91 protein-coding genes, 8 tRNA genes and 3 pseudogenes are annotated in these 107,532 nt (G+C 39.9%); 65 read left to right on the top strand and 37 right to left on the bottom strand.

Going from position 1 to position 107,532, the window contains the following annotated elements; translation table 11 throughout:
- The coding region (locus tag H7N67_RS03705) for an outer membrane protein (RefSeq protein ID WP_164866400.1) at window positions 1–467 on the top strand (467 nt) is incomplete at its 5' end.
- 589 nt (window positions 468–1,056) lie between these two features.
- Here the strand turns inward: H7N67_RS03705 and H7N67_RS03700 are convergent.
- Complete coding sequence (locus H7N67_RS03700) at window positions 1,057–1,287, bottom strand: YdcH family protein (protein ID WP_000468320.1); 231 nt, start codon at window positions 1,285–1,287, stop codon at window positions 1,057–1,059.
- A 117-nt stretch (window positions 1,288–1,404) separates the two neighbouring features.
- Here H7N67_RS03700 and alaS point away from each other — a divergent pair, with 117 nt between their 5' ends.
- The 3 genes and pseudogenes from alaS (at window position 1,405) to H7N67_RS03685 (ending at window position 4,900) form a co-directional block, all read left to right on the top strand.
- Window positions 1,405–3,948, top strand: a complete 2,544-nt coding sequence (alaS, locus tag H7N67_RS03695) for an alanine--tRNA ligase (protein ID WP_187939090.1) — start codon at window positions 1,405–1,407, stop codon at window positions 3,946–3,948.
- A gap of 1 nt (window position 3,949) precedes the next feature.
- Window positions 3,950–4,522: a septum formation inhibitor Maf gene (maf, locus tag H7N67_RS03690; RefSeq protein WP_187939089.1), complete on the top strand. Its 573-nt coding sequence runs from the start codon at window positions 3,950–3,952 to the stop codon at window positions 4,520–4,522.
- Window positions 4,523–4,641: 119 nt separating this feature from the next.
- A pseudogene (locus H7N67_RS03685) lies at window positions 4,642–4,900 on the top strand (hypothetical protein).
- A gap of 79 nt (window positions 4,901–4,979) precedes the next feature.
- On the opposite strand, the gene H7N67_RS03680 reads toward H7N67_RS03685, so the two are convergent.
- From H7N67_RS03680 to H7N67_RS08135, 6 genes and pseudogenes are all read right to left on the bottom strand, one after another.
- On the bottom strand, window positions 4,980–5,984 hold the full coding sequence (locus H7N67_RS03680) for a formamidase (RefSeq protein ID WP_000534759.1): 1,005 nt from the start codon (window positions 5,982–5,984) through the stop codon (window positions 4,980–4,982).
- Between the two features lie 166 nt (window positions 5,985–6,150).
- Window positions 6,151–7,278, bottom strand: coding sequence for a glutamine-hydrolyzing carbamoyl-phosphate synthase small subunit (gene carA, locus H7N67_RS03675; protein ID WP_187939088.1), 1,128 nt, complete (start codon window positions 7,276–7,278; stop codon window positions 6,151–6,153).
- Complete coding sequence (locus H7N67_RS03670; protein WP_001237439.1) at window positions 7,278–7,829, bottom strand: DUF507 family protein; 552 nt, start codon at window positions 7,827–7,829, stop codon at window positions 7,278–7,280. The genes carA and H7N67_RS03670 overlap by 1 nt, the downstream gene beginning before the upstream one ends.
- 78 nt (window positions 7,830–7,907) lie before the next feature.
- Window positions 7,908–9,155, bottom strand: a complete 1,248-nt coding sequence (locus H7N67_RS03665) for a glycosyltransferase family protein (RefSeq protein WP_187939087.1) — start codon at window positions 9,153–9,155, stop codon at window positions 7,908–7,910.
- Between the two features lie 3 nt (window positions 9,156–9,158).
- Entirely contained in the window at window positions 9,159–10,055 is an 897-nt protein-coding gene (locus tag H7N67_RS03660; protein WP_187939086.1) for a DMT family transporter, read from the bottom strand.
- 53 nt (window positions 10,056–10,108) lie between these two features.
- Window positions 10,109–10,307: pseudogene (locus H7N67_RS08135) on the bottom strand (hypothetical protein).
- 91 nt (window positions 10,308–10,398) lie between these two features.
- On the opposite strand from H7N67_RS08135, the gene H7N67_RS03655 reads away from it, so the two are divergent.
- The gene (locus H7N67_RS03655) at window positions 10,399–10,860 is read left to right on the top strand and encodes a hypothetical protein (RefSeq protein ID WP_039084008.1); all 462 of its coding nucleotides are present in this window, start codon (window positions 10,399–10,401) and stop codon (window positions 10,858–10,860) included.
- A gap of 27 nt (window positions 10,861–10,887) precedes the next feature.
- Here the strand turns inward: H7N67_RS03655 and folP are convergent, their stop codons facing one another.
- From folP to H7N67_RS03625, 6 genes are all read right to left on the bottom strand, one after another.
- Entirely contained in the window at window positions 10,888–12,030 is a 1,143-nt protein-coding gene (gene folP / locus H7N67_RS03650; RefSeq protein ID WP_187939085.1) for a dihydropteroate synthase, read from the bottom strand.
- Window positions 12,027–12,683: a DNA polymerase III subunit delta' gene (locus H7N67_RS03645; protein ID WP_187939084.1), complete on the bottom strand. Its 657-nt coding sequence runs from the start codon at window positions 12,681–12,683 to the stop codon at window positions 12,027–12,029. Before H7N67_RS03645 ends, folP begins: the two co-directional genes overlap by 4 nt.
- Window positions 12,680–13,222: a HobA family DNA replication regulator gene (locus tag H7N67_RS03640; RefSeq protein ID WP_001968467.1), complete on the bottom strand. Its 543-nt coding sequence runs from the start codon at window positions 13,220–13,222 to the stop codon at window positions 12,680–12,682. Before H7N67_RS03640 ends, H7N67_RS03645 begins: the two co-directional genes overlap by 4 nt.
- The gene (locus H7N67_RS03635) at window positions 13,219–14,436 is read right to left on the bottom strand and encodes an aspartate kinase (protein ID WP_187939083.1); all 1,218 of its coding nucleotides are present in this window, start codon (window positions 14,434–14,436) and stop codon (window positions 13,219–13,221) included. The genes H7N67_RS03640 and H7N67_RS03635 overlap by 4 nt, the downstream gene beginning before the upstream one ends.
- Before the next feature lies 1 nt (window position 14,437).
- Complete coding sequence (locus H7N67_RS03630) at window positions 14,438–14,905, bottom strand: RNA pyrophosphohydrolase (RefSeq protein ID WP_000902594.1); 468 nt, start codon at window positions 14,903–14,905, stop codon at window positions 14,438–14,440.
- A gap of 160 nt (window positions 14,906–15,065) precedes the next feature.
- Entirely contained in the window at window positions 15,066–15,356 is a 291-nt protein-coding gene (locus H7N67_RS03625) for a c-type cytochrome (RefSeq protein ID WP_000756025.1), read from the bottom strand.
- Between the two features lie 95 nt (window positions 15,357–15,451).
- On the opposite strand from H7N67_RS03625, the gene hemW reads away from it, so the two are divergent.
- Entirely contained in the window at window positions 15,452–16,489 is a 1,038-nt protein-coding gene (gene hemW, locus H7N67_RS03620; protein ID WP_187939082.1) for a radical SAM family heme chaperone HemW, read from the top strand.
- 50 nt (window positions 16,490–16,539) lie between these two features.
- Here hemW and crcB read toward each other — a convergent pair whose 3' ends face one another.
- Genes crcB through H7N67_RS03605 form a run of 3 tightly spaced genes read right to left on the bottom strand, consistent with a single transcriptional unit; the run spans window position 16,540 to window position 18,000 of the window.
- Entirely contained in the window at window positions 16,540–16,932 is a 393-nt protein-coding gene (gene crcB / locus H7N67_RS03615; protein WP_001054949.1) for a fluoride efflux transporter CrcB, read from the bottom strand.
- 46 nt (window positions 16,933–16,978) lie between these two features.
- Complete coding sequence (locus tag H7N67_RS03610) at window positions 16,979–17,659, bottom strand: uroporphyrinogen-III synthase (RefSeq protein ID WP_187939081.1); 681 nt, start codon at window positions 17,657–17,659, stop codon at window positions 16,979–16,981.
- A gap of 2 nt (window positions 17,660–17,661) precedes the next feature.
- A complete protein-coding gene (locus tag H7N67_RS03605) occupies window positions 17,662–18,000 on the bottom strand; it encodes a rhodanese-like domain-containing protein (protein ID WP_000888817.1) in 339 nt (112 codons plus the stop codon).
- 72 nt (window positions 18,001–18,072) lie between these two features.
- Here H7N67_RS03605 and H7N67_RS03600 point away from each other — a divergent pair, with 72 nt between their 5' ends.
- The 15 genes from H7N67_RS03600 (at window position 18,073) to H7N67_RS03530 (ending at window position 33,572) form a co-directional block, all read left to right on the top strand.
- On the top strand, window positions 18,073–20,913 hold the full coding sequence (locus H7N67_RS03600) for an FAD-binding and (Fe-S)-binding domain-containing protein (RefSeq protein ID WP_187939080.1): 2,841 nt from the start codon (window positions 18,073–18,075) through the stop codon (window positions 20,911–20,913).
- A gap of 40 nt (window positions 20,914–20,953) precedes the next feature.
- Window positions 20,954–21,658 carry a di-trans,poly-cis-decaprenylcistransferase gene (locus H7N67_RS03595; protein ID WP_187937251.1) on the top strand — a complete coding sequence of 235 codons (705 nt, stop codon included), beginning with the start codon at window positions 20,954–20,956 and terminating at the stop codon, window positions 21,656–21,658.
- On the top strand, window positions 21,652–22,338 hold the full coding sequence (locus H7N67_RS03590) for an ABC transporter ATP-binding protein (protein WP_187939079.1): 687 nt from the start codon (window positions 21,652–21,654) through the stop codon (window positions 22,336–22,338). Before H7N67_RS03595 ends, H7N67_RS03590 begins: the two co-directional genes overlap by 7 nt.
- Window positions 22,339–22,651: 313 nt before the next feature.
- Complete coding sequence (gene purD, locus H7N67_RS03585; protein WP_187939078.1) at window positions 22,652–23,923, top strand: phosphoribosylamine--glycine ligase; 1,272 nt, start codon at window positions 22,652–22,654, stop codon at window positions 23,921–23,923.
- 48 nt (window positions 23,924–23,971) lie between these two features.
- Window positions 23,972–24,451, top strand: a complete 480-nt coding sequence (locus H7N67_RS03580) for an RDD family protein (RefSeq protein ID WP_001257421.1) — start codon at window positions 23,972–23,974, stop codon at window positions 24,449–24,451.
- 2 nt (window positions 24,452–24,453) lie between these two features.
- On the top strand, window positions 24,454–26,715 hold the full coding sequence (locus H7N67_RS03575) for an LPS-assembly protein LptD (protein WP_187939077.1): 2,262 nt from the start codon (window positions 24,454–24,456) through the stop codon (window positions 26,713–26,715).
- A 14-nt stretch (window positions 26,716–26,729) separates the two neighbouring features.
- Complete coding sequence (locus tag H7N67_RS03570) at window positions 26,730–27,434, top strand: phosphoribosyltransferase (RefSeq protein ID WP_187939076.1); 705 nt, start codon at window positions 26,730–26,732, stop codon at window positions 27,432–27,434.
- 2 nt (window positions 27,435–27,436) lie between these two features.
- The gene (locus H7N67_RS03565) at window positions 27,437–29,503 is read left to right on the top strand and encodes a polyribonucleotide nucleotidyltransferase (protein WP_187939075.1); all 2,067 of its coding nucleotides are present in this window, start codon (window positions 27,437–27,439) and stop codon (window positions 29,501–29,503) included.
- Between the two features lie 133 nt (window positions 29,504–29,636).
- Window positions 29,637–29,954: a F0F1 ATP synthase subunit C gene (locus tag H7N67_RS03560; RefSeq protein WP_187939074.1), complete on the top strand. Its 318-nt coding sequence runs from the start codon at window positions 29,637–29,639 to the stop codon at window positions 29,952–29,954.
- 74 nt (window positions 29,955–30,028) lie between these two features.
- Window positions 30,029–30,115, top strand: a tRNA-Leu gene (locus tag H7N67_RS03555).
- Between the two features lie 54 nt (window positions 30,116–30,169).
- A tRNA-Leu gene (locus tag H7N67_RS03550) sits at window positions 30,170–30,256 on the top strand.
- Between the two features lie 316 nt (window positions 30,257–30,572).
- Window positions 30,573–31,088: a serine O-acetyltransferase gene (gene cysE, locus H7N67_RS03545; RefSeq protein ID WP_001926264.1), complete on the top strand. Its 516-nt coding sequence runs from the start codon at window positions 30,573–30,575 to the stop codon at window positions 31,086–31,088.
- 225 nt (window positions 31,089–31,313) lie between these two features.
- Entirely contained in the window at window positions 31,314–31,388 is a 75-nt protein-coding gene (locus H7N67_RS03540) for an IceA2 protein (RefSeq protein ID WP_187939091.1), read from the top strand.
- Window positions 31,389–31,714: 326 nt separating this feature from the next.
- Window positions 31,715–32,704 carry a DNA adenine methylase gene (locus H7N67_RS03535; protein WP_187939073.1) on the top strand — a complete coding sequence of 330 codons (990 nt, stop codon included), beginning with the start codon at window positions 31,715–31,717 and terminating at the stop codon, window positions 32,702–32,704.
- 199 nt (window positions 32,705–32,903) lie between these two features.
- Entirely contained in the window at window positions 32,904–33,572 is a 669-nt protein-coding gene (locus H7N67_RS03530; RefSeq protein WP_187939072.1) for an HAD family hydrolase, read from the top strand.
- Between the two features lie 8 nt (window positions 33,573–33,580).
- On the opposite strand, the gene H7N67_RS03525 is transcribed toward H7N67_RS03530, so the two are convergent.
- Window positions 33,581–35,317, bottom strand: coding sequence for an ABC transporter ATP-binding protein/permease (locus tag H7N67_RS03525; protein WP_187939071.1), 1,737 nt, complete (start codon window positions 35,315–35,317; stop codon window positions 33,581–33,583).
- Between the two features lie 190 nt (window positions 35,318–35,507).
- Here H7N67_RS03525 and H7N67_RS03520 point away from each other — a divergent pair.
- The 17 genes from H7N67_RS03520 (at window position 35,508) to fusA (ending at window position 52,590) form a co-directional block, all read left to right on the top strand.
- Window positions 35,508–35,583: transfer RNA gene (locus H7N67_RS03520), tRNA-Thr, on the top strand.
- Window positions 35,584–35,610: 27 nt separating this feature from the next.
- Window positions 35,611–35,695 (top strand) — tRNA-Tyr (locus tag H7N67_RS03515).
- 16 nt (window positions 35,696–35,711) lie between these two features.
- Window positions 35,712–35,788 (top strand) — tRNA-Gly (locus H7N67_RS03510).
- Between the two features lie 30 nt (window positions 35,789–35,818).
- Window positions 35,819–35,893, top strand: a tRNA-Thr gene (locus tag H7N67_RS03505).
- A gap of 126 nt (window positions 35,894–36,019) precedes the next feature.
- Window positions 36,020–37,219: an elongation factor Tu gene (tuf, locus tag H7N67_RS03500; RefSeq protein WP_001040574.1), complete on the top strand. Its 1,200-nt coding sequence runs from the start codon at window positions 36,020–36,022 to the stop codon at window positions 37,217–37,219.
- A 35-nt stretch (window positions 37,220–37,254) separates the two neighbouring features.
- Window positions 37,255–37,413, top strand: a complete 159-nt coding sequence (gene rpmG, locus H7N67_RS03495) for a 50S ribosomal protein L33 (protein WP_000865159.1) — start codon at window positions 37,255–37,257, stop codon at window positions 37,411–37,413.
- A 39-nt stretch (window positions 37,414–37,452) separates the two neighbouring features.
- A tRNA-Trp gene (locus H7N67_RS03490) sits at window positions 37,453–37,528 on the top strand.
- 142 nt (window positions 37,529–37,670) lie between these two features.
- Window positions 37,671–37,850, top strand: a complete 180-nt coding sequence (gene secE / locus H7N67_RS03485; RefSeq protein ID WP_000362121.1) for a preprotein translocase subunit SecE — start codon at window positions 37,671–37,673, stop codon at window positions 37,848–37,850.
- A gap of 29 nt (window positions 37,851–37,879) precedes the next feature.
- Entirely contained in the window at window positions 37,880–38,407 is a 528-nt protein-coding gene (nusG, locus tag H7N67_RS03480; RefSeq protein WP_001846772.1) for a transcription termination/antitermination protein NusG, read from the top strand.
- 17 nt (window positions 38,408–38,424) lie between these two features.
- Window positions 38,425–38,850: a 50S ribosomal protein L11 gene (rplK, locus tag H7N67_RS03475; protein WP_001085997.1), complete on the top strand. Its 426-nt coding sequence runs from the start codon at window positions 38,425–38,427 to the stop codon at window positions 38,848–38,850.
- A 44-nt stretch (window positions 38,851–38,894) separates the two neighbouring features.
- The gene (gene rplA, locus H7N67_RS03470; RefSeq protein WP_001085839.1) at window positions 38,895–39,599 is read left to right on the top strand and encodes a 50S ribosomal protein L1; all 705 of its coding nucleotides are present in this window, start codon (window positions 38,895–38,897) and stop codon (window positions 39,597–39,599) included.
- Between the two features lie 110 nt (window positions 39,600–39,709).
- Window positions 39,710–40,204, top strand: coding sequence for a 50S ribosomal protein L10 (rplJ, locus tag H7N67_RS03465; RefSeq protein WP_001171774.1), 495 nt, complete (start codon window positions 39,710–39,712; stop codon window positions 40,202–40,204).
- A 44-nt stretch (window positions 40,205–40,248) separates the two neighbouring features.
- On the top strand, window positions 40,249–40,626 hold the full coding sequence (rplL, locus tag H7N67_RS03460; RefSeq protein WP_001018223.1) for a 50S ribosomal protein L7/L12: 378 nt from the start codon (window positions 40,249–40,251) through the stop codon (window positions 40,624–40,626).
- 222 nt (window positions 40,627–40,848) lie between these two features.
- Window positions 40,849–49,521, top strand: coding sequence for a DNA-directed RNA polymerase subunit beta/beta' (locus H7N67_RS03455; protein WP_187939070.1), 8,673 nt, complete (start codon window positions 40,849–40,851; stop codon window positions 49,519–49,521).
- Between the two features lie 88 nt (window positions 49,522–49,609).
- Complete coding sequence (gene rpsL / locus H7N67_RS03450; protein WP_180645683.1) at window positions 49,610–50,017, top strand: 30S ribosomal protein S12; 408 nt, start codon at window positions 49,610–49,612, stop codon at window positions 50,015–50,017.
- Between the two features lie 15 nt (window positions 50,018–50,032).
- On the top strand, window positions 50,033–50,500 hold the full coding sequence (gene rpsG / locus H7N67_RS03445; protein WP_001254355.1) for a 30S ribosomal protein S7: 468 nt from the start codon (window positions 50,033–50,035) through the stop codon (window positions 50,498–50,500).
- A gap of 11 nt (window positions 50,501–50,511) precedes the next feature.
- Window positions 50,512–52,590 carry an elongation factor G gene (gene fusA / locus H7N67_RS03440; protein ID WP_187939069.1) on the top strand — a complete coding sequence of 693 codons (2,079 nt, stop codon included), beginning with the start codon at window positions 50,512–50,514 and terminating at the stop codon, window positions 52,588–52,590.
- 623 nt (window positions 52,591–53,213) lie between these two features.
- Here fusA and H7N67_RS03435 read toward each other — a convergent pair.
- Window positions 53,214–54,203: an aldo/keto reductase gene (locus H7N67_RS03435; RefSeq protein WP_187939068.1), complete on the bottom strand. Its 990-nt coding sequence runs from the start codon at window positions 54,201–54,203 to the stop codon at window positions 53,214–53,216.
- A gap of 218 nt (window positions 54,204–54,421) precedes the next feature.
- On the opposite strand from H7N67_RS03435, the gene H7N67_RS03430 reads away from it, so the two are divergent.
- On the top strand, window positions 54,422–54,856 hold the full coding sequence (locus H7N67_RS03430; protein ID WP_000744159.1) for a hypothetical protein: 435 nt from the start codon (window positions 54,422–54,424) through the stop codon (window positions 54,854–54,856).
- Between the two features lie 182 nt (window positions 54,857–55,038).
- Here the strand turns inward: H7N67_RS03430 and waaF are convergent, their stop codons facing one another.
- Entirely contained in the window at window positions 55,039–56,088 is a 1,050-nt protein-coding gene (waaF, locus tag H7N67_RS03425; protein WP_187939067.1) for a lipopolysaccharide heptosyltransferase II, read from the bottom strand.
- 61 nt (window positions 56,089–56,149) lie between these two features.
- Between waaF and hisS the strand changes: the two genes are divergently transcribed.
- From hisS to H7N67_RS03410, 3 genes are all read left to right on the top strand, one after another.
- Window positions 56,150–57,478: a histidine--tRNA ligase gene (gene hisS, locus H7N67_RS03420; protein ID WP_187939066.1), complete on the top strand. Its 1,329-nt coding sequence runs from the start codon at window positions 56,150–56,152 to the stop codon at window positions 57,476–57,478.
- The gene (asd, locus tag H7N67_RS03415; protein WP_187939065.1) at window positions 57,465–58,505 is read left to right on the top strand and encodes an aspartate-semialdehyde dehydrogenase; all 1,041 of its coding nucleotides are present in this window, start codon (window positions 57,465–57,467) and stop codon (window positions 58,503–58,505) included. The genes hisS and asd overlap by 14 nt, the downstream gene beginning before the upstream one ends.
- Window positions 58,506–58,937: 432 nt before the next feature.
- Complete coding sequence (locus H7N67_RS03410) at window positions 58,938–60,287, top strand: DUF874 family protein (RefSeq protein ID WP_187939064.1); 1,350 nt, start codon at window positions 58,938–58,940, stop codon at window positions 60,285–60,287.
- Window positions 60,288–60,505: 218 nt separating this feature from the next.
- Here the strand turns inward: H7N67_RS03410 and H7N67_RS03405 are convergent, their stop codons facing one another.
- Complete coding sequence (locus H7N67_RS03405) at window positions 60,506–61,249, bottom strand: carbonic anhydrase (protein WP_187939063.1); 744 nt, start codon at window positions 61,247–61,249, stop codon at window positions 60,506–60,508.
- Between the two features lie 277 nt (window positions 61,250–61,526).
- Here H7N67_RS03405 and H7N67_RS03400 point away from each other — a divergent pair, with 277 nt between their 5' ends.
- From H7N67_RS03400 to H7N67_RS03390, 3 genes are all read left to right on the top strand, one after another.
- Window positions 61,527–62,702 (top strand): sugar transporter, encoded by a 1,176-nt coding sequence (locus H7N67_RS03400; protein WP_187939062.1) that lies wholly within the window; start codon window positions 61,527–61,529, stop codon window positions 62,700–62,702.
- Between the two features lie 169 nt (window positions 62,703–62,871).
- Complete coding sequence (locus tag H7N67_RS03395; protein WP_187939061.1) at window positions 62,872–64,251, top strand: HP1184 family multidrug efflux MATE transporter; 1,380 nt, start codon at window positions 62,872–62,874, stop codon at window positions 64,249–64,251.
- Between the two features lie 25 nt (window positions 64,252–64,276).
- Window positions 64,277–65,428 carry a cation:proton antiporter gene (locus tag H7N67_RS03390; protein ID WP_165557840.1) on the top strand — a complete coding sequence of 384 codons (1,152 nt, stop codon included), beginning with the start codon at window positions 64,277–64,279 and terminating at the stop codon, window positions 65,426–65,428.
- Here the strand turns inward: H7N67_RS03390 and H7N67_RS03385 are convergent.
- Window positions 65,425–66,186, bottom strand: coding sequence for a tRNA 2-thiocytidine biosynthesis TtcA family protein (locus H7N67_RS03385; protein WP_187939060.1), 762 nt, complete (start codon window positions 66,184–66,186; stop codon window positions 65,425–65,427). The two genes, H7N67_RS03390 and H7N67_RS03385, sit on opposite strands and share 4 nt — an antisense overlap.
- 18 nt (window positions 66,187–66,204) lie before the next feature.
- Window positions 66,205–67,497, bottom strand: a complete 1,293-nt coding sequence (locus H7N67_RS03380) for an MFS transporter (protein ID WP_332258180.1) — start codon at window positions 67,495–67,497, stop codon at window positions 66,205–66,207.
- A gap of 189 nt (window positions 67,498–67,686) precedes the next feature.
- Between H7N67_RS03380 and H7N67_RS03375 the strand changes: the two genes are divergently transcribed.
- From H7N67_RS03375 to H7N67_RS03345, 7 genes are all read left to right on the top strand, one after another.
- Window positions 67,687–67,764: transfer RNA gene (locus H7N67_RS03375), tRNA-Met, on the top strand.
- Window positions 67,765–67,858: 94 nt separating this feature from the next.
- Entirely contained in the window at window positions 67,859–69,115 is a 1,257-nt protein-coding gene (locus tag H7N67_RS03370) for a NupC/NupG family nucleoside CNT transporter (protein ID WP_000577817.1), read from the top strand.
- A gap of 11 nt (window positions 69,116–69,126) precedes the next feature.
- Entirely contained in the window at window positions 69,127–70,368 is a 1,242-nt protein-coding gene (locus H7N67_RS03365; protein WP_187939058.1) for a phosphopentomutase, read from the top strand.
- The gene (deoD, locus tag H7N67_RS03360) at window positions 70,365–71,066 is read left to right on the top strand and encodes a purine-nucleoside phosphorylase (protein ID WP_187939057.1); all 702 of its coding nucleotides are present in this window, start codon (window positions 70,365–70,367) and stop codon (window positions 71,064–71,066) included. Before H7N67_RS03365 ends, deoD begins: the two co-directional genes overlap by 4 nt.
- A 459-nt stretch (window positions 71,067–71,525) precedes the next feature.
- A complete protein-coding gene (hopQ, locus tag H7N67_RS03355) occupies window positions 71,526–73,457 on the top strand; it encodes a Hop family adhesin HopQ (RefSeq protein WP_187939056.1) in 1,932 nt (643 codons plus the stop codon).
- Between the two features lie 458 nt (window positions 73,458–73,915).
- Complete coding sequence (locus tag H7N67_RS03350; RefSeq protein WP_042633167.1) at window positions 73,916–75,223, top strand: NCS2 family permease; 1,308 nt, start codon at window positions 73,916–73,918, stop codon at window positions 75,221–75,223.
- Window positions 75,224–75,351: 128 nt separating this feature from the next.
- The gene (locus H7N67_RS03345; RefSeq protein WP_187939055.1) at window positions 75,352–76,575 is read left to right on the top strand and encodes a sugar MFS transporter; all 1,224 of its coding nucleotides are present in this window, start codon (window positions 75,352–75,354) and stop codon (window positions 76,573–76,575) included.
- Between the two features lie 272 nt (window positions 76,576–76,847).
- Here H7N67_RS03345 and H7N67_RS03340 read toward each other — a convergent pair whose 3' ends face one another.
- From H7N67_RS03340 to H7N67_RS03320, 5 genes are all read right to left on the bottom strand, one after another.
- Window positions 76,848–77,399: a hypothetical protein gene (locus H7N67_RS03340; RefSeq protein ID WP_187939054.1), complete on the bottom strand. Its 552-nt coding sequence runs from the start codon at window positions 77,397–77,399 to the stop codon at window positions 76,848–76,850.
- Between the two features lie 119 nt (window positions 77,400–77,518).
- Window positions 77,519–78,352, bottom strand: a complete 834-nt coding sequence (locus tag H7N67_RS03335; RefSeq protein ID WP_156534875.1) for a transporter substrate-binding domain-containing protein — start codon at window positions 78,350–78,352, stop codon at window positions 77,519–77,521.
- Between the two features lie 47 nt (window positions 78,353–78,399).
- A complete protein-coding gene (locus tag H7N67_RS03330) occupies window positions 78,400–79,146 on the bottom strand; it encodes an amino acid ABC transporter ATP-binding protein (RefSeq protein ID WP_128048965.1) in 747 nt (248 codons plus the stop codon).
- Window position 79,147: 1 nt separating this feature from the next.
- A complete protein-coding gene (locus tag H7N67_RS03325; RefSeq protein WP_187939053.1) occupies window positions 79,148–79,819 on the bottom strand; it encodes an amino acid ABC transporter permease in 672 nt (223 codons plus the stop codon).
- A 2-nt stretch (window positions 79,820–79,821) separates the two neighbouring features.
- The gene (locus tag H7N67_RS03320) at window positions 79,822–80,475 is read right to left on the bottom strand and encodes an amino acid ABC transporter permease (RefSeq protein WP_187939052.1); all 654 of its coding nucleotides are present in this window, start codon (window positions 80,473–80,475) and stop codon (window positions 79,822–79,824) included.
- Between the two features lie 207 nt (window positions 80,476–80,682).
- On the opposite strand from H7N67_RS03320, the gene H7N67_RS03315 reads away from it, so the two are divergent.
- A complete protein-coding gene (locus tag H7N67_RS03315) occupies window positions 80,683–82,746 on the top strand; it encodes a carbon starvation CstA family protein (protein WP_187939051.1) in 2,064 nt (687 codons plus the stop codon).
- Between the two features lie 240 nt (window positions 82,747–82,986).
- Here the strand turns inward: H7N67_RS03315 and hofH are convergent, their stop codons facing one another.
- Window positions 82,987–84,402, bottom strand: a complete 1,416-nt coding sequence (gene hofH / locus H7N67_RS03310) for an outer membrane beta-barrel protein HofH (RefSeq protein ID WP_079304287.1) — start codon at window positions 84,400–84,402, stop codon at window positions 82,987–82,989.
- 306 nt (window positions 84,403–84,708) lie between these two features.
- Window positions 84,709–86,346: a glucose-6-phosphate isomerase gene (pgi, locus tag H7N67_RS03305; RefSeq protein ID WP_187939050.1), complete on the bottom strand. Its 1,638-nt coding sequence runs from the start codon at window positions 86,344–86,346 to the stop codon at window positions 84,709–84,711.
- Window positions 86,347–86,409: 63 nt separating this feature from the next.
- On the opposite strand from pgi, the gene H7N67_RS03300 reads away from it, so the two are divergent.
- Complete coding sequence (locus H7N67_RS03300) at window positions 86,410–87,570, top strand: HP1165 family MFS efflux transporter (protein ID WP_187939049.1); 1,161 nt, start codon at window positions 86,410–86,412, stop codon at window positions 87,568–87,570.
- 6 nt (window positions 87,571–87,576) lie between these two features.
- On the opposite strand, the gene H7N67_RS03295 is transcribed toward H7N67_RS03300, so the two are convergent.
- On the bottom strand, window positions 87,577–88,551 hold the full coding sequence (locus H7N67_RS03295; protein ID WP_187939048.1) for an NAD(P)-binding domain-containing protein: 975 nt from the start codon (window positions 88,549–88,551) through the stop codon (window positions 87,577–87,579).
- A 24-nt stretch (window positions 88,552–88,575) separates the two neighbouring features.
- Window positions 88,576–88,767, bottom strand: a complete 192-nt coding sequence (gene ccoS, locus H7N67_RS03290) for a cbb3-type cytochrome oxidase assembly protein CcoS (RefSeq protein ID WP_001922079.1) — start codon at window positions 88,765–88,767, stop codon at window positions 88,576–88,578.
- A gap of 123 nt (window positions 88,768–88,890) precedes the next feature.
- Between ccoS and H7N67_RS03285 the strand changes: the two genes are divergently transcribed.
- The 3 genes from H7N67_RS03285 to ybeY all read left to right on the top strand — a co-directional run bounded on the left by H7N67_RS03285 (window position 88,891) and on the right by ybeY (window position 90,535).
- Window positions 88,891–89,472: a DedA family protein gene (locus tag H7N67_RS03285; RefSeq protein WP_187939047.1), complete on the top strand. Its 582-nt coding sequence runs from the start codon at window positions 88,891–88,893 to the stop codon at window positions 89,470–89,472.
- A 90-nt stretch (window positions 89,473–89,562) separates the two neighbouring features.
- The gene (locus H7N67_RS03280; protein ID WP_000516050.1) at window positions 89,563–90,057 is read left to right on the top strand and encodes a flavodoxin; all 495 of its coding nucleotides are present in this window, start codon (window positions 89,563–89,565) and stop codon (window positions 90,055–90,057) included.
- A 55-nt stretch (window positions 90,058–90,112) separates the two neighbouring features.
- On the top strand, window positions 90,113–90,535 hold the full coding sequence (ybeY, locus tag H7N67_RS03275) for an rRNA maturation RNase YbeY (RefSeq protein ID WP_187939046.1): 423 nt from the start codon (window positions 90,113–90,115) through the stop codon (window positions 90,533–90,535).
- 244 nt (window positions 90,536–90,779) lie between these two features.
- Here the strand turns inward: ybeY and fic are convergent, their stop codons facing one another.
- The 6 genes from fic to fliW form a co-directional block, all read right to left on the bottom strand.
- Window positions 90,780–91,313: a protein adenylyltransferase Fic gene (gene fic / locus H7N67_RS03270; RefSeq protein WP_187939045.1), complete on the bottom strand. Its 534-nt coding sequence runs from the start codon at window positions 91,311–91,313 to the stop codon at window positions 90,780–90,782.
- A 26-nt stretch (window positions 91,314–91,339) separates the two neighbouring features.
- Window positions 91,340–92,113, bottom strand: a complete 774-nt coding sequence (proC, locus tag H7N67_RS03265; protein WP_187939044.1) for a pyrroline-5-carboxylate reductase — start codon at window positions 92,111–92,113, stop codon at window positions 91,340–91,342.
- Window positions 92,114–92,126: 13 nt separating this feature from the next.
- Window positions 92,127–95,795, bottom strand: coding sequence for a Hop family outer membrane protein HopL (hopL, locus tag H7N67_RS03260; RefSeq protein ID WP_187939043.1), 3,669 nt, complete (start codon window positions 95,793–95,795; stop codon window positions 92,127–92,129).
- A 22-nt stretch (window positions 95,796–95,817) separates the two neighbouring features.
- A complete protein-coding gene (gene hopI, locus H7N67_RS03255; protein ID WP_187939042.1) occupies window positions 95,818–97,905 on the bottom strand; it encodes a Hop family outer membrane protein HopI in 2,088 nt (695 codons plus the stop codon).
- 106 nt (window positions 97,906–98,011) lie between these two features.
- Entirely contained in the window at window positions 98,012–99,073 is a 1,062-nt protein-coding gene (gene murG, locus H7N67_RS03250) for an undecaprenyldiphospho-muramoylpentapeptide beta-N-acetylglucosaminyltransferase (RefSeq protein WP_187939041.1), read from the bottom strand.
- A gap of 11 nt (window positions 99,074–99,084) precedes the next feature.
- Window positions 99,085–99,492, bottom strand: coding sequence for a flagellar assembly protein FliW (fliW, locus tag H7N67_RS03245; protein WP_078260885.1), 408 nt, complete (start codon window positions 99,490–99,492; stop codon window positions 99,085–99,087).
- Between the two features lie 137 nt (window positions 99,493–99,629).
- Between fliW and valS the strand changes: the two genes are divergently transcribed.
- The 8 genes and pseudogenes from valS to H7N67_RS03205 all read left to right on the top strand — a co-directional run bounded on the left by valS (window position 99,630) and on the right by H7N67_RS03205 (window position 107,165).
- Window positions 99,630–102,248, top strand: coding sequence for a valine--tRNA ligase (valS, locus tag H7N67_RS03240; protein ID WP_187939040.1), 2,619 nt, complete (start codon window positions 99,630–99,632; stop codon window positions 102,246–102,248).
- 14 nt (window positions 102,249–102,262) lie between these two features.
- Window positions 102,263–103,609: a signal recognition particle protein gene (ffh, locus tag H7N67_RS03235; RefSeq protein ID WP_187939039.1), complete on the top strand. Its 1,347-nt coding sequence runs from the start codon at window positions 102,263–102,265 to the stop codon at window positions 103,607–103,609.
- A gap of 73 nt (window positions 103,610–103,682) precedes the next feature.
- Window positions 103,683–103,913 (top strand): 30S ribosomal protein S16, encoded by a 231-nt coding sequence (rpsP, locus tag H7N67_RS03230; protein WP_000216125.1) that lies wholly within the window; start codon window positions 103,683–103,685, stop codon window positions 103,911–103,913.
- Between the two features lie 16 nt (window positions 103,914–103,929).
- Complete coding sequence (locus H7N67_RS03225) at window positions 103,930–104,277, top strand: KH domain-containing protein (RefSeq protein ID WP_187939038.1); 348 nt, start codon at window positions 103,930–103,932, stop codon at window positions 104,275–104,277.
- Window positions 104,278–104,832: a ribosome maturation factor RimM gene (rimM, locus tag H7N67_RS03220; RefSeq protein ID WP_187939037.1), complete on the top strand. Its 555-nt coding sequence runs from the start codon at window positions 104,278–104,280 to the stop codon at window positions 104,830–104,832.
- Window positions 104,833–105,522, top strand: coding sequence for a tRNA (guanosine(37)-N1)-methyltransferase TrmD (gene trmD / locus H7N67_RS03215; protein ID WP_187939036.1), 690 nt, complete (start codon window positions 104,833–104,835; stop codon window positions 105,520–105,522).
- Between the two features lie 21 nt (window positions 105,523–105,543).
- A complete protein-coding gene (gene rplS / locus H7N67_RS03210; protein ID WP_000797699.1) occupies window positions 105,544–105,900 on the top strand; it encodes a 50S ribosomal protein L19 in 357 nt (118 codons plus the stop codon).
- A gap of 463 nt (window positions 105,901–106,363) precedes the next feature.
- A pseudogene (locus H7N67_RS03205) lies at window positions 106,364–107,165 on the top strand (NYN domain-containing protein).
- Window positions 107,166–107,532: the final 367 nt, after the last annotated feature.

Here is a 107,532-nt window from a genome sequence, read left to right as displayed (position 1 = left end):
ATTACGGCTTCTTTGATTACAACCATGCGTTTATTAAATCCAGCTTCTTCAACTCGGCTTCTGACGTATGGACTTATGGTTTTGGAGCGGACGCTCTCTATAACTTCATCAACGATAAAGCCACCAATTTCTTAGGCAAGAACAACAAGCTTTCTGTGGGGCTTTTTGGAGGGATTGCGTTAGCGGGCACTTCATGGCTCAATTCTGAGTATGTGAATTTAGCCACCGTGAATAATGTCTATAACGCTAAAATGAATGTGGCGAATTTCCAATTCTTATTCAACATGGGAGTGAGGATGAATTTAGCCAGGTCTAAGAAAAAAGGCAGCGATCATGCGGCTCAGCATGGCATTGAACTAGGGCTTAAAATCCCTACCATTAACACGAACTACTATTCCTTTATGGGGGCTGAACTCAAATACAGAAGGCTTTATAGCGTGTATTTGAATTATGTTTTCGCTTACTAATCTTTTATGAAACTCCCTTTTTAAGGGGTTTCTTTAAGGCCTTTCTTTTTTAAAGCTTTTCTTTTAAAGCTTCTCTTTTTTTTGAACCCTCTTTTTTGGGGGGTTTGATCTTTCTTTTTGCTGATCCCCACTGCTTTCGCTTTTTAATCTTTGAGTTTTTATTTTTGTGGGTGGTTTGATGAAAAATCCTTTTTAGCGTTTTTAGTGATTAGTTAGTGGGAAACTTGGCGTTAATTCAAGCGGTAATCTCTTAAAAAAGCGCTTCTTTTATAGGGGGATTTAGTGGGATAAAAAGGAGAGAATGATTTCAAATGCTTCCTATCTCTTTAAGAAAATAAAACGAAACTTTAATAAAATGATTTTTACAACAAAATGAGATCTAAAACGATAAAACAAAAACCCATTTTTTAAAAATGTAAAGAACATTAAAATATTAATAAAGCTTATGGTGAAAATAAAGCTGAAAGCAACTTAACGCTTCAACCTAAAATCAAGGCATCAAGTCTAACTAATAAGTCTAACCAAGCGACAAGCCAAAACACCCTTTTTAAAAAGCGTTTTAGCGTGTTTTGACAAAGATGATTAAATCTTAAACATGATCGGATTTTTGCTTTTCTCTATACTCTATGATCATGCCGTGGATTTCATCTTTTAATTTTAATTTTTGTTTTTTCATGTGGCTGATTTCAGCGTCGCTAGCGTTTTGTTGCTCAGCGGTTTTGATGTCATCATCAAGCTGGTTGTGTTTCTCAAAAATCTTATCAAAATGCGGATTATTCGCTTTTAACACGCTGATTTCGTCTCTAAATTCATGGAACATGGTTTTCTCCTTTATTTTGGATGTTTAAAGTATAATAAACTATCTTTTTAAAAAAACAACTTAAAAGAGCTATAAAATAGCCTTAAAATGCGCGATAAACAACAAAAAGGAATACCCATGGATATTCGCAACGAATTTTTACAATTTTTTCAAAATAAGGGGCATGAGATTTATCCCAGCATGCCTTTAGTGCCTAATGACGCCACCTTGCTTTTTACCAATGCCGGCATGGTGCAATTTAAAGATATTTTTACTGGGATTGTGCCGCGCCCTAGCATCCCTAGAGCGACAAGCTCGCAATTGTGCATGCGCGCAGGCGGCAAGCATAACGATTTAGAAAATGTCGGTTATACCGCAAGGCACCACACGCTTTTTGAAATGCTAGGGAATTTCTCTTTTGGGGATTATTTCAAAGAAGAAGCGATCTTGTTTGCGTGGGAATTTGTAACCAAGAATTTAGGGTTTAAGCCTAAAGATTTATACATCAGCGTGCATGAAAAAGACGATGAAGCCGTTAAATTATGGGAAAAGTTTGTGCCTGTTGATAAGATTAAAAAAATGGGCGATAAAGATAATTTCTGGCAAATGGGCGATAGCGGGCCTTGCGGGCCTTGCAGTGAAATCTACATTGATCAAGGCGAAAAACACTTTAAGGGGAGTGAGGATTATTTTGGGGGCGAGGGCGATAGGTTTTTAGAAATTTGGAATCTGGTGTTCATGCAATACGAACGCTCTAGTAATGGCGTTTTATCCCCCTTGCCAAAGCCTAGCATTGATACAGGCATGGGATTAGAAAGGGTGCAAGCGCTATTAGAACATAAGCTCAATAATTTTGATTCTTCGTTATTTGCGCCTTTAATGGCAGAAATCAGCGAGCTTACAGGTTTGGATTATGCGAGCGAATTTAAACCAAGCTTTAGGGTAGTGGCCGATCATGCAAGGGCGGTAGCGTTTTTGCTCGCTCAAGGGGTGCATTTCAATAAAGAAGGCCGTGGCTATGTTTTAAGGCGTATTTTAAGGCGAGCCTTAAGGCATGGGTATTTAATGGGCTTGAAAGAAGCGTTTTTATACAAAGTCGTGGGCGTGGTGTGCGAGCAATTTTCTAACACGCATGCGTATTTGAAAGAATCTAAAGAAATGGTGATGAAAGAATGCTTTGAAGAAGAAGAGCGCTTTTTAGAAACTTTGGAATCGGGCATGGAATTGTTTAACTTGTCTTTAAAGCATTTGAATGAAAATAAAATCTTTGATGGCAAGATCGCTTTCAAGCTTTATGACACTTTTGGTTTCCCTTTGGATTTAACGAATGACATGCTAAGAAGTCATGGGGCGTGTGTGGATATGCAAGGCTTTGAAAATTGCATGCAAGAGCAAGTGAAACGCTCTAAAGCTTCATGGAAAGGCAAGCAAAACAACGCTGATTTTAGCGCTATTTTAAACGCTTATGCACCTAATGAATTTGTGGGGTATGAAACGACAGAATGTCCTACTAAAGTTTTAGGGTTTTTTGATAGCGGTTTTAAAGAAATAACGGAGGCAAATCCTAACCAAGAAGTCTGGGTATTGCTAGAAAAAACCCCTTTTTATGCAGAAGGTGGGGGGGCTATAGGCGATAGGGGCACGCTTTTTAAAGACAATGAAGAAGCGGCTATAGTGTCAGACACAAAAAACTTTTTTGGGCTTAATTTTTCGCTTCTTGAAATCAAAAAAGCGCTAAAAAAAGGCGATCAAGTGATCGCGCAAGTGAGCGATGAACGATTAGAAATCGCCAAACACCATAGCGCGACGCATTTATTGCAGAGCGCTTTAAGAGAGGTTTTAGGCTCGCATGTGAGTCAAGCGGGGAGTTTAGTGGAATCCAAACGATTGCGCTTTGATTTCTCGCATGCTAAAGCGCTCAATGATGAAGAGCTAGAAAAAGTAGAAGATTTGGTTAATGCTCAAATTTTTAAACATTTGACAAGCCAAGTGGAGCATATGCCCTTAAACCAAGCCAAAGATAAGGGAGCGTTAGCGTTATTCAGTGAAAAATACGCTGAAAATGTGCGGGTGGTGAGCTTTAAAGAAGTGTCCATTGAATTGTGTGGGGGCATTCATGTGGAAAATACCGGGCTGATTGGGGGGTTTAGGATTGTAAAAGAAAGCGGGGTGAGTAGTGGGGTCAGACGCATTGAAGCGGTGTGCGGGAAAGCCTTTTACCAACTGGCTAAAGAAGAAAATAAAGAGCTTAAAAACGCTAAGACTTTATTGAAAAATAGCGATGTCATAGCCGGCATCAACAAGCTTAAAGAGAGCGTGAAAAACAGCCAAAAAGCCCCCGTTTCTATGGATTTACCGGTTGAAAAAATCCATGGCGTGAATTTGGTGGTGGGCATAGTGGAACAAGGCGACATTAAAGAAATGATTGACCGATTGAAAAGTAAGCATGAAAGATTGCTCGCTATGGTGTTTAAAAAAGAAAACGAGCGAATCACTCTCGCATGCGGGGTGAAAAACGCGCCCATAAAAGCGAACGCATGGGCTAATGAAGTGGCGCAAATTTTAGGAGGCAAAGGGGGCGGAAGAGATGATTTTGCGAGCGCTGGGGGCAAGGATATTGAAAATTTGCAAGCGGCGCTCAATTTAGCGAAAAATACCGCTCTTAAAGCTTTAGAGGGATAGCATGGAGCTTATTTTAGGCTCTCAATCCAGCGCTAGGGCGAATCTTTTAAAAGAGCATGGGATTAAGTTTGAACAAAAAGCGCTCTATTTTGATGAAGAAAGCCTAAAAACCACAGACCCTAGGGAGTTTGTTTATTGGGCGTGCAAGGGGAAATTAAAAAAAGCTAAAGAGTTGCTCACAAACCATTGCGCTATCGTGGTGGCTGATAGCGTGGTGAGCGTGGATAACCGCATGCAACGAAAAGCTAAAAACAAGCGAGAAGCCCTTGAATTTTTAAAACGCCAAAATGGTAATGAAATAGAGGTTTTAACCTGCTCTGCATTGATTTCTCCCAAACTAGAATGGCTGGATCTATCGGTTTTTAGAGCGCGTTTAAAGGCGTTTGATTTCAGCGAAATAGAAAAATATTTAGAGAGTGGTTTGTGGCAAGAAAGCGCGGGCTGTGTGCGGTTAGAGGACTTTCATAAGCCTTATATTAAAAGCTCAAGCGAGAATTTGAGCGTGGGGTTGGGGCTGAATGTGGAAGGCTTGTTAGGGGCGCTAAAATTAGGGGCTGAAATTGCATCGTTATAAACGCTATTGTTTTATAAACATTAAAACACTATCCACTGACTGATAAACCCCCTTGACAAACAAAAAAAAAAAAAACGATATAATACAACATTTGATGTTTAAGGAGTTGTCATGGGGTCTTGGTCTCGTATTCTTTTGTCAATCTTGGTGGTGGTTTTGGGATTAGCGCTTACTACCATGCTCATAAATTGGCATGTTTAGCGGGAATGATCTATTTGGGCTATGGCATTATTATGGATTTTAGTGCTCTATCAGCCACGATGAGATGGTTGGTCTTTATCAAAAATAACATGGTTTTGCATAGGTTATATCGCTTTATGGGGGCTTACGCTTATTATGGGTTTTCTTACATGCTCTGTGATAGAAGACTATTCGTAAAAATTGATTGAAAAAATTAAAATAGGGGAGAAACTAGAACCTTTTAAAGCAGGTTCTAGCAAAAATACAAGGTTAGAGATTATTTCCCAAAACGCCCACCGGTGGTAGGGTAGCCATAAATAGAGCCGTCTTTGATTTTCATGTGATCTTCCCAAGGCAATTTGTATTTACCGGCCGCTAAGTCTTTGATGTAGGTTAAGCCTGCGTCATGTTCTCCGCCCGGTTTAGCCACATACCCTCTATGGCCTAGGTTGTAAATGTTGTTTTCTAAGCCCCAGCTTAAGCGGGCGTTGTCTGCCATTTTAGGATAGATTTCCCCGGTTACAATCTCCCAAGGGTTGCGGTGCCCTTGAACGAGAGTCGTGCCGTCAAAGTTACAGATTTGCCCCTCGCCAAAGTAGTAAAAGACATTGTCATAGCCGGCTAAATTCACGCTCACGGTATACATCAAATTGTGCCACGCGTTGGAGCGGTTAGTCAAAATCCATTGATCATTGACTTGAGTGCTATAGCCTGAAATGCGGATATACACATTGCACCCTTTATAAGCCGCTTCTCTAGCGAGCTCTGGAATCATGCCGTCATGGCAAATGCACACGGCTAATTTTGATCCGCCCGGCCCCTCGCACACAGGCATTCCTAAATCCCCAGGATACCATGGCTCAATGGGATTCCATGGGAATAGCTTGCGGTATTTTAAAATGATTTTACCTTGCGGATCAATGATAATAGCGGTGTTGTAGGGGTTTTTGTTAGAATCAGGATTGCGTTCCATGATTGAAAAAACACCATAAACTTTCGCCTCTTTACACGCTTGAGCGTAAGCTTCCGTCTCTTTACCCGGGACGTCTAATAAAAACTCTTCGCTAAGCCACTTAGCGGTATTCAAACCTTGCGTGCTATACTCAGGGAAAATGATAAGCTCCACTCCTGGATACCCCGCTTTAGTCGCATGCAAGGTTCTAATAATGCTTTCAATATTGTGATCAATATCCTTACGGCTATTGACAATTGGCACAGGAAACTGAATGGCTGCCACTAAAAACCCTTCAATAGGTTTGCCCATACTACCGATACTTCCCATAATAACTCCTTCTAAAAAGTTTTGTCGCAATAACAATAATAATTATTGCAAGAGAATGCTATTGCAAGAGAACTAATTTAGAGTAAATGTGAGATTTTTTGATAAAAAGATTTAAATCTATTTTTAAAGCGCTTTTCAACCTCTATGGGTGTTGTTTTAAAAACCCCTAAAAACCCTTTAACAATCCCACAAATTCCTTAAAAATATAGTGGCTCTCTTTGGGGCCGGGGCTGCTTTCTGGGTGGTGTTGGACAGAAATAATGGGAGCGTTTTTATAGCGCACGCCCTCAATGGTGTTGTCAAAAAGATTGCGGTGCGTGATGATAGCAATTTCTTCAATTTCTTCAGGGACGCAATAGTTGTGGTTTTGTGCGGTGATTTCAACGGCGTTTGTTTTTAGGTTTTTAACGGGGTGGTTGCTCCCATGATGGCCAAATTTGAGTTTGTAAGTAGGGTAGCCTTGCGCGATAGAGAGCAATTGATGCCCTAAGCAAATGCCAAACATGGGGATTTTAGCGTCAATGAGTTGCTTGATTTCTCCAATTTCTTGCTGCAAGCTTAAAGGATCGCCAGGCCCGTTAGAGAGGAAAATCCCGCTAATTTCTTTTTTTTCATAGGCCTTAATCAGCTCGCTAGCTTTAGTGTGGTGCGGGTAAATAAGGGCTTTTAACCCCACATTTTGAAGCTCGTTTAAAATATTGCCTTTAGCCCCAAAATCCAAAACAGCGATAATTTTATGAGAGGTTTTTTCATCAAAAGGCTTGTAATCTAGGGTTTTGAAATCAAAAGTAGCGCGTTGGTGCGTGATTATTTTTGGCGTGGAAACGCTAGACACTAAGGGGGAGTGAGAGATTCTAGGGGCGTTTTTTAAAATTTCTTCAAGCTTGTTTTTGTCATGCTCGATCGTGGAAGCCACCATCATCAAGCACCCATGATGGCGTAAGGTTTTAATCAAACTCCTGGTATCAACGCCACTAATCCCTAAAACGCCACGCTCTTTCAAATAAAGGCTCAAGCTAGAATCCGCCCTTGAATTAGAAAAAAATTCGTTGTAATGGCGCGCTAAAACCCCTGTGCATGAAAAAAAGGATTCATCATCTTTAGAATTAGCGCCCACAACCCCAATTTCAGGCATGCTAAAAACCACAAATTGCCCCTTATAGCTAGGATCGCTAATGACTTCTTGATAGCCGCTCATAGAAGTGTTAAAAACAAGCTCGCCCGCTTGCGTGCCGCTAGCCCCAAAACTTTGCGCTTGCAAAAAAAGCCCGTTTTCTAAATAGAGAGAGACCATTATAAAAAGCCTTTACGCCTTAATTCTTCTTCATAGAGCCTTTCAAACACCAACTCGTATTCATCGCTCCCTACGGGTAATTTGCGTTTGTAATGCTTGATTTTTTCATGCACTTCATTTTCAATGCTTTCATACGCTTTAGAATAGGTGTCAATGGATTTGTAAATCAAATTTCTTATCAAATTTTCAGACACGCTAAACATGATCAAATCTTCGTCTAAGATTTTATTCAAAATCTGGTGCGATAAATCGCTGCACCTTTCTTCCCAAAACAAATGAAAGCCCTCTTTTTGAGCGATCTGTCTTTTAATCATCCAAAAAAGCTGCCTTTCATCCATCCGCATGAATTCTATCTCATCGGTGTTTTCTTCTAAAAGCTCTCTGGCTTGCTCATCAATGGCGTTTTCTTTTTTAACGCTTTTTTCTAAAATCCCTTCTATCAATTCGCACAATAATTCCCTAGGGGCTTTTAATTCTAATAGTTTTGAATGGATAAAGTCGTTAGCAATCTTATGGCTTATATGGGTGATATGGGTTAGTTTGAGTCTCATGATTTTTCTCGCGTATTTTATTTATTTTTAGAGTGTATTTTATCGTTTTTTAGATAAAACGCTTTTTAAAGAATTAATTTAATGGCGCACCAAACTATAGGATTGTAGAATTTTATCAGCGTAGATGATTGTAATATCAGGGCGTTTTTTAGAAATATTAGTGTTGATCAGTCTTAACCTCCCCCCCTCTTTAATGCCATAGAATTGGAGCCTTAAAGCGAGTTGTTTATCGTTAGTGCGGATTTGATGGATACCCCTTAATTGCAAGGCTGTAGCGACTTCTTTGGCTAAGAAATGCCGGTTTAATAATTTTTCATTAGTGCCAGAAATTTTACTCCCCCATAAAAAAAGCGTTTCAGTGAGCATTAAAAGATACAAACTAAAAACGCGCAAATAATACTGCCCCCTAAATTCCTTTAAACGCACCCTAAGGCTATTCAAAACGCTTTTAACAAACAAAGGCAAACCGATTAACGATAAGGGGGCGAAAGTTTTTAAATCTATCTCTTGGCGCATGCTCAAAAGCAAAGGGAAAAGCCAACCGCTCGCGCTCATAAAGGCTAGTAACGATGGCTTTTTATCAAAAAGGGCTTTATAGAGCGTATAAGGGTAGTAGAGAAACAATAAGGGCGAGTATAAGAGCATGAGTTCTAAGCATGTGTCTATAAAATACCCGCTAGGCAAGCCTTTATTGAAACTCCCACTAAAAAGAGCGGTATTCACAATTAAACCCACCAAAATAAAGATCGCGCTTTTAAAATAGCGTTTCCTTAAAGCGTAGGTAAAAACCCCTAGTAGAAGCGGGATGAATGTGCCGTCTAAAAACGCGCAAGCGCTAAGGGTTAAATAAGGGATTTTTTGGGTTTTGATATACAAATAGCTAACCAAAAGCCCAAGGCTTAACACCAGCACGCTTTTAGCCAGTAAAATCGCAAAGAGATTCACCCCAGGCAATAAAGCGTAAGTCAATACCACATAAAGGGCGTCTTTAGGCTTTTTTAAGATCTTTCGCCCTATCAAATAAAATAAAAACATGTTAATGATATGAGCGATCAAAAAAGGCAATCTCAAAGCCAAATCGTTTTGGCCTAAAATTTCAGTGCTTTTTTGAGCGATTTGAACAAACCATGTGCTACTATAAAAAAAGTCTTTCGCTTCATTGTAACTGATAGAAATTTCTTCGCTCATCAACAGCCCCAAAGCTAGGACTAAAAAAGCCATGATGATAAAAATTAAATCGCTTAAATCAAAGCTCCTTGTTTTTTTTTCCGGATAAATAAAGTAGCGGAAATATAACAGAGCGCTTTGTAAGGGGCTTAGTTGCATGGCTTAAATTTTTTTTAATTCTTTTAAAAGAGCGGGTAAGGCAATGAGTAAGCCTGAACATAAGATCAAAGCCACCCCTAAAGAGCTTTTAAGATCCAAAAATGTATCGCCTAAATACAGCCCAAACAATAGCCCCCAAACAATGCGGGTGTATTCAATGGGGGCGATGATCCCAGCAGGAGCGTTCATGTAAGCATAAGTTAAGAAATACTGCCCTAAAGTCCCGCTAATCCCTATTAAAGAAATCCATAAAATATCCTCTTTTCTAGGGATATGAATGCCTGTGGATAAAAAAGGAATATCAATAAACATGCCTATTAATCCAAGAAGGCTCATGCCAAAGGCGAACGCTAAAATCACGGCCTGCTTGTCGTAATATTCCCTCAAATCCCTTAAAGTGATATACGCTAAAGACACAAAGATCCCGCTCAATATTCCCATAATGATTTCAACTAGTCCTACATTTTCCACGCTAGGATCTGAAATCAACACCACCCCCACTAGCCCGATGCATGCGGAAATTAACGCGCTTCTTTTGAGCTTTTCTTTCAAAAGCAAAGGGGAAAGGAGCACCGTATAAATGGGCGCGCATTGCGAGAAAGCCGTCGCTGTGGCGAGCGAAATTTTTTCAATATTATAAAAAAACGCTAACATGGCTAAGCCCCCCACAACGACCCTAAAGGCAAGCTTTTTAAAACCGCCTTGTTTGTAACTCTTCAAGCGGTAGGGTTTGAAAGGGTAAATAAGTAAGAGTAAAAGCGTCATGGTAATGGAGCGGTAAAACACATTTTCCATAGGGGAAAAATAATCCGCTGTGATTTTAACAAACGCGCTCATGATCCCAAAGCATAAATTCGCCAAAAGTATCATTGAAACGCCAAATAAAATGGTATTACGCATGCCTTTTACCCATCAATAAAGATTTTTAGGGTAGTTTAACCTAAAATCTCTAATTAAGGATTAAAGTTTTTAAGCTCTAAACGCATAAAAGTTGCATTGATTGATAAAATCATGGTATAACAATGCTCTAGGAGTTTTACCTTTTGTTTATCCATTTTAAGCTCCTTATAGAAATATGAAAACACAAAAAAACACGAATCCTTTTTGAAAATAAACTCCTAGACCCTTTTTAAAGGGTTTGAATGCCACCATTAGAAAAACTTTTAAGCTTTTTAAATTTTTTAGTCTCATTAGGGAATGGATTTTGCTTTTTATCTGCAAAATTCAATTTTAGGAAATTCGCATGGCTGTTTCTTCTATCAATCAATTTGATTCTAACCTCTATGGGCTTTTAAACGCTAAAAGCGCTCCTAAAGAAGACCTGGCTCCTGTTGAAAACACAGAAAAAATAGAGCGAGAAAAAAAGGACGCTCCAACAGAAAACCTCCCCTTTAACCCTGACAAGCGAGAGACTTACGGCTTTTTGGTGTTAGAATTGATGAGCGATAGAGAATATGAGGCTTTTTTAAGGGCTACGGCTGGAATGGATGAGAGCCAAAAACGCCTTGCCGCTCAGTCGCTCTATAGTTTGACAGATTTTTATAACGGGAAATTCTCTAAAGAAGTGGAAAACGCCCCCAAACAACCGGTGAATGGCTTGCACAAAAAAGCCTTACAAACCTTTAACGCTACCAACCATAACGCTTTTTTGCAACGCTACCAAAACGCTTACAACAACCCTTCGTCTATGGATGTTACCCTTTAAAATGGGGTTAGGGTTGAGGCGCTTTTTTTAATCCGTTTCTTCTAGACTCTTAAACACCTTGATGAGATCGATATGCTCATCAATGTCATGCACTCTTAAAATACTCGCTCCATTTTGCAGCGCCATTAAATGCAAACTCAAAGTGCCAGCGAGCCGGTTTTGAACTTCACGCCCGGTGATAAGCCCGATCGTGTTTTTACGACTCGCTCCCACCAATAAGGGTTTTTTGAATTTAAGAAAATGGCTTAAATGCTTGATTAAGGCTAGATTATGCTCTTTTAATTTAGCGAAGCCAAACCCAATATCTAAAATAACATCTTGAAGTGCGTATTTTTCTAAAACCTCTAGTTTTTCTTTAAAAAAGCGATCCATTTCATCAAACAGATTGTGGTAAAAGACATTTTCTTGCATGTCTTTGGGGGTTTTTTGAGTATGCATTAAAACGCAAGTGGGCTTGTAATCTCGTGCGACTTCTAGCATTTCAGTGCTACTAAAACCGCTCACGTCATTAAGGATAGAAAAATAATGCTCCAAAGCCATTTGGGCGGTTGTGGCATGGTAGGTGTCTATGCTAAATTGGGCGCATTGGTAGAGTTTTTGGGATTTGATCTCTAATAAAACTTCTTTCAAGCGATCTTGCTCTATTTTTGGATCAATGATTTCACTCTCTGGCCTTGAACTGGCCGCGCCTATATCAATGAGTTTGATACCCTTTTCTAGTAATTGATAGATTTCTTCAAGCGCTTTTTTGCTATCAAACCGGCTCTTTTCATAGAAGCTATCCGGCGTGAGATTCAAGATTGCCATGATCTGCGGGGCGTTAGGTTTTTTAGCTTTGAGGTGGCTTTTTAATTCTTGCACTAAATTTTTAAGCCCAAAGGGTTGGGAGTGGCACTTAACAATAAGGCGTTCTAATTGGTTAGCGCTCACAACCAACACCCCATCATAAAAAGGCTCTTTAGCTAAAATACAATCTCTTGGCGTGGCGAAATCGCCCCCAACGCTGATGGCCTCTTGTTTTAAAATGAGCGTTGCACTTAAGGGCAGGTGTTGGATTTCAAAAACAAAGCTGACGCCTTTTTGGTGCATGCGATCTTGCGCGATCTTTTCTGGGCCTATTTTTTGTAAAGCGTTTTTGAGCGCATCAGGGTTAAGGCGTTTTACAATCATGGCGTTTTCTTTTTAGATAAAAGGCTTAAAAGTAAGGGTAAAAGATTATAGCTGAGCTTGTAATAAGAGCTGTTAGCCTTGATCGCTAAATCAAAGGCTTGCAATTCTTGCTCGTTTAAGGGGATCTTATGCCTGTTGATACTCTCTAACAGGCTTTCAATCCTTTCCCTCTGATTTTCTCTGGAATCAAAATTTTCTTTGTCTAAATTTTTCAAAAACGCATAAACATCTTTCAAATCCAACCTGGATAAATCCAAATCTAAAGGTTTTAGGGGGATTTTTTGGCGTTTGTCTTCTTTGATTAGGCGGGATTTAATGGTGGCTAACACATGGTTTGGGCTTTTAGCGAACATGATAAAACAAACATTATTCGGGGGTTCTTCTAAGATTTTTAAAAGCGCGTTTTGGGCTTCTACGCCATAGCTGGGCGCGGCGATTAAAAAGGCGTTCAGTTCGCTGTGTTTTAAGTGAGCTTTGAAAATCACTTCTTTGGCATGCTCTATTTTAAAATCCTTGTTAAAAGTTTTGATCACCTTTTTGTCTTTTTCAATGATCTCGGTGTAGAATTTAATGTGGTGTTCAAAAAGGCTTGCGGTCTCTTCTAGGCTCTCTTCAAGATTGTCCGTATAAATAAGGCGGTTGGAATTTTTCACAAAGTAACCTTATTGTATAGCGCACTAAAAAGCGCGTTTTCAAAGAGTTTGAAGAGTTGCAATAACTTATAATCTAGCAAACTATCATGCTCTTTTAAAAGCAAGCAATCTTCTTTAAGCTCTTCAAAAAGCCATAAAAAACTAGGGATTTTGCTCAATAGTAAGGTTTTTAAGCCTTCATTTTCAATTTTCCCAACATGCCAAAACATGGGGTTTTGATAAGTCATCTCTATGGTGGCTAAAGAGAGATTCGCATCGTTTTTGGGGTAGAAAGAAGAAGCGTTAAAATCAATGACGGACAATAAGGGGCGCTCTTTTAAATCTTTAGGGTTGAGATTAGAAAGAATGTAGTTTAAAAACCAGCACCTAGAAGAATCCGCGCTCACTAATAACGATCCGCCATTAAGCACATGCGAGATGGTTTGCGCGATGAGTTTGGCATAACTTGATCGCTCTAATTCCAACCACCCGCTTTGTTGGGCGATAAATTCCCCCTGATCGCGCACAAATTCCTTGATCCAGTCGTAGAAATTTTTCATTGATCTAATTGATACACCGCATGCAAAGTTCTAACCGCTAATTCAGCGTATTTAATGTCAATCAAAACCGAAATTTTAATCTCGCTTGTGGAAATCATCATGATATTGATATTGTCTTTGGCTAGGGCTTTAAAAGCGACGCTCGCTACCCCAGAATGCGACTTCATGCCCACGCCCACTATGGAGACTTTAGCGATATTTTCATCATAATCAATGGAATCCGTTTGCGCTAAAAAAGGCTTTAAGGCTTGCTTGGTTTCTTCTATTTGGGTTTTAACGATCGTAAAATCCAAATCGGTTTTGCCGTCTCTGCCGATCGTTTGGACTATCATATCCACGTTAATGCGATATTCTGCTAAAGTGCCAAAGATTTCAGCGGCAATGCCTGGCCTGTCTTCCACGCCCTCCATGCTCACACGAGCCTGATTCTTATCCAATGCGATCCCACTCACTATAGGGGTTTCCATGCGTTCTCCTTTAAAATCTTTTTCAGCCACAATGAGCGTGCCTTCGCTATGATTAAACGAATTGCGAGTCACTAATTTCACGCTGAGTTTTTTGGCTAATTCTACCGAGCGGTTCAATAAAACTTTAGCCCCCATAGAAGCCAATTCAAGCATTTCATCATAGCTGATTTGCGCAATTTTTTGAGCCTTTTCTTCAATGCGCGGATCGGTGGTATAAACGCCATCCACATCCGTATAGATTTCACACAAATGCGCTTTTAAGGCCCCGGCCAAAGCGACCGCGCTCAAATCGCTCCCTCCACGCCCTAAAGTCGTTGTTTCGCCTTGAATATCAGCGCCTTGAAACCCAGCGATCACCACAATGTAGTTTTTTTCTAAAAGCTCTGTGATGCGTTTAGTGTCAATGGATTGGATCACAGCGTTTTGAAAATGCGAGCTGGTTAAAATGCCCGCTTCTTTCCCGCTCAAGGAAATAGCTCTATGCCCATACCTCTCTAACGCCATGCTCAAAGCCGCGCTTGAAATCCATTCTCCCGTGCTGACAATCCTGTCCATTTCTCGCTTGTTAGGGTTATGGCTAAAATTCTTGCCAAATTCTAAAAGCCTGTCGGTTTCGCCACTCATCGCAGAAACCACCACCACGACTTGATGCCCTAATTTAACGCTTTCTAAAACCCTTTGAGCGACATTGTGGATTCTTTCTATGCTGCCCATGCTCGTGCCGCCGTATTTTTGAACGATTAACACCCTATAAATACCCCTCTCTTTTGAAATAAGCGATGACTTGGCGGTACACTTGGCGTTTGAAAGGAACGATTTTTTTAAGCAAATCCTTAAGATGGATGAATTGATAAGCCCTAAATTCTGGCGTGTGTTTGTTCAAATCAATGTTGTTCGCATGCTTTAGGCGCACTAAAAAATAGCGTTGCTTTTGCCCGTCAAACGAATAGAATTTATGCTCCATATTGCTTGGGAAATCATAAGCGATCCATCTAGGGTATTGCGCCAAAATCTCTATTTCATTCGTGCCAATTTCTTCTAATAATTCCCTATAAAGTGCTTCTAAAGGGGTCTCTCCCTCATCAATGCCCCCTTGGGGGAATTGCCACGCTCCTTCAATGTCTATGCGCTCGGCGATAAAAACTTCGCATGTATTAGGGTAGTCTGGCGACATGATAATGGCCGCAACGTTAGGACGATATTTTTTATGTAGCATAGGTCTTTATTTTAGCTCTTTCTTATGTGATTAAGATCGTATTATAGTGTATGCTGGCTTTAAGTAGGGTTAAGAATGCCATTAAAATCAAAAATTAAGAAAAAAGGGCTTGAAACTCATTTTAATAGCACCCAAATAGCGCTATTAAAACTGAGAGGGTTTATTTGAGGGTGGGGATGTATTTGGCTAAAGCTTTGATGTCTTCATCGCTTAATTTTTTAGCTTGCGCGGTCATGACAGGATTCTTGTTAGCACCGCTTTTGAAATCCATAAGATCTTTTTCAATTTCTGCTTCACTCATCATGTTAACGATTTTGCTTTTACCTAAAGCTTTCTTTTCAAACTTAACCCCATGGCAAGCGGCACAACCTTTTACAAGAGCCTTAACATCGGTTGCCATTAAAGCGTTTGCGAACGCCAAGACGCCTAAAGCCACAATAACCTTTTTCATAGTTTGTCTCCTTACTTATCAAAATGATCCTAAAATGATACAATTACAAGTTTAAGCTTTGCTTAAAAAATGAAATGAAAATGGGAGAAATAAATATGATTTTATACATTCATATCCCCTTTTGTGAAAATAAATGCGGTTATTGCGCTTTCAATTCTTATGAAAACAAGCATGGGTTAAAAGAAGAATACATTCAAGCGTTATGCCTGGATTTAAAGCATGCCTTAAGCCAAACTGACGAACCAATTGAAAGTATTTTTATTGGCGGCGGCACGCCCAACACTTTAAGCGTGAAGGCTTTTGAAAGGATTTTTGAAAGCATTCATCAACATGCGAGCTTGAGCTTAGATTGTGAGATCACCACTGAAGCTAACCCTGAATTGATTTCTAAAGCTTGGTGTCAAGGCTTAAAAGATTTGGGGATCAACCGCTTGAGTTTAGGGGTGCAAAGTTTTAGGGAGGATAAGTTATTGTTTTTAGAGCGCCAGCATTCCAAAAATATCGCCCCCGTGATAGAAATTGTTTTAAAAAGCGGGATTGAAAATATCAGCATTGATTTGATTTATAACACCCCATTAGATAATGAAACCTCCTTAAAAGAAGAATTGAAACTCGCTAAAGAACTCCCTATCAACCACTTGAGCGCTTACGCTTTGAGTATTGAAAAAAACACGAATTTAGAAAAAAACGCCAAAAAACCCTCAAGTGTGGATTTTGACAATGTGATCAAAGAGGTTTTAGAGGGCTTTTCTTTCAAGCAATACGAAGTGTCTAATTACGCTAGAAATTATCAAGTCAAACATAATCTGGCTTACTGGGGGGCTAAAGATTATTTAGGGTGTGGGGCTGGGGCTGTGGGCTGCGTGGCGAATGAGCGCTTTTATGCGAAAAAACTCATAGAAAACTACATTAAAGACCCCCTAAAACGCCAAGTTGAGACGCTTAATAAACAAGACAAGCGCTTAGAAAAGCTGTTTTTAGGCTTGAGGTGTGAGCTGGGGGTTGAGCTTAGCTTGTTAGATGAAAATAAAGTAAAGCTTTTAATTGAAGAAAACAAGGCTTTCATTAAAAATAACCGATTGGTAGCGAGCGATTTTTTCATGGCCGATGAAATGGCTTTGTGGCTGTTGTGATTGTAGGCTCTGCTTCAATCAAGCGTTAATGAAACGCTAGAAAGCGTTTTTTAATTAACGCCTATAAAATTTTTAGCCAAAAACCACCCAATGGCCACCCCAATAAGCCCTAAAAGGTTAGTGCCTAAAACATAAGAAATGGCTTCAAGGTATTGGGATTTTTGCAAGAGTTTTAAAGTGTCTAGCCCATAAGAAGAAAAGGTCGTAAAACCCCCTAACACCCCGGTTACAAAGAAAATCCCAAAATCATCGCCAAAAACTTTTTTGGTAGCCAAATGCCCCATAAAGCCGATGACAAAACACCCTATGAGATTCACGCTAAAAGTCCCTAAAGGGAAACTTTCAAACATTAAAAATTTACTAGGCATCATTTTGCCCACAAAATACCTTAACGAACTCCCTATAGCCCCCCCTAAAGCGGCCCATAAAAAGACAAGATTCATGCATCATCCTTTAAAAATCAATAGAGAGCATTATAATAAGATATTTTTAATATTCCTTAACCCTCAAATTTAAAGCCAGTTCTAAACACGCTTCTAAGGAAGGCTTTTGAGCGGTATAGCTTTGAATGCCTTGTTTTTGTAAATAAAGAGCGGTCGTGTTGCCAATGCTTATAGCGGTATAATTTTCTAAAAATTCAAAATAGTGTAAAAAGGCTTTTGCGTGGCTTATGGCGGTAAGAATAAGAATACTCTTTTCTTTAGGTTTTAGGGCGTTTTGTTCGCTTAAAGTCAAATGTTTGAGCTTGTTTTCATAAACAACGGCTTGTTGAAGATTAATGCCACGCTCTAAAAGAATAGTATCTAAAGAAGAGGCAATCTCTTTTGCCCTGAGATACAAAACGCTTTTTCCTTTCAATAAAGGAAGGATTTCTTTGGCGAACTCCTTGCCATGGGCTTTTCCCCCTATAAAGGCAATTTTAAAATGGTGATCTTGTAGAGTTTTTGCGGTGGGTTCGCTCAAAGCGTAAGCAGGAATGTTTTGTAACATTTTGAGTTTGGGGCTGTTGTTTAGGGTTTCTAGCAAGGAAAACACCGCATTTTTAGAGGTGAAAATCAGGGCGTTAAAAGGGGTTAAATCCAATTCTAAGGGATAGTAGTGCAATTCATTTAAGATGAGAGTTTTATAAGGGGCGATTCTTTGAGAATGCACCCATACAATCTCCCTCATGCCTAGTTTTTTTTGCCACTCAAAGAAGTGTCATCATAGACCATTCTAAAGCCGTATTTTTCAAAATCATAGACATTGCCCTCTAAATAATAGGGCGTATAGCCTAATTCATGCATGCTTTTAGCCGCATCTAAAGCCCTGCGGCCAGCCCTGCAATGGAGCAACACTTTTTGATCTTTGTGTTTAGATAAAAAATCAGCGAGCTTTTCTTGGTCATTGACGCTAATGAGCGTAGCGTTAGGCAAATGCAGTTCTTCATATTCGTCCAATTCGCGCACATCCACCACGATAAAATCATTGAAATTGACTTCTTCTAAACTGATCGCATAATCTTCAAGCATGTTTATCCTTAATTTTTAAAGTTAAGGTTATGTTACAATGATTTGATAAATAAGAATGTTTAAGGAGTACACATGGAAGAAAATTATCATGCTTTTTTTACCGAAGCGAGCGGGTTTTTAAACGAGCGGATCTTTAAGGATTATTTACGCCGTTTGGCTTATGGCACTGATGCGTCATGTTATCGTTATATCCCTAAAATAGTCGCTTGGGTGAAAAATGAAGAAGAAGTCCAAAAGCTTTGTGTTTTAGCCAAAAAGCATGGCGTTACATTGACTTTTAGAGCGGCTGGGAGTTCCTTATCAGGGCAGGCGAGCTGTGATGGGGTGCTGGTTATGGCTACGCATTTTTTCAAAGACGCTAAAATTTTAGACAACGCTCAAAGCATTCAGCTCTCATGCGGAGTCATAGGAAGCCATGCGAACGCTCTATTAAAACCTTACCATAAAAAAATAGGCCCAGATCCCGCTACGATAAACACCGCTATGATAGGGGGGATTGTCGCTAATAACGCTAGCGGGATGTGTTGCGGGGTGGAGCAAAACAGCTACAAAACCCTAAAATCCTTAAGAGTCATTTTAGCTGATGGCACTCTTTTAGACACGGCTAATCAAGAGAGTATTGAGAATTTCAAAAACGCGCGTAAAGATTTGATTGAAGGGGTTTTAAACTTAAGAAAAGAAATATTAAAAGATAAAGAATTGCATGCTCTAATTAAGAAAAAATACGAGATCAAAAACACCACCGGCTACAGCTTAAACGCTCTCATTGATTTTGAAGATCCGATTGAAATCATCAGCCATTTATTCATAGGCTCTGAGGGGACTTTAGGCTTTATTTCAAGCGTGGGATTAGAATGCGTGAAAGACTACGCTTACAAAACTTGCGCGTTATTGCTTTATGAAAATTTAGAGCAATGCGCCAAAGCCGCTCAAATTTTAGCCACTTTAAAAGCCAAACAACCTGAAATGATTTCTTCAGCAGAGCTTATGGATTATGCGTCCCTAAAAAGCGTGAAAAATTTAGAGGGCATGCCTAAAGTGATTTTAGAAATCAAAGAGCCTAACGCATGCTTACTCATTCAAAGCGAAAGCGATGATCCTTTAATTTTAGAAAACAACATGCAAACGATTTTAAACGCCTTGAATGCGATACCGGTCGTTTTAGATTCTCAAATCAGTAGTGATCCTAATGTTTATCAATCGTGGTGGAAGATCAGAAAAGGCATTTTCCCTATCGCAGCGTCAAAAAGAAAAAGCCAAAGCTCTGTGATCATTGAAGACGTGTGCTTCAGCAAAGAGGATTTTGTAGAAGGGGCAAAAGCGATTGAAGGGCTTTTAAAAAAACATGGTTTTAAGGATAATGGCATTATTTTTGGGCATGCGTTAAGCGGGAATTTGCACTTTGTCGTTACGCCGATTTTAGAAAATGAAACTGAAAGGAAAGCGTTTGAAAATTTAGTTTCTGAGATGTTTTTAATGGTGAGCAAAAGCTCTGGCTCTATTAAAGCCGAACATGGCACAGGCAGGATGGTAGCCCCTTTTGTGGAAATGGAGTGGGGAGAAAAAGCCTATAAGATCCACAAACAAATCAAAGAATTGTTTGATCCTAATGGCCTTTTAAACCCTGATGTGATCATCACAAACGATAAAGAAATCCACACTAAAAATTTAAAGAGCATTTACCCCATTGAAGAGCATTTGGACATGTGCATGGAATGCGGGTTTTGTGAAAGGATTTGTCCCAGTAAAGATTTATCTTTAACGCCACGACAACGCATCGTTATCCACAGAGAGGTAGAGCGCTTAAAAGAAAGGGTCAGTCAAGGTCATGGTGAAGATCAGGTTTTATTAGATGAGCTTTTAAAAGAGTCTGAATATTTAGCGCACGCCACTTGCGCAGTGTGCCATATGTGTTCTACCCTATGCCCTTTAGAAATTGATACCGGGAGCATCGCTTTAAATTATTATCAAAAAAACCCTAAAGGCGAAAAGATCGCTTCAAAGATCCTTAATCACATGCAAACAACCACAAGCATGGCTCGTTTTTCTTTAAAAAGCGCTCGCTTAGTTCAAAATCTCATAGGCCCTCACAACTTAGTGAGCCTAACTAAAGGGATTAAAAAGTTCATCAAACCCTTCCCTAAAGCCTTTTATTACATGCCCAAAAACAACGCCTATCCTTTAGAAAATAAAACGCTTAAGAGCGAAGAAAAAGTCATTTATTTCAGCACTTGCATCAACCGCTCGTTCGCTCCATCAACCAAAATGGCGGATAAAAGATGCATTCAAGAAGTGTTTGAATCCCTATGCCAAAAAGCCAAGGTTTCTGTGGTGTATCCTAATGGATTGGATGCGCTTTGTTGCGGGAAAGCCTTCATCAATTACACCGAATTAACCAAGCAAAACAATGAAAAAAACCATGCGATTTTTTTACAATTAAGCGATAACGGCGAGATACCCATCGTTTTAGACCATAGCGCATGTTCGACGCATTTTATCAAGCAAATGAAAGCTTATAAGGATTTGAAAGTCTATGATTTGAGCGTCTATATTGAAGAAGTTTTAAGCCCTAAATTAAAATTCAACCCCATTAACGAAGACATAGGGTTATACACGATGTGCGCTTTAAAGCTAGAAAATAAAGAAGAGTTGTTATTCAATTTGGCTAAAAAATGCACTTTAGGCGAGATTGTTATCCATAAAGAGACGGGTTGTTGCGGTTTTGCGGGGAATAAGGGCTTTTTCACCCCTGAACTAAACGAGAGCGCTTTAAACGGCTTTCAAGCGTTTTACCAATCCTATGATCTTAAAAGGGGCTTTTCCACTTCTAGCACTTGCGAAATCGGTTTGAGTGAAAAAACCCAATTTTCTTGGCAACATATCGCTTATTTAGTGGATGCTTGCACGCTTTAAATGGTGTATAATTAAAGAATTTCTTTAAAGGGTAAAGGCATTGGATAACACTCTCAAACATCTTGCCATTATTATGGATGGTAATGGCAGGTGGGCTAAATTAAAGAATAAAGCTAGGGCTTATGGGCATAAAAAGGGCGTAAAAACCCTTAAAGACATTACGATCTGGTGCGCTAATCATAAGTTAGAATGCTTGACTTTATACGCTTTTTCTACGGAAAATTGGAAACGCCCCAAAAGTGAAGTGGATTTTTTGATGAAGATGCTTAAAAAATACCTTAAAGATGAGCGATCCACTTACTTGGATAATAACATACGCTTCAGGGCGATAGGGGATTTAGAGGGATTTTCTAAAGAATTACGAGATACGATTTTACGGCTTGAAAACGATACCAGGCATTTTAAGGATTTTACGCAAGTTTTAGCCCTTAATTACGGATCTAAAAACGAGCTTTCAAGGGCGTTTAAAAGCTTATTAGAAAGCCCGTCTAGCCATATCAATAATATAGAAAGCCTAGAAAATGAAATTTCTCATCGTTTAGACACGCATGATTTGCCTGAAGTGGATCTATTGTTACGAACAGGGGGGGAAATGCGCCTGTCCAATTTTTTATTGTGGCAGTCTAGTTATGCGGAATTGTTTTTCACGCCGATTTTATGGCCTGATTTCACCCCTAAAGATTTAGAAAATATCATTAGCGATTTTTACAAAAGAGTGCGCAAATTCGGGGAATTAAAATGCTAGTAGAAATAGAGAATTTGACTAAAACTTATGGGAGTTTAAAAGCGCTAGACAATATCAGCTTAAAACTACCCAAACAGCAATTTATAGGGCTTTTAGGGCCTAATGGGGCGGGTAAAACCACTCTGTTAAAAATTTTAGCTGGGTTGAATTTGAACTATCAAGGGGAAGTGAAAATTTTAAATCAAAAGATCGGCATAGAAACTAAAAAAAGCGTGGCGTTTTTAAGTGATGGCGATTTTTTAGATCCTAAATTAACGCCTTTAAAAGCGATCGCTTTTTATAAGGATTTTTTTAGCGATTTTGATGAATCAAAAGCCCTAAATTTACTGAAACGCTTTAGCGTGCCTTTAAAAAGAGAGTTCAAAGCCCTTTCAAAAGGCATGAGGGAAAAATTGCAGCTGATTTTAACCCTATCACGAAACGCTTCTTTGTATCTTTTTGATGAGCCGGTGGCTGGGATTGACCCTATTGCAAGAGAAGAGATTTTTGAGTTAATCGCTAGTGAGTTTAGCCAAAACGCAAGCTTGTTAGTCTCTACGCATTTGGTGGTGGATGTGGAAAAGTATTTAGACAGCGCGATTTTTTTAAAAGAAGCTAAAGTAGTGGCTTTTGGGGGTGTGGGGGAATTAAAAAAAGGGTATAGCAGTTTGGAGGTAGCGTATAAAGAAAGGTTGAAATAGATCAGTCAGTTTGTTTTAAAGTGCCTAAACGCCAATCAAAACTATCACGGATCGCTTGAATATTTTTGCATGGAATTTCTTTAAAATTTAAGTATAATTGTAAGCATCGCCTGGGTGATTTGCGTTTCTTATTTGATGGCAAGTTCGTTGAAAAAATAAGTTAGGCTAAGGTAGTGGTTTTTGTGTGATGGCATTTTTTAAATCTGCCCCTAAGAAGATCCTCCTAGCCTTATTAGTGTAGGTTTGTTGAACTTATGCGCATGTAAAAGTAGCGGTCATCTGGGTTTAAAAACAACCACATTTTAGGGAAGACATGAAAGATAACAATAACTATAATGTTTTAATTGTGGGGAATAAGGGGCGAGAGTATGCTTTGGCTCAAAGGCTTCAGCAAGATGAGCGAGTGAATGCTTTGTATTTTTGTTTGGGTAATGGTGGCACTCAAGATTTAGGCGAGAATCTGGAATGCGAACATTACGAGCATATCGTGGAATTGGCCCTTAAAAAACAGATCCATTTAGCTATCATTTCAGAAGAAGAGCCTTTGATTTTAGGGCTTACAGAGAGGTTAGAAAAAGCGGGGATTTTAGTGTTTGGGGCTTCTAAAGAAGCGGCTAAGTTAGAGGCTTCCAAAAGCTATATGAAAGCTTTTGTTAAAGAGTGCGGTATCAAGAGCGCGTCTTACTTTGAAACAAACGATTTAAAAGAAGCTTTGAGTTACATTCAAAACGCTTCTTTCCCCTTAGTCATTAAAGCGTTGAATAAAAACACAAGCATTGTCCATCAAGAAGAAGCGATAAAAATCCTTGAAGACGCTTTCAAACAAAGCAATGAGCCTGTGATCATAGAGCCTTTTTTAGAGGGATTTGAGCTTTCAGTTACAGCGCTCATAGCCAATGATGATTTTATCTTGTTGCCCTTTTGCCAAAACTACAAACGCTTATTAGAGGGGGATAACGGGGTCAATACAGGAGGTATGGGGGCCATCGCTCCTGCAAACTTTTTCTCTAATGAATTAGAAGAGAAAATAAAAAATCATATCTTTAAACCCACTTTAGAGAAACTTCAGGCTGACAACACGCCTTTTAAAGGGGTTTTACTCGCTGAAATTGTAATCATAGAAGAAAAAGGCGTTTTAGAGCCGTATTTATTGGATTTTAGCGTGCGTTTTAAAGATATTGAATGCCAGACGATTTTACCCCTTTTAGAAAGCTCGCTTTTAGATTTGTGTTTGGCCACAGCCAAAGGGGAATTGCATTCTCTTGAATTGGTGTTTTCTAAAGAATTTGTGATGAGTGTCGCGCTCGTTTCTAGGAATTACCCCACCAGCTCTTCGCCCAAACAAACCCTTTATATTGATCCGGTTGATGAAAAAAAGGGTCATTTGATTTTAGGGGAGGTGGAGCAGGATAACGGCGTGTTTGAAAGCAGTGGGGGGAGGGTGATCTTTGCCATTGGTAGAGGAAAATCTTTATTAGAGGCTAGAAACCATGCTTACGAGATCGCTCAAAAGGTGCATTTTGAAGGCATGTTTTATCGCAAGGATATTGGTTTTAAGGTGTTAGATTTGAAAGAATATTCTTAAAGGTTAAAGTTTAAGACAAACCAAAGAGTTTGTCTTGTTTGTTTTTGAATGCGCTCTCCAAATTTAGAAAAAGAAGAAACCGAAATCATAGAAACACTCCTTATGCGTGAAAAAATGCGTTTATGCCCCTTGTATTGGCGTATTTTAGCGTTTTTAACTGATGGTTTGTTGGTAGCGTTTTTATTGAGCGATCTTTTAAGGGCATGCACTTTTTTACATTCTTTATATTGGCTAACTAACCCCATTTATCACAGCGCGTTTGTTGTGATGGGTTTTATCATCTTGTATGGCGTTTATGAAATCTTTTTTGTGTGTTTGTGCAAGATGAGTTTGGCTAAATTGGTTTTTAGGATTAAAATTATTGATATTTATTTAGCAGATTGCCCCAGTAGGGCTATTTTATTGAAGCGTTTAGGGTTAAAGATCGTGGTTTTTCTATGCCCCTTTTTATGGTTTGTAGTGTTTAAAAATCCCTATCATAGGGCGTGGCATGAAGAAAAAAGCAAAAGTCTTTTGGTGTTGTTTTGATCATGATTTATTGGTTGTATTTGGCGGTCTTTTTTTTGTTGAGTGCATTAGAGGCTAAAGAAATCGCTATGCAACGATTTGACAAACAAAACCATAAGATTTTTGAAATCCTTGCGGATAAAGTGAGCGCTAAAGACAATGTGATAACCGCCTCAGGGAATGCGATCTTATTGAATTATGACGTGTATATTCTAGCGGATAAGGTGCGTTATGACACCAAGACTAAAGAAGCGTTATTAGAAGGCAATATCAAGGTTTATAGGGGCGAGGGTTTGCTCGTTAAAACCGATTACGTGAAATTGAGTTTGAATGAAAAATATGAGATCATTTTCCCCTTTTATGTCCAAGACAGCGTGAGCGGGATTTGGGTGAGCGCGGATATTGCCAGTGGGAAGGATCAAAAATATAAGATTAAAAACATGAGCGCTTCAGGGTGCAGCATTGACAACCCCATTTGGCATGTCAATGCGACTTCAGGCTCATTCAACATGCAAAAATCGCATTTGTCTATGTGGAATCCTAAGATCTATGTCGGTGATATTCCTGTATTGTATTTGCCCTATATTTTCATGTCCACTAGCAATAAAAGAACTACCGGGTTTTTATACCCTGAGTTTGGCACTTCCAATTTAGACGGCTTTATTTATTTGCAACCCTTTTATTTAGCCCCCAAAAACTCATGGGATATGACCTTTACCCCACAAATCCGCTATAAAAGGGGTTTTGGCTTGAATTTTGAAGCGCGCTACATCAACTCTAAAGACGACAGGTTTTTATTCAACGCGCGCTATTTTAGGAATTACACCCAATACGTCAAACGCTACGATTTGAGGAATCAAAATATCTACGGGTTTGAATTTTTAAGCTCTAGCAGGGACACTTTACAAAAATACTTTCATCTTAAGTCTAATATTGACAACGGGCATTACATTGACTTTTTATACATGAACGATTTGGATTATGTGCGTTTTGAAAAGGTTAATAAGCGAATCACAGACGCCACGCACATGTCTAGGGCGAATTACTATTTGCAAACTGAAAACAATTATTACGGCTTGAATATCAAGTATTTTTTAAACCTGAATAAAATCAACAATAACCGCACTTTCCAATCTGTCCCTAATTTGCAATACCATAAATATTTAAATTCTTTGTATTTTAAAAATTTATTGTATTCAGTGGATTATCAGTTTAGAAACACCGCAAGAGAGATCGGCTATGGCTATGTGCAAAACGCTTTGAATGTGCCGGTGGGTTTGCAATTTTCTTTGTTTAAAAAGTATTTATCTTTAGGGCTTTGGAACGATCTCCAACTATCTAATGTGGCTTTAATGCAATCTAAAAATTCCTTCGTGCCTACGATCCCTAATGAATCAAGGGAATTTGGGAACTTTGTGTCTTCAAATTTTTCCATGTATGTCAATACGGATTTAGCCAGAGAATACAACAAGCTTTTCCACACGATCCAACTAGAAGCGATTTTCAACATCCCTTATTACACTTTTAAAAACGGCTTGTTTTCTCAAAACATGTATGCTTTAAGCGCGCAAGCCTTAAACAGCTACACTTCGCCTTTATTGAGAGATTATGATTATCAAGGGCGTTTGTATGACTCCGTGTGGAATCCTAGCAGCATTTTACCTAGCAATGCGAGCAATAAGACGGTGGATTTAACCCTAACGCAATACCTTTATGGCTTAGGGGGGCAAGAGTTATTGTATTTTAAAATATCGCAACTCATCAATCTTGACGATAAAGTTTCGCCCTTTAGAATGCCACTAGAGAGCAAGATCGGGTTTTCGCCCTTAACGGGATTGAACATCTTTGGGAATGTCTTTTATTCGTTTTATCAAAACCGCCTAGAAGAAATCTCTGTGAACGCCAATTACCAACGCAAATTTTTAAGCTTTAACCTCTCTTATTTTTTAAGGAACAATTTTAGCAGTGGGATTAATAGCATTGTAGAAAATCCTGCGGATTATTTAAAGGCGGGTTTTAGCAACGATTTTGGGTATTTTTCCATGAGCGCGGATGTGGGTTATGATATTAGAAATAACGTGGTTTTGAATTGGAATGTGGGGATTTATAAAAAAATCCGTTGTTTTGGGATTGGCTTTCAATTCGTCAATCAAAGACGCCCTATCCTCACCGGCGATCCCAACCAACCTATAAGAGTGTTTGAAAATAACTATGTTAAGCTAGAATTAGACTTTTCACCGATCACTAAAACCAATGTAACTTACCGCTCTTTGCAGCGTAAGTAAAAAAAGGAATAGATTTGAATACGGATTTTAGCCATATCACTGATATAGAGGGCATGCGTTTTGTTAATGAAGAAGACGCTTTAAACAAATTGATTAATGAAATCCACACGCGCCACATTGATTTAAAAGATTCCATCATGCTCGCCTTGAGTTTTAACGCCTTGTATTTAGCTAACGCTTTAGCGCAAAAATTTGGAGCGACTTATGATATACTTTTTTTAGAACCTATCCTAGCCCCCTTAAACTCAAAATGCGAGATCGCTTTAGTGAGTGAGAGCATGGATATAGTGATGAATGAAAGTTTGATCAATTCCTTTGACATCACTTTAGACTATGTTTATGGGGAAGCCAAGCGAGCTTATGAAGAAGACATTTTGTCTCACATCTATCAGTATCGCAAAGGCAATGCGATCAAAAGCCTGAAAGATAAAAATGTTTTTATCGTAGATAGGGGGATTGAGACCGGGTTTAGAGCAGGGTTAGGCGTGCAAACTTGTTTGAAAAAAGAATGCCAAGACATTTACATTTTAACCCCCATTGTCGCGCAAAATGTCGCTCAAGGCTTAGAAAGTTTGTGCGATGGGGTGATTAGCGTGTATCGCCCTGAATGTTTTGTCTCTGTGGAACACCATTATAAAGAACTCAAGCGATTAAGCAATGAAGAAATTGAAAAATACTTGGGCGCTAACAACGCGTCCAATCTCAAAAAGGAACATTAAATATGGATTTTATCACCATCAATTCCAGTAACAAAACCGAAGAATTCGCTCTCAAACAAGTGGCCAAACAAGCCACTAGCTCTTTAATGTATCGCTTAGGAAAAACCCTTATTCTAGCGAGCGTGTGCGTAGAAAGAGAGCCTGTGAGTGAAGATTTTTTGCCTTTAGTGGTGCAGTTTTTAGAAAAATCGTATGCTGCCGGTAAGATTCCTGGCGGTTTTGTTAAAAGAGAAGGCAGAGCGCAAGATTTTGAAATCTTAACCTCTAGGCTTATAGACAGGACTTTGCGCCCTTTATTCCCTAAAGATTACCGCTACCCTACACAGATCACTTTAATGGTTTTAAGCCATGATATTGAAAACGATTTGCAAGTCTCTGCTTTAAACGCCGCTTCAGCCACTCTCTTTTTAGCCCATATCGCTCCTATTAAAAGCGTGAGCGCTTGCAGGATCGCTAGGGTGGATAACGAATTTATCATTAACCCTAGCGCAAGCCTTTTGAATCAATCCAGTTTGGATTTGTTCGTGTCCGGCACTAAAGAGAGTTTGAACATGATAGAAATGCGCTCTTTGGGGCAAAAATTAAACGCTTTAGAAGAGCCTTTAATGCTAGAAGCTTTAGAATTGGCTCAAAAAAGTTTGAAAGAAACCTGCACGCTTTATGAAGAGGCTTTCACGCCCTATCAAAACGAGTTGCTTTTTAAAGAGGGCGAAGGGATAGCCCTTAATGAAAGGCTGTTAGATTTATTAACAAATCAGTATTTTGATGAAATCATTAAAGGCATTGAAAGTTCTGCTTTGAGCGAGCGAGAAAATGTTTTCAAAGAAGTGGCTAAAAAAATCAGCGAAGCCCACTCAGAATTCAGTTTAGAAGAAATTGAATGGTCTTTAGAAAAAGTGAAAAAAACTGAGATAAGGCGCATGATCATTCAAGATAAAATCCGCCCGGATAAGCGCGCGTTAGAAGAAGTGCGCCCCATTTTGATAGAGAGCGATTTACTCCCTATGGCGCACAGCTCCATTTTATTCACTAGGGGGCAAACTCAAAGCTTAGTGGTAGGGGTTTTAGGCACGGATAATGACGCTCAAACCCATGAGAGTTTGGAACATAAAACCCCTATCAAAGAGCGCTTCATGTTCCATTATAATTTCCCTCCTTTTTGCGTGGGCGAAGCGAGTTCTATTGGCGCGACTTCAAGGCGCGAATTAGGGCATGGGAATTTGGCTAAAAGAGCTTTAGAAACGAGCATTAAAAATAAAGAGCAGGTGATACGATTGGTTTCTGAGATTTTAGAAAGCAATGGTTCAAGCTCAATGGCGAGCGTGTGCGCAGGGTCTTTAGCCCTTTATGCAAGCGGTGTGGAAATTCATGATCTAGTCGCTGGGGTGGCTATGGGCATGGTGAGCAAAGGGCAAGATCACGCCATTTTAAGCGATATTAGCGGCTTAGAAGACGCCGAAGGCGATATGGATTTTAAGATTGCCGGGAATTTAGAAGGCATTACGGCTATGCAAATGGATACCAAAATGAGCGGTATCCAATTAGAGGTTTTATACCAAGCCTTACTCCAAGCTAAAAGAGCGCGCAAACACATTTTAAAAATCATGCATGAAGCGAAAGAAAAGATCGTGATCAATTTTTCCCATTTGCCCACAACTGAAATTTTTAATGTCGCTCCAGATAAAATTGTAGAAATTATCGGTCAAGGGGGGCGTGTGATTAAAGAGATAGTAGAAAGGTTTGAGGTTAAGATTGATTTGAACAAACCGAGCGGTGAAGTGAAAATCATGGGGAATAAAGAGCGCGTTTTAAAAACTAAAGAATTTATTTTAAACTATTTGCATTCTTTAGATCAAGAATTGGAGCGATACGCTATTGATGAGGTGCTAGAAGCTCAAGTGAAACGAATCGTGGATTTTGGGGCGTTTTTAAGCTTGCCTAAGGGGGGCGAAGGCTTGTTAAGAAAACAAAACATGGACAGGTGTCAAGTGATCTTAAAAGAAGGCGATAGCATCAGGTGCAGGGTGATTAGTTTCAATAAGGGTAAAATCGCTTTGGATTTGGCTTAAAATTTTTAAAAAGCGTTTTTTAAAAGCGTTTTTAAGCTAGTTTGTATTAAAATGAATTCTTGCTTGTATTTTTGAAAGTAGAGGAACGATTCGAAATGAAAATCAAGCCTAATTTTTGAAACGGAGTGCGAAAATGAAATTTTTAGCGTTATTTTTTCTGGCTTTAGCGGGCGTTGCTTTCGCTCATGATGGTGGCATGGGTGGGATGGATATGATTAAAGCCTATTCTATCTTAGGAGCGATGATCGGTCTAGGGATTGCCGCTTTTGGTGGGGCGATCGGTATGGGGAATGCGGCCGCAGCGACCATTACAGGCACAGCGAGAAACCCAGGAGTGGGCGGTAAATTGCTCACAACCATGTTCGTGGCCATGGCGATGATTGAAGCGCAAGTGATTTATACTCTAGTGTTTGCTATTATCGCTATTTATAGTAACCCATTCTTAAGTTAAGGGTTTTTGATGGGCTAAATTATTGCTTAAAAAGCATGATTTAGCTATAATATTTTCTTATTTTTGAATTTTTAGCACTGGTGGTGGAATTGGTAGACACGCCATCTTGAGGGGGTGGTGGGAGCAATCTCGTGCGAGTTCGAGTCTCGCCCAGTGCACCATTAAGTTTTTTTAAGGAATAAGTGGGTATAATCTCACTCTTTGCTCTATGATACGCCGAAGTGGTGGAATTGGTAGACACGCTAGACTCAAAATCTGGTGGGAGCAATCCCGTGTCGGTTCGAGTCCGACCTTCGGCACCACTACTAGTAATTTTTTTCAATCTGCTTTTTATTTTTTTCGTTTAAAATTTTTTCGTTTAAAATAGTTTTATTCCAAATAAATGCCAAATCAATAATGGATTAGCGGGTTTTTTAAGCCTTTTTAAAGGATTGTTTAAGAGAATTTGAAGGGATTAAAAGAGAGGGCGTTTTACTCTATTAATTTTTTACTCCATTTAAAGGAGCGTGAGTTTGGGTATAATAGCAAGAAAAATTTGTATCAAGTTTTATTGGAATAGATGAGAAAAATCTGCTTAAGTCATGTTGATTCAAATATATTCCAACCGGAGACTCTGTCATGCTAGATTTGTCTTATAGCCTAGAGCGTGTCTTGCAAGAAGACCCGGCAGCTAGGAATAAGTGGGAGGTTCTCTTGCTTTATCCGGGCATTCATGCGCTGCTTTGTTACCGCCTAGCGCATGCGTTGCACAAGCGTGGGTTTTACTTCATTGCTCGCGCACTTTCTCAGTTAGCGCGTTTTATCACTGGGATAGAAATCCACCCGGGCGCTAAGATTGGGAGGGGGCTTTTTATTGATCATGGCATGGGTGTGGTGATTGGCGAGACCACAGAGATTGGAGATGATGTTACCATTTATCATGGCGTAACTCTGGGTGGCACGGGCAAATTCAAGGGCAAGCGCCACCCTACTTTAGGCAACCGTGTGGTAGTGGGGGCAGGGGCTAAGGTCTTGGGTGCGATTTGCGTGGGCGATGATGTGAAAATCGGAGCTAATGCGGTGGTGCTTTCAGATTTGCCCACGGGTTCTACGGCTGTAGGCTCTAAAGCCAAAACCATCACAAAGGATCATTAATTTTAGACAAGCGGTTGGAGTTTGTGCCATGCGGGTTGTTTTGAGGGTAAATTGATTTAATGAGACTGATTTTATGAGAGTTAAGCGAGTTTGTTGTTAAGCTATTTTTTAGGGATTTTGTGATTAAATATTCAAATACTCAAAATTAAGGTTTTAGTTAGACTATAGACTAGACTGATAGTTTGATGTTGGGTATATCACAATTTATATTTTAGGAGGTTTATAATGGCGGTTGTAGTTAAAGTCGTTAATGGCAAAATAGAAGAATATGAGAATGGTAGATTTAAAAGAAGCTACTAGAAAATAGGGTAATAGTGGCAAAAGTTTTGATGCATTCAGCTAGTAGGGGGGTGTCGCTGTTTTTCTAGCGGTGTTTTAATGAGCAGTTGCGATAGAAAAAGTTTTTGCTTATAATGGGGGTTGTTTCGTTGTTTTAATGAAGCGATTGGTAGGGCGTGCGGTATTAAAAAACGATCATTGTTTCATATAGGATTGATTAGTTGGTTTTAAGATTATTTTAATCGTGGGGTTTAAGACTTATTCATAATCAAGTTATGTTACAATACATAAAATTTAATTTTAATAATAGCTATATTTATTTTAAAGAAGCATACAAACACAGATCAATGAACTATATCGGCTCTAAATACAAGCTCATTCCCTTTATTAAGGAAAATATCCATGCGGTTGCAGGCCATGATCTCTCTGGTGCGATTTTTTGTGATCTGTTCGCTGGGACAGGCATTGTGGGGCGTGCGTTTAAAAAAGCCGTTAATAAGGTTATTTCTAATGACTTGGAGTATTATAGCTTTGTTTTGAATCAAAATTATATCGGCAACATTCAAGAAATCCCTAATCAAGAAGAGCTGATTGATAGGCTTAATAGCGTTGCTTTAAAAAAGGGCTTTATCTATTCGCATTATTCTTTAGGGGGGAGTTCAAGGCAGTATTTTAGCGAAACAAACGCTCAAAAAATTGATGCGATGCGTTTAAAAATTGAAGAGCTTAAGCTTTCTCAAAACATTGATAATTGCGCGTATTATTTTTTGCTCGCATCGTTATTGGAGAGCGCGGACAAGGTGGCTAACACCGCTTCAGTTTATGGGGCTTTTTTAAAACGCCTTAAAAAAAGCGCTCAAAAAGAACTCATTTTAAAAGGCGCTCATTTTGATGTGAGTTTAAACGCTAACGAAGTGTATCAGCAAGACGCTAGCGAGTTGATCGGAAAGATTTCAGGGGATATTTTGTATTTAGACCCTCCTTATAATGCGAGGCAATACGGGGCGAATTACCATTTGTTGAACACGATTGCTGCTTATACGCCCTTTGTTCCAAAAGGCAAAACCGGCTTGCCCAGTTACCAGAAATCATCGTTTTGCTCTCGTTCTCAAATCTTAAACGCTTTTGAAGACTTGATCAAAAAAGCGCGATTCAAATATATTTTTTTAAGCTATAACAATGAAGGGCTTATGAGCGAGACAGAGATTAAAAATATCTTAAAAAAATACGGCGCTTACTCCTTAATGACCAAAACCTACATGCGTTTTAAAGCGGATAACAAACGCGCCCATAAAGCCGTGCACACCAAAGAGTGTTTGCATATTCTTATCAAATAAGAATCAAAACAACCCAACCTTTAAGAACGAGCTTTAAGTTAAAAAATCTAAAGAGTGTTAGAGTTTTAAATGAGGCTTTAGCAGGCGGTATTTGATTAAAACCAATCCAAGATACTCCAATAATGATAAAAATAATCGCTTAAATACCGCTTGAATAAGGTAAAATGAAACCAAATAAGCCTATAAAAAAGGGGAAATCATGGCGCTTGAAGTGGTTTTATGGGATTTTGATGGCGTGATTTTTGACAGCATGCATTTAAAATACGAAGGGTTTAAGGCGTTGTTTCAAAAGCATGGCAACGATAGTAAAGAGAGTTTGAAACAATTTGAAGTTTATCATTATCAAAGTGGGGGGATTTCAAGGAATGAAAAAATCCAATATTTTTATAACGAGATTTTAAAAACCCCTATCGCTCAAGAAAAAGTGGATAAATTAGCCCTAGAGTTTGGTGCTATTATAGAGCAAAAGCTTTTTGATAGGGGGCATTTGAATAGCGAAGTGATGGCGTTTATTGATAAGCATTATCAAAATTATATTTTCCATATCGCTTCAGCGGCCTTGCATAGCGAATTGCAAGTATTGTGCGAGTTTTTAGGGATCATTAAGTATTTTAAGAGCGTTGAAGGGAGTCCGCCTAATAAACCCAAAATCATCGCTAATATCATTCAAAAATACGCCTATAACCCAAGCCGCATGCTAATGATAGGCGATAGCGTCAATGATTATGAAAGCGCTAAGGCTAATAAAGTGGCGTTTTTGGGTTACAACAGCAAGGTTTTGAAAAATTTAGTGGGGCAAGATGGCTATCAAGGGAAGTATTTGGAGAGCTTTAAGGGGTTTGATTTACAAAACTTTATAAAAGAGTAAAGCCAGCTTTAGCCGAGATTGTCTTTGTGTTGGCTCATGTCAATGATGACTTCACAGCGTTCAATCGTGCTTAAGCGGTGGGCGATAACGATTAGAGTTTTATTTTTAGCGATTTGATAGATTTCATCCATGATTTTACTCTCGGTTTCATTGTCTAGGGCTGAAGTGGCTTCATCTAAAACCAAAATTTCAGGGTTATCGTATAAGGCTCTTGCGATGCCTATGCGTTGTTTTTGCCCGCCGCTAAGCTTAGCGCCCCCTTCGCCCACTTGGGTTTTAAGGCCTTCATGCTCGCATAAAAAATCATAAATATGAGCCATTTTGCACACTTTAATCAAGCGTTTTTCATCTATGGCGCTCCCAAAAGCGATATTATCCCCCACAGTGCCATCAAAAAGGTAAATATTTTGGGGGATATAGCCTATTTTTTTACGCCATGATCGTATATTTTCTTTGGTTAAAAGGGTGTTGTCAATAAAAATTTCCCCACTTTTAGGGTAGGTAAGCCCCATAATAATATCCGCTAGCGTGGATTTTCCGCACCCGCTATGACCTATGAGAGCGATTTTTTGACCTTTTTGAATGGTGAGATTGAAATTTTTTAAAACTGGGTGTTTTGACTTGTAAGCGAATGAAATGTTTTGGAGAGTGATTTTTTCATTAAAATCTAAAGGGACTAAATCCTCTTCAATAATGGTCTTAGAAAGGCTTTTAAAAACAACATTGGTCGCAAGCTGGTTGTAAGCGATTTCATTATAATAGTTGATCACTCCAGTTACAGAAGGGAGTATGCGATAAAGCGCTAGGGCATACATAGAAATGGTAGGGAGCACCATTCTAGCTTCGCCGTATTTGAATAAGATGTAAGCGACCGCTAAAATCAACAAACTAAAGCCCACGGTTTCTATTGAATACCTGGGGACCACTTGCAAAGTGGAGTAAATGATCTCAGTGTCATGGGCTTTACGGCTATTTTCTCCAAAAAGTTTGTGGGCTTCTTCGTGGTTGTCTTTGAGTTTAGTGATCTTAAAATTGCTGAAAAATTTTGAAAAGACTTTAAGCGTTTGCGCTTTGGATTTGGCAGCCATCTCACCCTTTTTTTTGATAAGGACGGTGACTTTTTTGACAATAAAAAAAATTTGTAAGGCGAGAATCGTGGTAAAAACGAGCGTTATTTTCCAATTAGTCAATATGAGCGTGGAATAGAAAAAAACGATCACGGTTATTTCGGTCAATAAACTCAAAAAAGCGTTAAAGCTCATAAACATGCCCTCCGCTTTATTGTTGATAATGTCTCTTAAAGAATCCAGGTTGTGGTTGAGGTGCGATAAATAGTTGTTTTTGATGTGTTGCAAGAAGAGTTGTTGCTTGATTTGATAAGCTTTTTTATTGGAAAAACGCCCTCTTAAATAGGTAAAAAACACCCCATAAAACATCCTAAATAAATAAATCCCCACCAAACAGAAACTAAAGAAATACATGAGACGAACGGGAGATGAAAAATGGAAAAAATCATAGACCATTTTCCAATCTTTATCGTCTAAAGCCCTGCTAGGATCGGAAGCGAGAGTGATAAAAGGCATCAGAAGAGTTAGGGACATCACTTCCACAAAAGAAGAAAAAACCGCCATCAACACAAGCAGGAAAAAAATCATTTTTTCCTTGAAAGTGATGAGCCTATAGATTTGCTTTAAAGAACGTAAAAAATATTTTAAAGTAGAAATTTTATGTTTTTTTTTCGCCATAATTTAAGTGTCCATAAATTCTTTTATATGTAATAAGCTTTGAGCTGTGTTCAGCCAAATTGAGCTAGATTATAGCTAAAATTTTAACCATGCTCTGTGCCATATAAATAATTTAGCTTTCTGTCATCATTTCTTGACAAATTAAGTATAAAACTGCTATAATCCCAAGTCTTTGATTATTTAATTTATCGCTGGCTTAGCTCAGTTGGTAGAGCAGCTGCCTTGTAAGCAGCAGGTCGGGGGTTCAAGTCCCTTAGCCAGCTCCAGTTAAAATGTTATTTTGCAAAGTTTTTGGTGAGATACTCAAGTGGCCAACGAGGGCAGACTGTAAATCTGCTGACTATGTCTTCCGTGGTTCGAATCCACGTCTCACCACCATGTTTGTTTTATAGATGCGGGAATAGCTCAGTTGGCTAGAGCATCAGCCTTCCAAGCTGAGGGTCGCGGGTTCGAGTCCCGTTTCCCGCTCCATTTTTAGGATAACATTTTAGTTTTTGAGACGCCTATATAGCTCAGAGGCAGAGCACTTCCTTGGTAAGGAAGAGGTCGGCGGTTCAATTCCGCTTATAGGCTCCAGTTTATAATCTCTTGAATGGCGATAAGACAAAAATGTCTTAAATTTTGTGGTAGCATTTAGGAATACTTAGGATTTTGTTTAGTATAATTCTAAAATCCATTTCAAAAAATTAAGGAGAAATACAAATGGCAAAAGAAAAGTTTAACAGAACTAAGCCGCATGTTAATATTGGAACCATTGGGCATGTAGACCATGGTAAAACGACTTTGAGTGCAGCGATTTCAGCGGTGCTTTCTTTGAAAGGTCTTGCAGAAATGAAAGACTATGATAATATTGATAACGCCCCTGAAGAAAAAGAAAGAGGGATCACTATCGCTACTTCTCACATTGAATATGAGACTGAAAACAGACACTATGCGCATGTGGATTGCCCAGGACACGCTGACTATGTAAAAAACATGATCACCGGTGCGGCACAGATGGACGGAGCGATTTTGGTTGTTTCTGCAGCTGATGGCCCTATGCCTCAAACCAGAGAACATATCTTATTGTCTCGTCAAGTAGGCGTGCCTCACATTGTTGTTTTCTTAAACAAACAAGACATGGTAGATGACCAAGAATTGTTAGAGCTTGTGGAAATGGAAGTGCGCGAATTGTTGAGCGCGTATGAATTCCCTGGCGATGACACTCCTATCATAGCGGGTTCAGCTTTGAGAGCTTTAGAAGAAGCAAAGGCTGGTAATGTAGGTGAATGGGGTGAAAAAGTGCTTAAACTTATGGCTGAAGTGGATGCCTATATCCCTACTCCAGAAAGAGACACTGAGAAAACTTTCTTGATGCCGGTTGAAGATGTGTTCTCTATTGCGGGTAGAGGGACTGTGGTTACAGGTAGGATTGAAAGAGGCGTGGTGAAAGTAGGCGATGAAGTGGAAATCGTTGGTATCAGACCTACACAAAAAACGACTGTAACCGGTGTAGAAATGTTTAGGAAAGAGTTGGAAAAAGGTGAAGCCGGCGATAATGTGGGCGTGCTTTTGAGAGGAACTAAAAAAGAAGAAGTAGAACGCGGTATGGTTCTGTGCAAACCAGGTTCTATCACTCCGCACAAGAAATTTGAGGGAGAAATTTATGTCCTTTCTAAAGAAGAAGGCGGGAGACACACTCCATTTTTCACCAACTACCGCCCGCAATTCTATGTGCGCACGACTGATGTGACTGGCTCTATCACCCTTCCTGAAGGCGTAGAAATGGTTATGCCTGGCGATAATGTTAAAATCACTGTAGAGTTGATTAGCCCTGTTGCGTTAGAGTTAGGAACTAAATTTGCGATTCGTGAAGGCGGTAGGACCGTTGGTGCTGGTGTTGTGAGCAATATTATTGAATAATATTAGCAAAAAGAGAGTTACCATAAAGGGTCATTATGAAAGTTAAAATAGGGTTGAAGTGTTCTGATTGTGAAGACATCAATTACAGCACAACCAAGAACGCTAAAACTAACACTGAAAAACTGGAGCTTAAGAAGTTCTGCCCAAGGGAAAATAAACACACTCTTCATAAAGAAATTAAATTGAAGAGCTAGCTCTTTCTTTGGTGTTGTGATTGAAAAGGAGGGGAGGTTAGGTCAGTAGCTCCAATGGTAGAGCGTCGGTCTCCAAAACCGGTTGTTGGGGGTTCGAGTCCCTCCTGACCTGCCATCTACTAATTTATTCTATCAAGTTTGTGTTTCAATTGGATTGTTTTTAAATTTTTTAATTTTATTTTAAGCTATTTTGGATAGAATTGAAAATTCTTTTAATGTATAAATGTATTAAGTTTAAGTGAGGGCGAAAAGAAACTATGGATAAATGGCTCATGCAATATAAATTAGCTAGAGAAGAGCTTTCTAAAGTGATATTTCCTATTAAAGAGCAGATACGCAACGCGCTTATTTCTGTTTTGGTGGTGGTGAGTGCTATCACGCTGTTTTTAGCTTTGTTGGATTTTTCTCTAGGGGCTTTTGTCTCTAGTGTTCTATAGGTTGGTGGCTTTAAATAAGGAGAATAATGATGGATTGGTATGCCATACAAACTTATTCAGGGAGCGAGCAGTCCGTTAAGAAAGCGATTGAGAATCTAGCGAACGACCATAATATAAGAGATAGGATACAAGAGATCATTGTGCCTACTGAAGATATTATAGAGGTTTCTAAAAAAAGCAAGACGAAAGTAACGGAACGAAGCCTTTATCCTGGATATGTTTTTATTAAGGTGGATTTAGATACGGTTTTGTGGCATAAGATACAATCTTTGCCAAGAGTGAGTCGTTTTATTGGAGAAAACAAAAAGCCAACCCCATTGAGTGAAGCGGATATTGGGCATATTTTAGAAAAAATGAATAACCGAGCAGCCCCCAAGCCAAAAATCTTTTTTGAGCAAGGCGAAGTGGTGCGTGTGGTGGAAGGCCCTTTTGCAAACTTTACCGCTACGGTGGAAGAGTATGATGTGGAACACCGCAAGCTCAAGCTCAATGTTTCTATTTTTGGTAGGAACACTCCAATAGAGATTTTGCATTCGCAAGTGGAAAAAATTATATAACTTTTTAAGGAGAAAACATGGCTAAAAAAGTAGTCGGAGAAATCAAACTTCAAATCCCTGCAGGTAAGGCAAACCCTTCACCTCCCGTAGGGCCAGCGTTGGGTCAAAGAGGGGTTAATATCATGGAATTTTGTAAGGCTTTTAACGAGAGAACTAAAGACATGGGGAGTTTTAATATCCCGGTCATTATCACGGTTTATCAAGACAAGAGTTTCACCTTTATCACTAAAAAGCCTCCGGTAACCGATTTGATCAAAAAAGCTTCTGGGGTTGAAAAAGGTTCTGACAACCCGCTTAAGAATAAGATTGCAAAGCTCACCCACAAGCAAGTGGAAGAGATCGCACAATTGAAAATGGAAGATTTAAACACAAGTACCATGGAAGCGGCCAAAAAAATCGTTATGGGCAGCGCTAGGAGCATGGGCGTAGAAGTTGTGGATTGATTGGGTTTTGTTGGAATTGAAAGAAATTTTTAAGGATTAGAATCGTGGCAAAAAAAGTATTTAAAAGGTTGGAAAAACTTTTTTCTAAAATTCAAAACGATAAAGCGTATGGCGTAGAGCAAGGCGTAGAGGTGGTTAAATCCCTCGCTTCAGCCAAATTTGATGAAACCGTGGAAGTAGCGTTAAGGCTAGGGGTTGATCCAAGGCATGCGGATCAAATGGTGCGCGGTGCGGTGGTGCTTCCTCATGGAACAGGGAAAAAAGTAAGAGTGGCCGTTTTTGCAAAAGATATTAAGCAAGATGAAGCCAAAAACGCTGGGGCTGATGTCGTTGGCGGAGACGATTTGGCTGAAGAAATCAAAAATGGTCGTATTGATTTTGACATGGTGATCGCAACGCCTGATATGATGGCGGTTGTCGGTAAAGTGGGTAGGATTTTAGGCCCTAAAGGTTTGATGCCAAACCCTAAAACCGGAACCGTTACGATGGATATTGCTAAAGCGGTCAGTAACGCTAAAAGCGGTCAAGTGAATTTCAGGGTGGATAAAAAGGGCAATGTTCATGCCCCTATTGGTAAGGCGAGTTTTCCTGAAGAAAAAATCAAAGAAAACATGCTTGAGTTGGTTAAAACGATCAACCGCCTAAAACCCAGTAGCGCGAAAGGCAAGTATATTAGAAACGCCGCTCTCTCGCTCACCATGTCGCCTTCAGTGAGTTTGGACGCGCAGGAATTGATGGATATTAAATAGCGTTAGGGGAGTTTTTAATCTTAGGCTGAAGATCGTAAGAGCTAAAAAGCTTAAAATTTCTTTTTTAAAAAGATAATCTTGCAGAGGTCTAGTCTAGAAAGGAGGAAAAGATGCAAAAACAACATCAAAGGCAGCATAAAGTAGAGCTAGTCGCTAACTTAAAATCGCAATTTGTAGATGCCAAAGCCCTTTTAATTTGCGATTATAAGGGTCTTAGCGTGAAAAAGTTGGAAGCTTTAAGGAATAAGGCTCGTAATCAAGGCATTAAAGTGCAAGTGATTAAGAACACTCTCGCTCATATTGCCATGAAAGAGGCTGGCTATTCTGATTTGGATTTGAAAGAAACCAATGTGTTTTTGTGGGGCGGTGATCAAATCGCTCTCTCTAAACTCGTGTTTGATTTCCAAAAAGAGCATAAAGATCACTTTGTGTTGAAAGCGGGCTTGTTTGATAAAGAAAGCGTTAGCGTAGCTCATGTGGAAGCGGTTTCAAAACTCCCAAGCAAAGAAGAGCTTATGGGAATGTTGCTTTCTGTTTGGACGGCTCCGGCGCGTTATTTTGTGACCGGTTTAGACAATTTGCGTAAAGCGAAAGAAGAAAACTAAGAGCCTATGATGGCTTTAATTAAAAAAATTTGAAGGATTGGATTATGGCAATTTCAAAAGAAGAAGTGTTAGAGTATATTGGTTCATTGAGCGTTTTAGAGCTTGCTGAATTGGTTAAAATGTTTGAGGAAAAATTTGGCGTGAGTGCGACTCCAACGGTCGTAGCGGGTGCGGCTGTAGCTGGCGGTGTAGCGGCTGAGAGCGAAGAAAAAACCGAATTTAATGTGATTTTAGCCGATAGCGGTGCTGAAAAAATTAAGGTGATTAAAGTGGTTCGTGAAATCACTGGGCTTGGCCTGAAAGAAGCTAAAGACGCTACCGAAAAAACCCCTCATGTGCTTAAAGAGGGCGTGAATAAAGAAGAAGCTGAAACCATCAAGAAGAAACTTGAAGAAGTAGGCGCTAAGGTTGAAGTCAAGTAAGACTTAAAAACAGAAAGGTCTTTGTGCCTTTCTCTGCTCTAGTGTGGCAGATGATTTTGCTCCATGATTTTGTTTGTGAGCGTGTAGCCTAAAGTGGTTAGTATTGCAGGTGGGTTTTGGTATTTTTATCATGGATGGTTCTAAAGTTTAAAGATCCTTTTGCAATGCTTACTTGAATTAATGCATTAAATAACTCAAAATTTTTGATCAAAGGCTTGAAATATGTCAAAAAAAATTCCCCTAAAAAACCGCTTGAGAGCTGATTTTACAAAAACCCCGACAGATTTAGAAGTTCCTAATTTATTATTATTGCAACGAGACAGCTACGATTCTTTCTTGTATTCCAAAGATGGTAAAGAGAGTGGGATTGAAAAGGTTTTTAAATCCATTTTCCCTATCCAAGATGAGCATAACCGCATCACTTTAGAATACGCGGGTTGCGAATTTGGCAAGTCTAAATACACTGTTAGAGAAGCGATGGAGAGAGGCATTACCTACTCTATCCCGCTCAAAATTAAAGTGCGCTTGATTTTGTGGGAAAAAGACACCAAAAGTGGCGAAAAGAACGGCATTAAGGATATTAAAGAGCAAAGCATTTTCATTCGTGAGATCCCATTAATGACAGAACGCACTTCGTTTATCATTAATGGGGTGGAGCGCGTGGTGGTCAATCAGCTCCACAGAAGCCCCGGTGTGATTTTCAAAGAAGAAGAATCTAGCACTTCTTCAAACAAGCTCATTTACACAGGGCAAATCATTCCTGATAGGGGTTCGTGGCTGTATTTTGAATACGATTCTAAAGATGTTTTGTACGCTCGTATCAACAAACGCCGTAAAGTGCCTGTTACCATTTTATTCAGGGCGATGGATTATCAAAAACAAGACATCATCAAAATGTTCTACCCGCTTGTGAAAGTGCGTTATGAAAACGATAAATATTTGATCCCGTTTGCTTCATTAGACGCCAATCAAAGAATGGAATTTGACTTGAAAGACCCTCAAGGCAAGATTATCCTTTTAGCGGGTAAAAAGCTCACTTCAAGGAAAATTAAAGAGCTTAAAGAAAACCATTTAGAATGGGTGGAATACCCTATGGATATTTTACTCAATCGTCATTTAGCTGAGCCTGTTATGGTAGGGAAAGAAGTTTTATTGGACATGCTCACGCAGTTGGATAAAAACAGGCTAGAAAAAATCCACGATCTAGGCGTGCAAGAATTTGTGATCATCAACGATCTAGCGTTAGGGCATGACGCTTCCATTATCCATTCTTTCTCAGCCGATCATGAGTCTTTGAAATTGCTCAAGCAAACTGAAAAGATTGATGATGAAAACGCTCTAGCGGCGATTCGTATCCATAAGGTTATGAAACCAGGCGATCCTGTTACGACTGAGGTGGCTAAGCAATTTGTCAAAAAACTTTTCTTTGACCCTGAACGCTATGATTTGACCATGGTGGGCCGTATGAAAATGAATCACAAGTTAGGCCTGCATGTGCCTGATTACATCACGACTTTAACGCATGAAGATATTATCACCACCGTTAAATACCTCATGAAGATCAAAAACAATCAGGGCAAGATTGATGATAGGGATCACTTGGGCAATCGTAGGATCAGAGCGGTAGGGGAATTATTGGCTAATGAATTGCATTCAGGCTTAGTGAAAATGCAAAAGACCATTAAAGACAAGCTCACTACCATGAGTGGGGCTTTTGATTCGCTCATGCCCCATGACTTGGTCAATTCTAAAATGATCACTAGCACCATCATGGAATTTTTCATGGGCGGTCAGCTCTCGCAATTCATGGATCAAACTAACCCTTTGAGTGAGGTTACGCACAAGCGCCGCCTTTCAGCGCTCGGTGAAGGGGGATTGGTGAAAGACAGGGTAGGGTTTGAAGCTAGAGATGTGCACCCCACGCATTATGGCCGAATTTGTCCCATTGAGACCCCAGAAGGTCAAAACATCGGTTTGATCAACACCCTTTCCACTTTCACGAGAGTGAATGATTTAGGCTTTATTGAAGCCCCTTATAAAAAGGTTGTGGATGGCAAAGTGGTGGGTGAGACGATTTATTTGACCGCTATTCAAGAAGACAGCCACATCATCGCTCCTGCAAGCACCCCTATTGATGAAGAGGGTAATATTTTGGGCGATTTGATTGAAACGCGCGTGGAAGGTGAGATCGTTTTAAACGAAAAGAGTAAAGTTACCTTAATGGATTTAAGCTCTAGCATGCTAGTAGGGGTCGCCGCATCGCTCATTCCTTTCTTAGAGCATGATGACGCTAACCGTGCCTTAATGGGGACTAACATGCAACGCCAAGCGGTGCCCTTATTAAGAAGCGACGCTCCCATTGTAGGCACAGGGATTGAAAAAATTATCGCTAGGGATTCTTGGGGGGCGATCAAGGCCAATCGCGCAGGCGTTGTAGAAAAAATTGATTCTAAAAACATTTATATTTTAGGCGAAGGCAAAGAAGAAGCCTATATTGACGCGTATTCTTTGCAAAAAAACTTGCGCACCAACCAAAACACCAGTTTCAATCAAGTCCCTATCGTTAAAGTGGGCGATAAAGTGGAAGCCGGGCAAATCATCGCTGATGGCCCTAGCATGGATAGAGGCGAGTTAGCGTTAGGGAAAAATGTGCGCGTGGCGTTCATGCCTTGGAATGGCTATAACTTTGAAGACGCCATCGTGGTGAGTGAGCGCATCACTAAAGATGATGTTTTCACTTCCACCCACATTTATGAAAAAGAAGTGGATGCTAGAGAGCTTAAGCATGGCGCGGAAGAATTTACCGCTGATATTCCTGATGTGAAAGAAGAAGCACTCGCGCATCTTGATGAAAGCGGGATCGTTAAAGTCGGCACTTACGTGAGCGCTGGCATGATTTTAGTGGGCAAGACTTCCCCTAAAGGCGAGATTAAAAGCACGCCTGAAGAACGGCTCTTAAGGGCTATTTTTGGGGATAAAGCCGGGCATGTGGTCAATAAGAGTTTGTATTGCCCCCCCAGTTTGGAAGGCACGGTGATTGACGTAAAAGTCTTCACTAAAAAAGGCTATGAGAAAGACGCACGGGTTTTGAGCGCGTATGAAGAAGAAAAAGCCAAGCTTGATATGGAGCATTTTGACCGCTTGACCATGCTCAATAGAGAAGAATTGTTGCGCGTTAGCTCGCTCCTTTCTCAAGCGATTTTAGAAGAGCCTTTCAGCCATAATGGCAAGGATTATAAAGAAGGCGATCAAATCCCTAAAAAAGAAATCGCTTCAATCAACCGCTTCACTTTGGCTAGTTTGGTCAAAAAGTATTCTAAAGAAGTGCAAAACCGCTATGAAATCACTAAAAACAATTTCTTAGAGCAAAAGAAAGTTTTGGGTGAAGAGCATGAAGAAAAGCTCTCTATTTTAGAAAAAGATGATATTTTGCCTAATGGCGTGATCAAAAAAGTCAAGCTCTATATCGCTACAAAACGGAAGCTTAAAGTGGGCGATAAAATGGCAGGAAGGCATGGGAATAAAGGGATTGTGTCTAATATCGTGCCGGTTGCGGATATGCCTTATACCGCTGATGGCGAGCCTGTGGATATTGTCTTAAACCCTTTAGGCGTACCAAGCCGCATGAACATCGGGCAGATTTTAGAAATGCATTTAGGCTTAGTGGGGAAAGAGTTTGGGAAACAAATCGCTAGCATGCTAGAGGATAAAACCAGAAATTTTGCCAAAGAATTGCGCGCTAAAATGCTAGAAATCGCTAACGCCATTAATGAAAAAGACCCCTTGACAATCCATGTTCTTGAGAATTGCTCTGACGAAGAGCTTTTGGAATACGCTAAAGATTGGAGCAAGGGCGTTAAGATGGCTATCCCTGTGTTTGAAGGCATCTCGCAAGAAAAATTTTATAAGCTATTTGAATTAGCCAAGATCGCTATGGATGGCAAAATGGATCTGTATGATGGGCGCACAGGCGAGAAAATGAGGGAGCGCGTGAATGTGGGCTATATGTATATGATCAAACTCCACCATTTAGTGGATGAAAAAGTCCATGCCAGAAGCACAGGCCCTTATAGCTTGGTAACGCACCAGCCTGTGGGGGGTAAAGCGCTCTTTGGGGGTCAAAGGTTTGGGGAAATGGAAGTGTGGGCCTTGGAAGCTTATGGCGCAGCGCACACTCTAAAAGAAATGCTCACCATTAAATCCGATGATATTAGAGGCAGAGAGAACGCTTATAGGGCTATCGCTAAAGGTGAGCAAGTGGGCGAGAGTGAAATCCCTGAGACTTTCTATGTCTTGACTAAAGAATTGCAATCGCTCGCTTTGGATATTAATATTTTTGGGGACGATGTGGATGAGGATGGAGTGCCTAAACCCATTGTCATTAAAGAAGATGACAGGCCTAAAGACTTTAGCTCTTTCCAGCTCACTTTAGCCAGCCCTGAAAAAATCCATTCTTGGAGTTATGGGGAAGTTAAAAAGCCAGAAACGATCAATTATCGCACCCTAAAACCTGAACGAGACGGCTTGTTTTGCATGAAAATCTTTGGCCCCACTAAAGATTATGAATGCTTGTGCGGTAAATACAAAAAGCCTCGCTTCAAAGATATTGGCACATGCGAAAAATGCGGCGTGGCGATCACGCACTCCAAAGTCAGGCGTTTTAGAATGGGGCATATTGAATTAGCCACTCCTGTAGCGCATATTTGGTATGTCAATTCCTTGCCTAGCCGTATCGGCACGCTTTTGGGCGTTAAGATGAAAGACTTAGAGCGCGTGTTGTATTATGAAGCTTATATCGTTAAAGAGCCAGGCGAAGCCGCTTATGACAATGAAGGCACTAAGCTTGTGATGAAATACGATATTTTGAATGAAGAGCAGTATCAAAATATCTCACGAAGATACGAAGACAGGGGCTTTATAGCGCAAATGGGTGGCGAAGCGATCAAGGATTTGTTAGAAGAAATTGATTTGATCGCCTTATTGCAGAGTTTGAAAGAAGAAATGAAAGACACCAATTCCGATGCGAAAAAGAAAAAACTCATTAAGCGTTTGAAAGTGGTAGAAAGCTTTTTAAATTCTGGTAACAGGCCTGAATGGATGATGCTCACGGTTTTACCGGTATTGCCACCGGATTTAAGGCCTTTAGTCGCGCTAGATGGCGGGAAGTTTGCGGTCAGCGATGTGAATGAATTGTATCGTCGTGTCATCAATCGTAACCAACGCTTGAAACGCTTAATGGAGCTTGGGGCTCCAGAAATCATTGTGTGCAATGAAAAAAGGATGTTGCAAGAAGCCGTGGATGTGCTTTTTGATAACGGCCGCAGCACCAATGCGGTTAAAGGGGCTAACAAACGCCCTTTAAAATCGCTCAGCGAGATCATTAAAGGCAAGCAAGGGCGTTTCAGGCAAAACCTTTTAGGTAAGCGCGTGGATTTTTCAGGCAGAAGCGTGATTGTGGTGGGGCCTAACCTTAAAATGGATGAATGCGGGTTGCCCAAAAACATGGCGTTAGAACTCTTCAAACCGCATTTGTTATCCAAGCTTGAAGAGAGAGGCTATGCCACCACGCTCAAACAAGCTAAACGCATGATTGAGCAAAAAAGCAATGAAGTGTGGGAGTGCTTGCAAGAAATCACAGAGGGGTATCCGGTGCTACTCAACCGCGCTCCTACCTTGCACAAACAATCCATTCAAGCGTTCCATCCAAAGCTGATTGATGGCAAAGCGATCCAATTGCACCCGTTAGTGTGTTCAGCGTTTAACGCCGATTTTGATGGGGATCAAATGGCGGTGCATGTGCCTTTAAGCCAGGAAGCGATCGCTGAATGCAAGGTGCTCATGCTAAGCTCTATGAACATCCTTTTACCCGCTAGCGGTAAAGCCGTAGCCATTCCTAGCCAGGATATGGTTTTAGGGCTATATTATCTTTCTTTAGAAAAGAGCGGGGTCAAGGGCGAGCATAAGCTTTTTTCTAGCGTGAATGAAATCATCACCGCCATTGACACGAAAGAATTAGACATCCACGCAAAGATCAGGGTTTTAGATCAAGGGAATATTATCGCTACGAGCGCGGGGCGCATGATCATTAAGTCTATTTTGCCTGATTTTATCCCTACGGATTTGTGGAACAGACCCATGAAGAAAAAAGATATTGGCGTGCTTGTGGATTATGTGCATAAAGTCGGCGGTATCGGCATTACCGCAACCTTTTTGGATCATTTGAAAACGCTTGGCTTTAGGTATGCGACTAAGGCTGGTATTTCTATCTCTATGGAGGATATTATCACGCCCAAAGACAAGCAAAAAATGGTGGAAAAAGCCAAAGTAGAGGTTAAAAAAATCCAGCAACAATACGATCAAGGGTTACTCACTGACCAAGAGCGTTACAATAAAATCATTGACACTTGGACTGAAGTCAATGACAGAATGAGTAAGGAAATGATGAGCGCTATCGCAAAAGATAAAGAGGGCTTTAACTCTATTTATATGATGGCGGATAGCGGTGCAAGGGGTAGCGCGGCGCAAATCCGTCAGCTTTCAGCGATGAGGGGTCTTATGACAAAGCCGGATGGCAGTATCATTGAAACGCCTATTATTTCTAACTTTAAAGAGGGGTTGAATGTCTTAGAATACTTTAACTCCACGCATGGCGCTAGAAAGGGCTTAGCGGATACGGCGCTAAAAACCGCCAATGCGGGGTATTTGACAAGAAAGCTCATTGATGTTTCGCAAAATGTCAAGGTGGTGTCTGATGATTGCGGCACGCATGAAGGGATTGAAATCACGGATATTGCAGTAGGGAGTGAATTGATTGAACCTTTAGAAGAGCGTATTTTTGGGCGCGTTTTATTAGAAGATGTGATCGATCCCATTACCAATGAAATCTTGCTTTATGCGGACACTTTGATTGATGAAGAGGGCGCTAAAAAGGTGGTTGAAGCCGGGATTAAATCCATTACGATCCGCACCCCAGTAACTTGTAAAGCGCCAAAGGGCGTGTGCGCGAAATGCTATGGCTTGAATTTAGGCGAAGGCAAGATGAGCTATCCAGGTGAAGCGGTGGGCGTGGTAGCCGCGCAATCTATCGGGGAGCCTGGAACGCAGCTCACTTTAAGGACTTTCCATGTGGGCGGGACAGCGAGCAGGAGTCAGGATGAGCGCGAGATCGTGGCGAGCAAAGAAGGTTTTGTGCGTTTTTATAACCTTAGGACTTACACGAATAAAGAGGGTAAAAACATTATCGCTAACCGCCGTAACGCTTCTATTTTAGTGGTAGAGCCTAAGATTAAAGCGCCTTTTGGTGGGGAATTACGCATTGAAACGGTCTATGAAGAAGTCGTTGTGAGCGTGAAAAATGGCGATCAAGAAGCTAAATTCGTTTTAAGAAGAAGCGATATTGTCAAGCCGAGCGAATTAGCCGGCGTTGGCGGTAAGATTGAGGGGAAAGTGTATTTGCCTTATGCTAGTGGGCATAAGGTGCATAAGGGAGGAAGTATCGCTGATATTATCCAAGAGGGCTGGAATGTGCCTAATCGCATCCCTTATGCGAGCGAATTGCTGGTCAAGGATAATGACCCTATTGTGCAAGATGTGTATGCCAAAGAAAAAGGCGCAATCAAATACTATGTTTTAGAGGCTAACCATTTAGAGCGCACCCATGGGATCAAAAAGGGCGATATTGTGAGCGAAAAAGGCTTGTTTGCGGTGATAGCTGATGATAATGGTAGGGAAGCCGCTCGCCATTATATCGCTAGGGGTTCTGAGATCTTGATTGATGATAATAGTGAAGTGAGCACTAATAGCGTGATTTCTAAACCCACGACTAACACTTTCAAAACGATTGCCACATGGGATCCTTACAACACCCCTATCATTGCGGACTTTAAGGGTAAGGTGAGTTTTGTGGATATTATCGCAGGGGTTACGGTCGCTGAAAAAGAAGACGAAAATACCGGTATCACCAGTTTAGTGGTGAATGATTACATTCCAAGCGGATACAAACCAAGCTTGTTTTTAGAGGGGGCTAATGGCGAAGAAGCGCGTTATTTCCTAGAGCCAAAAACTTCTATCGCCATTAGCGATGGCTCTAGCGTGGAGCAGGCTGAAGTGTTAGCGAAAATCCCTAAAGCGACCGTTAAATCTAGGGATATTACTGGGGGTCTCCCAAGGGTTTCGGAATTGTTTGAAGCGAGAAAACCCAAGCCTAAAGATGTGGCGATCCTTTCTGAAGTGGATGGGATAGTGAGTTTTGGCAAACCTATTCGCAATAAAGAACACATCATCGTAACTTCTAAAGATGGTCGTCTCACAGATTATTTTGTGGATAAGGGCAAGCAAATTTTAGTGCATGCCGATGAATTTGTGCATGCGGGAGAGGCGATGACGGATGGGGTGGTTTCAAGCCATGATATTTTAAGGATCAGCGGCGAAAAAGAGCTTTATAAATACATTGTGAGCGAGGTCCAGCAAGTGTATCGCAGGCAGGGGGTAAGCATTGCGGACAAACACATTGAAATCATTGTGTCTCAAATGTTAAGGCAAGTGCGCATCTTAGACAGCGGGGATAGCAAGTTTATTGAAGGGGATTTGGTCAGTAAAAAACTCTTCAAAGAAGAAAACGCTCGTGTGATCGCTTTAAAAGGCGAGCCAGCGATTGCTGAACCGGTGCTTTTAGGGATCACCAGAGCGGCTATTGGGAGCGATAGCATCATTTCAGCGGCCTCTTTCCAAGAAACGACTAAGGTTTTAACAGAAGCCAGTATTGCGATGAAAAAAGACTTTTTAGAAGATTTGAAAGAGAATGTGGTGTTGGGGAGGATGATCCCTGTGGGAACGGGCATGTATAAGAATAAAAAAATCGTGCTGAGAGCGCTTGAAGATGACTCTAAATTTTGATATAAAAAATCGGTTAAGATTTTTAAAAGAAAAATTAGGGTAAAATGGGGGAACTTTTAGTTTTAAATTTTTAGAATAAGGAAGAATAGTGCCTACTATCAATCAGTTGATTAGAAAAGAAAGGAAAAAGGTGGTTAAAAAAACGAAATCACCTGCATTAGTGGAATGCCCTCAAAGGAGAGGGGTTTGTACTAGGGTTTATACGACTACCCCTAAAAAGCCTAACTCGGCTTTAAGAAAGGTCGCCAAAGTTCGTTTGACTAGTAAATTTGAAGTGATCAGTTATATCCCTGGTGAAGGGCATAACTTGCAAGAGCACTCCATTGTGTTAGTGCGTGGGGGTAGGGTTAAGGATTTACCCGGTGTGAAATACCACATCGTTCGTGGCGCTTTAGACACTGCAGGAGTGAATAAAAGAACGGTTTCACGCTCTAAGTATGGGACTAAAAAAGCTAAAACGACCGACAAGAAAGCAACCGACAACAAGAAAAAATAAGAGGAAAACAAAAGCATGAGAAGAAGAAAAGCACCCGTTAGGGAGGTTTTGGGCGATCCTGTTTATGGGAACAAGGTGGTAACGAAGTTTATCAATAAAATGATGTTCGATGGCAAGAAAAGCGTAGCGGAAAAAATCATCTACAAAGCTTTCAATAAGATTGAAGAAAAAAGCGGTGAAAAAGGCATTGAAGTGTTTGAAAAAGCCCTAGAAAGGGTACGTCCTTTAGTGGAAGTGCGCAGCAGGAGAGTGGGCGGGGCTACCTATCAAGTGCCGGTAGAAGTGAGGGCGAGCCGCCAGCAGTCGCTATCTATCCGTTGGATTTTAGAAGCGACCAGAAAACGCAATGAAAGGATGATGGTGGATAGATTGGCTAACGAGCTTATGGATGCGGCTAACGATAAGGGTGCGGCTTTTAAGAAAAAAGAAGATGTGCATAAAATGGCAGAAGCGAATAAAGCGTTCGCGCACTACCGCTGGTAATTGGAGTTAGAATGGCTAGAAAAACCCCATTAAACAGGATTAGGAATATCGGTATCGCCGCTCACATTGATGCCGGGAAAACCACCACTTCTGAAAGGATTTTATTCTACACAGGCGTGAGCCATAAGATTGGCGAAGTGCATGACGGCGCGGCGACAATGGACTGGATGGAGCAAGAAAAAGAAAGAGGGATCACTATCACTTCTGCGGCAACGACTTGCTTTTGGAAGGATCACCAAATCAATTTGATCGACACCCCAGGGCATGTGGATTTCACTATTGAAGTGGAGCGATCCATGCGCGTGCTAGACGGCGCGGTTTCGGTGTTTTGCTCGGTGGGTGGCGTGCAGCCTCAAAGCGAGACCGTGTGGCGTCAAGCGAATAAATACGGCGTGCCTAGGATTGTTTTTGTCAATAAAATGGATAGGATTGGGGCGAATTTCTATAATGTAGAAAACCAGATTAAGCTTCGCTTGAAAGCTAATCCTGTGCCTATTAATATCCCTATTGGGGCTGAAGACACTTTCATTGGCGTGATTGATTTAGTCCAAATGAAGGCGATTGTTTGGAATAATGAAACCATGGGAGCCAAATACGATGTGGAAGAAATCCCTAGCGATTTGTTAGAAAAGGCTAAAGAATACCGAGAAAAGCTTGTAGAAGCCGTAGCTGAGCAAGATGAAGCCTTGATGGAAAAGTATTTAGGCGGTGAAGAATTGAGTATTGAAGAAATCAAAAAAGGCATTAAAACAGGTTGTTTGAACATGAGCCTTGTCCCCATGCTTTGTGGTTCTTCTTTTAAAAATAAGGGCGTGCAGACTTTATTAGATGCAGTGATTGACTACTTGCCAGCGCCCACAGAGGTTGTGGATATTAAGGGGATTGATCCAAAGAGCGAAGAAGAAGTTTTTGTGAAGTCCAGTGATGATGGCGAGTTTGCCGGCTTGGCGTTTAAAATCATGACGGATCCTTTTGTGGGCCAACTCACTTTTGTGCGCGTGTATCGTGGCCAGCTAGAGTCCGGTAGTTATGTGTATAACTCCACCAAAGACAAAAAAGAGCGCGTGGGAAGACTCCTTAAAATGCACTCCAACAAGAGGGAAGACATTAAAGAAGTTTATGCGGGTGAGATTTGTGCGTTTGTGGGCCTGAAAGACACGCTGACTGGGGACACGCTTTGCGATGAAAAGAATGCGGTCGTTTTAGAGAGGATGGAATTTCCTGAGCCGGTCATTCACATCGCTGTGGAGCCTAAAACGAAAGCAGACCAGGAAAAAATGGGCGTAGCGTTAGGCAAGCTCGCTGAAGAGGATCCAAGCTTTAGGGTGATGACTCAAGAAGAAACCGGGCAAACTCTCATTGGCGGTATGGGTGAATTGCACCTAGAAATCATCGTGGATAGATTGAAGAGGGAATTTAAAGTAGAAGCTGAAATCGGTCAGCCGCAAGTCGCCTTTAGAGAGACTATCCGTTCCAGCGTGAGCAAAGAGTATAAATACGCTAAGCAAAGCGGTGGTCGTGGGCAATACGGGCATGTGTTTATCAAGCTTGAGCCTAAAGAGCCTGGCAGTGGGTATGAATTTGTGAATGAAATTTCTGGGGGCGTGATCCCTAAAGAATATATCCCTGCGGTGGATAAGGGTATCCAAGAAGCGATGCAAAACGGCGTTTTGGCAGGCTATCCGGTGGTGGATTTTAAAGTTACCCTTTATGATGGGAGCTACCATGATGTGGATTCTTCAGAAATGGCGTTTAAAATCGCTGGCTCTATGGCGTTTAAAGAAGCGAGTCGTGCGGCTAATCCGGTTTTACTAGAACCTATGATGAAAGTGGAAGTGGAAGTCCCTGAAGAATACATGGGTGATGTGATTGGCGATTTAAACAGAAGAAGAGGGCAAATCAATTCCATGGATGATAGATTAGGTTTGAAAATCGTGAATGCTTTTGTGCCGTTAGTGGAAATGTTTGGTTATTCCACAGATTTACGATCAGCTACCCAAGGGCGTGGGACTTACTCCATGGAGTTTGACCATTATGGCGAAGTACCTAGCAATATTGCTAAGGAAATTGTAGAAAAACGCAAAGGCTGATTTTGTAATAACGCTCTCTTGTGAGAGGGCGTTGTTGTAAGTGCTATCTAAATTCTTTCTCTTTTGAATTAAATTCTTTCTTCTTTTGAATTAAATTCTTTCTTCTTATGAATTAAATTCTTTCTTCTTATGAATTAAAAAAATTTTTTGAATGGGTTTATTCTCTCTTTTTATCCCTTTAGCTATCTTTTTTCATTTTTAGTTTGCTTATGAAATTGATTTTTCGCTCTATTCTTGTCAAATAGGGATAACTAAAATTTTTTAATTTTTTAAAAAATGGGTTTTTGGTTGCTTCGTTTAATCGTTTTAGATTTTATTTCATGGTGGAATTCGTTTTCTTAAGGGGTTAGGGGGTGTTTTGTAGCAATGCTCTTTAAAAATCCCCTAATTCATAGACCGCCTTACAAGAAATTCCGCTTGACTAACGACAAGCTCTTTTGTATTCAATCTTAAAAAACGCTTTTTGGTATTTTTCAAATTTTTATAATCAATTTTTTATTAAAACAAAGCCTTGTTAAAATGCCTTAAAAAGTTTGTCAGGGGGATAAGAACACACTGACAAACAGAAAATAACGCTCAATCTCTTTTAAAAAAGCCAATGCAATTATAAATACCCAATACTTTTATCGATTCACCATTTTATTGATTCTTTCAGGGTAGCGGGCCCCTTCTATTTTGATTGCAGTCAATTCTTTTTGGAAAATCTCCAATTCTTTTTGACTCCAAGAAACCTGCAAAGCCCCTATATTTTCTATGAGCCTGGATTCTTTGGTGGTGCCAAAGAGAGGGACAATGATTTTTTGCGTGTGCAAAATCCATGAGAGAGCCAGTTGGGCTGGTGTAACGCCTTTAGCGTGTGCATGATCTTGGATTAATTCCACCAAGATGTAATTTTTGGCTAGATTTTCTTGATTAAACCTAGGAGAAACGCTTCTAAAATCCTCACTAGTGAAGGTGGCATTTTTTTCAAATTTCGCGCCTAAAAACCCCTTACCCAAAGGCGAAAAAGCGACAAAGCCAATTTTTTCTTTTTCTAAAAAACCTAAAATCTCTTTTTCAGGTTCGCGCCACCACAAGGAATATTCGCTCTGCAACGCGCTTAAAGGGCAAATTTGATGGGCTTTTTGGATGCTAGATAACCCTGCCTCACTCATCCCCCAAGCTTTAATTTTTCCTTCTTTAATAAGAGCTTGCATAACTTCTGCCACTTCTTCTATGGGCGTGTTAGTATCCATGCGGTGTTGGTAGTATAAATCAATGCATTCTACTTTTAAGCGTTTCAAACTCCCTTCAATGGCGCTCTTAATGCGGTTAGGACTGGAGTCTAAAAACATGGTTGCGTATTTGTCATTAGGATCTGCGTAGTAAATCCCAAACTTGCTCGCTACCACAACCTTGTCTTTAAAAGGCTTGATCGCTTCGCCTAAAAGCTTTTCATTATCTTCCCCATAAGCCTCTGCAGTGTCAAAAAAGTTAATACCCAATTCCAAAGCCTTATGGATAAGTTTAACCATCTGCTTTTTATCATGGACTTCCCCATACCCATAAGTCATGCCCATGCACCCTAGAGCTAATGCACTCACTTTTAAAGGGCCTAAATGACGCTGTTGCATACAAACTCCTTGATTTCATATTGTTTTTTCAGTATAATCGAAATCTTAATTTTTTGTCAAGCTTTCTAAAACCAAAGATAATTTATCAAGTTTTTTGTATTGTAGTTTTTTTAAGGTAGCAAAACCACCAAACCAATCAAAAATTTTATTGGTTTCTATTCGTTTACTTTTGAGAAATATAATTCTCTCGCTTTTAAGATCATCACAAGGAGTTTCGTATGAAAAAGCAAATCTTGACAGGTGTTTTGTTATCAGTTTTGGCAGTGAGTTCTGCATACGCTCACAAAGATAAAAAAGACGCCAAAAAACCTGAGTTAAGCTCTCAATTAGTGGCTCACAAAGATAAAAAAGACGCCAAAAAACCTGAGTTAAGCTCTCAATTAGTGGCTCACAAAGATAAAAAAGACGCCAAAAAACCTGAGTTAAGCTCTCAATTAGTGGCTCACAAAGATAAAAAAGACGCTAAAAAACCTGAGTTAAGCTCTCAATTAGTGGCTCACAAAGATAAAAAAGACGCCAAAAAACCTGAGTTAAGCTCTCAATTAGTGGCTCACAAAGATAAAAAAGACGCCAAAAAACCTGAGTTAAGCTCTCAATTAGTGGCTCACAAAGATAAAAAAGACGCTAAAAAACCTAAAAACTCAGTGGCCTAATGGCTTTGATTCTAAAAAAGCGTTTTTAAAAACGCTTTTTTGGATGCTATTCTATAATTTCCTACCATTTTTTAAAACCTTTGATAGGATTTATCGCTCTTCTCACGCTTTCAAAAGTAAAGTTTATATATACAGAGTGTTATCAATATGGTTGTGTTTTTAAAAAAGCCCATGGAGAGTGTTTAAGGCTTTTCTAAAAGAATGTGAGCGGCTTCTAAGACTTCAAGGGGCATGATAGATCGCATGCACAAATGGTTTTTTTCGTTCTTTAAAGGGCAAACTCGTTTCTTGCATGGCGAACAGCTTAAATGGTGGTTCAATACGATCGTTTTTTGAGCTTTATAGGGGCGAGTTTCTTTTTCATCAGTGGGGCCAAAAAGAGCGATTAAGGGGGTTTGCACGCTAGCAGCCACATGCATAGGGCCGCTATCGTTAGTGATGAATAAATCTAAAACAGCGATGCATTCTATTAATTCTTCAATGCTTGTTTTCCCGCACAGATTGTAAGCGTTGTGGGATAATAAGGGGTTTTTTAATAAGCCTTTGATGAGTTTTAAAATTTCTTCAGAAACGATAGTATCTTCTTTAGCCCCAAAAAAATAAATTTCATGCCCTTTTTCTAACAAAACAGCAGAAACTTCAGCGTAATAAGAAGCTGGCCATCTTTTAGCGCTCCCATAGCTTGCGCTGGGGTTAAAGCCGATTTTTTTAGGGGTGTTTGGGGTGTGAATGGGGAGGTCAAAGGCTAATTTTAAGGGTAAAACGCTTTTTTGATCCAATTCTTTTTTTAAAAATTGCGAAAATAAAAAGCAATATTTTTCCACTTGATGATACTCTTTAGGGGCAGCAGTTATCGCATGACTGAGAAACAAAGAACGGAAAAATTGAGCAAAACCGATGCGAATAGGCGTTTTTGTTGCATAGAGCAAAAAAGCGGAATAAAAATGGTTGTTTAAGGTGATCGCTATATCGCAACGCCCTATTTTTTGAGCGAGTTTGTGAGTGGTTAGGAGCCTGAAAAAGGATTTTTTGGTGTCGTCTATGAAAACGGCTTCTATTTTTTCATCTTTTTTGAAAAGTTCGCAAGTGATTTGTGGGCCCACTAAGATAAAATGCGCGTTAGGGTAGTGGTGTTTAAGGGTGTAAAAAAGCGAGCTTGCCATCACCCCATCGCCTAACCAATTAGGCAAACGCAATAAAATACGCATGCGTTTGGGCGCATTTACGCTCATCAATAGCCCTTTTTTAAAGATTTTAAGCTAAAATTTTAGCATACAAATACAAGGAAATGGAATGATTACCCCTAAAGTGTTGAGCGGGTTTAAAGACCGCTTGCCTAAAGATGCGATACAAAAAGCCCAGTTGCTTTCTAAAGTTTCAGTCGTGTTTCAAAGTTTTGGTTTTGTGCCGATTGAAACCCCTCATTTGGAATACGCTGAAGCGCTACTACCTGATGCGAGCAGCGATATTCAAAAAGAAATTTATCGTTTTAAAGACCATGGGGATAGAGATGTGGCTTTAAGGTTTGATTTGACCGTGCCATTAGCCCGCTTTGTCTCTTTGCACCACCAAATATTAGGCATGCCCTTTAAACGCTACGCCATAGGCAATGTCTTTAGGGGCGAAAGGGCGCAAAAAGGGCGTTATAGGGAATTTACGCAATGCGATTTTGATTTTATAGGGAGCGAGAGTTTGGTGTGCGATGCTGAGATCATTCAAGTGATCATCGCTTCTTTAAAAGCCCTAGATTTAGAAGATTTTTGCGTCTCTATCAACCACAGGAAAATTTTGAATGGGATATGCGAATATTTTGGCATTGCTCAAGTGAATGAAGTGCTGCGCATTGTGGATAAATTAGAAAAGATTGGCTTGAATGGGGTTGAAGAAGAATTAAAAAAAGAGTGCGATTTGAATCCAAACACCATTAAAGAGCTTTTAGAAATGGTTCAAATCCAACAAAACGATTTAAGCCATGCGGAATTTTTTGAAAAAATTGCTTATTTGAAAGACTATAATGAAAATCTAAAAAAGGGTATACAGGATTTAGAAAGGCTATACCAGCTGCTAGGGGATTTGCAAATTTCTCAAAACCTGTATAAAATTGATTTTTCTATCGCTAGGGGGTTAGGGTATTATACAGGGATTGTGTATGAAACCACGCTTAATGATATGAAGTCTTTAGGGAGCGTGTGTTCAGGGGGGCGTTATGATCATTTGACTAAAAATTTTTCTAAAGAGAATTTACAAGGGGTAGGGGCTTCTATTGGGATTGATAGATTGATTGTGGCTTTGAGTGAAATGCAATTATTAGACGAGCGCTCCACCCAAGCCAAAGTCTTAATCGCTTGCATGCATGAAGAGTATTTTTCTTACGCCAACCGCTTAGCGGAGTCTTTAAGGCAAAGCGGGATTTTTAGCGAAGTCTATCCAGAAGCTCAAAAAATCAAAAAACCCTTTTCTTATGCTAACCATAAGGGACATGAGTTTGTGGCTGTCATTGGCGAAGAAGAATTTAAAAGCGAGACTCTAAGCTTGAAAAACATGCATTCAGGCATGCAGTTGAATTGTTTGAGTTTTTTAAAAGCCCTTGAAATCATTGGAGAAAACGATGAAGACTTATAATGTCGCTATTGTTGGGGCCAGTGGGGCGGTAGGCCAAGAGCTGATTAAAGGTTTAGAAAATTCTTCTTTCCCGATTAAAAAATTTGTCCCGCTCGCTAGCGCTAGGAGCGCTGGTAAAAAGATTAAAGCTTTCAATAGAGACTATGAAATTTTAGAAACCACGCATGAAGTTTTTGAAAAAGAAAAAATAGACATCGCCTTTTTTAGTGCTGGGGGGAGCGTGAGCGAAGAATTTGCCACAAGCGCTGCAAAAACGGCCTTAGTGGTTGATAACACGAGCTTTTTTAGATTGCATAAAGATGTGCCTTTAGTCGTGCCTGAAATCAACGCTAAAGAAATCTTTAACGCTCCTTTAAATATCATCGCTAACCCTAATTGCTCTACCATTCAAATGACGCAGATTTTAAACCCCTTACACCTTCATTTTAAGATAAAAAGCGTTATTGTTAGCACCTATCAAGCCGTGAGTGGGGCAGGGAATAAGGGCATAGAGAGTTTAAAAAATGAATTAAAAACTGCTTTAGAATGTTTGGAAAAAGACCCTGCTATTGATTTAAACCAAGTCTTGCAAGCTGGGGCTTTCCCTTACCCGATCGCTTTCAATGCGATCGCTCATATTGACACTTTTAAGGAGAATGGTTACACGAAAGAAGAGCTAAAAATGGTGCATGAAACCCATAAAATCATGGGCGTGGATTTCCCTATCAGTGCGACTTGCGTGCGCGTGCCGGTATTGAGGAGTCATAGCGAGAGTTTGAGTATCGCTTTTGAAAAAGAATTCGATCTTAAAGAAGTCTATGGAGTTTTAAAAAACGCCCCTAGCGTGGTTGTTTGCGATGATCCTAGCCATAATCTCTACCCCACGCCCTTAAAAGCGAGCCACACGGATAGCGCCTTTATTGGGCGCTTGAGGAAGGATTTGTTTGATAAGAAAACTTTGCACGGCTTTTGCGTGGCGGATCAATTAAGAGTGGGGGCAGCCACTAACGCGCTCAAAATCGCCATGCATTACATTAAGAACGCTTGAGTTTATTCAAAGATAACAAAGATGAATGCGCATGCGCTTGAATTAAGGATAAGGATCAATCTAGCCCAATCTCTAAAAAAGAGCTTTAAGTTACTAGGCTTGCGATGTTAAACAAGGGTGTAATTGAATTTCTCAAGGCTTGATTGAGAGAAATGCTAATATTTGGTAGGTCAAAAGGAATATAAAGGCTTACACTCAGGCAGAGAGTGAATGCTTAACTAGCGAGTTATTGCCTATTATTCCATTTAAAAGGGTGTGAGTTTAAGGTATAAGGGAAACTTGTATCAAGTTTTGTTGGAATGGATTAGAAAAATCTGATTGGATTGACCCTTACAATTTTTCAAACCAATTGTTTAATAGCGATTAAATATGGCTATATATACTACAATAATAAGATTTTGAAAGGTGAGATTGTTTTTTGAAAGGATTTAAATGCCTATTATAAGGGTTTTAGTAATGCTTGCAACAATGATGATGAAATTAGTAAAAACGGCAAAAGAAAAGAAAGTTTTTAAGAATGTGGGAATGTCTATAATGGGGATTGCTTTTTGGGAGGCGATAAAAGACTCGATAAAAAAACAAATTAAAAAAAGCAATTGGATATGCGGGAATGTTAAGACTGCGGATGATTATTTAAAAACGCATCCTAACTCATGGTTTAATTCAGCAATAGGTGTAACAACGATAACAGCCATGCTTATGAATGTGTGTTTTGCTGATGACCAATCCAAAAAGGAAGTGGCTGAAACTCAAAAGGAAGCTGAAAACGCTAGGGATAGAGCAAACAAGAGTGGGATAGAACTGGAACAAGAAAAACAAAAGACAAGCAATATAGAGACTAATAACCAAATAAAAGTAGAACAAGAAAAACAAAAGACAAGCAATATAGAGACTAATAACCAAATAAAAGTAGAACAAGAAAAACAAAAGACAAGCAATATAGAGACTAATAACCAAATAAAAGTAGAACAAGAAAAACAAAAGACAAGCAATATAGAGACTAATAATCAAATAAAAGTAGAACAAGAAAAACAAAAGACAAGCAATATAGAGACTAATAACCAAATAAAAGTAGAACAAGAAAAACAAAAGACAAGCAATATAGAGACTAATAACCAAATAAAAGTAGAACAAGAAAAACAAAAGACAAGCAATATAGAGACTAATAATCAAATAAAAGTAGAACAAGAAAAACAAAAGACAAGCAATACGCAAAAAGATCTCATTAAAAAAGCAGAACAAAATTGCCAAGAAAATCATAATCAATTCTTTATTAAAAAAGTAGGAATTAAGGGTGGTATTGCTGTAGAAGTAGAAGCTGAATGCAAAACCCCTAAACCCACAAAAACCAATCAAACCCCTATCCAGCCAAAACACCTCCCAAACTCTAAACAACCCCGCTCTCAAAGAGGATCAAAAGCACAAGAGCTTATAGCTTATTTGCAAAAAGAGCTAGAATCTCTGCCCTATTCACAAAAAGCTATTGCTAAACAAGTGGATTTTTATAAACCAAGTTCTATCGCTTATTTAGAACTAGACCCTAGAGATTTTAAAGCTACAGAAGAATGGCAAAAAGAAAATCTAAAAATACGCTCTAAAGCTCAAGCTAAAATGCTTGAAATGAGGCATTTAAAACCAGACCCACAAGCCCACCTTTCAACCTCTCAGAGCCTTTTGCTCGTTCAAAAAATATTTGCTGATGTCAGTAAAGAAATAGAAGCAGCTGCTAATACCGAGAAAAAAGTAGAAAAAGCGGGTTATGGTTATAGTAAAAGGATGTAGGCATAAGAAAACACCATAAAATCGTTTTAGTTTATTTATGGTATTTTAAAAACTCTATGTTACCCAATTAGAACAGAGCTTTTTTTAAACTCCTTAGTAGGGATCCCAATCGTCTTTAGCGTTTGAGCGTTTCACAAAATACAAGCGGTTGCAGTTTTTAGCGTTGTTTTATGAAGAATAATTTTTATCTCCCTCTTTATAAAGAGAGAGTTTTCATTTTAACGGGTCTCAGCTGAGCTTTTAATGATCACGGTGTTGTAGTCAGGCTGGACGGGGCGTTGGTTGGGCGAATTTTTCATGCGTTTTTTGATTTCAGCCAATTGTTTGGCAGAAACTTCCAAAGGCTCTTCTATGACAAACCATGCCACCCCTTCTGTGCAAGGGGGAGCGGTGAGAGAGCCGTTAAAATGGTAGTAATTGATAGTTTTTGGTAAGAAAGCGTCTAAAGCCACCTCCTTAAAATTTTGTTTCTTTTGAATGCCTTCTAAAATGGGATTAAGATTAGGATTTTCTTTCCCTTCTTCAAACCCAATCGCTAAGACTAATAAGCGCCCTTTAGCGTCTTTATGCACGAAATGCACGCTCAAAGGCCTGGTTTTATTATTGATTAAAAACTCCATAGGGGCGTGGAAATGCACATTATCCAGCGCATAATCATGCCCTCTATAATTGATGTGGTTAGTCGGCTCAAACGAAGCTTTTAAAGTATGATGAGTGAAAAAGACCGCTTTAGGTTTAGAAGCGGCGTATTTGAATTGCAAATCGGCTTTATCTTGCGTGTGGTAGTAATGCTCAATGTTAATGGGCGATTGGCTTTTACCGCTTTTACAGACTTCAAAATCTTTGTGCAATTTGTCCCAGCGGTGCGGGCCATTTTCTTTATTTTTATAGTCCCATTTGGTGTTTTCAGCGCCTATAAGAGAAGCCACTAGCGCTAAAGCGATCAAAAAAGTTTTTTTCATTTTAATTATCCTTTATTTTAAAATTCTAAAATTATTAAAAAGGCAATAGCTTAATTTTAGCGCTTAATCAACAATGACCGCAGTTACAAAAAATAGATTGGTTAAAAGTTGAAAATGATTTTAAATTCTGTTTTATATAGTAACAACTTTATTAAATTAATGCGCCTATAGAGCGAGAATATTTGTTTCAATCAGCCCTTAATTTACAAGCGGTTAAAATTTTTGTCTTATATTCTAGGTTTTCAAATTGAATAAAATTTAACCCCTTAAGATTTAAATGATGATGACCAAACAATCGTATCAAAGATTCGCTTTAGTGCGGGTTTTTGTGTTTTCGCTTTCGGCGTTTATTTTTAACACCACGGAGTTTGTCCCTGTCGCATTGTTATCAGATATTGCGAAAAGTTTTGAAATGGAGAGCGCGACAGTGGGGCTTATGATCACTGCTTATGCATGGGTGGTGTCTCTTGGATCATTGCCCTTGATGCTGCTTAGCGCTAAGATTGAAAGGAAACGCTTACTGCTCTTTCTTTTTGCCCTTTTTATTGCTAGTCATATCCTTTCAGCGCTAGCGTGGAATTTTTGGGTGTTACTCATTTCTCGCATAGGTATCGCTTTTGCCCACTCTATTTTTTGGTCCATCACGGCTTCTTTAGTCATTCGTGTCGCACCAAGAAACAAAAAACAACAGGCATTAGGGTTGTTAGCGTTAGGGAGTTCGTTAGCGATGATTTTGGGGTTACCGCTTGGGAGGATCATCGGGCAAATTCTAGATTGGCGATCCACTTTTGGCGTGATTGGGGGCGTTGCGACTCTTATAGCGTTGCTCATGTGGAAATTGCTCCCGCCTTTGCCGAGTAAAAACGCCGGCACGCTCGCAAGTGTCCCTATATTAATGAAACGGCCGCTGTTAATGGGGATTTATTTGCTTGTGATCATGGTTATTTCTGGGCATTTCACCACTTATAGCTATATTGAGCCTTTTATCATTCAAATCAGCCAATTTTCTCCTGACATTACGACGCTAATGCTGTTTGTGTTTGGGTTAGCAGGCATGGCAGGGAGTTTTTTATTCGGCCGTTTGTACGCGAAAAATTCAAGAAAATTTATCGCTTTTGCAATGGTTTTAGTCATTTGCCCGCAACTCTTGCTTTTTTTGTTTAAAAACTTGGAGTGGGTGATCTTTTTGCAGATTTTCTTGTGGGGGATTGGGATCACTTCACTCACCATTGCGTTGCAAATGAGGGTGTTGCAGCTCGCACCCGATGCCACGGATGTCGCGAGCGCGATTTTTTCGGGGAGCTATAATGTGGGGATTGGATCAGGAGCGCTGTTTGGCAGTATTGTGATCCACCAATTAGGGCTAGGGTATATTGGCTTTGTGGGTGGGGCTTTGGGGTTGTTGGCGCTATTTTGGCTTAGATTCATTACGATAAAGTTTAAAAAAACATAAAGAGCGTTAAAAGGATTAGCCCAATAAAGGAAAATCCCTTTTGCGTTAAAAACCATTTTTAAAATTTAATGATACGGCTTGAATCCAACTGCGCTAACGGATAGATTGTCTCTCTTTTTATGTTAAAATAGAAAAATTTGTCATAAATTTTAAGCGGTGTGTGGTTTAAATGCTCAAAAAAAAGATTGATTTGCATAAAGATTCGATAAGAAAGCTCTTTTTTTATTATTTTATCCCTTTAGCTTTTTCTATGATCTCACTTTCCACTTACTCTATGATAGATGGCATGTTTGTGGGCAAGAAACTGGGTAAAGAAGCTATCGCTGCGGTCAATATCGCATGGCCTATTTTCCCGGCTTTAATAGCGTATGAATTGCTTTTTGGTTTTGGGGCAGCGAGCATTGTGGGGTATTTTTTAGGTCAAAATAAAACCCATAGGGCTAGGCTTGTGTTTAGCAGCGTGTTTTATTTTGTCGCTATAAGCGCCTTTATTTTGAGCATGGTGCTACTGCCTTTTAGCGAAACTATCGCGCGTTTTTTTGGGAGCAATGATGCTTTATTGAGCATGTCTAAACGCTATATTGAAATCATTTTAATGGGCTCTGTTTTTATGGTTTTGCACCCTTTAGCGGATGTCTTTGTGGTGAATGACAAACGGCCCGTTTTAGCGATGGTGGCGATGCTGATTGGATCGTTAGCGAATATCTTTTTCAACTACTGGTTTATTTTTGTGTTGGAAGTGGGGGTTCAAGGCAGCGCGATAGCCACCGTGATAGGGCATGCGATAGGGGTTTTAGTCTTAATGCAGCATTTTTGGCGCAAAAAAGGGCAGTTGTATTTCATCAAACGATTTTCTTTGTCTTCGGTCATTTCTTCAGCTAAAAGCGGTGTGCCTCAAAGCACGGCGGAATTTAGCGCTTCTATTATGATTTTATTGTTTAATACCGCTATCATGCACACTGCAGGGGAAAGGTTTGTGAGCATGTATGGGATCGTTATGTATAATGCGATTATCTTTTTTACGACTTTGTTTGCGATCTCTCAAGGCATCCAACCGATTGCGAGCTTTAGCTATGGGGCTAGAAATTTAGAGCGCGTGCGAGCCGTGTTTGTCTTTGGTTTGAAAGCGGCGTTTTGTATAGGGATTTTTTTCTATGGCGCTTATTATTTTTTAGATGAATTTTTAATCAAGCTTTATTTACAGCCAAGCGAGCAAGACGCACTCTTTATGCAAGAGACTAAAAGGGCGATGAATATTTACTACGTTGGCTATGTTTTTTTAGGCATGAATTTGTTGTGCGCGGTGTTTTTCCAATCCATCCAACGCACTAAAAGTTCGTTTATCATCACCCTTTCGCACACGCTGGGGTTTATCGTTATCCTATTGCCGATTTTAAGTCATTTTTATGGGATTAATGGGGTTTGGGTAACTTACCCTATCGCACAATTTTTAGCGTTTTTGGTAGCGTTAGGGGTAACTTATTATGAAATCAAAAAAGGGGTTTTCACCACTTATAAAGAGCAAAATCTCGTTATTTTGAAAACTTAATCAATAAATAAGGTAAAATTAAGACATGCATGCAGAATTTTTCACTTTCGCGCTCATTATGCTTTTAATCGTGATAGCCCCTTATGTGTCTAGAATCTCTCGTTTGCCTATCACGGTCGTGGAGATTTTATTCGGGTCTGTTGGGGCGTATGTGGGTTTTATTGAGCCAACCAAAGGCTTTGAAATCATGTCTGAAATTGGCTTTTTGTTTTTAATGTTTTTATGCGGTTTGGAAGTGGAAATTTATTTGTTCAAAAAATTAGGGGTTTCTCTTTTAAAACGCATTTTTGCTTATCTGTTGATCTTATACACGCTTTCATTCATCCTTACTTTTAGCCTTAATTTAGAGCCTATTTTTATGGTGATTTTCCCTATCATTAGTTTGGGCATGATCATGACTTTAGTTAAAGATTATCGTAAAGAGATTTTGTGGCTTGATTTGGTTTTAAAAGTGGGCGTTATTGGGGAATTGTTAAGCATTTTTGGTTTGGTGGTCGTGGATGGGGTGTATTCGCATGGTTTGGGCATGGATTTGGTTAAAGATTTAGGCATTCTCATTGTTTTTTTAATCTTAATTATCGTGGCGTTTCAAATCTTTAAGACTTTGTTTTGGTGGTTTCCGCATTTAAAGCTTTTTGTGATGCCTAAAAGCAGTCAGTTTAACCAAGACGTGCGTTTTTCGCTCATGCTCTTTTTTTCCTTGGTTGCGATCGTGGTGTGGCTCAAAATAGAAATGGTTTTGGGGGCGTTTTTGGCGGGGTTAGTCGTTTCTACTTTCTTCCCTCACAAATCAGAATTGATCCACAAGCTCAATGATGTGGGTTTTGGGTTTTTTGTGCCTTTGTTTTTCATCCATGTAGGCTCCACTTTAGACTTAAAATTAGTGTTTTTAAACCCGCATTTGATTCTCCAAGGGATATTGATTGTCATAGCGATGTTGAGTTTGCACTTAATCACTTCAACCTTATTGTGGCGCAAATACTTTAAAGAAGCTAAGCATTTGTTTTCATTTGCTTTAGGGGCTTCTATGCCTTTAACTTTTTTAGTAACCACCGCAGCAGTAGGCTTAAAAGCACAAGCGATCTCGCAAAACACCTACTACGCGCTGCTCATGGCGGCTATTTTTGAAGGGGTATTGTTCACGATTGCGATCAAAATGCTTAACAAAAAAGCTTAAGCGTCTAAATACTTAGCGTCGCTAAAGCTGCTCGCTTGGACATTATTGAACGCATTCTCTAAGCTGTCAAAGAAACGAGGGTGCAAGTTTTGCATTTCTTTTAAGAAATTTTTAGTGGCTAATCGCGCGATAGGAGGCTTATCAGAGGTGGGTTGCTTGGCTGGGCAGTTGCAATCAGGGGCAACCGGGATATTTTGAGAAGTGACAAAATGAATGCTACTGGCTTCTCGAACCTTAATCAAAGGGCGGATCACCAATAAGCCGTTTTCAGCCCTATAAATGGGGGGCATGCTCCTCAAACTCCCGTTATAAGTGAAATTCATAAAAAAGCTCTCCACCGCATCATCTAAATGGTGTGCGATAGCGACTTTATTATAGCCTTCCTCTAAAGCTTTAGAATACAAAGTCCCTCGCCTCAAACGAGAGCAAAACGAACAAAACGAGCTTTTTTCACGGCGTTTTTCGTTGATCGTGGCAGCGATTTGGGTGTAAATGATCTCATGCTCAATGCCTTGTTCTTCGCACAAATCGCTCAACCATTTTAAATTTTCGCCCAAACCATAATGCACGGTAACCGCTTTAAAATCAAATTTGAAAGGGGCATGTTTTTGCATCCTGGCTAAGATGCACGCGAGCATGATAGAATCCTTGCCCCCACTCAATCCTAACAAGATTTTATCGCCTTCTTCTATGAGTTTGTAAGTGGCGTTTGTCTTGCCTACAATGTGTAAGACTTTTTTAGAAATTTCATAGGCCATTTTTGATCCTTAATTGTTTTATTTTCTAAAGTTTTGCGCTAAGCGAATGATTTCTTCTTCGCTAATGTGATCGGAATTATATTTCACAATAATGATTTCTTCGCTAATATTAACATACCATTCAATGATTTTATCCTCTAAAGTTTCAAATTGTTCCTCATTGTAAGCGTCTAAGGGGAAATAGACATTTTTTTGCTTGGAAGGGTTGTTGAGTAAAAAGAGCGATAGTCCCCAAATAAGCCCTAAAGCTACAATAATTAAGCTTGTGTTAGAAACGCCTAAATGATGATAGCTTAACCCTCCGCTCACGCCCCCAACAAAGCTCCCTAAATAGCCAAAAGTAGTGAATTGCCCTAAAACCTTGCCCTTTTCATGCACTTTAGCGAATTTAGACGCTAAAGATTGCATGATCGGCTCTAAGGTGGCAAAACCAATAAAGAAAAACGCTACTCCAACAATAAAGAGCCATAAATATTTACCCAAAAAGCTAGAGTCGGCTAAAAACAAGCACAAATAACTCATAATAAACAACAATACGCCAGAAAGCATCACCCCTTTAGGCTTATTGTATTTTTCAGCCATAACGCTCGCTATTCCCATGCTTAAAACCCCCAATAAAGCTCCAGGCACATACACCAAGATCAAAAAGCTTTCATCTTTATGGAATTCATTCACTAAGGCTAAAGGGATTAATACAAAAATAAGCGTCATGAACGCTTTTTCAAAAAAAGAACTTATGTATAAAAGATATAAGGCTTTAGAGTTGGGTTGGTAAGCCTTTATGTTTTTGATTTGGTAAGAAATTTTGGGGGCGTCTTTGACTTTTAAAAGCATCAACAAACTCAATAAGGTTAAGATCGCCGCGAGCAAGAATAGCCATTTTGCCCCCCCCAAAAACGCCACAACCCCAGGGCCTATGGCCATGCTTATGGTAAAGCTAATGAAAATAAACGCCCCCATGATCGCCATCGCTTTGGTGCGCTCTTCTTCTTTCACTTCATCAGCCACCATCGCGCTAACGACCCCCCCTAAAGCCCCCATGCCTTGAATGAAGCGCCCGATAACGAGCGTGATAATATCGTTCGCCACAAAGCACACTAACGAGCCAATTAAAAACAACAACAAGCACACCATAACGACCACTTTACGGCCGATTTTATCGCTAAGAATGCCCATGGGGGTTTGAAAAATGATTTGCGCAAGATACGCCCCACCCACAGCCAAACCCACGAGCAAGGGACTGCTTGAATGGAAACTATCCGCATACAAACTGATGATGGGCAAAACGATAAAAAGCCCTAAAAACCGCAACGACGACACTAACGCTAATGGAAAAATTTTCTTAAACATGCGGGTTATTTTACAAGAAAATCTCTAATTTTTATCATTAATTTAGGAAAGTAGGATTGATAATAAAAGTTTAATGGATTTTTAATGGATTTTTAAGAAAATTTTTTGTATAATCTTATTCTTTATTTTTTTGCTTTGTATTTTGCTTGCGTCAAGGTAGCTCAGCTGGTTTAGAGTGCTGGTCTCATAAGCCGGAGGTCGGGGGTTCAAGTCCCCCTCTTGACACCATGATTTGATTTAATCTTCGTTTAATCTTTTTTTTAGCAAACCTAAACTACAATAGCGTTGCATCTTTTAATTTCTTAACATTAGGGATTTGACGATGATTTTTAGCTCTCTTTTTAGTGTTGTAGGGATGGCGGTGCTTTTTCTTATTGCTTGGGTGTTTTCTGGCAATAAAAGGGCTATAAATTATCGCACGATTGTCAGCGCCTTTGTGATTCAAGTGGCTTTAGGGGCGTTGGCTTTATATGTGCCTTTGGGCAGAGAAATACTGCAGGGTTTAGCTAGCGGCATACAAAGCGTGATTGGTTACGGCTATGAGGGGGTGCGCTTTTTATTTGGCAATCTCGCTCCAAACGCTAAGGGCGATCAAGGGATAGGAGGCTTTATCTTTGCGATCAACGTTTTAGCGATCATTATCTTTTTTGCTAGTTTGATTTCACTTCTATATTATTTAAAAATCATGCCTTTAGTGATCAACCTCATCGGTGGGGCGTTGCAAAAATGCTTAGGCACTTCTAAAGCAGAAAGCATGAGCGCAGCGGCTAATATTTTTGTAGCGCACACCGAAGCACCCTTAGTCATTAAGCCTTATTTGAAAAGCATGAGCGATTCAGAGATTTTTGCGGTCATGTGCGTGGGCATGGCTAGCGTTGCGGGGCCTGTGTTAGCCGGGTATGCGAGCATGGGCATTCCTTTGCCTTATTTAATCGCCGCATCGTTTATGTCCGCTCCTGGGGGGTTGTTGTTCGCTAAAATCATTTACCCGCAAAACGAAACCATTTCTAGCCATGCAGATGTTTCTGCAGAAGAGCATGTCAATATTATAGAAGCTATCGCTAATGGGGCAAGCACAGGGCTTCATTTAGCCTTGCATGTGGGGGCGATGCTTTTAGCCTTTGTGGGGATGCTCGCGCTCATTAACGGGCTTTTAGGGGTTGTAGGGGGATTTTTAGGCATGGAGCATTTGTCTTTAGGGGTGGTTTTAGGCACGCTTTTAAAACCTTTGGCCTTTATGTTAGGCATTCCTTGGAGCCAAGCCGGGATTGCCGGGGAAATCATAGGCATTAAAATCGCGCTCAATGAATTTGTGGGCTATATGCAGTTACTACCTTATTTGGGCGATAACCCTCCTTTAATCTTGAGCGAGAAAACCAAAGCGATCATCACTTTTGCGTTGTGCGGATTCGCTAACTTAAGCTCAGTCGCCATGCTCATTGGGGGGCTTGGCAGTTTAGTGCCTAAAAAGAAAGACTTCATTGCCAGGCTTGCTTTAAAAGCGGTGCTTGTAGGCACGCTTTCTAATTTCATGAGCGCGACTATCGCCGGGTTATTCATAGGGTTAAGCGCCAATTAAAAGGATAAGGCATGCAAAAAAGAGTGGTAATCTTATTATTGGATTCTTTTGGTATAGGGGCTAGTGAAGACGCTAAGGATTTTGGCGATTTGGGGGCGAACACTTTAGGCAATATCGCTAAGGCTTGTTTCAATAACCTGGCTAATTCTAACGATCGCAATGGGGCTTTGAAACTGCCCAATTTAGAGGGTTTGGGTTTAGGGTTGAGCGCTTTAGAAGCCGCAAATGAATTGCCTTTGGGTTTCCAACCACAACCCAATTTAATAGGGGCTTACGCTTATGCGCAAGAACTTTCTAGCGCTAAGGATACGATTTCTGGGCATTGGGAGATGATGGGCGCGCCCGTTCTTTTTGAATGGGGGTATTTTAAAGACAAAACCCATTCGTTTCCTAAAGAAATTTTAGATGAAATCATGCACAAAGCTAAGATTAAGGGCTATTTAGGGAATTGCCACGCATCAGGGACGGAAATCATTAAAGATTTAGGCGAAAAGCATTTAGAAACTTTATACCCCATTTTTTACACTTCAGCGGATTCGGTGTTTCAAATCGCTGCGCATGAAGAAAAGTTTGGGCTGGATAATTTATACGCCCTTTGTGAAGAAGCGTTTCAAATTTTAGAGCCTTTAAAGATCGCCAGAGTGATCGCACGCCCCTTTATTGGCACCAATAGAGAGAATTTCAAACGCACCGCCAATCGCAAAGACTATGCGATAAAGCCCCATAAAAAATTGCTTTTTGAAACATTCATTGAAGAAAAGCGAGGCGAAGTCATCAGCATTGGAAAAATCGCTGATATTTACGCTCATGTGGGGATCACTCAAAAGTTCAAAGCCGGTAGTTTAATGGAATTATGCGATGTTACTTTGGAGCGAGTCAAAAACGCCCCAAACAACAGCTTGATTTTTACGAATTTTGTGCATTTTGATAGCGATTATGGGCATCGGCGCGATATTAGCGGGTATGCTAACGCTTTAGAGTATTTTGATACGCGTTTAAAAGAGGTTTTAGAAAATTTAAGGGAAAACGATTTGCTCATTCTTTGCGCCGATCATGGGTGCGATCCCAGCTTTAAAGGCACCGATCACACACGAGAATACATTCCTGTTTTGTTCTATCATAAAGATTTACAACCAGCCTTTTTAGGCAAGAGCGAGTCGTTTGCGGATATTGGGCAAAGTATCGCTCATTTTTTGGGATTAAGCCCCTTAGATTATGGCAAAAACTTATTAAACTTTAAAGGACAATCATGACCCCTCACATCAACGCTAAAATCGGCGATTTTTATCCTCAATGCCTTTTATGCGGCGATCCCTTAAGGGTGAACTACATTGCAAAAAAATTTTTACAAGACGCTAAAGAGATCACGAATGTGCGTAACATGCTAGGCTTTAGCGGGAAGTATAAGGGTAAGGGGATTTCTTTAATGGGGCATGGCATGGGCATTGCGTCATGCACGATTTATGTTACCGAACTCATTAAAACCTATCAGGTTAAAGAGCTTTTAAGGATTGGCACTTGCGGGGCGATTAGCCCAAAAGTTGGCTTGAAAGACATTATCATGGCCACTGGAGCTTCAACGGATTCTAAAACCAATCGGGTGCGTTTTTTGAACCACGATTTGAGCGCAACGCCTGATTTTGAATTGAGTTTAAGAGCGTATCAAACAGCAAAGCGTTTGGGTATTGATTTGAAAGTGGGCAATGTTTTTTCAAGCGATTTTTTCTATTCTTTTGAAACGCATGCCTTTGATTTAATGGCCCAATACAACCACTTGGCTATTGAAATGGAAGCGGCAGGGTTATACGCCACGGCGATGGAATTGAACGCTAAGGCTTTATGCTTATGCTCAGTTTCGGATCATTTAATCACTAAAGAAGCCTTAAGCCCTAAAGAAAGGGTAGAAAGCTTTGATAACATGATAATTTTGGCTTTAGAGATGATGAGTTAGCCTTTTTTGTTGCCCCCATAAGTTAAGGATAAACTTTTAAGGAAAACCCTTAAAGCTAAAAGCCTTAAGGGAACTTTTGAAAAACTAAAGCTATCGTTTTACAGAAACTTCGTTTTATAAAACTACCGCTTCAATAAAACAACAACTTTACACCCCAAAAACGAAATTTCAAGGTATAATGTTTTCCAAGAGTTTTTGCCATGTTTGGTAGCCATGACAAACTCCTTTTATGGATTTATCCCCATAATTGCACTTATGGGGGTGTTTATTTTACAACAATCTTTCTAAAACCAAATCCCAATCAATTAAAAACACTCTTAAAAGCTTGATTGAGCGCATCAAAACACCCTAAAACTTTTTTTGAAATCCAATAAATTTATGATAAAATTAAACTCATTGTAAATAAATTCTCATTTTGATACATTTTTTGCAATAAAACATTACTTTAAGGAACATTTTATGAAAAAAACGAAAAAAACGATTCTACTTTCTCTAACTCTTGCGGCGTCATTGCTCCATGCTGAAGACAACGGCGTTTTTTTAAGCGTGGGCTATCAAATCGGTGAAGCGGTTCAAAAAGTGAAAAACGCCGACAAGATTCAAAAGCTTTCAGACGCTTATGAAAACTTGAACAAGCTTTTAACCAACAATGATGGCTCAGGTTCAAAGACAAGCGCGCAAGCGATCAATCAAGCGGTTAATAATTTGAACGAACGCGCCAAGAAATTAACCAGTGGGACGACCCAATCCCCCGCTTATCAAGCCACGCTTTTAGCGCTGAGATCCGTGCTAGGGCTATGGAATAGCATCGGCTATGCAGTCGTGTGCGGAGGCTATGTGAAAGCGCCACAAGAAGGACACAAAAATTTCCACTACACCGATGAGAATGGCAACGGCACTAAAATCAATTGCGGTGGCTCCATAAAACCTAATGGCCAAGTTCAAAATGATATTGGCACGAATCTTTTGCCAGCAGCCAAAAACTCTTCTCTATCCATTAAGCAATACGAAGCAATCCATGAAGCCTATCAAATCCTTTCAAAAGCTCTAAAAGAATCCGGACTCGCCCCTTTAACAAGCAAAGGCGACAAATTAGAAGCGCATGTGACCACTTCGGTGGATCAACAAGGCAGTAACAACGAAACTAAAACGACAACTTCTGTGATTGATACGACTAATGATGCACAAAATCTTTTGACTCAAGCGCAAACGATTGTCAATACCCTTAAAGATTATTGCCCCATGTTGATAGCGAAATCTAGTAGTGGAAGTAGTGGCCAAGCTACTACAAACACCCCTTTATGGCAAACAGCCGGTGGTGGCAAAAATTCATGTGCGACTTTTGGTGCGGAGTTTAGTGCCGCTTCAGACATGATTAGTAACGCTCAAAAAATCGTTCAAGAAACCCAACAACTCAGTGCCAACCAACCCAAAAATATCACACAACCCCAAAATCTCAACCTTAACACCCCTGGCAGTCTTACGGCTTTAGCTCAAAAAATGCTTAAAAACGCGCAATCTCAAGCAGAAATTTTAAAACTGGCCAATCAAGTGGAGAGCGATTTTAACAAACTTTCTTCAGGTTATCTTAAAGACTACATAGGGAAATGCGATGCGAGCGCTATAAGCAGTGCGAATATGACAATGCAAAATCAAAAGAACAATTGGGGGAACGGGTGCGCTGGCGTGGAAGAAACTCTGTCTTCATTAAAAACAAGCGCCGCTGATTTTAACAACCAAACGCCTCAAATCAATCAAGCGCAAACCCTAGCCAACACCCTTATTCAAGAACTTGGCAACAACCCTTTTAGGAATATGGGCATGATCGCTTCTTCAACCACGAATAACGGTGCCTTGAATGGCTTTGGGGTGCAAGCGGGTTATAAACAATTCTTTGGTCAAAAAAGGAGGTGGGGGTTAAGGTATTACGGCTTTTTTGACTACAACCATACCTATATCAAATCCAGCTTCTTTAACTCGGCTTCTGATGTGTGGACTTATGGGGTGGGTAGCGATTTATTGTTTAATTTCATCAACGATAAAAAAACCAACTTTTTAGGCAAGAATAACCAGATTTCAGTGGGGCTTTTTGGAGGAATCGCCTTAGCTGGGACTTCATGGCTTAATTCTCAATTTGTGAATTTAAAAACCATCAGCAATGTCTATAGCGCTAAAGTGAATACGGCTAATTTCCAATTTTTATTCAATTTGGGCTTGAGAACCAATCTCGCTAGGCCTAAGAAAAAAGATAGCCATCATGCGGCTCAACATGGCATGGAATTGGGCGTGAAAATCCCTACCATTAACACGAATTACTATTCTTTTCTAGACACCAAACTAGAATATAGAAGGCTTTATAGCGTGTATCTCAATTATGTGTTTGCTTATTAAAAACCCTCTTTTTCAAAAAAAGGGGGGCTTTAAAAAATCTCTAAAGCTAAAAATTTTCAAAAAATAATAAATTAAACCCAAAAATGAAATTTTAAGGTATAATGTTTCCGCCATTTTTATTTTTCGTTTTTAGTTTTCCATGGCAAACTCCTTTTTAGAATTTACCCCCATAATCGCTCTTATGGGGGTTATTTTGCAACAATCTTTTCAAATTTAAAAAACGCTCTCAAAAACCACTAAAGAGTGAAATTACCTTACAAGATGAGCTTTTTTGCGATTTTTATTAAAACGATTATTTTTTAGCGGAGTTTTTCTAAAAAAAGGGTTTTTTACTCACTTCTTTTGATTGAAACAACACAATCAAGCGTCTTAAGGCAATTTAAAATAAAATAGTGCTAGCATAACCCCAAAGCCCCTTATTAAATTAATCTATACCAAATAGTAAGGAGTTATCTAACATGGGGTTTTTCAAGCTTAAAGAACACAACACGAACATTGCCACCGAGTTTAGAGCGGGTTTAACGACCTTTATCACCATGATTTACATCGTGCCCTTAAACGCTCTTATCCTTTCTCACGCCAACATGCCTTATGAAGCCCTTTTGAGCGCGACTGCCATTATCACTATCTTATCGAGCGTGTTTAACGGGTTATGGGCAAACACTCCCATCGCTATGAGCGTGGGCTTAGGGCTGTCAGCTTATTTTAGCTTTGGGTTGGTTCAAGGGCTAAAACTCCCTTGGCAGAGCGCTTTAGGCATCGTAGCGCTCTCGGGAGCGATTTTTGTGATTTTGTCTTTCACTAAATTTAGAAGTTGGGTCATGCGAAGCATTCCTAGCGATTTAAGGCGTGCGGTGAGCGCGGGGATAGGGGCTTTTATCGCATTTATTGGTCTTAAAGAAATGCATATCGTCGTTACCCATAAGGCTACGCTTGTAACCTTAGGCGATTTTGGCGATCCGCATGTGTTATTGGGGGTTGTGGGGATCATTCTAACTTTTGCACTCTACACGCTCAAAATCAGGGGTTCTTTCATTATAGCGGTCTTAATCACTTCCATTCTCGCATGGGTTTTAAAGCTAGCCCCTTACCCTAGCGAGTTTTTTTCCATGCCCGCTAGCATTGGCCCTATCGCCTTTCAATTAGACTTTAAGGGCATTTTTTTTGATGCGAGTGGGGCTTTCACTTTAGCGTTAGTGCCAGTCATCATCACTTTTTTTGTAACCGATTTGTTTGATTCTTTAGGCACGCTTGCAGGGATTGGCCACAAGACTGATTTTTTCAATGATGAAGAAAAAAATAAGGAATTGGAAAGGACTTTAGAAGCGGATGCGGTGGCTTCTTTAGGGAGTGCGGTGGTGGGCGTTTCTACCACGACAGCTTTTATAGAAAGCGCGAGTGGGGTTGAAGAGGGAGGACGCACAGGGCTTACAGCGGTTTTTACCGGATTATTTTTTGTTTTAACGCTCTTTTGCTTGCCTCTTTTAAAAGCCATTCCTGGCAATGCGATTTATCCGGTGCTAGTGGTAGTAGGGGTTTTGATGTTTAGCGTGTTAGAGGGCGTGAATTTTAAAGACATGGCCATTAGCGTTTCCACTTTTTTAACCGTGGTGATGATGCCTTTAACCTTCTCCATTGCCGATGGCTTAGCTTTTGGCTTTTTGTCTTATGGTATCATCAAACTAGTCCAAAAAGACTTTAAAGCCCTCAATTCAGGCATCATCATTCTCTGCATCATTTCTGTTTCTGTATTTATCTTTCGTTAAGCTCTTTTTAAGGGGCTTTGCATTTTTTACCCATTTCATACCTCTTTTTCTTTGTTTAGACAGATTATTATCTTAAAATAATTGCAATATCATTATTATTATATCAACTCAATAAAAAAGGAGAAGGTATGCAAAAAACTTCTAACACTCTGGCGCTGGGGAGTTTGACAGCGCTATTCTTTCTAATGGGTTTTATCACGGTTTTAAACGACATTTTAATCCCGCATTTAAAACCCATTTTTGACTTGACCTATTTTGAAGCTTCACTCATTCAATTTTGCTTTTTTGGGGCGTATTTCATCATGGGAGGCGTTTTTGGGAATGTGATCAGTAAAATCGGCTACCCTTTTGGCGTGGTGCTTGGTTTTGTGATCACAGCGAGCGGGTGCGCGTTGTTTTATCCGGCGGCGCATTTTGGCTCCTATGGGTTTTTTTTAGGAGCGTTGTTTATTTTAGCGAGCGGGATTGTGTGCTTGCAAACCGCTGGTAATCCCTTTGTAACCTTGCTTTCTAAAGGTAAAGAGGCCAGAAATTTGGTTTTAGTCCAGGCGTTCAATTCGCTTGGCACGACTTTAGGGCCTATTTTTGGGAGCTTGTTGATTTTTAGCACGACTAAAATGAGCGATAATGCAAGTTTGATAGATAAATTAGCGGACGCTAAAAGCGTTCAAATGCCTTATTTGGGCTTGGCGGTGTTTTCGCTTCTTTTAGCGCTCATCATGTATCTTTTGAAATTGCCTGATGTGGAAAAAGAAATGCCTAAAGAAACGACGCAAAAAAGCCTGTTTTCGCACAAACACTTTGTTTTTGGGGCTTTGGGGATCTTTTTTTATGTGGGGGGAGAAGTGGCGATTGGCTCATTCTTGGTGCTAAGCTTTGAAAAGCTTTTGAATTTAGACCCTCAATCAAGCGCGCATTACTTGGTGTATTATTGGGGAGGCGCGATGGTGGGCCGTTTCTTAGGCAGTGTTTTGATGAATAAAATCGCCCCTAATAAATACCTGGCTTTCAACGCTTTAAGCTCTATCGTGCTTATCGCTTTAGCCATTATCATTGGAGGCAAGATCGCTTTATTCGCTCTGACTTTTGTGGGCTTTTTCAACTCTATCATGTTCCCTACCATCTTTTCTTTGGCCACGCTCAATTTAGGGCATCTCACTTCCAAGGCTTCTGGGGTGATTAGCATGGCGATTGTGGGAGGAGCGTTAATCCCCCCCATTCAAGGTGCGGTTACAGACATGCTCACAGCGACCGAATCAAATTTGCTCTACGCTTATGGTGTGCCGTTGTTGTGCTATTTTTATATCCTCTTCTTTGCGCTTAAAGGGTATAAGCAAGAAGAAAACTCCTAAAAAAAGGGGGGGGTTTCTTTCTTCTTTCCTTTCTTTTATCTTGTTTTAAAAATCAGTAATAAAGAACTTGACTTTAATCAAGCAAGCACTCTATAAAAGGTTTTATTTGTCAGTATTTGATGAGGACAGAGCTTTTTTAACAACTTGAGGCAAAAACACAAATAGGGTTTTTAAAATTTTTAAGATGCGATCAAAAATATCCGCAATGAATAAGAAAAACCTCCTAACCACAAAAGATTAAGAGATTTTAAGAATGAAGCGAAGAATAAAGACTAGTAAATGGGTTTAGCGTCTTTGAATTTATATTCCGTAAGAAACCCAGTGCCATCAAAATTACCCACCAAAGAGATCTTTGCAATATCACCCACTTGGCAATCGGTTTCTAAAATAAGATAAGGCACTTCATCTTTACCGATTAAAGTGATCACTCGCCCTTTTTTTTCACGACTTTGCTTGGGGAACTCTTTAGAATCAAGACCTGTGGTATTATCGCCGGTTTGGAGCATTCTAAAAGCATAGCACATGCCATCATTGATTTGAGCGCTATAAATTTTGCCTTTTTTAACTTCTTTTTTAACCCCCGGTTTAAGCGCAATGCGTATTTCTGAGTGGATCTCAGCTTCTTGCATTTTGCCTTTATAATCTCGCACCTGCACCTTATGTGCACCATTAGGATCTCCCTTTTTAAGCAGAGAATCTTCATAGCTGAATTTTTGAATGTCTAAATCCCCATCAACAAAACTCCTGGCATTAAGCTGAACGCTCAAAAGCCCTAGCAACCCCATTAATGAAAATTTCAAACAACGCTTATAAAAATGATTCATCAACAATCCTTTCAATGTAAAATCAAACAAATATATCCCAAAATGAAAAACAAAAAGATCACAAAACCGCTATTTTAGCAACAAAAACGCACTCTGTCAAGAAATCAAAGCCTAAAAAATCATTCAAAAATGATTTCTTCCGGTTTGATTCCATCGCCATAAACAGGCTCTAAAGTCTCTTGATAAGCTTCTTTTAAAAAGTCGCTAGAAATGAGGGAATCAATTTCGTTGTTCAACCATTCTAAAAGCTTAGGGTTGCCCTTTTTAATCGCTGGAGCGATCACATCCTTATCACCAAGGCTTGTAATGCCTAATTTAAATTCAGGGTGTTGTTTTATCCAAGCGAGCAACAAAGTGTTATCGTGAGCTAGAGCGGTAGCCTTATTGTTTAAAAGGGCTAAAAAAGTCTCTGTGTTTTGTTCAAATTTCAAAAGTTTGATATTGGGGTAATTTTTAGTGAAATAAAAATCCGCTGTCGTGCCTTTATTCACAATCAACTCTTTATCCTTCAACTCTTCTATATTTTTAATGACCCCATCTTTAGAAATCACCCCCAAAGCGACTTTCATATACGGCTTAGCGAAATCCACGACTTTTTCTCTTTCTTTAGTGCGCGTGAAATTAGCCATGATAATATCCACTTTATTGGCTTTTAAAAATTCCACCCTAGCTGAAGCTTCTACAGGAATAAACTCAATCTTATTTTCATCGCCCAATAAATCAAGGGCCATGCGTTTAGCGATGACTACATCATAGCCTTGATATTTCCCTTTAGAATCCACAGATCCAAAAGGAGGCTTATCGCTAAAAACCCCCACCTTTAAAACCCCTCTTTGTTTAATGACTTCTAAAGCGTCTTTTTTTTCTTTATGGCTATCAGAGCATGCACTAAAGACTAAAGCGATTAAAACTAAAAATAGCCCCCACATTTTAAAAAGCCCGTTTGTTTTCATAAAACCACCTTTTTTAAAATTAAAACTATCTTTTTAGCAAACTTTATTTAACAGCTCCCTAAAAAATGGAAAGTTTCTAAAAATTTTTGCGCTCTTTGAGATTTCGGGTGGTTAAAAAATTCTTTAGCGCTGTTTTCTTCAGCGATCTTACCGCTATCAAAAAACACGATTTTATGAGCGATTTTTTGCGCGAATTTCATTTCATGCGTTACAATCACCATGCTCATGCCCGTTGTGGCTAGTTCTAAAATCACTTCTAAAACTTCTTTAACCATTTCGGGATCTAAAGAGGCGGTTACTTCATCAAAAAGCATGATTTTTGGCCGCATGCACAAAGAACGCACGATCGCTACTCGTTGCTTTTGCCCACCGCTCAATTCTTTAGGGTAAGCTTGTTGTTTATGCTCCAAACCCACTCGTTTTAAAAGTTCTACGGCTTGAGAAATGACCTCATCTTTGGATCGTTTTTGCACTTTTAAGGGGGCGAGTAAGATATTATCTAACACATTTAAATGCGGGAACAATTCATAATTTTGAAACACCATGCCTATTTTTTGGCGCATTTGATTCCAGTTAGTGGTTGGCGTATTAAGGTTAGTGTTTTCAAAAAGGATTTCACCCTCATCAATCTTTTCAAGCCCGTTTAGGCATTTTAAAAAAGTGCTTTTCCCGCACCCGCTAGGCCCTAAAATCACTGCCACTTCACCCTTATTTAAAGTGAAATTGATGCCGTCTAAAACCAAATGGTTTTGATAGGTTTTTTTTAACCCTTTGGTTTCTAAAATCGCGCTCATTTTACCCTCTAATGTGTTGGAATTTTTTTTCTAAATAGGAACTATACAGGCTCAAACTATAGCATAAACTAAAATAAAACATTAAGATAACGCCATAAACCACAAAGCTCGCATTGGGCATGCGTAAGAGGTTAAGCTCTATGATTTGCTGGCCCACTTTTAACAAATCAATCGCTCCAATGAGAGAGACTAAGGCTGTGGTTTTAATCATGCGCGTGAATAAATTAAGGCTTGAGGGCAATAAAGACAAAAAGCTTTGAGGGAAAATAATATTAAAAATCACCTTTTTTGAATCTAAGCCTAAAGCCAGAGCGCTTTCTACTTGGTGTTTGCTCACGGAAGTTAAAACCCCTCTAGTCAAATCCATCATTTCAGCACCCCCCCACAAGCTAAAAACAATGATGCTTGCCAAAACCGCGCTAATATGCAAATCAAACCAACTCGCTAACCCGAAATACACAATAAAAAGCCATGCTAAAAGCGGGATGATGCGAATGCTTTCTAAATACACACGACACGCCAAAACCACTATTTTAGAGCCAAACGCCATCAAGCTCCCTAAAAGCATTCCAACAATGATTGAAATAACCGCAGAGCTAAGAGCGATCAAAAGAGTGATCTCAAACCCTTCTAGCAAACGCTTAAGGTTGTCTAATTCTAGTAAAACTCCCATTTTTAAGCCACTTTCTTTTTAAAGAAGCGCTCTAAGATCACAAACAAAACGCTTAAAGGGAGCAAAGCGATCAAATAAGTGAGGCTTAACATCAAAAGGCTTTCAGTCGTTTTATAATAAATGCCAATAAAATCTTTCGCCACAAACATGATATCGGTTAGGGCTATCGCGCCCACCACAGAAGTTTCTTTGAGTAAAAAAATCACATTCGCCCCTATGGAAGGCATAGAAACGCTTAAGCTTTGAGGCAGAATAATATAATACATCATTTTCAAAGGGCCAAACCCTAAACTCAAAGCGCTTTCTCTTTGAATGGAAGCCAAGCTCTTAAACCCAAGCAAAAAACTTTGACTCATATACCCCCCACCCAAAAACCCTAACGCTAAAATCGCACACTCTAAAGCGCTCAAACCGATTTCATTCAACCCGTAATACAAAAAGAAAAGCTGGATGAGTAGGGGCGTGTTCCTAGCGATTTCGCCATAGATATAGACGATAGGGGAGATAAAGTGCGTTTTAAAATACAAAATGATCGCGCACAAAAACCCCACCAAAAGAGAGAGCAAAATCCCAAAAAAAGAAATATAAAGCGTGAGTTCTAACCCCTTAAAAAACATAGGGATGGAGTGAAACATAAAATCCCAATCTAATGCCATAACGCTTACCTTAAAATTAATGACGCTTTAAAGCATCATGTTTAAAAACAGCTCTTATTTGCCCTAATTGTTAGAAGTTTGGAAACCCAAGCCTTTATGCGGGAAGTTTATGAGCCGTTTTGCCACTATTCAAAGAAAATTTGAATTATAATAAGAAACTGGCTGAAATTAACAACAATGATTAAATAATCATTAAATGGAGAGGACATGCAAAAAAGTTTAGTTTCTTTGGCTTGGGTTTTTGCCGCTATTTTAGGGGCGATCTGTTTAGGGGTGTTAGCCTTACACAAGGGCGAGAGCATTAACACGCTATGGCTTGTAGTAGCAAGCACTTGCATTTATAGCATAGGCTATCGTTTTTATAGCCATTTTATCGCTTATCGGGTGTTAAAGCTAGACGATAGCAGAGCCACGCCCGCATGTATAAGGAATGACGGAAAGGATTTTGTGCCTACGGATAAAGCGATCACCTTTGGGCATCATTTCGCCGCTATTGCTGGAGCTGGCCCTTTAGTAGGCCCAATATTAGCCGCTCAAATGGGTTACTTGCCCTCTATTCTATGGATTTTGATAGGCTCGGTTTTAGGGGGTTGCGTGCATGATTTTGTAGTGCTTTTTGCTTCCATTAGGCGCGATGGCAAGTCTTTAGGCGAAATGATCAAGCTTGAAATGGGTCAATTTGTAGGCATGATCGCTAGTTTAGGGATTTTAGGGATCATGCTCATTATCATTGCGATTTTAGCGATGGTGGTGGTGAAGGCTTTAGCGCATTCGCCTTGGGGTTTTTTTACGATCGCAATGACTATTCCCATTGCGATTCTTATGGGGCTTTACATGCGGTTTTTCAGGCCGCATAAGATTTTAGAAGTTTCTGTTATCGGCTTTATTTTGTTGATTATAGCGATTTATGCGGGTAAATATATTTCTTTAGATCCTAAATTAGCGTCAATATTCACCTTTGAGGCCAGTTCTTTAGCGTGGATGATCATGGGCTATGGTTTTGTGGCTTCTATTTTACCGGTATGGTTTTTACTCGCTCCACGAGATTATTTAAGCACTTTTTTAAAAATTGGCGTTATAGGGGTGTTGGTTGTGGCTATTGTTTTTGTCGCTCCGCCCTTACAAATCCCTAAAATCACGCCCTTTGTAGATGGCAGTGGGCCTGTGTTTGCAGGAAGCGTGTTCCCTTTCTTGTTTATCACGGTGGCTTGCGGGACGATTAGCGGCTTTCATGCTTTAATTTCTTCAGGCACGACCCCTAAAATGCTCGCTAAAGAAAGCGACGCAAGGCTAGTGGGCTATGGCTCTATGGTGATGGAGAGCGTTGTGGCTCTTATGGCGCTGGTGTGCGCAGGGATCTTGCACCCAGGGCTTTATTTCGCTATCAATTCGCCAGAAGTGAGCATCGGTAAAGACATAGCTGATGCGGCTTCAGTGATTAGCTCATGGGGGTTTAATATCAGCGCTGAAGAAATCAGTGAGATGACTAAAAACATCGGTGAAAGCTCCATTTTGAGCCGCACCGGTGGGGCGCCCACTTTTGCGATCGGTTTAGCGATGATCGTGTATCACATTTTAGGGGATTCAAGCGTGATGGCGTTTTGGTATCATTTTGCGATTTTGTTTGAAGCTTTGTTCATTTTAACCGCTGTGGATGCTGGCACACGAACCGCTCGCTTTATGATCCAAGATTTGCTCGGTAATGTTTATAAGCCTTTGGGTAATCTTAGCTCTTATAAGGCTGGGATTTTTGCCACTCTTTTGTGCGTGGCAGGGTGGGGGTATTTCTTGTATCAAGGCACGATTGATCCTAAAGGGGGGATTTACACGCTATGGCCTTTATTTGGCGTGAGCAATCAGATGCTAGCGGGCATGGCGTTGTTGTTGGTTACGGTGGTGTTGTTTAAAATGGGGCGTTTTAAGGGGGCGATGGTAAGCGCCTTACCGGCAGTTTTGATTTTATCCATCACTTTTTATAGCGGTATTTTAAAGGTGGCGCCAAAGAGTAATGACAGCGTGCTGAATAATGTTTCGCATGTGGCACAAATGCAAATCATCAAAGAAAAAATGGCTACCACTACCGATGAAAAAACGCTAAAAACGCTCCAAAAATCCTTTTTTAACCACGCTATTGATGCGATTTTGTGCGTGTTTTTCATGCTTGTGGCGCTACTAGTTTTAATAGTGAGCGTTAGGATTTGCTCAAACGCTTATTTTAAAAATAAAATTTACCCGCCGCTAGCTGAAACGCCCTACATCAAAGCCGCTTGAATAAAAAAGGGGTTTTAACCCCCTTTAAATCCATAGAAAAAAGTTTGACCCTGTTTGTGAAGCGTGCAAACACTAAAGATGTTTGGGATTTCTGCTTGGGTTTTTAAAAAGCTATCGCTTGCTTTTTTAAAAGCTCAATTTTAAAGATGATTTAAAGATTAGAGAAACAGCGTTAAAAGACGCTTATCCTATCATGGGAGATAGCATCAAAATGATGCCTACCATAATCATAGGGTAGCATCAAAATGATGCTACTAGAGCCGTGTATAATGCGCTCCTGTCAGAATAAAGGGCGGGGAAGTCTTTAGGCACAGGCCCGTTTTCACCCGGTTTAAAGCCTTTGTTAGTATACACGCCATAATATGCAAGATCCACGCTACCGCTCAAGTATTCAGTGAATTTATAACCTAAAGAGATCATCGCTCTCGCTTCCCAAGAGACCACTGAATTGGAATATTGTGTGGCGAATTTCCATGTGAATTTTTTGGCAAAATGAGTGCCGCCACAAGAAAGGAAAATGGTAGCGGCGTCTCTTTTAAGGGCTGTGCCTGTAAAACCCGCATACACGCTGTTACTCCCCATGATCACACCGCTTGGATTCCCCATGTTGCCTATCCAACCATTAGCGTTTTGAAAGACCTTATAAAAGGCGATGGAAACATTGTAATTGTTGATATCAAAGCGTTGGCGGATAATGAGATTTTGCCCGTTTTGAGTGGCAGGCGTGTCGTATTTATAGACCGGGCTTCCATTGGATTTAACGATCATCCAAGGGTAGTAAATGGGGAAAAACCCTATGACAGCTGTATCAGAGCGAAAGCCTGTGCCGCTAAAATTAGGGTTAGAGTCCCAACCAATCTTAACGCCTGGAGCGTTAAAGATTTGAGGCGAAAGGTAATAAAAGCCTTCTATGAGGAAACGATGAGGTTTATAGGTGAGTTGCACCGCATGCGTGCCATAAAGCACCTTTCGCCCATGGCTATCATAACCTCCCTTATCGTTTTTGGTAAAGCCTCCGCTATAAGTGGTCCGTGCGGCAAACCAATCCATTAAAAACGAACCGTAAGCGAACGCCCTCCCAAAAGAGCTAAACCAAGTCAAGCGCGCATGCTTGTATTGCCCAGAAACTTGAAAGCCTTGCGTTTGCCCGCTTTTATAAGGCATAGTGGATAAATAGCGCCCGGCTTTTATTTCAAAATAATTCTTATAAGCGTATTCTAAATACGCATCGCTAAAGACATAATTGCGGACATTTTTGTTGTGTTTCATGTTCTGTGTTTCAAGGCTATCGGTTTGTAAGATATTCGTATAGCCCCCCATGAACCCATCGTAATAACCAAAGAGGTTATAAGCCACAGATCCGTCTTCAAACTTCTTCGTGCCGTCATAGAAAATAGATCCCACCATGCCCCCTATTTTGCCTTTTAGAACATGGTCTGAAACCTTTTTGGGTAACAGGCTAAAACCAAGCCCTAAATAGCCCGCAATCGTTGCGAATTGCTGCATAGGGTAGATGCCTCTTTCTTTATTGATTTTATGCTGGTTAAAACCGATAGTGCTGGATTGATCCACAAAGCCGTTGAGCTTAGCTTCAAAACCTTGTAAAGAAGAGCTTAAAAATGCCCCAAAGAATAAAACCTGACTTGCCTTTTTCATGCATGCCTCCTAAAATGAGATTGATAAATGCAAATGCTTTTAAAGATAAATCTATTCTTTGATTTTTATTATTCTTAGCTTTGAAGTAATTATAATATGTAAAATAATGCGTATGATGAGAAAGTCAAGCTTTTTAAAGCTAAAAACGATTAATTTGTAGAAAATTTACTCTCTTTAAATTCAAATGGCTAATATATGGCGCTAAAATCCGTTATGATTAACGGATGATTTTGAACGGAGTGCTTGAAAATGGGGGTTAAGCTTTGCTTGATTGTTTTTAGGTTTTATCTTGTTGTAAGATAAAGCCTACTGGTTGTAATTCTTATACAATTCTATTAAATGCTTAGTGGAGCTGTCAAAATAAGCGTTGCTTTTATGCCCTTCTAATTCTTGTAAAATCGGCACGGCTAATTCTTTCCCAAGCTCCACGCCCCATTGATCAAAGCTGTTAATATTCCAAATAACCCCTTGCACAAAGACTTTATGCTCATAAAGAGCCACCAACGCTCCAATATTGCTTGGTGAAATCTTTTCTAATAAAAGGATATTAGAGGGGCGGTTGCCAAAAAACACCCTGTGGTGGGCCAAGTCTTTGGCTTCATCTTTGTCTAAGCCTTTAGAAAGCAATTCCCCAAGCGCTTCTTCATAGCTTTTGCCTTTCATGAAGGCTTGCGCTTGCGCTAAAACATTGCTGAATAAAATCTCATGGTGGCCTTTAGCGTTAGGCTTTTTATCTAATGAGGCGATAAAATCAATGGGGATTAAATGCGTGCCTTGATGCAAGAGCTGGAAAAAGGCGTGCTGAGCGTTAATGCCCATATCGCCCCAAACAACAGGGCAGGTGTCATAGGGGATGGTTTCGCCTTTTTTGCTGATGCGTTTGCCATTGCTTTCCATATCCAATTGCTGAATGAATTTAGGGAAATGCCTTAAATACTGATCATAAGGAGCGATCAAGTGGCTTTTGGATTGGAAAAAATTGATATACCATACGCCAATCAGCCCCATTAAAACGGGTAAATTGCTTTCAAAAGGGGCGTTTCTAAAATGCTCATCCATCAAATACGCCCCCTTCAAAAGAGCGTTAAAATTTTTCTTCCCTAAATAGATCATAATGGATAAGCCAATAGCCGACCACAAGCTATAACGCCCCCCTACAAAATCCCAAAATTCAAACATGTTATGCTCGTCAATACCAAATTGTTGCACGGCTTCTTTATTGGTGGATACCGCTACAAAGTGCTTAGCGATATGCTTTTCATCGCCGCTTCTTTCTACAAACCATTTTCTAGCGGTTAGGGCGTTGGTCAAGGTTTCTTGAGTGGAAAAAGTCTTAGAAGCCACGATAAAAAGCGTGCTGGCTGGATTGATTTTTTCCAAAACGTCTAAAATCTGCGTGCCATCCACATTAGACACAAAATGCATTTTTAATCTCGGGTGGCCGTAGCGTTTTAAGGCGGTGCAAACCATTAAAGCGCCTAAATCTGAACCCCCAATACCGATATTGACAATATCAGTGATCACTTGATTGGTATAGCCCAATCTTTTACCGCTCCTCACGCTATCGCTAAAGGCTCGCATGCGTTTTAAAACGCTTCTCACGCTTTTTAACACTTCCATGTTGTCTAGTAAAATTTCAGTGTCATTCAAGCTTCTTAAAGCGGTGTGTAAAACGGCCCTTTTTTCGGTGGTGTTGATTTTTTCGCCCTTAAACATCGCTTCAATCTTTTCTTTTAAAGAGCAGTCATTCGCCAATTCAAAAAGAAGCTTTAAAGTGGTATCGTTCAGGCGGTTTTTAGAATAATCCAAGCTCAAGCTTTCCAATTGCACGAAATAACGGCTCGCTCGCTCTTTGTCTTTAAAAAACCAATCGCGCATATGCGCTTCTTTGATTTCTTCATAATGTTTGAGTAATTTTGGATAAGTTTTTAATTGAGTCAGCATCAATACCCCTTAATGAAAAGATATAACGCTGTATTATAAGCTAGTTTTAATTACAATTTTCAAATGTTAAGGAAAAACATTTTAGCTTACTATGGGGCGAACTTTCTCTTAATCATCGCTCAAAGCTTGCCCCATGCGATTTTAACCCCCTTGTTGCTTTCTAAAGGGCTTAGTTTGAGTGAAATCTTGCTCGTGCAAACCTTTTTTAGCTTTTGCGTGCTGGTGGCTGAATACCCAAGCGGCGTTTTAGCGGATTTGATGAGCCGGAAGAATTTATTCCTGGTTTCTAACGCCTTTTTAATCGCTAGTTTTTCGTTTGTGCTGTTTTTTGATAGTTTTATCCTCATGCTTTTAGCGTGGGGGTTGTATGGTTTGTATAGCGCATGCTCTAGCGGCACGATTGAAGCTTCACTCATCACAGACATTAAAGAAAACAAAAAGGATTTGTCCAAGTTTTTAGCCAAAAACAATCAAATTACTTATTTAGGCATGATTATAGGGAGTTCTTTGGGGTCGTTTTTGTATCTTAAAATCCATGCGATGCTGTATATTGTGGGGATTTTTTTAATCATGCTCTGTGCGCTAACGATCGTGTTTTATTTTAAAGAAAAAGAAGGGGATTTCAAAAGCCAAAAAAGCCTGAAACTCCTTAAAGAGCAAGTCAAAGGCAGTCTTAAAGAGCTTAAAGATAACCCAAAGCTTAAAATTTTATTAGTGGGGCATTTGATCACGCCCATCTTTTTTATGAGCCATTTTCAAATGTGGCAAGCGTATTTTTTAAAACAAGGCGTTAAAGAGCAATACCTTTTTATGTTTTATATCGCTTTTCAAGTGATTTCTATCCTCATTCATTTTTTAAAAGCCTCCAGTTATAGCCAAAAAATCGCCTTGAGTTCGCTTTTGGTGTTGCTAGGCGTTAGCCCCTTATTGCTTAGCAATATCCCTTATTGTTTCATAGGGGTGTATGCGCTCATGGTGGCGTTTTTCACTTACATGAGTTATTGCTTGGGGTATCAATTCTCCAAATTCGTTTCCAAAAACAACATTTCATCGCTCTCATCGCTTTTATCAAGCTGTGTGCGCGTGATCTCTGTGCTAGTTTTATCGCTCAGCAGTTTGGAACTGCGTTACTTCTCGCCCCTAACTATCATAACCATGCATTTTGCTCTAACGCTTCTCATCCTCTTTTTCTTTTTGTATAAGGCTAAGCCGTTTGATGAGTGAGCGGCTTTAAGAGTGCAACCTTTTAGCGATTTCTTGCGCAACATCATAGCCATGATTTAGTGCGGTAGCGATGCTCGCTCCTGATTTGAATAAAATATCGCCCACGATGAACAAATTAGGGATATTGTTGCTCTCTAAATTTTCTTTCACTATGGGGATATTGGTGCTAGGATCTAATTCTAAAGAACAGCGTTTAAAAAACTCTAAAGGGGTAGAGCCGCCGATCGCATACAGCAAGCGATCAAAACTCTCGCTCGTGTTATCGGTGAAATTCACCTTAATTTGAGTGTTATCTTCTTCTAGGCTTTCAATATCCACTCCAAGCTTGCTTTTAAGCGTGTTGTTGTCTAGGACTTCTTGCAAGTTTTTAGCGTTGTCTTCATTGATGCGGCTGAATTCTTTTTTGCGGTAATTGAGGGTGGTAGGGGTGGTTTTGCACAAAGCAATGGCGTATTCCACCGCTGAGTTGCCTCCGCCGATCACAAGGGTTTTTTCATTTTCCTTACAATCATTGATGCTAAAAACCACTTGTTTGGAGAGCGCAACAGGGATTTTATAAGCAGTAGGGCGGTTTGGTTGGCCCATTTTCCCGATCGCAACCACCACAAATTTAGCATGATAGGTTGTATTAGAAGTGGTGGTGATTTTAAAGTATTCGCCTTCTTTTTTCACGCTCTCAATATCGGTTTTATAGCTTGGCGTGATGCGATGCTCTTTTAAAAGGTTAGTGAAATTCTCTAAAGTTTCTTCTTTAAAGCTGTCTTTAAAAGGGATATGCCCTTTAAGCTCTACGACTTGCTTTTTATAATCTTTATCAATCCTTTTACCGGCTTTATAAAACTTCTCTATCATGCCTGAATGGCTTTCGGTTTTTTCGCACAAAAGCACCTTTTTAACGCCGGCTATTTCGCATTCTATAGCTGTGGCAATGCCCCCAGGCCCTGCGCCCACTATCAACACATCTAAAATTTCTTGGCTCATTTCTATCCTTTTATTTTAATTCTTTTAATTATCTTGGCGTTTTTCTTGTAAAATCGCTTCGTTCAAATCGCTCGCGCTGTCATACAACACGCTTTCAAGCATGCGTTTTTCATCGTCAAACTGACCGCTTTTAACCCCCCATAAAAACGCTATTAAGCCTACCAATCCCATAAGCACTGAGACAACTAACATGATGGTTAAAATTTCTGTATTCATCTCTATATCTTTTAGGTTATTAGGATAATGCTGTCATTATACTAAAAGATAGCGTTTAAATCACCAATAGGTTGAATAAGTTTGGATAACATGAAAATAAAAACGAATCAAAAGAGGGTTTTTATGCAAGAAGCGTTGTTGCGTTTTCAAGAGGGTTTTAAGGAGTGGGGTTATCTTATTTTGTTTTTATATTCTTTGGGGGGTGGGTTTGTGGGGATTGTTATCGCTTCTATTTTGAGCGCTACCACGCACGCTTTGGATATAAAAATAACCATTCTTGTCGCTTTTTTAGGGAATATGGTAGGGAGTGGGGCTCTTGTAATCTTTGCCCGCTATCAAAAAAGAGAGTTTTTAAAGTATTTCCAAAAGCATAGAAGAAAGCTTGCTTTAGCGAGTTTGTGGGTGAAACGCTACGCCTTGCTCATGATTTTTGTCAATAAATATTTGTATGGGATTAAAAGCGTTGTGCCTTTGGCGGTTGGTTTTAGCAAATACCCTTTAAAAAGATTTTTATGGCTTAATGTTTTTTCCAGTTTTTTGTGGGCGTTAATCGTGGGGAGCGTTTCTTTTCAAGCGAGCGATTGGGTGAAAACGCTGTATGAAAGGCTTTCTCATTACACTTCGTTTTTTGTGATAAGTTTTGTTCTTATAGTGCTTTTAATATGGTTTTTATTGAAACGATATTCGCGCAAAATGGGTTTTTAAGCAAGATTTTTAATTAAATGCGCTAGACTGCACCCACAAGCATTCGCATAAAGCGGGTGCGTTAATATCTTAAAAATAAGGATTGAGAACATGGGAAAAATTGGTATCTTTTTTGGGACAGATAGCGGGAACGCTGAAGCCATTGCTGAAAAAATCAGCAAGGCTATTGGTAATGCCGAAGTGATTGATGTGGCTAAAGCTTCTAAAGAGCAATTTAATGGCTTTACAAAGGTTATTTTAGTCGCTCCAACAGCTGGTGCGGGCGATTTGCAAACGGATTGGGAAGACTTTTTAGGCACACTAGAAGCGAGCGACTTTGCGAATAAAACCATTGGGCTTGTAGGCTTGGGCGATCAAGACACTTACAGCGAAACTTTTGCGGAAGGCATTTTCCACATTTATGAAAAAGCTAAAGCCGGCAAAGTGGTAGGACAAACTCCCACTGATGGTTATCATTTTGAAGCTTCTAAAGCGGTAGAAGGCGGTAAATTCGTGGGTCTAGTGATTGATGAAGACAATCAAGATGATCTCACTGATGAGAGAATTTCAAAATGGGTAGAACAAGTTAAAGGTTCTTTCGCTTAATCTTTATAGGCCCTAAATTTTAGGGCTTTTTTAAACTTCTTTTTATATCTTATTGATGCTAGAAATAGACAACCAAACCCCGCTAGAATCAGACTTTTCATTATTAGAAAAAATCGCAAATGTTTTAGCCCCCACTCAAATCATTGAGCTTGTTTTGGTGAGCAATGAAACCATGCGAGAAATCAACAGGGATTTAAGGGGTTGCGATTACGCCACCGATGTTTTGAGCTTCCCTTTAGAAGCGATCCCTCACACCCCTTTAGGGAGCGTGGTCATTAATGCACCATTAGCCCAAGAAAACGCCCTGAAATTAGGGCATAGCTTAGAAAATGAGATCGCTCTTTTATTCATTCATGGGGTGTTGCACTTGTTAGGCTATGACCATGAAAAAGATAAGGGCGAACAACGCCAAAAAGAGGGCGAACTCATTAAAGCGTTTGACTTGCCTTTGAGTTTGATTGAACGGGCACAAGATTAGTTTTAGATTGCTTTAATACTGACAAATAAAGCTTTTAATTTCTTTTAAAATGGGGCTTTAATTATTTTGTCTTATATTTTAAATTTTATTTTATAGTAAAGGGGGGATAGGATGTAAAACATTTCCTCCTGCAACCCCCCAACTAAATCCCACTAATCCCCTAAGATCGCGTTATAAAAAACTATCTCTTGACTAGCGTCAAACTCTTTCGTATTGGATTATAAAAAATGATTTTAGTATTTTTTCAAAGCCCTTCATAATAATATGACTGCGTGATGCCTTTAATGAAAGTTAAGGGATCGTTGGTATTAGAACTCAAATGCTTTTTTAAAAGCGTTTTGATTTCCAAATCATTCACAGGACTCCTTTCCATTGCGCTCAAATAAGCGGCTTTATCAATCCTATCCCAAAGCACGATTTTTTTTAATTCCTTTTTAAGCAACAAATCAAGCCATATCCTAGTCGCTCTGCCATTACCCTCCAAAAAAGGGTGGGCGATATTCATTTCCACATATTTTTCTATGATTTGATTGAAATTGCTTTGCGGCATGCTCTCAATTCTGGGTAAAATCAAATCCAAATACAAGCAGTTAGCGAACCTGAAATTCCCTTTAGAAATATTTTTATCCCTGATTTTCCCGGCAAATTCATACAGCCCTTCAAACAAAAACCGATGGATTTCTTGCAAGCCCTTGATCGTGCCTACTTCTATGGTGTCAATCAGACCGCTTTGGATCAAATACTTGGCTTTTTCCAAACTCTGTCTGTCTAAATGCATCGCGCTGATTTTTAAGAGTGTAATTTTTAGAGGCGCATTTTTTTCACGCTTTCATGGCATGCTTTTATAAACGCTCCCCTAACCCCCCTTTTTTCTAAAACGCTCAAGCCTTCAATCGTTGCGCCTTTAGGGGTGCAAATTTGCTCTATGATCACCTCGGGGCGTTCTTTTTCTAACAGCTTGGCAAAGCCTTTAAAACTCATTTTTACCAACTCTAAAGAATCTCTAGCGCTCAAGCCCTCTCTGATGCCGGCATCTTTCAAACCGCTCGCTACCAAGCTTAAAAACGCGAGCGTGCTCCCATTGGTCGCTATACTGGCATCCACCTGCTCTTCGTTTCCCACTCGCACGCAATTCCCAAAACTCTCAATAATACTCAAAGCTTTCTCGCTTATTGAAGGTGCAACCGATTTTTCGCACACCGCTGTAGAAGAAAGAGCGAATTTGCTCGCAATGTTGGGCATGCATTTTAAGTAATGCAAAGAATCCATCGCATTGCTTAAAGCTTCAAAATCCACCCCAGCTAGTGCACTCAAAACGCTTTTGGCTTGCCCTTGATAATTAAAATCCTTAAGGTTATAAGGCTTAAACAATAAAAACACGAATTTTTGGTGTATATCAATAGCGTCTTTATAAGGCACGATCTGGGCTTGAATGTTTTTTTCTTGTAAAAAGGGGGCGATTTTTTCAGGGTTTCGCCCAGTAATCTCTAAAATAAAACGCTTGGATAAGATCTCATGAGAGCCTTCTAAGATCGCTTGAGCCATGTTCCCATAGCCGATGAATTGTAAGATTTCCATAACGCGCCCTTTTTTAAAACCCCATGATGTAATTGATATAGAAAGTATAAAGCCTCCTATAGCTCACATCAGCCCCAGCACTATTCAAATACGCTTGATTGATGAGAGGCACTTTGATCCCAAATTCCACGCTCTTTTGGCTGATGACCCCTTGATTGTGGAATTTCTTAGCAAAACGCTTAAACTCTGCAAAGTTGGTGCGTACCCCAAAATTCAGCGCCACTTGAAAATTCGTTGAATGGATGTCATTGGCGTTCCCCCAGTTGTCAATGATTTGTTGCCTTAAAGAGCTAAGCCAAGTTGCACCGCCTAATTGGACCCCAGCAAATAGCCCAAAATTCAACGCTTTAGTGTTGTAAGTCCTCCTGAACAAGTTCCATAAAAAATCCGTGCCTACCCCATAAGCAAAGATATTCGCTTTCACGCTTTGATTGGCTAGGCCTATTTCACTAAAGCCGTAATCAAAGAAAAAATAATGCCTAAGGCCCAATTTTCTCGCTTTACCAAAGAAGTATTTATAGCCCAAACCAACCCCTAAGCCATTGCTCATGCCGTGTTGGGTGCTTTTAGCGGCCACATACTGGCTTAAAATGGGTTGAGAGCCGTAGTTATTGGCTTGATTTTGCGCGTTTTGAACCTGATTTCTGGCGTTAATCATCGCATCAATGAGTTTTTGTTGCACCATAAAGAAGGTTTTATCCCCTAAAAGCTGCCGTAAGGTTTGCGAGAATGACTGAATGGTGGTGGTGTTAGAAGTGATTTCTTGGAGCAAGGTTAAAATCGCATTAGGGCTAATATCGTTTTGTAAGGCTTGAAACCCTTGAGAAATAGCGCTCGTAATGGCTTGAAAAGCGCTTTTTAAGCTAGTATCATTGCTACTATTGTTATTATTTTGGATAAACCCGGCGGTTTTAATAAATTCAGTGAGCAAATTGATTAAATTATTCGTATCGCTCACCCCATTTGTGGGGATTGCCCCTAAAAGGTTGATAAGCCCACCGGAGCAAGTAGCACTACTATTATCACTGCTACTGCACAAACTACTAAGATTATTACTGCTTTTTAGCGCTTCAAAGAATTGTTTTAAGCCGTTTTCAACGCCTTTATTGTTCCCAGAGCTGGCGATAATGTTGGCTATTTTTTGGGCGTCGCTATAGACTTTTTGTAAATTGCTGTCGGTTGTGGTGGTTGCGTTAGTGGTGTTTTGCGTTTTGCTAGGGGTGTAGCAATTACTACTATTTCCATTCGCTCCGCTATTGCATGTTTGGTAGGCGTTATTAGCATAAGTCCCTAATTTCCCATCGCTGGCGTCTGTGAGCATTTGGTAGGCTGTGTTGATTTGGCTAGTTCCATTTCCGTTTCCACTGCTTCCCCCATTACTGCCCCCATTAACGCCCTTAAGATTTGTGATAATTTGATTGAGCAAACCATTGCTAGTGAGCGTGATTTGTTGGACATTGTAGGTGATGCTGTTCCCACCATTGTTCCCGCTTTGAGTTGTCGCTTGTGTTTGATACCCTAAAGCATTTTGCAACCCGCTGTAATAAGCCTTAGAATCGGACCATTGCTGATAGCACCAGTTACTACCGCTCCCATTCGTTCCGCTCGCGCATGCGTTATTTGTGGTGCTTGCTGCCCCGCTTGTTTGTTGGGCTTGTTGGCTTTGATTGATTAAAGCGTTCATGTCTGTAGGCACTTGCTGGTTAATCGTATTGATAAGCTGGTAGAAATTCGCTCTTAATTGGATGTGTAAATCTTGGTTATTGTTAGGAGTCATATATTGCGACTGATTCCCATTAGTGTTATAGATCGCATTCGCCCAAGCTTGGATATTACTTTCTTGGTTTTGAAAAGTGCTTTGAATGCTTTGTTGGAAATTGCTGACATTTTGCAATACGGTGTTTAAAGCTCCCATCACCGTGCTGCTAGGGGATTGATTGCTCGCCCCACTGCTTTGAGCTAAATTGGCCGTTTTAGCTTCTTCTTCATTATTCACCACCACCGTCGCTTTCAGTTTGGGAGCGTTGCTTTTAGCTTGAGTATTAGCGCTAGTCGTAGAGCTTAAAATATTTTGCAATTGGGCGTTCCCGCTGATGCTCAAACCCCCCGAATTATTGTTATTGCATGCATCTTGCGAGCCGCTGCTATTTGGGCATAGTATCTGAGCGTTTTTTTGCAAATTTTCTTCTGAAGTTTTTAAAGAGTTATAAACGCTCCACACTTGAGAAACAAGGTTAAAAGAATTCACGCCGATCTGCTCTTTGCCCCCTATGGTTTGGACTTTGGAGGTAGCGACTAAAGAATTGTCAAAACTGCTTGTGTTGTTTGTGTTATTCGTGGAGCTTGTGGCTTTGCATGAAATCCCACTAGAAGCATCGCTAGAAAGGCTCCCGGTAGCGCTTGCGCAATCATAGGCGCTGATATTTTGCCCTTGAGCGTTGGTAACGGTGCCGATTTGGTAGTTATTGGAAGTGTTTTTGAGCAGGTTTTTAGGCTCAGTAAAACTAATCCACGAAATTTGTTTTAAAGCGTTATTGTATTGTGTTATCGTGCTTTCATAGGCTTGGAAATTCAAAGCGTTGTGCAAGTTGTTTAAATTATAGGTGGTGTTGTTGATCGCATTGTTGTCTAAAGTGTTGATAGCAACGCTTTGAAGCTTTTGAGCGATGGCTTGGACTTGCTGGTTGGCTTGGTTATTTGAAGTGGGGGTTGCGGCTAAAGGGGCTAAATTTTGGATGAATTGCTCTAAGCATTGGACTTGATTGGTGCAACCATTGGGGTTATTTTGATTATTGGTGGTTAATGTCCCTTGTAAAGTGTTCATTAAAAGGGTGTTGTTGTATTGTTGTTGGTTGTTGCTGTTTGAAGAAGTAGAGCCTAAAATGGAATTAGTTGGATAAAATACGATTTGTCCCGGTGGGTTTAGCACCACATGCGTTGTGGTTGTCGTAGGGAAATACCCCACCCCAAGTGTGGTCAAAGCATTTTTTAAAGCGCTCACATAAGCGGTATTATCGCTAGAGGCATTCACCGCATCGGTCAGATTGGAGAGCAAGGATTGCGCGTAAGTGGTGCTAGTGGTTTTAGTGATGCTGTGTTCAATTTGTTGCAATAATTCTGCCATGGATTGCGCGGTGTTTTGGAGCTGGGCTTTGACTTCTTTGGTGTTGTTGCTGGGATTAAGGCTATTGATAGAACTAATGATGCTAGTGCTTAGCGCGATGCCTTCATCAAACGCGCTTTGGGTGTTGGAAAGGAGTTTGGCTGTGAGTTGTGAAGAGTGGGCTTTTAAGGGATCAGAGCTTCCTTTAAGCCCTATGATTTGCTGGGAAATGCTAGAGATTTGACGGCTAGAATAAAAGTCTTTTCTTTTGCCAATTTGATTTAAGATATTAGAAATGCCCTCTAATTGGTTGCCAACGGTGTTACTCACGCCATAGCCTAAAGCGTCAATGACGCTTTGAGAGCTTAAAGTGATTAAACCGGTAGTAGGCCCTGCAATATTGATCGCGCTTTGGGTTACGCTGTTGATGATATTTTGATTTTCTAAAAGTTGTTTGTTATTGATGAATTGTTGCGTGCCACCGATTTGATAGCCTACAGACATATACCAGCCATTGTCTTCGGCTAAGAGAGAGCCAATTAAAAAGAGTGGTATAAATTTTTTAGCTTTTTTTATCATATTTTTCCCTTATTTTATTTAATCAAAAGCCTATGTTGTAACCCACATAAAAACTAAAGGCTCTTCTATACTTCGCTGTAACGCCCTCTGATTGGTAATAGGTGTGATAAAGCACCGGTATTTTAACGCCAAATTCTATCCCTTGAGAAAAACGAGATCTTCTTTGCTTAGCGATTTTGGAAAAATTAGTCCTTATGCCTAAATCAAAAAGGAATTGGAAAGAAGTGTCCTTAGGTTTAAGATGGTTGCCATCCACTTGATCTAAAAAATTCGTTTTCCAGGTTTGCCCTGCCAGTTGGATGCCGGCAAAAAAACCTATATCTATCGCTTCAGTCCCTCTTTTTCTCGTGAAAACATTATAAAGAAAGTCTGTGCCTGTGCCATAGCTAGAGAGAGTGGCTTTCACTAAAGAAGGTCCTGCGCCAAATTGAGCGTAACCAAAATCATAAAAACCATAATACCTAAGCCCAAACATGCGCTTTTTGCCAAAGAATTGCTTATAGCCCATTTTCACGCCAAAGCCGTTCATGTTATTAGAATTAGAGTTATGCTCCAAAAAATTCCTAGCAAAGCCCATTTGATAGACTTGACTCACTTTAGTTTGCATTTCATCAATCACCCCACCAATCACTTCTTTAGAGCGATAAAGCCCATAAGCCATTAAAGTTTTTGCCGTGGGGGAATAGGGGTTGGCTAAGATCTTGTCTATTTGTGCAGGGGTGGGAGCGTTTGTGGCTTGCTCTAGTTGGTTCATGATGACTTTTTGCTCTTGTTGGGCTTGTTGCGGGGTTAAATTAGGGGTTGCATTATTGGTGTTAGCTTTTCCTCCATAGCTAGGCAAGAAATTCAAACCTTTATTGTTTAAATCCAAATAGGGGGCGACCCAATTGGTGATAAAATCCCCATACGCTGCGGTGTTACTAAGCAAGCTTTCCCCATAGTTGATCGCTTCTTGCATCTGGCTATAGCTTGAAGTGCCTGTCAGTTTAGCGGCTTTATTGGCGAAATTTTGCATGCCTGAAAAAATCATAGAAGCGGTGATGCCATTAGCGATGATGCTATCAGCTAAATAATAGACTGCCGAGCTAGGGTGGTAGGTGTATTGGCCATTGCCTGATCCAACCGTCGCTCCAGCGGGTAATTCTTTTAAGGGCGCTTGCGTGCCATTAGCGCCGTTTTTGGTGTAATAGCCCGGACCGCTAAAGCTTTGATAGCCTTGTTGGGAATTGCTGCCATTAGGGGCTTTGTTATAGGTGAAGCCAAATTGCTTTTCATTGGCTAAGCCCCCTAAAATCCCTGCTTGCATTAAAGCCTGGAAGATGTTTTGGGCGTTTTGAGCGATAGATTTAGCTTCATTAGTAGCGGTGCATTGGTTTTGAGTGCTGCAAATGGTTTGGTTATTGTTTACTGTGGCTAAGCCGTCTTGTAAAAGGTGTTGCAAGACTTCAGGGCTAAAACTCACAGGACTGCCATCAGGGGTGCTAAAAGATTTATTCGTTAAGGTTTGGTTATACCAGAGCGTGGTTAAAGCGTTGGTAATATCATCGTTTAAAGCGTTCATGGTATTGGCTAGACCCTCAGGTAAAGCAATAACGGTGCTTTGATTGCCGAATTTGACGTTAAAGACTTTGGCGTTAGGAAGGTTTTCAGGGTTACGGAGTAGAGTCTCGCCGATGAGTTGGGTGAGCTTGTCTAAATTATTGACTAAAGATTGCATATCAAAGGTGGCATTGACATTGCCTCTTGGGGGATTGTTGCCTGTATCGCCATTACTTTCTTTAGGATAGCCCCCCGCATAGAGCAAACATCTTTTAGAAGGATCAGGGCAGAGCATTTGCATTAAAACTCTAGTTTGTTGCCCCATCGCTTCTAAATAATAGGCTAAAGGCACTGCCGCAGATTCTAGAGCGATAGCGTTTTGGCGGATGTAGGTGGATGCGTCTTGACTGGCGTTAAGCCCTGAGTTATCCACCCTTTGAACGGTCAAAGAAGTTTGATAACTCACCCCCATAAAAAACCCGTCATCTTCTGCCATTAAAGGGTTAAGAAAAAATAAGGGGAGTAGGCTAGAATAGATGAGCCATTTTTTATTAAAAATAAAGTTTTGCAAGGGGTTATCCTTTTCTTTTTATAAAGATTTGAGCTATCCTAATTTTATCTTATTTATCGCTTAAGTTTAATGGTTAGTCGCTTAATTGTTGATAAAATGGGCTATTTTAGGTGTTCAAAATCGTTTCAATAATGGTTTTTGCGCCGTCTTTAGCGATTTTTTGTTGCAATTGGTTGCTGATAGTGGTGAGGTTTTTATTGCCTTGATCGTCTTTTTGGTTGAGCTTTCTAATGACTTCAAAGAGTTTTTTAGGCAATAATTCATTTTGAGGCACGACATAGCATAAGTTTTCTTTTTCAAATTCTAAGACATTGTAATACTGGTGGTTATTGCTCGCAAAAGGGTAGGGGATAAAAATCGTGGGTAAGCCATTGGCGCACAATTCCCACACGCTGCTCGCTCCGGCTCGGCTCACACACAAATCCGCCCTGTGCATGACTTCTGTGATATTATTGTGGAAAGCGAACAATTCTACCTTATCCAACAGCCCCAATTCCTGGTAAAAAAAACGCATTCTTTCATGAGCGTCTGAGCCGCAAATATGCGTGATTTTAATCCCTTGTTTGGTGAGTTTAGGAGCGTTTAATAACGCAAACTCATTGATCGCTCTTGCCCCTTGCGAACCGCCTAAAAATAAAATATGCTTGATTTCAGTTCGAGTCCTAGCAAAATCAAAAAAAGCGTTTTGCACGGGATAGGAGGTTAAAACATGATTTCCTTTATCTTTAAACGCATAGCTTGAAAACACCGCCTTAGCTTTAGGGGAAAGGTAGCGATTAAGAGAGCCTTTAATCGCATTTTGCTCATGGATATAAAGGGGTATGTGATTGAGCAAGCTTGCAAAACTCGCCGGCCCTGCGCTAAACCCTCCCACGCTAATGGTGTGCGTGATCTGGTGTTTTTTTAAAATTTCTTTAGCCTTAAAAGCGGCTTTAGCTTGCAAGAATAAAGAGCCTATTTTTTTAAAAAAGCTTTTATTGACCACGCCTTGCGTGTTGAAAAAATAGCGTTCGCTAAACAGGGGGCTATTTTCAAACCATTCTTTATCTTGCCCGTAAGTGGAGCCTAAATAAATAGCCTCTATGCCTTGCTTTTCTAATTCTATGGCTAAGGCTTTAGCGATAGAGAGATGCCCCCCTGTGCCTCCCCCTGTAAGAGCGAATTTCATGCTAAAAACCCTTAAGCTCGTTCTCTTTCTTTAATCACAAAGCTTTTCAAAGGATCTCTAAAGCCAAAATCCGGATAATCCATCATAGAAAGCGCCACTTGAGCGCCAAAGCCATTTTTGGAATTAAACACTAAGGGGGCTAAGAAATTAACCATAGAATCTTCTAAATTTTTTTGCAACACGACCACGCAATACACCTCAACTTTGGAATGAGAATCTAATTCTAGCAGTAATTCTATGTATTTGGGTATCACAAAGCTGTATTCCCTCAAACAATAAGGATTCACTAAGACCATATCCAACGCCATGGGCGAGTTCGTTTGACTAACCAATCGGCTGAATAAGGAATCAATTTTTTCCAAACGCACTTCATTGATATGCTCAAATCCTAAAATAGGGGCTTTTAAAAAGTAATTCACTGGACTATCCTTTTTAATTTAAATGCTTTGTTGTATAATTTTGAAAAAATACGCAACAATTAAAAGCGTAAAAGCAAAAGGCGTTCCAAAATTCAACCATTTTTGAAAGAACGCTCTATTTTAGGATAATAACAATAATGAAACAAGAACCCACCACCTACCAGCCAAAAGAGATAGAAAAAAAGATTTATGAAATTTGCTCTCATAGGGGGTATTTTGAAATTGATGGCAATGAAAAAATCCAAGAAAAAAACAAACGATTTTGCTTGATGATGCCCCCTCCTAATGTGACCGGTATCTTACACATAGGGCATGCTTTAACTTTAAGCTTGCAAGATATTTTAGCGCGTTATAAACGCATGGATGGGTATAAGACCTTGTATCAGCCCGGGTTGGATCACGCCGGCATTGCGACGCAAAATGTTGTAGAAAAGCAGCTTTTAAATCAAGGGATTAAAAAAGAAGATTTAGGGCGTGAAGAGTTCATTCAAAAAGTGTGGGAGTGGAAAGAAAAGAGTGGGGGAGCGATTTTAGAGCAAATGAAGCATTTAGGCGTGAGTGCGGCCTTTTCTAGGACTCGTTTCACGATGGATAAGGGCTTGCAAAGAGCGGTCAAAATGGCGTTTTTGAAATGGTATGAACAAGGTCTCATCGTTCAAGATAATTACATGGTGAATTGGTGCACTAAAGACGGGGCGTTGAGCGATATTGAAGTTGAGTATGAAGAGCGTAAGGGGGCGTTGTATTATATTAGATATTATTTAGAAAATCAAAAAGATTATTTAGTGGTGACTACCACACGCCCTGAAACTTTGTTTGGCGATAGCGCGCTTATGGTCAATCCTAACGATGAGAGGTACAAGCATTTAGTGGGGCAAAAAGCGATCTTGCCTTTAATCAATCGCACAATCCCTATTATCGCTGATGAACATGTGGAAATGGAGTTTGGCACAGGGTGTGTGAAGGTTACCCCTGGGCATGATTTTAACGATTACGAAGTGGGCAAACGCCACCATTTGGAAATGATTAAAATCTTTGATGAAAAGGGGATTTTAAACGCGCATTGCGGGGAGTTTGAAAATTTAGAACGATTAAAAGCCAGAGATAAGGTCGTAGAAAGATTAAAAGAAAACGCTCTATTGGAAAAAATAGAAGAACACACGCATCAAGTGGGGCATTGCTATCGTTGTCATAATGTGGTAGAGCCTTATGTGTCTAAGCAATGGTTTGTCAAGCCTGAAATCGCTCAAAGTTCTATTGAAAAAATCCAACAAGGTTTAGCGCGATTCTACCCTTCTAATTGGATCAATAATTATAACGCTTGGATGAGGGAATTACGCCCTTGGTGTATCAGCAGGCAATTGTTTTGGGGGCATCAAATACCGGTATTTACTTGCGAGAATAACCACCAGTTTGTGAGCCTAGATGCTCCCTTAAATTGCCCTACTTGTAAGAGTGAAAAATTAGAGCAAGATAAAGATGTGCTAGACACTTGGTTTAGTTCAGGGTTATGGGCGTTCTCTACTTTGGGGTGGGGGCAAGAAAAAAGCGGTTTGTTTAATGAAAACGATTTGAAAGATTTCTACCCTAACACCACGCTCATTACCGGGTTTGACATCCTCTTTTTTTGGGTGGCTAGGATGCTTTTTTGCAGCGAATCGCTTTTAGGCGAATTGCCCTTTAAGGATATTTACTTGCACGCCTTAGTGAGAGATGAAAAAGGTGAAAAAATGAGCAAATCTAAGGGTAATGTGATCGATCCTTTAGAGATGATAGAAAAATACGGTGCGGATAGTTTGCGTTTCACTTTAGCCAATTTGTGCGCTACGGGTAGGGACATTAAGCTTTCTACTACGCATTTAGAAAATAACAAGAATTTTGCCAACAAGCTTTTCAATGCGGTGAGTTATTTGAAACTCAAACAAGAATCTTTCAAAGATAAAGAGCGTTTGAACGAATACCAAACGCCTTTGGGGCGTTATGCGAAATCGCGCTTGAATCTTGTCACTAAAGAGGTTCGTAACGCTTTAGACAATTATCGTTTTAATGATGCGACGACTTTGTTATACCGCTTTTTGTGGGGGGAATTTTGCGATTGGTTCATTGAATTTTCTAAAGTGGAAAATGAAGCGATAGACGAGTTAGGGAGCGTGTTAAAAGAAGCTTTAAAACTCTTGCACCCTTTCATGCCCTTTATCAGCGAGTCTTTATACCACAAGCTCAGTAACACGGAACTAGAAAACGCTCATTCTATCATGGTCATGCCTTACCCTAAAGATTTGGCGCAAGATGAAAAACTAGAGCATGAATTTGAAGTGATCAAAGATTGCATCGTGTCTTTAAGGCGTTTAAAAATCATGCTAGAAACCCCACCGATTGTTTTAAAAGAAGCGAGCGTGGGATTAAGGGAAAAAATAGAAAACACAGAGCGTTTGCAAACTTACGCCCAAAAATTAGCGAAATTAGAAAAAGTCAGCGTGATAACTTATAAGCCTTTAAAAAGCGTGAGCGATGTGGGGGAATTTTGCCAAACTTATGCAAATTTAGAAAATCTTGATTTAAGCCCGCTTGTTGCGCGTTTAAAAAAGCAGCTAGAAAAACTGGAAAAAGAAAAACTAAAACTCAATTTGCACAATGAAAATTTTGTCAAAAACGCGCCTAAAAGCGTGCTAGAAAAAGCCAAAGAGAGTTTAAAAACGCTTTTAGAAAAAGAGGGTAAGATTAGGCAAGAATTGGATTTGTTAGAACAACCATAATCAAAGGATAGAAAATGTTTCAAGCGTTAAGCGATGGGTTTAAAAACGCACTCAATAAAATCCGCTTTCAAGATGATGAAAAAGCACTAGATCGGGCGTTAGATGAATTGAAAAAAACGCTCTTAAAAAATGATGTGCATCATAAAGTGGCTAGGGAATTGCTCAAAAAAGTGGAAAGTCAAACTAAACTTAATGGCATTGGTAAGCAGCAATTTTTAGACGCTTTAGAAAAGAGCTTGTTAGAAATTTTAAGCGCTAAAGGGAGCAGTGGTTTTACTTTCGCTCAAACGCCCCCCACCGTGGTTTTAATGGCCGGTTTGCAAGGGAGCGGTAAGACAACCACGACCGCTAAACTCGCTCATTATTTAAAAACCAAAAATAAAAAAGTGCTTTTATGCGCATGCGATTTGCAACGCTTAGCGGCGGTGGAGCAATTAAAGGTTTTGGGCGAACAGGTGGGCGTGGAAGTTTTTTACGAAGAAAATAAAAGCGTGAAAGAAATCGCCAACAACGCTTTAAAAAGGGCTAAAGAAGCGCAATTTGATGTTTTGCTCGTGGATAGCGCGGGGCGTTTAGCCATTGATAAAGAGCTTATGCAAGAATTAAAAGAAGTTAAAGAAATCTTAAACCCCCATGAAGTGCTGTATGTCGCAGACGCCTTGAGCGGGCAAGATGGCGTCAAAAGCGCGAACACCTTTAATGAAGAAATAGGCGTGAGCGGGGTGGTGTTAAGCAAGTTTGATAGCGATTCTAAAGGGGGTATCGCCTTAGGCATCACTTATCAATTGGGCTTACCCTTGCGTTTTATTGGGAGCGGGGAAAAAATCCCTGATTTAGATGTGTTTGTGCCTGAAAGGATTGTGGGGCGTTTGATGGGGGCTGGAGATATTATCTCGCTCGCTGAAAAAACCGCCAGCGTTTTAAACCCTAATGAAGCCAAAGATTTAAGCAAAAAGCTCAAAAAAGGGCAATTCACTTTCAACGATTTTTTAAACCAGATTGAAAAAGTGAAAAAATTAGGCTCTATGAGTTCTCTAATCTCTATGATTCCAGGTTTAGGGAATATGGCAAGCGCGCTAAAAGACACGGATTTAGAAAGCTCTTTAGAAGTGAAAAAAATCAAGGCTATGGTCAATTCCATGACCAAAAAAGAGCAAGAAAACCCCGAGATTTTAAACGGCAGCCGAAGAAAAAGGATCGCACTAGGGAGCGGCTTAGAAGTGTCTGAAATCAATCGCATCATCAAACGCTTTGATCAAGCGAGCAAAATGGCGAAACGCTTAACGAATAAAAAGGGTATTAGCGATTTGATGAATCTAATGGGTCAGGCTAAAAATCAAATGCCCCCTAAAATGTGCTGATTTTTAAGCATGTTTTAGGCGCTTTTGTTGTATAATCTCAAATTTAATACGAATATTTTAGGAGATTTTTGTAATGACAGTCATTAGACTCACTCGTATCGGGAGAAAGAAAAAGCCTTTTTACAGAGTGGTGGTAACCGATTCTAGGAAAAGAAGAGATGGAGGCTGGATTGAATCCATTGGGTATTACAACCCTTTAAGCGAGCCTAAAGATATTAAAATTGATAAGGAGCGCTTGAATTACTGGAAAGGCGTGGGGGCTAAAATGAGCGAGAGGGTGGAAAAACTTTCTCAAAAAGCCTAAGGTTTTGTGAGGCTAAATGTGCGAATTGGATCCTTTGAACACGCCTTTTTCTCAAGATGAGTGTAAAGACTATTCGCATTGCGTGGCAACTTTTTTAGAAAAATATTTAAAAAAGGTTGTTTCTTTTCCGCAAGCTTTGAGCGTAGAGCACACGCTTTTAGAAGATAAAGTCAAGCAAATCACTATTTATACCCACCCATCAGACATGGGGCATGTGATCGGTAAAAAGGGCAAAATGGTGAGCGCGATTAAGGCGTTTGTTTCTGGCGTGAAAGCCAAAGACGGGTTTTCTTATAAAATCGTTGTTTTTGCTAGTAAAAATGGCGATAAAAATCCCCATGTTTTAGGCGATCAAACGCCTTGAATGGTTTCTATGCTTTTAGTGGGCAGAATTGGTAAAAGCGTAGGGCTTAATGGGGGGTTAAAGCTCCATTTAGAAAGCGATTTTCCGGAGTGTTTAAAAAAAGGCGTTAAGGTGAGTGCCGCTCCCTTGAACGCTTTTTCCTGTGCTTCTTCTTTTAAAGAATATACAATCCATTCTTATGAACATGCTAAAAACCTGTTGTTTTTAGAAACTATCCACACACCTGAAAAAGCTAAAGAGCTGACTAATTTAGGGCTTTTTATGAGCGAAGAAGAGAGTAAAAAACTCTGTGTTTTAAAAGATGGGGAGTTTTTTTATTGCGATTTAGTAGGGCTTAGCGTGGTGGAAGAAAACGAGATTTTAGGAAAAGTCATAGAAATCCAAAGGATTTCTCAAATAGATTATTTCATGGTTGAAACCGCAAGAAGTTTGGTTGAAAAAGGTTTGGCTAAGATTTTTTTAATCCCTTATAGGGATTTTTATATCAAAGAAATCCTTTTGCAAGACAAAAAAATAACCACCAATAACGCTAAAACGCTTTTAGAGAATAGTTGAGTGAAATTCAGCGTTTTAACCCTTTTCCCGCAACTCGTTTTACCCTATTTTGAAGATTCTATTTTAAAAAGAGCGTTAGAAAAAAATCTTTTTGAATTAGAAGTGTTAAACCTTAGGGATTTTAGTGCTAATAAATATCAAAAAGCGGATCACACGCTCATTGGTGGGGGTGCAGGGCAAATTTTAGACCCTGAGATGGTAGAAAACGCGCTCCATTTTATTAAAAACCCTAAACACACGATTTTTTTAAGCGCGGTGGGCAAGCCTTTCAAGCAAACAGACGCGATGCGTTTGGCTCAAAAAAAGCATGTCGTTTTGGTGTGCGGGCGTTATGAGGGCTTTGATGAACGCTCTATTGAATTGAGTGCTGATGAGGTTTTTTGTATAGGCGATTTTATTTTAACAGGGGGCGAGCTTGGGGCGTTGTGCTTGATAGATAGTATCGCTCGCCACATTCAAGGGGTTTTGGGTAATGCCCGATCTTTAGAAAATGAGAGCTTTGAAAACCATTATTTGGAAGCCCCTAATTTCGCTAACGCTGTTTTTAAATCCAAAGAAATCAATAAAATCCCTGCCCCTTTAGAATATTCTAAAGGAAATCATGCTAAAATTGAGCAAATAAAACTTGATTTGTCAAAATTAAGGACAAAATTTTACCGCCTTGATTTATTCAAACAGCACAAATCATGAAATTGACATTAAGGAAAACACATGAAAAACCGCTACATTCAGCAGTTTGAAGACGCTCAATTAAAAGACAAGACCATGCCAGCATTTAAAGCCGGCGATACTTTGAGATTGGGTATCACCATTAAAGAAGGCGAAAAAACACGAACTCAGTATTTTGAGGGCGTGTGCATTGCGATTAGAGGCAATGGCGTGGATAAGACTTTTTGCGTGCGTAAAATAGGGGCTAACAATATCGGCGTGGAGAAAATTTTCCCTTTCTATAGCGAAAGTTTGGCGAGCGTTGAGGTGTTGCGCGTGGGCAGGGTGCGCCGCGCGAAGCTCTACTACTTGCGCGATAGGAGAGGTAAGGCAGCAAGGATTAAAGAAGTCCGCCATTAACTTCAAGGCTTTTTGTCAGTCATGCTTCAATCAATGCTGATGGGTAGAACGCTCTTTGGGGGTTGAAATCCGTTTTCTAACCGCTTCTCTTAAAATTAGTGTAGAACTTTTTCAATGGGTTTGATTGGCTTGAGAAGAGTTTTTCTAATCCCTTTTATAGTTTTTATTTTAGTTTTATTTTAGTTTTTACTACCAACTTTTTTAAAGCTTTCTTTAGCGTTCGTTTTTTTCAAGGCAAAGTTTTAATAACTTCTTTTCTAGATAACTTCTTTTCTGGCTTGCTATCTGTTAAACTGAATTTTAGCTCTGTCTTTAATGGAGCGTTGGTTGTCAAATTTTAAAAGGCTTTGAATGTCTGTATTGGATGAGAACAGAACTTTTATTTTTTTTAAGAAACAAGGCATGTTTAGATCCCCATGCTATAAATCAACCCTTATGGCAAATTCGTATTTTGGGAGAAAACATGGAAAAAACTGAAACCACGATTTTTGTGGATTGGGAAAATCTGTTACACGATCTCATAGCAATCCAAAAAAACCCCAAAACAGACAAGCATTTTAGCTCTCCTCATTTCATTTTCAATAGCCCCGAACAACTCTTAGCGCTAATCCGTTCGTTTTTGGAGCCTGAAGAGGAATTGAAGCGGATCTATTTTTATGTATCTGAGCCTTTCACAGAAGTTGAACCTAGAATCAAGGGCAATAAAAACGAAGAACTTGAGGAGTATAAAGAGAAGAATCCTAAAGATTATGAGGAAAGAGTGAATAAATCAGGGATTATCCAATCTTTCAACCACAATATCGCCCAACAAAATCAAGTGAAATTACGAGTCGGGCGGGTAAAGTTCAAATTCGTATATAAGTTCGAAGACAAAGAAGTCTATAATGGTCTAGAAGCCAAGATTTTCATACCTTACTTAAAGTTGCGTCAAAAACAAGTTGATGCACTGTTGGTGCACGATATTACCAAGCTGTATTGCACCAAACAAGGAGGGTGTATTTTGCTGTTCAGCAGGGATACCGATTTTGTGCCTGTGTTAGAAGCCGCTTGGGAGAAAGGCTTTGAAGTCTTCATCGCCAACATTCAAGAAAGCCCCCAATTCTGTCCCTTCAGACTTGAAGAAGTCTTGCGGTGTGAGAGAGCGCAGTGTCGCTGAAATTGTAGTCAAGTTGCCCAAAAGTCAGCACTCCCCCAAGAAAAAGAACTTTCCCCCCAACGAGCCTTTTAACAACCCATTTAAAGACCAACTCTTTAAGAAGAACTAACACGATCCCCCCACCAAGGGGACAAAAAAGCACCCAATTTAAAAGGGTTAGCTTAAGCGGATTTTTCTAATCCATGATTTCATTTTTTGCTCTCTATTATGGAGTGATTTTTGAAAACGGAGATAAATTAGCGCTTAATGGTGTATTTATAGGGAATGCACGCATGTTTTTGGCGGTATTTAGATTTCTCAAAACCCAATCGTTTTAAAATTTTAACTTACTCTGTCAAAAATTTTTATAATTTAAGCAAACCTTAAGCTTTCTATGACTATACTTTCATTTCCTTGTTTCAGCAAGGGCTTTTAAAAAGCCGCTTGATACCTTACAAGGATAGCTGATTAAAAGCAAACGATCTTTGAAAACTAAG

This window comes from Helicobacter pylori, from assembly GCF_014498195.1.
GTDB classification, from domain to species: domain Bacteria; phylum Campylobacterota; class Campylobacteria; order Campylobacterales; family Helicobacteraceae; genus Helicobacter; species Helicobacter pylori_DO.
The sequence above is the reverse complement of the archived record's forward strand: the minus strand, read 5'-3'. Positions and strand labels throughout refer to the sequence as shown.

Coding starts and splice junctions, on each gene's coding strand:
- H7N67_RS03700 (WP_000468320.1), bottom strand. CDS start 1,287: ATGTTCCATGAATTTAGAGACGAAATCAGCGTGTTAAAAGCGAATAAT.
- alaS (WP_187939090.1), top strand. CDS start 1,405: ATGGATATTCGCAACGAATTTTTACAATTTTTTCAAAATAAGGGGCAT.
- maf (WP_187939089.1), top strand. CDS start 3,950: ATGGAGCTTATTTTAGGCTCTCAATCCAGCGCTAGGGCGAATCTTTTA.
- H7N67_RS03680 (WP_000534759.1), bottom strand. CDS start 5,984: ATGGGAAGTATCGGTAGTATGGGCAAACCTATTGAAGGGTTTTTAGTG.
- carA (WP_187939088.1), bottom strand. CDS start 7,278: ATGGTCTCTCTCTATTTAGAAAACGGGCTTTTTTTGCAAGCGCAAAGT.
- H7N67_RS03670 (WP_001237439.1), bottom strand. CDS start 7,829: ATGAGACTCAAACTAACCCATATCACCCATATAAGCCATAAGATTGCT.
- H7N67_RS03665 (WP_187939087.1), bottom strand. CDS start 9,155: ATGCAACTAAGCCCCTTACAAAGCGCTCTGTTATATTTCCGCTACTTT.
- H7N67_RS03660 (WP_187939086.1), bottom strand. CDS start 10,055: ATGCGTAATACCATTTTATTTGGCGTTTCAATGATACTTTTGGCGAAT.
- H7N67_RS03655 (WP_039084008.1), top strand. CDS start 10,399: ATGGCTGTTTCTTCTATCAATCAATTTGATTCTAACCTCTATGGGCTT.
- folP (WP_187939085.1), bottom strand. CDS start 12,030: ATGATTGTAAAACGCCTTAACCCTGATGCGCTCAAAAACGCTTTACAA.
- H7N67_RS03640 (WP_001968467.1), bottom strand. CDS start 13,222: ATGAAAAATTTCTACGACTGGATCAAGGAATTTGTGCGCGATCAGGGG.
- H7N67_RS03630 (WP_000902594.1), bottom strand. CDS start 14,905: ATGCTACATAAAAAATATCGTCCTAACGTTGCGGCCATTATCATGTCG.
- H7N67_RS03625 (WP_000756025.1), bottom strand. CDS start 15,356: ATGAAAAAGGTTATTGTGGCTTTAGGCGTCTTGGCGTTCGCAAACGCT.
- hemW (WP_187939082.1), top strand. CDS start 15,452: ATGATTTTATACATTCATATCCCCTTTTGTGAAAATAAATGCGGTTAT.
- crcB (WP_001054949.1), bottom strand. CDS start 16,932: ATGAATCTTGTCTTTTTATGGGCCGCTTTAGGGGGGGCTATAGGGAGT.
- H7N67_RS03610 (WP_187939081.1), bottom strand. CDS start 17,659: ATGAGGGAGATTGTATGGGTGCATTCTCAAAGAATCGCCCCTTATAAA.
- H7N67_RS03605 (WP_000888817.1), bottom strand. CDS start 18,000: ATGCTTGAAGATTATGCGATCAGTTTAGAAGAAGTCAATTTCAATGAT.
- H7N67_RS03600 (WP_187939080.1), top strand. CDS start 18,073: ATGGAAGAAAATTATCATGCTTTTTTTACCGAAGCGAGCGGGTTTTTA.
- H7N67_RS03590 (WP_187939079.1), top strand. CDS start 21,652: ATGCTAGTAGAAATAGAGAATTTGACTAAAACTTATGGGAGTTTAAAA.
- purD (WP_187939078.1), top strand. CDS start 22,652: ATGAAAGATAACAATAACTATAATGTTTTAATTGTGGGGAATAAGGGG.
- H7N67_RS03580 (WP_001257421.1), top strand. CDS start 23,972: ATGCGCTCTCCAAATTTAGAAAAAGAAGAAACCGAAATCATAGAAACA.
- H7N67_RS03575 (WP_187939077.1), top strand. CDS start 24,454: ATGATTTATTGGTTGTATTTGGCGGTCTTTTTTTTGTTGAGTGCATTA.
- H7N67_RS03565 (WP_187939075.1), top strand. CDS start 27,437: ATGGATTTTATCACCATCAATTCCAGTAACAAAACCGAAGAATTCGCT.
- H7N67_RS03560 (WP_187939074.1), top strand. CDS start 29,637: ATGAAATTTTTAGCGTTATTTTTTCTGGCTTTAGCGGGCGTTGCTTTC.
- cysE (WP_001926264.1), top strand. CDS start 30,573: ATGCTAGATTTGTCTTATAGCCTAGAGCGTGTCTTGCAAGAAGACCCG.
- H7N67_RS03535 (WP_187939073.1), top strand. CDS start 31,715: ATGAACTATATCGGCTCTAAATACAAGCTCATTCCCTTTATTAAGGAA.
- H7N67_RS03530 (WP_187939072.1), top strand. CDS start 32,904: ATGGCGCTTGAAGTGGTTTTATGGGATTTTGATGGCGTGATTTTTGAC.
- H7N67_RS03525 (WP_187939071.1), bottom strand. CDS start 35,317: ATGGCGAAAAAAAAACATAAAATTTCTACTTTAAAATATTTTTTACGT.
- tuf (WP_001040574.1), top strand. CDS start 36,020: ATGGCAAAAGAAAAGTTTAACAGAACTAAGCCGCATGTTAATATTGGA.
- rpmG (WP_000865159.1), top strand. CDS start 37,255: ATGAAAGTTAAAATAGGGTTGAAGTGTTCTGATTGTGAAGACATCAAT.
- secE (WP_000362121.1), top strand. CDS start 37,671: ATGGATAAATGGCTCATGCAATATAAATTAGCTAGAGAAGAGCTTTCT.
- nusG (WP_001846772.1), top strand. CDS start 37,880: ATGGATTGGTATGCCATACAAACTTATTCAGGGAGCGAGCAGTCCGTT.
- rplK (WP_001085997.1), top strand. CDS start 38,425: ATGGCTAAAAAAGTAGTCGGAGAAATCAAACTTCAAATCCCTGCAGGT.
- rplJ (WP_001171774.1), top strand. CDS start 39,710: ATGCAAAAACAACATCAAAGGCAGCATAAAGTAGAGCTAGTCGCTAAC.
- rplL (WP_001018223.1), top strand. CDS start 40,249: ATGGCAATTTCAAAAGAAGAAGTGTTAGAGTATATTGGTTCATTGAGC.
- H7N67_RS03455 (WP_187939070.1), top strand. CDS start 40,849: ATGTCAAAAAAAATTCCCCTAAAAAACCGCTTGAGAGCTGATTTTACA.
- rpsG (WP_001254355.1), top strand. CDS start 50,033: ATGAGAAGAAGAAAAGCACCCGTTAGGGAGGTTTTGGGCGATCCTGTT.
- fusA (WP_187939069.1), top strand. CDS start 50,512: ATGGCTAGAAAAACCCCATTAAACAGGATTAGGAATATCGGTATCGCC.
- H7N67_RS03435 (WP_187939068.1), bottom strand. CDS start 54,203: ATGCAACAGCGTCATTTAGGCCCTTTAAAAGTGAGTGCATTAGCTCTA.
- H7N67_RS03430 (WP_000744159.1), top strand. CDS start 54,422: ATGAAAAAGCAAATCTTGACAGGTGTTTTGTTATCAGTTTTGGCAGTG.
- waaF (WP_187939067.1), bottom strand. CDS start 56,088: ATGAGCGTAAATGCGCCCAAACGCATGCGTATTTTATTGCGTTTGCCT.
- hisS (WP_187939066.1), top strand. CDS start 56,150: ATGATTACCCCTAAAGTGTTGAGCGGGTTTAAAGACCGCTTGCCTAAA.
- asd (WP_187939065.1), top strand. CDS start 57,465: ATGAAGACTTATAATGTCGCTATTGTTGGGGCCAGTGGGGCGGTAGGC.
- H7N67_RS03410 (WP_187939064.1), top strand. CDS start 58,938: ATGCCTATTATAAGGGTTTTAGTAATGCTTGCAACAATGATGATGAAA.
- H7N67_RS03405 (WP_187939063.1), bottom strand. CDS start 61,249: ATGAAAAAAACTTTTTTGATCGCTTTAGCGCTAGTGGCTTCTCTTATA.
- H7N67_RS03400 (WP_187939062.1), top strand. CDS start 61,527: ATGATGATGACCAAACAATCGTATCAAAGATTCGCTTTAGTGCGGGTT.
- H7N67_RS03395 (WP_187939061.1), top strand. CDS start 62,872: ATGCTCAAAAAAAAGATTGATTTGCATAAAGATTCGATAAGAAAGCTC.
- H7N67_RS03390 (WP_165557840.1), top strand. CDS start 64,277: ATGCATGCAGAATTTTTCACTTTCGCGCTCATTATGCTTTTAATCGTG.
- H7N67_RS03385 (WP_187939060.1), bottom strand. CDS start 66,186: ATGGCCTATGAAATTTCTAAAAAAGTCTTACACATTGTAGGCAAGACA.
- H7N67_RS03370 (WP_000577817.1), top strand. CDS start 67,859: ATGATTTTTAGCTCTCTTTTTAGTGTTGTAGGGATGGCGGTGCTTTTT.
- H7N67_RS03365 (WP_187939058.1), top strand. CDS start 69,127: ATGCAAAAAAGAGTGGTAATCTTATTATTGGATTCTTTTGGTATAGGG.
- deoD (WP_187939057.1), top strand. CDS start 70,365: ATGACCCCTCACATCAACGCTAAAATCGGCGATTTTTATCCTCAATGC.
- hopQ (WP_187939056.1), top strand. CDS start 71,526: ATGAAAAAAACGAAAAAAACGATTCTACTTTCTCTAACTCTTGCGGCG.
- H7N67_RS03350 (WP_042633167.1), top strand. CDS start 73,916: ATGGGGTTTTTCAAGCTTAAAGAACACAACACGAACATTGCCACCGAG.
- H7N67_RS03345 (WP_187939055.1), top strand. CDS start 75,352: ATGCAAAAAACTTCTAACACTCTGGCGCTGGGGAGTTTGACAGCGCTA.
- H7N67_RS03340 (WP_187939054.1), bottom strand. CDS start 77,399: ATGAATCATTTTTATAAGCGTTGTTTGAAATTTTCATTAATGGGGTTG.
- H7N67_RS03335 (WP_156534875.1), bottom strand. CDS start 78,352: ATGAAAACAAACGGGCTTTTTAAAATGTGGGGGCTATTTTTAGTTTTA.
- H7N67_RS03330 (WP_128048965.1), bottom strand. CDS start 79,146: ATGAGCGCGATTTTAGAAACCAAAGGGTTAAAAAAAACCTATCAAAAC.
- H7N67_RS03325 (WP_187939053.1), bottom strand. CDS start 79,819: ATGGGAGTTTTACTAGAATTAGACAACCTTAAGCGTTTGCTAGAAGGG.
- H7N67_RS03320 (WP_187939052.1), bottom strand. CDS start 80,475: ATGGCATTAGATTGGGATTTTATGTTTCACTCCATCCCTATGTTTTTT.
- H7N67_RS03315 (WP_187939051.1), top strand. CDS start 80,683: ATGCAAAAAAGTTTAGTTTCTTTGGCTTGGGTTTTTGCCGCTATTTTA.
- hofH (WP_079304287.1), bottom strand. CDS start 84,402: ATGAAAAAGGCAAGTCAGGTTTTATTCTTTGGGGCATTTTTAAGCTCT.
- pgi (WP_187939050.1), bottom strand. CDS start 86,346: ATGCTGACTCAATTAAAAACTTATCCAAAATTACTCAAACATTATGAA.
- H7N67_RS03300 (WP_187939049.1), top strand. CDS start 86,410: ATGTTAAGGAAAAACATTTTAGCTTACTATGGGGCGAACTTTCTCTTA.
- H7N67_RS03295 (WP_187939048.1), bottom strand. CDS start 88,551: ATGAGCCAAGAAATTTTAGATGTGTTGATAGTGGGCGCAGGGCCTGGG.
- ccoS (WP_001922079.1), bottom strand. CDS start 88,767: ATGAATACAGAAATTTTAACCATCATGTTAGTTGTCTCAGTGCTTATG.
- H7N67_RS03285 (WP_187939047.1), top strand. CDS start 88,891: ATGCAAGAAGCGTTGTTGCGTTTTCAAGAGGGTTTTAAGGAGTGGGGT.
- H7N67_RS03280 (WP_000516050.1), top strand. CDS start 89,563: ATGGGAAAAATTGGTATCTTTTTTGGGACAGATAGCGGGAACGCTGAA.
- ybeY (WP_187939046.1), top strand. CDS start 90,113: ATGCTAGAAATAGACAACCAAACCCCGCTAGAATCAGACTTTTCATTA.
- fic (WP_187939045.1), bottom strand. CDS start 91,313: ATGCATTTAGACAGACAGAGTTTGGAAAAAGCCAAGTATTTGATCCAA.
- proC (WP_187939044.1), bottom strand. CDS start 92,113: ATGGAAATCTTACAATTCATCGGCTATGGGAACATGGCTCAAGCGATC.
- hopL (WP_187939043.1), bottom strand. CDS start 95,795: ATGATAAAAAAAGCTAAAAAATTTATACCACTCTTTTTAATTGGCTCT.
- murG (WP_187939041.1), bottom strand. CDS start 99,073: ATGAAATTCGCTCTTACAGGGGGAGGCACAGGGGGGCATCTCTCTATC.
- valS (WP_187939040.1), top strand. CDS start 99,630: ATGAAACAAGAACCCACCACCTACCAGCCAAAAGAGATAGAAAAAAAG.
- ffh (WP_187939039.1), top strand. CDS start 102,263: ATGTTTCAAGCGTTAAGCGATGGGTTTAAAAACGCACTCAATAAAATC.
- rpsP (WP_000216125.1), top strand. CDS start 103,683: ATGACAGTCATTAGACTCACTCGTATCGGGAGAAAGAAAAAGCCTTTT.
- H7N67_RS03225 (WP_187939038.1), top strand. CDS start 103,930: ATGTGCGAATTGGATCCTTTGAACACGCCTTTTTCTCAAGATGAGTGT.
- rimM (WP_187939037.1), top strand. CDS start 104,278: ATGGTTTCTATGCTTTTAGTGGGCAGAATTGGTAAAAGCGTAGGGCTT.
- rplS (WP_000797699.1), top strand. CDS start 105,544: ATGAAAAACCGCTACATTCAGCAGTTTGAAGACGCTCAATTAAAAGAC.